Genomic DNA, 113,490 nt, shown 5'->3' with positions numbered 1-113,490 from the left:
CACGCGCGTGACCATCGCCACCAGCAGGCTGCCGAAGAAGCCGATGAACATGGCGTGCGCCGGCGCGCGCCCGAGTTCGAACACGCCCGTCGTCGCGTACAGCACGCTCTGCGCCGAATACAGGGCGAAGGTGATCGGCAGCCATGCGGTGCCGATGAACAGCACCGCCAGCAGCCCCGGCATGCGGCCGCGCGGCCACCAGCGCCACAGCGCGAAGGCGCTTGCGCCGAGCAGCGGGACGTCGGCGAGCCACAGCCACGCGTACGCGTGCGTGAGTTCCAGCACGAGGTGCGCCAGCAGCAGCGCCCACACGATCGCCAGCCACGCCATCGGGCGCCACGGCTTGTAGCCCGGCACCGCGTTGCCGGCGAAGAACGGGAACATCCGGTGCGCGACCGTCACGTACACCGGCAGCAACAGCCCGACGGTGCCGAGCTTGATGCTCGCCATCGCCCACATCGGCGAGGCGCCAAGCACGAACGCGACGAACGACAGCAGCCCGATCCAGCCCAGCAGCAGCGCGGCGAAGCACGAGCGCGCGTGCCACGTCGTGCCTTTTTCCCTCGTCAGTTGAGTACCCAGGATCACCACGCCGGCGGTCCACCCCGCCGCGGCCATCAACAGACCGACGAAGAAGCCGACTTCCCAGCCGCACGCGCCGACCAGGGTCGCCAGTTGCCCGCCCATCAACCCCGCGCCGACCGGCAGGTAATGCCACCGAGACAGGTCCGGCAGCCCCATCCAGCGCGGAAACGTGGTGAGCAGGAAGCCGAAGATGAAACTCGGCAGCACGAGGTACTGCATCACGAACGCGTGCAGCCAGCCCGCCGGCACCGGCGGCGGCGCCAGGGCGAAGGCATCGGGCCATCGCGTGGACACCAGCCACAGCGCCCACCAGAGCATCGCCAGCAGCACGTTGCCCGCGCCGATGAAGAACATCAGGCGGTGCGGCGCATGCGCGAGCCGGCGGGGAGACAGCGAGGTGTCGGCGGTTTTCTGGAGCATGGGGGGAGTGTCGGCGCGGCGATCCGCGTTCGCCTTGACGCAGATCAGGCGGATGCGTCATCGGAGGAACCGTCATCCCGGCGAAGGCCGGGATCCGGGCTGTCACGTATTTGCCATTCCAGCGGAAGCTGGAGAGCCACCTGCTCCTGGGCGCGCGAAAGGCACCAGCGCGGTTTGGCGATGCAACGGCAGGGCGGCGCTGTCCCTGCGTTGCCCCTCACCCCAACTCTCCCGCCGGGAGAGGCCCCCCCCAAAAAAAAGCCCGGCCGAACCCGGCCGGGCGAAAGCGATGAAACCCTTCCGGGGTCAGGCCCGGACCGGCTCCGCCGCGTTGGCCGCCACTCGCCGCGGCGCCACCCAGAGGCGGAAGACGAACCAGGCCAGCGCGAGGGCGCCGACGCTGAAGATCGTGTCCGCCGGAACGCGCATCCACACCAGCAGGTCGACGATCGGCTGCTGCATGAACTCCGCCGAGCGCGCGTACCAGTAACCGTGCTTGAGCGCGGCGTTGAGTTGCAGGATGCCCAGCGGAAGCAGCGTGAAGGCGGCCATGCCGCTCAGGCCGATGTTCAGTGCCCAGAAGCTGGTGCGCAGCACCTTTTCGTTCCACTCGACGTCGGGTTTCAGGCCGCGCAGGCAGAACAGCATCAGGCCGATGCCGAGCATGCCGTACACGCCGAACAGCGCGGTGTGGCCGTGCGTCGCGGTGAGGTTCAGGCCCTGCATGTAGTACAGCGACAGCGGCGGGTTGATCAGGAAGCCGAACAGGCCGGCGCCCACCAGGTTCCAGAACGCCACCGCGATGAAGAACATGATCGGCCAGCGGTAACGCTGCATCCACGGCGTCGCCTTGCCCATCTTGTAGCTGTGGTAGGCCTCGAAGCCGACGTAGGCCAGCGGCACCACTTCCAGCGCGGAGAAGCTCGCACCCAGCGCGATGACCGCCGTCGGCGTGCCGGTGAAGTACAGATGGTGCAGCGTGCCGAGCACGCCGCCGGCCATGAAGACGATGGTCGCGAACAGCACCGCGATGGTCGCCGTCTTCACCTGCAGCAGGCCCAGGCGCGTGAACAGGAAGGACATCACCGCGACCGCGAAGACCTCGAAGAAGCCTTCCACCCACAGGTGCACGACCCACCAGCGCCAGTACTCGACCATCGACAGCGAGGTGTGCTCGCCCCACATCAGGCCGGCCGCGTAGAACAGGCCGATGGCGACGGTGGACAGGAACAGCAGGACCACGATGGAACGCGACTCGCCGCCATTGCGGATCGCCGGCCACAGCGAGCGGCCCACCAGCGTCAGCCACAGCCCGAGCCCGATGAAGAGGAACCACTGCCAGAAACGGCCCAGGTCGACGTATTCCCAGCCCTGGTGGCCGAACCAGAAATTGCGTTCCAGCCCGAGCTTCTGCATCACGGCGAGCCACTGTCCGGCGAATGCGCCGACCACGATGACCAGCAGGCACACCCACAGCAGGTTGACGCCCAGGCGCTGGAATTTCGGCTCATGGCCCGAAATCGCCGGCCCGATGTACAGGCCCATGCCGAGCCACGCGGTGGCGATCCACAACACCGCCAGCTGCGTGTGCCAGGTGCGCGTCAATGCGTACGGCAGCACGTCGGCGAGCGCGAAGCCGTAGGCCTGCTGGCCTTCGACCTGGTAGTGGGCGGTGATCGCGCCCAGCAGGATCTGCGTGAGGAACAGCGCGATCACCACCCAGAAGTACTTGGCGGTGGCCTTCATCGACGGCGTGACCTTGATGGACGCCAGCGGGTCGGTCCTGGGCAGGCTCGGCGCGATCTCCTCGCCGTGGTTCACCGCGTAGTGCCAGCCCAGCAGCGCGATGCCGGCGATCAGGAACAGCACGCTGAAGACCGTCCACACGAACGCGCCGGTGGTGGGCTTGTTGCCGACCAGCTCGTCCGCCGGCCAGTTCGCCGTGTAGGTGATGTCCGAACCCGGGCGCTGCGTCACCGCCGCCCACGAGGTCCACCAGTAGAACGCGGTCAGCTTGCGGCGATGTTCGGCCTCGGGAACCGTGTCGTTGCGCATCGCATAGGCTTCGCGCAGTTCAGCGGTCGCCGGATCGTTGCCGAACAGGCTGGTGTAGTGCTGCGCGACGTTGGCGATGGCCGCGACGCGGTCGGCATCCAGGCGGATCGTGCCGCTGCCTTCCTCGTACGTATTGGGCCGCATCAACGCCTGCACGCGGGCCTGATACGACGCGCGCACGTCGGCCGGCAGCTTCTTGTAGCTGTCGACGCCCGCCTCGCGCTTCGCCCAGACGTCCATGACGGCCTCGGCTTCGCGATGCAGCCAGTCGGCGCTCCAGTCCGGTGCGACGTAGCCGCCGTGGCCCCAGATGGAGCCCAGCTGCTGGCCACCGATCGACTGCCACACCTGGCGGCCGGTTTCGATGTCGCTGCGGGTGAAGATCAGCTCGTCATGCGGCCCGACCACCCGCTCGGGCATCGGTGGCGACTGTCGGTGGATTTCGCTGCCGACCCATAGCAGGACGGCGAACGAAGCGATGAGCAGGGTCGCCAGCCCCACCCACAACTTTCGGGTCGAATTCATGTCAGCACTCCGTTGAAAACGAAGGCATGTTCGGGCCGGGGTGCCCGCGTACGACATGACACAGGTCAAGTGCAATGCGAATGTTTCGCAGTCGGCGGAAATCGGAGCGGGACGGCCGCTTTCGTAGCCCGGGTAAGGTCGGAGGCCGGACCCGGGACCACGTCGCGTCGACTGGAAACCTTGATGGGCCCCGGGTGCGCTTCGCTTACCCGGGCTACAACCGCCCTGTCAGCCGCCGCTTTTGTAGCCCGGGCAAGGCCGGAGGCCGCACCCGGGTCAGTGCCGCAGCACGGTCAGCGCGATCGCCTCAAGCCGCGCCATGTCGAGGATCTCGACGTCCCGCTGCTTGATGGACACCAGGCCGTCGCGCTCGAACCGGCGCAGCACGCGGCTCACGGTTTCCGGCGCCTGGCGCAGGTAGTTGGCGATGTCGGTGCGCGACATCGTGAGCTGGAAGCGCCTGGGCGAAAACCCGCGCTGCGCGAGGCGGCGCGAGAAACCGATCAGGAAGGCCGCCATGCGCTCGTCGGCGGAATGATCGCCGGCGAACAGCGACGCCACGCCGATGTCGCGGCTCATCAGCCGGAACAGGTGACGCTGCAGGTTCGGCAGCCGCGTGGCGAGCATCGCGATGCGCGGGAACGAGAACCGGCACAGCATCACCGTGTCGAGCGCCACCGCGTTGCACGGATAGCGGTCGTCGTGCACGGCGTTGAGCCCGATCACCTCGCCCGGCAGATGGAACCCGAGCACCTGCTCGCGTCCGTCCGAATCGAGCATGTAGGTCTTCACCGTGCCTGCGCGCACCGCGGCGATCGCGCCGAACGCGTCGCCTTCGCGGAACACGTGTTCGCCCGCGTGCAGCGGGCCGACGTGCTCGACCAGCACGTGCAGGTCCATCAGCGCGCTCTTGTCCATGCCTTCGGACAGGCACGCCTGCGAGAACGCGCAGGTGGAACAGAAGGTCAGCGAGTCGCCGTCGTCGGCGATGATCGATGAATCGGTGCGTGGAAAAACGATCCCGGAACTCATGCCCTGCCCGATCGCGACGTCACACGGTCCTGGAAAACTGCGTCACGGTTCCGTCCTGCGGAACCAGGTAACGGTCGAAGCACGCCGCCAGCACCCGCAACAGCAGGCGTCCGCGGGGCGTGGCCCGTATGGCGCGTGAAGACAGTTCCACCAGGCCGTCCCGTTCCAGCGATTCCAACTGCGGCCAAGAGTGTGCGAAATAGTCGCGGAAGTCCATCATGTGCCGACGCTCGGTCTGTGCTACGTCGATCTCGCCAAGGCACATCAACTGCTGGATCACGTCGGCCCGCACCAGGTCGTCGTCGTCCATGTTCATGCCGCGCCACACCGGCAGCCGGCCTTCGTCGATGGCGCGTTCCCAGCTCGGCAGGTCGCGCGGGTTCTGGCTGAACGTCGGGCCGATGTGGCTGATGGCGCTCACGCCCAGGCCGATCAGGTCGCTGTCGGCGCACGTGGTGTAGCCCATGAAATTGCGATGCAGGTCGCCGCGCGATTGCGCGCGCGCCAGGTCGTCCTCGGGCAGCGCGAAGTGGTCCATGCCGATGTAGACGTAGCCGGCGGCGCCCAGGCGCTCGATCGCCCGCTGCAACAGCTGCAGCTTCGCTTCCGGCGACGGCAGGTCCTCGGCGCGGATCTGCTGCTGCGGCCGGAACAGCTTGGGCAGGTGCGCGTAGGAATAGATGGCGAAGCGGTCCGGTCGCGCCTGCAGCGCGATGTCCAGCGTGCGGTCGAAACCGTCCAGCGTCTGCAGCGGCAGGCCGTAGATCAGGTCCACGTTCACCGAGCGGAAGCCGTGCGTGCGGCAGGCGTCGATGATGGCGAGCGTTTCCTCCACGCTCTGGATGCGGTTCACCGCCTTCTGCACGACGGGGTCGAAATCCTGCACGCCCAGGCTCGCGCGGTTGAAGCCCGCCTGCGCCAGCGTGCGGATGTCGTCCGGACTCACGAAGCGCGGATCCAGCTCGATCGACAGCTCGCGCGAGTTCGCATCGGCGTAGGCGAAGTGGTTGCCGATGACGTCGACGACCTCGGCGATCTGATCGGCGCCGAGGAAGTTCGGCGTGCCGCCGCCGAAGTGCAGCTGCACCACCTGGCGGTCGCGGTCGAACAGGCCGGACATCATGCCGATCTCGCGGTAGAGCCGCGTCAGGTACGCGCCGCCTCGCGCCTTGTCGCGCGTGATGATGCGGTTGCAGCCGCAGTAGAAGCACGGGCTGGTGCAGAACGGCACGTGCACGTACAGCGACAGCGGGCGCGGGATCGGGTCGCCGTTGGTGAGCGCGGCTGCCTCGCGCAACAGCGTCGGGCCGAAATCCGCGCGGAACTGCGGCGCGGTCGGGTACGAGGTGTAGCGCGGCCCCGGGCGGTCGTAGCGGGCCAGCAGCTGCGGATCGAAGAGGACGGTCGAAGTGGCCATGGACGCAGCGTATCCGCGCCGACGCACCGCGCCTTGATTTCAGTCAAGGGGAAAGCGTCGCGTTGTACCCCGCCGGCCGCCGGGCCGCAAAACAGGCCTCGCCGCGCGCGCATCTCCCGGAGTTCGCCTCCGGCTTGACCTGGATCATGTCCGGCTGAACAGGGCGAGCGGATGCTGGCGGCCATCGCGGACGCGCCCGCCGGGCGCATCGCGACCGCAACGGGGAAGCGCGATGCCGTATTACCTGATCCTGGTCGTCCACCTGCTGTGCGCCTTCGTCTTCGTCGGCACGGTGTTCTTCGAAGTGCTGGTGATGCACGCGGTGCGACGCAAGGTGCCGCCGGCCGCGATGGCCGAGGTCGAACGCGCCATCGGCCACCGCGCGCGACAGCTGATGCCGTGGGTGCTGGCGCTGCTCTATCTCGCCGGCATTGCGCTGGCCTGGCAGTACCGCGCGTTGCTCGTGCATCCGCTGCGCTCGGCATTCGGCGTCGTGCTGTGCATCAAGATCGCGCTGGCGACCAGCGTGTTCGTGCACTTCGTCTGCGCGATGCGGCTGCGGCGCCTTGGCCGACTGACCGGACGCACGTCGCGCCGGCTGCACCTGAGCGTGTTCGCGCACGTCGTCGCAATCGTCCTGCTGGCGAAGGCGCTATTCCATCTCGCCTGGTGATCCGCCCTTCCCTTTCTCCTCCACTGCGCCGGCGCGAGGTGCGCTCGTGCGCGGGAACCCGCTTTCATCCTGATGAGGCCCCGTCATGTCGCAACACGTACACCGCTTCGCTCCCGCGCCGCTCGCCTTCGCGCTGCTCGCCGCCGTCTCGGCGGCGGGCGCGGCCGAAGCCGACACCGGCGACAAGTTCATCTTCGACGCGCGCTACCGCTTCGAGCACGTCGCCCCCGACAACGCGCTGCGCAATGCGCAGGCGCAGACGCTGCGCACGCGCATCGCCTATCGCACGGCGCGCGTGGCCGGCTGGTCGGGCCTGGTCGAAGTCGACAACGTCAGCCACCTCGGCCCGGAGCGATTCAACAGCACGCGCAACGGCCAGACCGCGTACGCCGTCGTCGCCGACCCGGACGGCACCGCGTTCAACCAGGCGCTCGTCCGCTACGACCGTGAGAAGGCGGCCGTGATCCTCGGGAGGCAGCGCATCAACCTGGACAACCAGCGCTTCGTCGGCGGCGTCGGCTGGCGCCAGAACGAGCAGACGTTCGATGCCGCATCCGTGCAGCTTAAGCCGACGGAAAAAGTGACGCTCTGGTACAGCGTCGTCGACCAGGTCGAAAGCGTCTTTGGCCCGAACGACCATCGCGCCAACGCGACCAACCCGTCCGGGTACGACGGCCGCAGCCACCTGCTGAACCTGCAGGCGAAGCTGTCGCCCGCGTTGTCGCTCACCGCCTACCAGTACCGGCTCGCGCTGGACAACGTCGCCGTCACCGCCACCGCGCCGCTGGGCACGCTGTCGAGCATCACCACCGGCGTGCGCGCCAGCGGCGCCACCGACGCGTGGAGCTACGCGCTGGAGTTCGCGCGACAGACCGACGCCGCCGACAACCCGTGGGAACTCGACAGCCGCTACGCGCTGGCCGAACTGGGATACGCGATCGACAAGGTGCAGCTGCGAGCCGGGGTCGAGACACTCGGCGCAGGCAGCGCCACGGCCACCGGGAATCGCGCGTTCCAGACGCCGCTGGGAACCAGGCACGCGTTCCAGGGCTGGGCGGACCAGTTCCTCACGACGCCGGCGGACGGCCTGCGCGACCGCTACGTCGGCGCGACCGCCCCGCTGTGGGGCGGCACGTTGCAGGCGTGGTACCACGACTTCGTGGCGGACCGCGGCGATGCGGACGTCGGCCGCGAGCTCGACCTGTCGTACCAGCATCGCCTTCCGTGGTCGCCGCGACTGACCGCGCTGGCGAAGCTGGCGCGCTATCGCTCCGATGACACCACCCGCACCGTCGACACCGACAAGGCCTGGCTGCAGCTGCAGTACACGTATTGATGCCCACCGCGCATCGAATCGGCCGCGCGCTTGACCTGCGTCAGGGACGCGCGGCCGCCACGATGCGCGAATGCGCCTTCCATCCCGACACAGGACGCCTTCATGAACCTCTATCCGTTCGACGCCCGCGGCATCGGCAAGCGCTTCCGCCATGCGGCGATCTTCGGCGCGCTCGACGCCCTCACGCCGGGCGAGACGATGCGCTTCTTCAACGACCACGACCCCGTGCCGCTGCTGCGCCAGATGGAACAGCGCTATGGCGAGGCGGTGCGCGTGGACTACCTGCAGCGCGAGCACGGCGTGGTCATCATCGACTTCACCGTGGTGGCGGAGAACGACGCCGCACTGCAGGCGCGGCCGCCTGCCTCGTGCGGCCATGCGGGGCAATGAAGCGTCTGCTCGCGCCCTGAAAGTTTTTCCTGCGATCCGGCGATGCGAACCGCATCGCCGGAATTTCACGAGTATTTGCGCGATGTCGTCGTCTGATGGCCTGCATGTTCGATGGCAGGACAACAGAGGCGGTAATGCAGGATCCGGGAGAAAGTGCGAAGCGTTCGGTGCTGGTGGTCGACCCGAACCGCTTCCTCGCAAGGACGACCGCGCAGGCGCTCCAGGCACAGGGCTTTGCCGCCGAAGCGGCGATGACCGCCACCAGCGCGCTGCGCTTCATCACGGCCAAGCCGTTCGATGCGGCGATCATCGACGTGGACCTCAACGGACGCGTCAGCGGGGTCGAACTGTTGCGCGCGATGCGCGAGCTGCGTCCGGGGCTTTCGGCGGTACTCACGACCGGGGGCGACCAGGACGTCGAGATCCCGCCGAACGTCGTCGTGATGCGCAAGCCGTGCCGCATCCGCGAGCTGGTGGCCACGATCTTCCGGGAGGATGCGGCGTGAGATGCGCCGCCGCCCTGCCCTGCCTCGCCGCGCTCGCGCTGGCCGCCTGCACGCAGGACACGCAGCCCGTCGTGGCGCCGCCCGGCGAGGCCAAGCGCCCGCGGACGCAGGTGCTCGAAGCCGGCGCGGCCATGCTGCAGGACAACGGCCCGCTCGCGAAGCTCGACATCCATCTGGTCGGCTTCCATCCGATGAAGCAATCGCCCGACCACCAGATGGAAGCGCATCACTTCTGCCGACAGGTCAACGAGGACTTCGCGCAGTGCGTGCTGTTCGACGGCAGCACCGCCGAGGCCAACCTGACGGGCATCGAGTACATCGTGTCCGAGAAGCTCTTCCAGCAGCTCTCGCCGCAGGAACGCGCGTACTGGCATCCGCACAACGCCGAAATCCTGACCGGCCAGCTCGTCGCGCCGGGCATTCCCGCTGCGGCCGAACAGGCGCTGATGCGCTCGAAGATGAACAGCTACGGCAAGACCTGGCACACCTGGCACACGCGTTCGGGCGTGCAGCCGGGCAACGCGTTGCCGCTCGGCCCGGCGATGCTCGCCTGGTCGTTCAATCGCGATGGCGAAATCCGTCCGGGCCTGGTCGAATCGCGCGACCGCGAGCTGCGCATGTCGACCGACGAGGTCCGTCGCGAACGCCAGTCGCTGCTTCCGCTCGCGCATCCGCAGGAAGGCGTGGACGCGTTGAAGGCGCACTTCCCGCAATCGCGTCCGATTCCCGGCGTCGAACGCAAGCGCTGAGCACGCGCGAATCCGCGCATCGCGTGCGAATGCGACACCTGCATGACGATGCCGTTTCGGTATGACGACATGCGATTTCGTTCGCGACAAGCGGCCTCATCCCGCGCAATCGCATGGTCGAGTCCGCTTCGCGATCGCGCGTAATCGCAATCGCGTCCGCACTTCCACGCATGCAACCAATTCGATGCGTTGCGATTCACGGCTTCTTGACCGCGCGCTTTATAGCTTTCCAATCAAGCAGGCAACGCACGTCTTGGCCTGACCCACCGACTGGTCCCGAGCGGACGCGCATCCCCACAGGGTGCGCAGTCCGCTCGTGTTCCCGTCCGCGCACGTCGAACCCCACTCGATACCCCCATGGCCGCCATCGCCCTTCGCTATACAGACGCCTCCCCTGTTCGCGCCGAGGCGGCGCGTCCGCGCGGCTCCGCTCCGCGCGATGCACGCGGCCGCTTCCTTCCACGCACCGCCGGGCCGAACGACGCGCGCATCCGCCGCGTGCTGTTCGTGACCTCGGAGATGACCGACTTCGTCAAGACCGGCGGTCTCGGCGATGTCGCCGCCGCCCTGCCGCGCGCACTGCGCGACACGTGCGACGTGCGCGTGCTGATCCCCGGCTATCCGGCGGTGATGCAGCGCGTGGGCGATCTGCGCATCGTCGGCACCGTGCGCGCACGGGCCCAGCTGCCGGCGTGCACGCTCGGCCTGGCGACGCTGGACGACGGCCTCAAGGTCTACGTGCTGATGAACCCGGCGCTGTTCACGCGCGGCGGTTCGCCTTACGTCACCGACGAAGGCAACGACTGGGACGACAACGCGATCCGCTTCGCGACGCTGTCGAACGCCGCGGCGGAAATCGCCGGCGGTCGCGCCGGCCTGGACTGGCAGCCGAACCTGCTGCACCTCAACGACTGGCCGGGCGCGCTCGCCGCCGGTTACGTGCGCTGGAACGGCGACGACACGCCCGTACTGTTGACGGTGCACAACCTCGCCTACCAGGGCGTGTTCCCGCTGGCGGCCGCGCCGGCACTCGGCATTCCGAAGGACGCCGTGGCGGACCTGGAATTCCACGGCCAGCTGTCGTTCCTGCGCGGCGGCCTCGTGCATGCGGCGCACGTCAACACGGTGAGCGCGAGCTACGCGCGCCAGATCACCGCACCGGCCGATGGCTGCGGGCTCGACCCGCTGCTCGCGCAGCTCGACGCGCAGGGTCGCCTGAGCGGCATCCTCAACGGCATCGACGCCAGCTGGGATCCGCGCACCGACACGCACCTGCACGCGAACTTCGCCATCGGCGACTGGCAGGGCAAGCGCAACAACGCGCGCCAGGTGCGTCGCGAATTCGGCCTGCCGGAGGCCACCGGTCCGCTGTTCGCCGTGGTGTCGCGACTGGTGCACCAGAAGGGCGTGGACCTCATCTGCGAGGTCGCGCCGCAGATCGTCGCCGCCGGCGGCCAGCTGGTGTCGATCGGCCACGGCGAGCCGCGCTTCGAGGCGGAAATGGCCGCCCTCGCCCGCCGTTATCCCGGTCGCGTCGGCGCGTATATCGGCTTCGAGGAAGGCCTCGCGCGCCGCATGTTCGCCGGCTCGGACTTCCTGCTGATGCCGTCGCGTTTCGAACCGTGCGGGCTGAGCCAGATGTACGCGCAGTGCTTCGGCAGCCTGCCGATCGTGCACGCCACCGGCGGGCTGATCGACACCGTCGAGGACGGCGTCACCGGCTTCCAGTGCCACGAGGCCACCGCCGACGCGCTGCGTCGCGCGGTGCACCGTGCCTTCCGCGTGTACCGCCTGCCGGGCCTGCTCGATGCGATGCGTCGCGCCGCGATGCGGGCGCCGGCGCGCTGGGACGCGGCCGCGCGGCAGTACGTCGCGCAGTACGACGGCCTGCTCGCGGCGAACGCGCCCGGGACGGCGGTGGCCGCATGAGCGAACGCGGGGAATGGACGCGCATGCCCGCCACGCAAGAGCAGGTCGCGATGCACGAACGGACGCAGGAGACCACGCACGACGCCGGCCCGGATCACGCCCGCTGGCAGGCGCTCGTCGAAGGCCGGTGCGAGGCGCCCTTCGCCTGGCTCGGGCCGCACGACACCGGCGACGGGGCCGTCGTGGTGCGCGCGTTCCTGCCAACGGCGCGTGCGTTGACGCTCGTCGACGCCAATGGCGCCGACCTCGCCGCGTGCGCCCGCGTGCACGAGGGGGGCGGTTTCGAGGCGCGCCTGCCCGCGCGCAGGCTGTACCGGCTGAAGATCGAATGGCCCGGCGAGACCGAGGTCGTCGAGGACCCGTACGCGTTCGGCACGGTGCTTCCGGGCGACTGGCTGCGCGGCATCGTCGACGGCGATGGCGAAGCGCTGCGGCAGGCGCTCGGCGCGCATCGCGTCGATTTCGGCGGCGTGGCCGGCGTGCGCTTCGCAGTGTGGGCGCCGAACGCACGCAGCGTGTCGGTCGTGGGCGACTTCAACGGCTGGGACGCGCGGCGCCATCCGATGCGCCTTCGCCACGAAGCCGGCGTGTGGGAGATCTTCCTTCCGCGCATTCCCGCCGGCGCGCGCTACAAGTACGAGATCGTCGCCGCGGGCGGCACGCGCCTGCCGCAGAAGGCCGACCCGATGGCGCGCCAGACCGAGTGCCCGCCCGCGACGGCGTCGATCGTGCCTGACCACGAAACCTTCGAGTGGCGCGATGCGGAATGGATGCAGCGCCGCGCACGGCATGCGCTCGACGACGCGCCGATGAGCATCTACGAGGTCCACGCCGCCTCATGGCGGCGGCACGAGGACGGCACCCCGCTGGACTGGGACGAACTCGCCGCGCAGCTGATTCCCTACGTGCGCGACCTGGGCTTCACCCACGTCGAACTGCTGCCGATCACCGAGCACCCGTTCGGTGGATCGTGGGGCTACCAGCCGCTGAGCATGTACGCGCCGACCGCGCGGCACGGCACGCCGGAAGGCTTCGCACGCTTCGTCGATGCGTGCCATCGCGCCGGCATCGGCGTGATTCTCGACTGGGTCAGCGCGCATTTCCCCGACGACGAACACGGCCTGCGGCGCTTCGACGGCACCGCGCTGTACGAGCACCAGGACCCGCGCGAAGGCGTGCATCGCGACTGGAACACGCTGATCTACAACTACGGACGCCACGAGGTCGCGGCGTACCTGATCGGCAGCGCGCTGGAGTGGATCGACCGCTTCCACATCGATGGCCTGCGCGTGGACGCGGTGGCGTCGATGCTCTATCGCGATTACAGCCGGCCCGACGGCGAATGGATCCCCAACGCGCACGGCGGCCGCGAAAACCTGGAGGCGATCGCCTTCCTGCGCCGGCTCAACGCGGCGATCGCCGAGCGCTTCCCCGGCGTGGCGACCATCGCCGAGGAATCCACCGCGTGGCCGGGCGTCACCGCGCCCGTCGAGCACGGCGGCCTGGGGTTCACCCACAAGTGGAACATGGGCTGGATGCACGACACGCTGAGCTACCTGGGCCGCGATCCGATCCATCGCCGGCACCACCACAGCGAGATGACCTTCGGCCTGGTGTACGCGTTCTCCGAGCACTTCGTGCTGCCGCTGTCGCACGACGAGGTGGTGCACGGCAAGGGCGCGCTGCTGGCGAAGATGCCGGGCGACGAATGGCAGCATTTCGCCAACCTGCGCGCGTACTACGGTTTCATGTGGGCGCACCCCGGACGGAAGCTGCTGTTCATGGGCGGCGAGTTCGGCCAGCCGCACGAGTGGAACCACGACACCGCGCTCGACTGGGCGCTGCTGCAGCACGCGCCGCATCGCGGATTGAGGCGCCTGGTCGGCGACCTGAACCACGCGCTGCGCACGCAGCCGGCGCTGCATCGCGCCGATCGCTCGCCGCTCGGGTTCGACTGGAGCGTGGGCGACGACTTCGAAAACAGCGTGTTCGCCTTCGTGCGCTACGACGGTGGCGGCCCGCCGCTGCTGGCCGTGAGCAACTTCACGCCGGTGCCGCGTCAGGACTACCGCGTCGGCGTGCCGCGCGGCGGGCGCTGGCGCGAGATCCTCAACACCGACAGCGCGCATTACGGCGGCAGCAACGTCGGCAACGCGGGGACGGTGTTCGCCGAACCGGTGTCGCTGCACGGACACGCGCAATCGCTGCGCCTCACCCTTCCCCCGCTGGCGACCATCTGGCTGGTCGCGGAGGACGCGTGACCCGCGCGGTCGTCGCGTCCGCGCCCGCGTTCGGCGCGACGTCGCTGGGCGATGCACGCACGCGCTTCCGCCTGTGGGCGCCGGATGCGTCGTCGGTGGAGGTCGAGTTCGACGCCGACCGCCGCGAGCCGATGATGCGCGAGGCCGACGGAACGTTCCAGGCCGTCATCGACGCCGCACCGGGCGCGCGCTATCGCTACCGCATCGACGGCGACTACGCCGTGCCCGATCCTGCCTCGCGCTGGCAGCCCGATGGCGCGGACGGCGCGAGCGCGGTGTTCGATCCGGATGCGTACGCGTGGCAGCACGCGCAGTGGCGCGGCCGTCCGTGGAACGAAGCGGTGATCTACGAGCTGCACGTCGGCACCTGCGGCGGTTACGCCGGCGTGCGTGCGCAGCTTCCGCGACTGGCGGCGCTCGGCATCACCGCCATCGAGCTGATGCCGGTGGCCGAATTCGCCGGCCGGCGCAACTGGGGCTACGACGGCGTGCTGCCCTATGCGCCCGCGTCGGCGTACGGCACGCCGGACGAGCTGAAGGCGCTCATCGACGAGGCGCACGGCCTCGGCCTGATGGTGCTGCTGGACGTGGTCTACAACCATTTCGGTCCGGCGGGAAACCACCTGGGACGCTACGCGAGCACGTTCTTCCGCAAGGATCGTGCCTCCGCGTGGGGCGAATCGATCGACTTCAACCGCGAACCGGTGCGTCGCTATTTCATCGACAACGCGCTGATGTGGCTGCGCGAATATCGCTTCGACGGCCTGCGCCTGGATGCGGTGCATGCGATCGAACCGACGGAGTTCCTCGACGAACTGCGTGAGGCGATCCACGCCGCGGTGCCGGATCGCCACGTGCACCTGGTGCTGGAGAACGAACGCAACCAGGCCAGCCTGCTCGAGCGCGGCTACACGGCGCAGTGGAACGACGACTTCCACAACGCGCTGCACGTGCTGCTGACCGGCGAGGACGAGGCCTACTACGCGAATTACGCCGACCAGCCGGCCGCGCGACTGGCGCGCGTGCTTTCCGAAGGCTTCGCCTACCAGGGCGAGGAGAACGTGCACGGCGAGCCGCGTGGCGAGCCCAGCGGCCACCTGCCGCCGACGAAGTTCGTCGTGTTCGCGCAGAATCACGACCAGGTGGGCAACCGCGCCTGCGGCGAGCGCCTGTCCACGCTGGTATCGGAACGCGCACTGCGCGTCGCGATGGCGCTGACCGCGCTCACGCCGATGATTCCCCTGTTCTTCATGGGCGAGCCGTGGGGCAGTCGCACGCCGTTCCTGTTCTTCACCGATTTCGACGCGCCGCTCGACGAAGCCGTGCGCGAAGGACGGCGACGCGAGTTCGCAACGTTCTCCGCCTTCGCCGATGAAGCGCGCCGCGCGTCGATCCCGGACCCGAATGCCCCGGAGACGTTCGACGCGTCGATCGCGGACATCGCCGACGCGGAGCGCGGCGACGGCGCCGACTGGGCGGCGTGGTTCCGCGGCCTGCTCGAGGCCCGCCGGCGCCATCTGCAGGACCGCCTCGACGATGCGAAGCCGATCGGCGCACGCGTGATCGGGGCGAAGGCCGTGCAGGCCGCATGGTCCATCGGCGACCAGACGCTGCGCGTGGCGGTCAATTTCGGCGACGAGGCGGTCGCGCTCGGGCCGTGGCCCGCCGGCGAGATCGTGCATGCGGAACTCCCACACGCCGAGGCGGTGCAACTGTGCGATGCGCTGCGCGTGCTGCCGCCGTGCGGCTTCGTCGCCCACCTCGCACCGGCGAACCCGTGAGCCGCGCGGCGCTGCACGCGCTGGCCGACGCCGCCGGCCTGTGCGCGGACTGGACCGACGCCGGCGGCGAAGCGCGTCGCGTGGACGATGCCGTGCTCGCGCGCGTGCTGGCCGCGCTCGGTCATGAGGCGCGCTCCGAATCGGCCTGCCGCGAGGCGCTGCGGCGCCTTCGCGATCGCGCCGGGCATGCGCCGATGCGCGTGGTCGATGTCGGCGTTGCGTGCGATGTCGGCGCGGCGCCGGGCGCTGCGTTCGAACTTCGCGACGACGCCGGCGACGCGGTGCATGGGCGGCTGGACGCGCAGGGTCGCGTGCCCACGGTGTCGAAGCCGGGCTATTACACGCTCGCGTTTCGTGGTGAGCGTGGCGATGCACAGACCACGCTCGCCGTCTGCCCGCCGCGCTGCTTCAGCCCCGCCGACGCGTTCGGCGCTGGCGATACGACGCGTCGCTGGGGCATCGCGGCGCAGGCGTATTCGGTTCGCGGCGAGTGGGACGCAGGCATTGGCGATGCGGCCGGGATGGCCGCGTGGGTGGATCGCGTCGCGTCGTTGGGTGGCGACGCGGTCGCGTTGAGCCCGCTGCATGCGCCGCGGACGCACGGCAGATATTTCAGTCCCTACTCGCCGAGCGACCGGCGTTTCCTCGATCCGATGCATGCCGCGCCGGGGCTCGTACTCGGCGACGATGTCGCGCATGCGGCGCTCGACGACGCCGGGTTGCGCGACACCTTCCTCGCATTGCAGGCGCAGCCGCTGATCGACTGGCCGGGCGCGTCCGCCGCGAAATGGCGATGGCTGCACGCGTTGCATCGCCGCTTCGGCGATTCCGACGGCCGGCTTCACGACGACTTCGACGCGTTCGTTCAAGACGGCGGCGAACCGCTCGACGCCTTCGTCCGCTTCGCGTCGGCCGATGCTGCGCAGCTGGGCAACGACGGCATCGCGCACGATCCCGACCTGCATCGCTTCGCGCAGTGGCTTGCGGCGCGCAGCTGGTCCTCGCTGCAGGCGCGCGCGCGCGATCGCGGCATGGGCATCGGGCTGATCGCGGACCTCGCGGTCGGCTTCGATCCGCACGGCAGCGAAGCGACGGGCTGGCGCGACGCCGCGCTCGACGGGCTGACCCTTGGCGCGCCGCCGGATGCCTTCAACGCCGACGGACAAGGCTGGGGCGTCACGAGCTGGTCGCCGGATGGTCTGCGCAACACCGGCTACGCGCCGTTCCTGCAACTGCTGCGCGCGACGTTGCGCGATCGCGGCGGCGTGCGCATCGACCACATCCTCGGCCTCATGCGCCTGTGGGTCGTGTCCGACGGCGCCGCGCCGCGCGACGGCGTGTACCTGCGCTATCCACTGGACGACCTGCTGCGCCTGCTCGCGCTGGAATCGTGGCGACACCGCGCCATCGTCATCGGCGAGGACCTGGGCGTGGTGCCGGAGGGGTTCCGCGACGAACTCGCCCGGCGCGGCGTGCTCGGCATCGACGTGCTGCTGTTCACGCGCGACGAGGACGGCGCGTTCCTGCCGCCGGAACGATGGCGGCGCGACGCCATCGCGACGACGACCACGCACGATCTGCCGACGCTGTCGGGCTGGCGCGCGGCGCGCGACATCGAGTGGCGCGCGCGCATCGCGGGGGATTCATCGGGCTGCGACGCGCAGAAGCAGGAGCGCCAGTCGGACGTCGAGCGCCTTCGCGACGCGGTCGGTGCGTCGCGACCCGCGTCCGGCGATGAAACGCTCGACTGGGTGCGCTTCACCGCCAGCGCGCCCGCGCCGCTCGCGCTGCTTCCGCTGGAGGACGCGCTCGCACTCGACGAACAGCCCAACCTGCCCGGCACCGTCGGCGACCACCCGAACTGGCGACGGCGCCTGCCCGATCCGCTGCCACTCGACACGCTCACGCTGCGCCTGCAGGCCTTCGCGCAGGCCCGCGCGCCGAACGCGAACGCGAACACGAATCCCCGCACCGCATGACGCCGATCCGCGCCACCGCCCGCCTCCAGCTGCACGTGGGGTTCACCCTGCACGACGCCGCCGCGCGCGTGCCTTACTACGCCGCGCTGGGTGTCAGCCACCTGTACCTCTCGCCGATCGGCGCGGCGGTGCCGGGCTCGACGCACGGCTACGACGCCATCGACCCCACGCGTGTGAATCCGGAACTCGGCGGCGAGGAAGCGCTGGGCGCGCTGGTCGAGCGGCTCCGCACGCACGGCTTGCGCCTGGTGCTCGACATCGTGCCGAACCACGTCGCTGCGCACCCGGACAATCCGTGGTGGTGGGACGTGCTGCGCCACGGGCGCGACAGCCGCCATGCGGACTGGTTCGACATCGACTGGGACGCGCCGGGCTGCGACCGGCGCCTGTGGCTGCCGGTGCTGGAAGCGCCGCTGGCGACGATGCTGGCGCAGCGGAAGATCGAAGCGACGTCCGCCGGCGACGAGCCGCTGTTGACGGTCGGCGACCAGCGCTTTCCGTTGACGGTCGACACCTGGCCGGACACGCCGTCGGCGCGCGCGCACTGGCTGCACGCGCTCGACATGGACACGCGCGCGGGCGGCGAACGGCTGCGCCAATTGCTCGAACGCCAGCCGTATCGCCTGGCGTGGTGGCGCACCGGGAACGATCGCGTGAACTACCGCCGTTTCTTCGACATCACCTCGCTGGTCGCGCTGCGCACCGAACGCGAGGACGTGTTCGACGCCGTGCACGCGCTGCCGCTGCGGCTGATCCGCGACGGCGTCGTGGACGCGCTGCGCATCGACCACGTGGACGGGCTTGCCGATCCACGCGGGTATCTGCACCGCCTGCGCGCCGCGGTGGGTTCCGCCGCGCGCGAATGCGATGGTGCCGACTCGCCCGTCGCGATCCATGTCGAAAAGATCCTCGCGCCCGGGGAATCGCTGCCGCACGACTGGCCGTGCGATGGCACGACCGGTTACGACTTCATGGACCAGGTCGGCGGCCTGCTGCACGACGGCGACGGTGAAGCGCCGCTGCGTGCGCTCTGGAGGCAACGCAGCGGCCGCAGTGGCGACTTCGCCATCGAGGAGCACGAGGCCCGGCGGCAGATGCTGGCGGGACCGCTGCATTCGGAGTTCCTTCGCACGCTGCGCGCCCTGCAGGTCGCGGCCGACGCCGACGACGTCGCGCGCGAACTCGGCGCGTCGCTGCTCGCGCGCGGGCTTACGGCACTGCTCGCGCGCTTCCCGGTGTATCGCACTTACGCGGCGCCGGACGGATTGCACGGCGACGATGCGGCGCGTTTCGACGCCGCGGTGGACGCGGCGAAGGCCGACGCCGACACCGCCGTCGGCGAGGCGATCGATGCGATCGCCCGCCTCGTGCGCGATCGTTCCGACGCCGACGCGCTTCGCGCGTTACGCCAGCGCATCGAACACCTGACCGCGCCGCTCAACGCGAAGGCCGTCGAGGACACCGCGTTCTACCGGCACGGCGTGTTGCTGTCGCGCAACGAGGTGGGTTCGCATCCCACGCACTTCGCCACCAGCGTCGACGCCTTCCATGCAGCGTGCATCGAACGCGCGAAGCACTGGCCGCACGCGCTGCTGATCACCGCCAGCCACGACCACAAGCGTGGCGAGGACGTGCGCGCGCGGCTCGCCGTGCTGAGCGAGCGGCCGGACGGGTGGGCGTCGCGCGTCGAGGCATTCGAAGCGCTGGCCACGCCGCTGCGCGATGACGCACGGGCGCCCTCGCCCGGCGACACGCTGATGCTCTGGCAGATGCTGGTCGGCGCGTGGCCGCTGGACCTTTCGCCAGACGACGCCCAGGGCTTGGACGCCTTCGCGCGACGCATTGCGCAGTGGCAGCAGAAGGCGATGCGCGAGGCGAAGCTTGCGACCTCATGGACGCAACCCGACGGCGCGTACGAATCCGCGGCGGACGCGCTGCTGCGACGCATCCTCACCGCACACGAAGGCGCCGATCTGCGCGCCGCGCTTCACGAGGCCGCGATGGCAATCGCGCCGGCGGGCGCGGTCAACGGCCTCGCGCAGACCGTGTTGCGCCTGACCGTGCCCGGCACGCCCGATCTCTACCAGGGCACCGAAGGCTGGGACTTCTCGCTGGTCGATCCCGACAATCGCCGCCCCGTGCCGTATGCGCGCAACCAGGCATGGCTCGGCGACGACGCGCCGTGGCAGGCGCTGCTGGAACGCTGGCGCGACGGCGCGATCAAGGCGCGCACCATCGCCCGCCTGTTGCAGTTGCGTGCGTGCGAGCCGGCGCTGTTCGCGCGCGGCACGTACGAGCCCGTGCACTGCGACGACATGCCCGACGCGAAAGTCATGGCGTTCCATCGTCGCGACGGAAACACCGGGCTGTTCGTCGCCGTGCCGCGCTGCATCGCGCCGTGGCTTGACGGCACGCAGCAGCCGCTTCCGCCGCCGGAACGTTGGGGCCGCGCAACCTTCACGCTGCAACACGGGCGCTGGCGGCATGTTCTGGATGAACGCACGTTCGACCTCGCCGATGGGCGCATCGCGCTCGCCGAACTGTTCCGCCATTCCCCCGTCGCCGTATTGATCCAAACCCCATGAGCCCGCCGACACACGCACCGGAACGCGACGCCGCACGTCGCGCCCGCATCGAACGACTGGCCCGCGAAATCTGGGAATCCGAAGGACGCCCGGAAGGCCAGGCGCTGCGCCACTGGGGCATGGCCGAACGCCTGGTCGAGGCCGAAGCCGACGACACCGACGCCCCCGAATCCTCACGCAAGCAAGGCAGGCGACCGCCCGCATGACTGATCGAAACCGTATTCCCCGACGAGGCATCGCATGCCCCGCCGGCTGATCCGCGTGTCCCGCATCCGGGAAGGGCGGCCCTTCCCGCTGGGCGCCACGTTCGACGGACTGGGCGTCAACTTCGCCCTGTACTCGGCCAACGCCACGAAGGTGGAACTGTGCCTGTTCGACTCACGCGGCCGCGAGAGCGAACGCATCGTGCTGCCCGAATACACCGACGAGGTGTGGCACGGTTACCTGCCCGACGCGCGCCCCGGCCAGTTGTACGGCTATCGCGTGCACGGGCCGTACGAACCCGACGCCGGCCACCGCTTCAACCCGAACAAGCTGCTGCTGGATCCGTACGCGAAACGCATCGTCGGCCAGGTGAAATGGTCGCCCGCGCTGTTCGGCTACGTGCTGGGGCATCGCGACAAGGACCTGAGTTTCGATCGCCGCGACAGCGCGCCATCGATGCCCAAGTGCGCGGTGGTCGATCCCGCGTTCACGTGGGGCGCCGACCGCCCGCCGGAAACGCCGTGGCAGAAGACCGTCATCTACGAGGCGCACGTCCGCGGCCTCACGATGCGCCACCCCGCCGTGCCCGACGCATGGCGTGGCACGTTCGCGGGGCTGCAGGTGGACGAGGTGGTCGATCACATCATCTCGCTCGGCGTCACGGCCGTCGAACTGCTGCCGGTGCACGCCTACGTCGACGACTCGCATCTGCTCGAACGCGGCCTGCGCAATTACTGGGGCTACAACACCATCGGCTTCTTCGCCCCGCAGGCGCGCTACATGGCCAGCGACACCGTCGGCGAGTTCAAGCAGATGGTCGCGCGACTGCATCGCGCCGGGCTGGAGGTGATCCTCGACGTCGTCTACAACCACACGGCCGAAGGCAACGAATTGGGGCCGACGCTCTCGTTCCGCGGCATCGACAACCGCAGCTATTACCGGTTGTCCGAAGGCCGGCACTACATCAACGACACCGGCACCGGCAACACGCTGGACCTCACCAATCCCGGCGCGCTGCGCATGGTCAACGACTCGCTGCGCTACTGGGTCGAGGAAATGCACGTCGACGGTTTCCGCTTCGACCTGGCGACGATCCTCGGCCGCGAGCGCCATGGCTTCGATCCGCGCGGCGGGTTCCTCGACGCGTGCCGGCAGGATCCGGTGCTCAGCCGCGTGAAGCTGATCGCCGAGCCGTGGGACGTCGGGCCCGGCGGTTACCAGGTCGGCAGTTTCCCGCCGGGCTGGGCCGAATGGAACGACCGCTTCCGCGACAACGTGCGCGCGTTCTGGCGCGGCGACGAGGGACAACTCGCGGAGTTCGCCACGCGCATCACCGGGTCGGCCGACCTGTTCGACAAGGGCGGGCGGCGGCCGACGGCGTCGGTCAACTTCGTCACCGCGCACGATGGCTTCACGCTGCGCGACCTCGTGTCGTACGACGGCAAGCACAACGACAGCAACGGCGAGGAAAACCGCGACGGCACCGACCACAACCTGTCGGCCAACTACGGCGCCGAAGGCGATACGGACGACGCCGGGATCAATGCGTTGCGCGCGCGGCAGCAGCGCAATCTCCTGGCGACGCTGTTCCTGTCGCAGGGCACGCCGATGCTGCTGGCGGGCGACGAGTCCGGCCGCAGCCAGCGCGGCAACAACAACGCGTACTGCCAGGACAACGAACTGACCTGGCTGGACTGGGAGGCCGCGAACCAGGAGGAAGCGAAGTCGCTGACCGATTTCGTGCGCCGCCTCGGCGAGATCCGCGCGCGCTACCGCCTGCTGCATCACGGCCGCTTTTTCCGGGGCCAATACGACGAGGCGCTCGGCCTGAAGGATGTCACCTGGCTGCTGCCCGACGGCAGCGAGATGGCCGACGAACACTGGCACGATCCGCACGGCCGCGCGCTGATGATGCGGCTGGACGGACGTTCGCCGTCGAGCGGCCTCAACGAACCGGGCAGCGAGGTCACCCTGCTCCTGCTGGTCAACGCTGCTGCCGACACGGTGGGCTTCACGCTGCCGGAAATCACCGGCGAACACTGGCGCGTGCTCGTCGACACCAGCCAGGCGCGCGAAGGCCAGTCGATCGCGGGCGGCGAACGCTGGGACGCCGTCGATCGATCGCTCGCGCTGCTCGCGGTCGAACGCGACGCGACGGCCTGACGCCTCGCCCGCTACGTGTCCGGCTTCAACGGCTTCACGTAGCGGGCGATGTCCGGCTGGAACCCGCTGCGTTCGTACAGCCGCACCGCGCCTTCGTTCTGCGGGAAGACGCTGAGCGAGAGCCAGTCGTCGCCGCGTGCGCGCGCCCACGCCTCGGCCTGTTGCATGAGCAGCGAACCGATGCCGTGCCCGGACCACGCCGCATCGACCACGAGATCGGCGACGTGCGCGTTGCGGCGCCGCGTGTAGTAGTCCTCCAGGCAGGTCACGTGCATCAGCCCGATGACCTGCGCATCGACGACGGCGACGACGATCACCCGGTGCTCGCCGCCCTCCTCCATCGCCCGGCGCAGCGTGTCGCGATCCACGCGCCGCAACTGGTCGGCATCGCGCCACGGCGGCGGCCCGAAGGACGAGATCCGTTCGGCGAGGCGGAGCGCGGCCTCGGTGTCGCGCGGTTCCAACGGACGGAGCTGCATGTCGATACGTTCGCCATCGCGTTCGATGGCGTGCGTCTGCGGCGTCATCGCGAACACCCTGGAGATTCTGCGGCTTGAACCGTGAGCGGGAAATCCCGCTTGGCCGGTTTCCTCATGCATCCCTCGCGCGAAGAGGCGGACGTCCGGCGGATATACCACCGGCGCGGTGATCCGCCGGAGAACGCAGGCTTCGCCGCATTGGCGGCGACACGCCGATCCAAGGCAAAATTGCGTCTTTCGCCACACGTTCGGGTTGTACATGCGCATCGGGATCGACTTCGGCACCAGCTATTCGGCCGCCGGCGCCGTCGTGGACGGCGAACTCCAGCTGATCCGCTTCGGCGAGGAGCCGCAGTTCCGCACCACGGTGTTCTTCCCGCAGCGCTTGCCGGACCTGTCGGAGTTCGAACTCACCGACGCGATGCACGAGGAGATCCGCCAGCTCGTGGGCGAATTCCGCCGCGACCAGGCGCGGCAGCATGCGGAACTGCGCGCCCGTCGCGAGGAAGCCATGAAGCGTCCGGAACCGCAGCGAAGCGCCGCGCTCGGCATGATCCCCTCGCCGCGCGTGCGCTCGGACCTCGAGCTGGAACGCGACGCCCGCGCACTCGTGCGTCGGCGCTGGGCGGCCGAAGAGATGCGCAAGGCGATGCTGGAAGGCGTCGACCTGCAGCGGGCGCTGTACGGCGAGGAAGCCGTCGATGCGTTCATCGAAGGCGGCGCCGGCCAGCTGGTCGTGTCGCCCAAGTCGATGCTCGGCTACAAGCTCGAATCGCGTGCGCGCGACACGCTGCTGGGCATCGCGACGCAGCTGTTGCGCCACATCCGCCTGACCGCGAGCGCGCAGCTCGGGCACGACGTGCGCGCGGCGATCCTCGGGCGGCCGGTGCGCTTTCGCAGTTCGATGAAGGAAGCCGGCGGCGTGCAGGCGCTGGAAATCCTCACCGACGCCGCCTACGCCGCCGGGTTCGACGAAGTGGAATTCCTGGAGGAACCGGCCGCCGCCGCGTACGGTTACCACGCCCAGACGCAGCGCCCGCGTCGCACGCTGATCCTCGACATCGGCGGCGGCACCACCGACATGGCGCTGGCCGACGTCGGCGGCGATAGCGCCGCGCCGATCGTGCACGACTCCTGGGGCGAGCCCGTGGGCGGCACCGACGTGGACATCGAACTGAGCATGCGCGGGGTGATGCCGCTGTTCGGCAAGGGCGTGACGCGCACGCCGGCGCATCAGTTCTACGAAGCCTCGGCCGTGCAGGACCTGCAACGCCAGGCGCGATTCCGCGAGACCTCGTTCGAGCACGTGGATGCACCCTACGGCCAGCGGCTGGAAGCGCTGAAAAAGCGCGGCCACACCGTGCGCCTGAACCGCGCGGTGGAGCGCGCGAAGATCCGCCTGAGCGAAGCCGAACGCATGACGCTGGAGCTCGATTTCATCGAGACCGGGCTGTCGGTGCCGATCGATGCGGCGCGACTGGGCGATGCGGCGTCGCCGTTCCTCCACCAGCTGCGCACGCTGATGGAACGCGCGCGCGATGACCTCGACCAGCCGCCGGAAACCGTCTACCTCACCGGCGGCATGTCGCGCTCACCGTACGTGCCGCGGCTGGTGAAGGAACTCTTCCCCGACGCGGAACTGGTCGCGGGCAACGCGTCACTCGGCGTGGTGACGGGGCTGGCGCACGCGGCGGCGGGACGCCGGGCGCCATAGCCACGAGCGGCGCGGAACGAGGAACGCGCTTGAGGTGCGCTCCTCGCTGGCTCCCCACGCGCGGCCGCAAGCCCCGCACTCAACGCTCGTACGAACCGATATCCGTCGCCGGCCCCTTCGTGCGCGGGAAACCCGGGCCGCGCTGGTCGTACTGGCGGTTGAGCAGGTTGTTGCCGTGGTCGATCGCAGGGCTGTCGCCAAGCAGCCGGTGCGTCCGCGTCGGCCCGCCGTTGTCGGCAAGCGGCGCCACGCGCGGGTCGGTGAAGGTCAGCGTGTCCGCCGGCAGCGGCACCTGCGAATGGCCGATGAGATTGTGGCTGCCGGTGACCGTGCCGCTGGCGATGTCGTACGGAGGCACGCCCTGCAGGCGCTGGTTGCCCGCGACGATGGTGCCCTCCAGGCGGATCGAGACGGCGTGCAGCGCGCCCCGGCCGAAGTACTCGGGCGGGTAGTAATGCCACAGGTCGCCTTCGGGGTAGTTCTCGATGTTGCCCGTGATGGTGCTGTTGTAGATCGTCACCGTCCCGGCCCGGAACTCGCCCGCGCTGTAGTTGAAGGCGGCGTTGCCGGAGATCGTGCTGTCGGCCACCACGCTGTGCCCGCTGCCCATCACCAGCACGCCGCCGGCTTCGTTTTCGGTGTAGCCGCCGAGGAAATCGCGCAACACCGCGCGATTGCCCGACACCGTCGACTTGTTGAGGTTCAGCCGCTGGCACGCGATGCCGCCGCCGCGGTTGGCGGTGTTGTCGCGGATCGTCGAATAGCTGGCGTCCACCACGTTCGCCACGATGCCGCCGCCGTCGCCGGTGACCTCGTGGCCGTAGACCTCGCTGTAGTACAGCCGGGCCGTGCCGGTGGCGTAGATGCCGCCGCCGTAGCTGTAGATACCGGCCTTGTTCTCGAACACGCTGCTGAAATTGAGCGTCACGTTCGCCGCGGCGATGCCGCCACCCAGCAGCGCGACCGACGTGTACTCCGGTGAATACGCCTCGCAGCCGTGCACGCGCGAGCGCCACAGCTCGACCGTGCCGCCGAGCGAACGGATGCATCCGCCCTCGCCCTCGTCTCCGGCCGAAACCAGCGAGAGCCCGTTGCTGACCGAGAGCTTTGCGATGTAGAGCGTGCCGGCGCCGTTGTGCAGGAACACGCGCCCGGCGCGGTTGCCGTCGATGGTGAGCGAGAGGGTGCCCGGCCCGAGCAGCCGCAGATCGTCCTGCGGCACGACGATCGCGCCGTTCAGCACGATGCTGCTGCATTTGAGCGAACGCAGGTCGATGGCGTCGCCGCTCGCCGCGCTTGCCACGACCGCGCGCAGGCTGCCGGCGCCGGCGTTGTTGCAGTTGGTCACCTTGCGCGTGACCGCGTGCGCCGCGCCTTCGGGCAGGAAGGCACCGAGTGCGAACAGGCACATCGGGGCGAGCGCGAGCGTGAGGGAACGGATGCGGATCATCGGTGCACTCCTCCGTAAGTGGCATCGGCGAATCCGACACCGGAAAGCGGGCGCTCGATCGAGCGGCGAAATCCTGGCGCGGATTCAACCCGCGCGTCGCGTACGTATCCGTGAAATCGCGCGACGCTTCACGCGACGATCATGGCGCGCATGTCGCGCCCGCGTGCCGGCATGTACGCGATGCGAGTCGCTCGCGCGGCCTCCCCGCACCGGCGTCCCGCGCCACCGCCGTTCGACTTGATGAACGGGTCGGCTTGCCGGCTACGCCGTGCGCGACTGTGCCGGTCCTGTCGGCACCCGCATCCACCGCGAACCGTGCGGCGGCGCGGGCATCCAGCGCGTTGCGCGCGCGATACATTGGGCGTTCCCTACCGAGGCTCCCATGCGCCAGTTCCTTCCCGCCCTAGCCCTCCTCGCCGCTCCCGCCTTCGCCCACGACGCGCCGCCGCCGGCGGAGACGCCGTGGTTGCACGACATCGGCACCGCGCCGTCGGCCGCACGCATCGAGGCGGACGTGCGCAAGCTCGTCTCGTTCGGCACGCGCCACACGCTGTCGAGCCAGACTGATCCGAAGCGCGGCATCGGTGCCGCCACGGCCTGGATCCACGACGAGTTCGAGCGCATCTCGCGCGAATGCGGCGGCTGCCTGGAGGTGCGCTACGTCAAGGGCACGGTGCAGGGCGAGCCGCGCATCCCGGGGCCGGTCGAGGTGGTCAGCGTCATCGCGATCCAGCGCGGCACGGCCGATCCGAACCGCTACGTGATCATGAGCGGCGACATCGACTCGCGCGTGAGCGACGTGATGAACGCCACCGCTGATTCGCCGGGCGCGAACGACAATGCCTCAGGCATCGCCGGCACGCTGGAAGCCGCGCGCGTGCTGAGCCGGCAGCGCTTTCCCGGCTCGATCGTCTATGCGGCGCTGTCCGGCGAGGAACAGGGCCTGTTCGGCGGCAAGTTCCTCGCGCAGGAAGCGAAGAAGAACGGCTGGCGCATCGAGGCGGTGCTCAACAACGACATGATCGGCAACAGCGCGGGCCTGACCGGCGTGGTGGACAACACCACCGCGCGCGTGTTCGCCGAAGGCACGCGCGCCAACGAGACGGCCGAAGAAGCGCGCCAGCGTCGCTTCACCGGCGGCGAAGTCGACTCGCCCACGCGCAACCTCGCCCGCTACATCGACCGCATGGCCGACTACGTTCCCAACCTCGACGTGATGATGGTCTATCGTCTCGACCGCTTCGGGCGCGGCGGGCACCATCGCCCGTTCAACGACCTGGGCTACCCCGCCGTGCGCGTGATGGAAACCAACGAGAACTACGACCGCCAGCACCAGGACCTGCGCACGGAGAACGGGCGCGTGTACGGCGACACCATCGAAGGCGTGGATTTCGCCTACGCCGCCAAGCTCACCGCACTCAACACGGTCAGCCTCGCCGGCATGGCGTCCGCACCGCCGCCGCCGGCGAACGTGTCCATCGAGGGCGCGGTGACCGCCGACACCACGCTGAAGTGGACGCGCGCCCCGGCGAAACAGGCACCGAACCTCGCCGGCTACAAGCTCTACTGGCGCCTCACCACCGAGCCGCAGTGGACGCATAGCCGCTGGGTCGGCGACGTCACCGAATTCACGCTGAAGAACACGGTGATCGACAACTACTTCTTCGGCGTGGCCGCCGTGGCGAAGGACGGCACCGAAAGCCCAGTGGTGTTCCCGGGCGCGGCGGGGAGCTTCGGCGGGTACTAGCGCGCGGGCGGCGAAGCGCGAAGTTGCAATCCCGGCGCGGTGCTGCGACAAGGACGGACCTCCGTTCGGATTCGCCCATGTCCTACGTGCGCTGCGTTCGCGGTATCGCCTCCGGCGTCGAGTATTCCGCCGACACCCCGATGAACCTGGATCCGGTCGACGGTCGCCCGGTCGAGATGGTGCTCGACCTGGAGCGGCTGGCGCACGAAAAACCGGACGCGGCGTGGTATCGCCCGCAGCGCCGCGACCTGTGGCGTTTCGGCGCGTTGATGGCGCTGGATGCCGACGATCCGGTCGACGCCGCGCATCTGGTTCCGCTCGGCGAAGGCGCCACGCCGCTGCTCGATTACTCGACGCATCCGGTTGCGGCGACGGCGGGCCTCGCGCTCCAGCTCAAGGACGAAGGCAAGGCGCATCCCGGCTACGGCGCGAACCCGACGCAGAGTTTCAAGGATCGCGGCATGGCGATGGTCGCCGCGCAGGCGCGACGCCTGGGCCTGACCCGGCTCGCCGTGCCGACGCAGGGCAACGCGGGCGATTCGCTCGTGCGTTACGCGCTGGAAGGCGGACTGAGCGTCGTGGTCGCGATGCCCGATGACACGCCCATGCCGATCCTCGGCGGCGTCGCCGCGGCGGCCAGACGTCATCCCGAGCGGGTGACGCTCGAGCTGGTCGGCCCGACCATCCGCGAAGCCGGCGCGTTCCTCAAGGAGCGCTACATCCCCGATGGCTGGTTTTCCGTCGCGACGTTCCAGGAACCAGGCTGGCGCATCGAGGGAAAGAAGTCGCTCGCCCTGGAACTCGCCGAGCCGTTGCCCGGCGAAACCCGCTGGTCGTTGCCCGATGCGGTGATCTACCCCACCGGCGGCGGCACCGGCGTGCTCGGCATGTGGAAGGCGTGGGACGAACTCGAAGCGCTCGGCATGATCGATGCGCGACGCCCGCGCATGCTGTGCGTGCAGAGCGCACGAACCGCGCCGCTCGTGCGTGCGTTCGATGCGGGCGCGGCGGACACGACCGTCGTCGAAGCGGGCACGACCCTCGCGGTGGGTCTCAACGTGCCCGGCGGCGTCGGACATTTCCGCGTGCTGGACATCATCCGGCGGAGCGGCGGCGCGGCGGTCGCGGTCGAAGAGGCGCGGATCGAATCCGAACTCGCCGCGACGTGGCGCCGCACGCACGACTGGATCTCGCCCGAAGGCGCAGCCTGCCTCGCGGCGCTGCCGCAGTTGCTCGACCGAGGCCTCGTCCGGCGCGGCGAGCGGGTCGTCGCGGTGAACACCGGCTCCAGCGAGAAGTACTTGCCGACGCTGCGCCACCTGCTTTGACGGCGCCCAGCCTCATCCAAGGCCTCGACGCCATCTCCACGTAGCCATATGGTTTTTGAACGCCGTCGGGCCCATCGTCTCCATGTCTTGAAAATCGCCGGCGCGAACCTACTCCCATCGCCGGACGGAGTGACCGTCCCTTGCCAATTGGAGACCAGCCATGAACGAGATGGTTCGTAATCCCCAGTGGCCCGCGCAGGGATCGATGAAGGATCCGGTCAAGCAGATCTTCGACCGCCTCTTCGAGGGGAGTCTGTTCCAGAACACCACCGACGAGTCGTCGGTCGTCACCAGCCAGTGGGTACCGCGCGTGGACATCAAGGAGGAAGCCGACCGCTTCCTGCTGTACGCGGATATCCCTGGCGTCGATCCGCAGGCCATCGAGGTGCAGATGGACAAGGGGTTGCTGACGATCAAGGGCGAACGCCGCGAGGAGAAGGTGCACGAAACCGAACGGTACTCGCGCATCGAGCGCCGACACGGCGTCTTCCACCGCCGCTTCGCACTGCCCGACAGCGCCGACCCGGACGGCATCACCGCGTCCGGGCACAACGGCGTGCTGACCATCAGCATCCCCAAACGTCCCGAATCCACGCCTCGCCGCATCCAGGTCGGGTCCGTCCTCAACTCCTGAGCCCGGCTGGAGGACGCGCATGGACAGAAACACCGAAGAAGCCATGTGCAGCCTGCAGGCACTGGTCCACGTCCAGGGATTGGCACTGCGTGCGCTGGCTGCCACGCACCCGGACGCGTCCGCGCTGCTGGCCGCGTGGCGGAGCGTTCTGGCCGACGCGGAAACAGGGCCGGTATCGGTGCGCGAGCGAAACAGTGCCTACCTGGCCGAACTCTGCCGGATTCACGCGGAAGACTGGACAGCCGAGCTCGTCGACTTGGCGTTGCCCAGGCTCGACGCCGACAGGAGTGCTGTAGCCGACGATAGCGTCGTCCCGATGCGACGCCCGCAGGAATGAAAGGCTCCACCGGCCCGCGTAATCGAAGGACGTATGAGTGGCGGAGGGAGTGCAACCCCTCCGCCCCTTTTTGATCAAGTAACGCCGCCGCCGAGGCTGTTGTCGAACGACCGTTATCGGCCAGGAGCGGACGACGCGCCGCTACCGTCTCGGCGATTCGCGTGGTGTTGCTTGATGACTTTCAGGATGTAGACCGCGGCGGTATCTGCGTCCCCGACATAGGCGTTGAACATCTCGCTGAGCTCATCAAGGTACTGAGCACAATCAGGGCGGACTTGAACGAGCGCCTTGACGCGCATAAACAAATCCATGTACCCGCGTCCGATCAGATCGCCGTCGGAAAAGGCGGCCTCTGCTTCCGCGTCGGATATAGCATCACTATATTCACGGAGCACAGCGAAGGGATCGGAACTCACCATCGCTTTTCCTTAAATGCCTGCTTCGGGTCGAAAGCGGACATTAGCAGCCCCGCTGCCCGCCGTCCCGTCCGAAGGTCCGCTAACGGCCACAAGCGGACGTGGGCAAATGCAAGAGGCTGCTGCCTCGTTAGCCCATCGTTGCGAGCAACTCCTCCGCCAGCAGCCGCCATAGGTCTTGGCTAAAGCGGCGGTCGTTGCTGGATACGACGGTGATTGTGTTGCCCCTATGGATGACTCTGAAGCTTCGGAGGAAGTTCGTTGGTTCCTGACCGTCGACGGCAACGGTCACTCCGTTAATGGCAGTCCGAATCGGCTGATCCGAATGGAAGTAGATCTTCCTGGCATAGCGAGGCACGAGCGCACCGGCGACACCCCGAAGCAACTCAGTCGGGTCGTCAGAGTCCATGTCGATCGTGAGGTTGTGATCAGTCGCCTTGAAACGCATCGCTCCACCCACAGGCCGGCTTTGAATGACCGCTTTGGGTCGAAAGCGGACATTAGCATCGCCTCAGCGGACTCGTCCGGCCTCAGTGTCCGCTAACGGCCAGAAGCGGTCGTTCGTTCACGGCTGAAGGCGGCCCTGTGAGCCTTCTCCGCTTAAGGACATTGCGCGCGACTCACGGGAACTGGAAGTCCCTCGCGTAGCCGCGAAAGAGGCGCCAAGTCGGGTCGTCGTCGCGTTCCCACGCCATGCGCACGTCCGCGTGGCAAGAGGTGATGGCACGCTCGAACTCGTCAAGATCGAATGACGCGCTGACATAGAGGTAGTAGGTGCGCTTGCCGGCGAACGTTTCCACGACTGCCACTAGTCCGTGCAGTTCCTCCTCGAAGGGTTCGAGCAGCGCTGAATCCAGATCCATCAGGGAGAGGTTGTATTCCGATTCCGGCAATCCGTTGCTCTTTACCGCACCTAAGTGATGGGTGACGGTGAGAAGGACCGGAAACCGCGGGCGGAGCGATTCGAACTCGGAGACCCTGATGTCTGGCCTTCGGAAGTAGGTGGGATAGCCTTCGTACGTCGTATTGCTGAGAAGCCACGGCCTTGGAACGCCGGGAGTGAGCTCGGTGCGTGAATCCATTCGCATACCTGTCCAGGTGTCGTGATCGGCCAGCCTATAAGATCGGGGCGCTGCCGAGCGTGCCGATGTCCGCTAACGGCGAAAAGCGGACAGTCGAGATGAAACCCTGTTCACCTGTAAGTCGCCCCGGGCGCCCAGTATTCTTCCAGCGCGGTCATCGCTTCATCCCGCCACATTGATTCCGACGAGAACGCAAGCTCGTCCAGTACCGCAACTACTACTCGTTCCTGCTCTGTCGTGAGCACACCGAAACGCGGCGGATTCCGGTCTGGCGGACGTAACGACCAGAGAAACGCATTGACCAGACTGGAGCGCCCATCAACGCGGCAGGCCAGCGAGCGCTTAAGGAGGTGCGGCAAGTAGAACAGCCACGATTGCGGGTCCAGGTACGAGATGCCCGAGAAGTACGTTTCGAAATACTCAGGTGAAACGCTGTCAACGGCAGGGTCGAAGTCAGGCGGGTTCTCGTAGTCGTCCAGCGCATTACCTGCCCGCAGGGTGATGGAAGGCCGCTTCGGTACATCGCGAAACGCGTGATCGATCTGCGCGGCGCACGTCTCCATGCTTCCTCAATGAATGTCCGCTTTGGGTCGAAAGCGGACATTAGCATTGCCGGCTCGACGCCGCCGCGCCCGACCGTCCGCTATCGGCCAGGAGCGGACTTCGCGCACTCATCGCGAGAACGTCTTCCCAACGACCTTGCCCGTCTTAATATCCAACTGGCAATCGAACCCTGCGAAGTTGCCGATAACTAGCGGCGATTCACTGATCACGTTGACGTAGGCGTCAGTGGCGCCAGCGCCAACCTCCTCGGCACACCAAAGTTCTTCGCCCGTTTGTGCCGAGTAAGCGTAGAGATTCCGGGCGGGTTCGCTTTGCCGGAGGCACATATAGTCATAAATGACGATAACCACATCACCTACCTCGCGGCTCTCGAGCACTGGATGCAGCGCCTGAATCGAACCACGCGAATGAACGATCTGATGGGGTTCCATAGTCACCATGAGCAATCGAACGATTGGGCGGAGGCAAGCGATGCAAACGTCCGCTTCGGGTCGGAAGCGGACATTAGCAGCCCGGGTGCCGGCCGTCCCGGCTCAGCGTCCGCTATCGGCCAGGAGCGGACAGTCGCATCAAGGCTCTTGGGGGACGGCAATGCTCAAAAGTTGGGCGAGCTGTTGGTCTCCCGCGTCCCTGCCGAGAAAAAAGAGATCCTCGGATACTCCAGAAGGGGCGCCCAACCCGACGACGAACTCCCTGCCTGTCTGCTCAGACAGACCCTTGATGAAGTGAATGAGCCTCCGTGCAGCCGTAGGACTTAAGCTGGCTGCAGGGATATTGAGACCTATGAACCAGTCTGGAAGATCTTCACCCCTGAGATCAGGTGTGCCGTTGTCTCTGTCATTTACGACATTCGCACCAAGCGCACTCCACTCATCAGCAAGCGTGGTGAACTCCGTTAGGAGCTGCGTTTCGACAGCGTGGTTATCGGAGCCGTCAACGTAGACGTAAATGACCGCCATACAGATGTCCGCTTTGGGTCGAAAGCGGACATTAGCACTCCCCGAGCGGCCCGCCCGGCACCAATGTCCGCTATCGGTCAGAAGCGGACGTGTCCGCCGCTCTCACGCATGTCCATTGAGCACGGGGCCGTTGGACCTGATGTGCAGATAGCGGCGCCATGCCCGAATCGAGACAAGCAGCAATGCCACTGGCGCGATCACATGAAATGGATTCGCCTGCTCTGGCCCTACCAACTTTTCGACGAGCACGTACACGGAGTACATGAACAGCGAGAGCCAACCAATCGCAGTGGCCAGATGCTGGGTCAACTTCACGCGGGATCCGATATCTGACTTCACAGCCGCACCCACCTCGTACCGGGATCTAGGAATTGATGAATGACCGCTATGGGTCGAAAGCGGACATTAGCAGCCCGGCTACCGGCCGTCCCGGCCGAATGTCCGCTATCGGCCAGAAGCGGACGCTCAAGCTCGCCGGGTAGTAAGCAAGCCGACGACACATTCCCCTCTGAGTAGGGCGTATCCCCATGCGAATGGCAGTCCGTCGTGGCCGGGAGGACTCTCGAATGCGACGATGCGGTCTCCCTCTCGAAACTGCGCTCGCAGCCAGTGCCAATTCTTGTTGGCGGACGCGAATGGAACTTGGGGAGCGGCAGGATTGGATGCAGCAAGGTCGCGCCCGATCTGCTCCAGCTCCGCAGGTGAGATATCCGGGCCGATGAAGCGCATGGCCGGATCGATTCGGTCACACATCGATTCCGAGCCCAGTGCATTAGACGCGGCGACAAGTAAAGCAACTACTAGCAACGTGCGGTACATACCCCTCCCCATCTCGTAGGCAGCGCCCTCGCGACCACACAAACTCAAAGCGCATATCGTCCGCTTTGGGTCGGAAGCGGACATAGCAGCCCGGCTGCCAGCCGTCCCGGCCGAATGTCCGCTATCGGCCAGAAGCGGTCAGATCGATCGCCCTACATAACTGGAAACCAGGCGGGGCTTCCGGTCTTGGCATCAACAAGCACGATGCAGAAGTCTGGCGTAAGAACCAAGTCGTCCGGCACATCCAGATCGAAGATCATGGACCAGTACTCCTCGCCAAGCCCAAGAACATCAGTGGGGAATCCGCCACGATCCAAGCGGACGTTGTGTGGCTCGATAACCGTAGGCCATGCATCTGCGGGACGACTCGCCCGAACGAACTCCTTGGCGATCGTGATGGCTTCGTTCTCAGAAATCGCCACTTGCTCCGACTCCATAGGACTCCAATCTGTTGGCGCCACCGGGGACATGAATGTCCGCTTTGGGTCGGAAGCGGACATTAGCATTGCCTCGTCGGCCACGCCGGGTCGAGCGTCCGCTAACGGCCAAGAGCGGACATTCCAGCGGGGTCAGCCACTGGCGCGAATCGCGAGGATAAACAGCCCCAGTACAAGACCAACCGGAACGAAAACGTAGAAGACCAACTTCCAAAGGATCGACCTTCTGATTGGACGTGCCCGTTCCCGCTCCATGCGAAGGTCTGTGCGTTCGCGCCACTGACTCAGTAGCGGAGAGTGAAAAACACTGAGAACGAAGAACCACCCGGAGAGCCCGATCCAGACATTCATCGTCCTCCAGTAGCCTTCTGGATCACTTATGAGGGTGAGCCAGGCACCGGGACGACCGTAGCGCCCAGGATGATAGGTCTCACCCGAACTTAGGCAGATGCCCCACCAGGCAGCCAATGCCAAACCGGCGACAAACCAGAATCGATCGATCCGTCCACGCAATGCCACAACCTGCATCATCCCCCCAGCAATGCGCGTCCCAATTTTCGAATGTCCGCTTTGGGTCGAAAGCGGACATCAGGACCGCCCTCGCATGTTGCCCTGCCCTAACGTCCGCTTTCGGCCAGGAGGAGACATTTGGAGGAATCCTTCGCCAGTCATGCGCGGTCGCGCACCTTGCAGGTTGTCAAAGCTTCGAGTTGAAAATCCCGCTTCAGTCGGCGACATAGAAAAATCCACTCGCCGCGACGATCATCCATCCCGCTGAAAACATTGAACTCGACCGTGCCGGCGGCCACATCCGCCTCGATTGCATCGGGCGCCCCGTCCAGCGCGTGCAACTGGGTCACGGTGAACTGACGCGTCGCGTCCCGACGCAGGAGATAGATCGCGCCGTGATTCTCGCGAAGGTGACTCAATCCGGTGAAAACCAGCACGTCCGGACCATGCGGAATGATGGCGCGCACGTTGTCAGGAATCACCTCTGTGACAATTCCCTTGGCATCTCGAAATGAAAGGCTCCCGCCCCATTCCCCTTCGTCGAACCCAAGCAACGTTCCTCCGAAGGACGCGACAGAAAAAGCAGGCTTCGTTTTCGACAGGTCGAACCCTTGGGGCACCTGCGACGCGGGGCGCTGACGAAACGGCAGGAAAAGCACGGCCGCGGCAATCGCCAGGCCCCCAAGGACACCCAGCGCGCCAATCAGGATCTTCTGCATGGCACCAATGTCCGCTTTGGGTCGAAAGCGGACATTAACATCCCGCCCCGCGACAGTCTGGCGACCGGAACGGACTCCGTACGAGGACGCGACGCTTTCCAGTGCAGATGCGCCGCACGCCAGAGCCACGCCCGCCGAACCATCACCCAAGGCGGCAGGACGAACCCCGCCACCTCGCGTCGTGCATGCCGCATCAATCGCCGACGAAGCGAACCGACACGGCCACCTGGCCGTCGAGGACCATCCTCGCGGCGACCAGGATGTGCAGGCGCAGCGTCATGGGCTTGCGGAAGAACTCGCGGGCCTGGGCGTCCGTCAATCCCCAGGAAGACACCAGTTCGCGCTGGTTGAGGTAGCCGCTGATGCAGGTGCGCGTCGACGACGCACGCTGGTAACTCTGCTCGCCCGTATCGAGCGGCGCGGAAATCATGGAGCTGTTGGCGTACACCTCCATCCGGCCGTTGTATGGCAGGCCGGTGACGGGGTCGACGATGGTCGGATCGTCGAGCACTTCGTTCTCGATTGTGATCGACGGCATGGCGACCAGTTCCGCCTGTCCGTTGTCTCGACCCGAGGCGTTCTGCAGGATGCCGGACACCGATGGCGTCAGCCAATGGCACAGCAGCGAGTGCGCGCTGCGTGCGGGCAACGTGATCTGCGCGAGGTCGCGGAATTCGGCCTCACGGTATTCCTCGCCGGTACTCGATTCCATGCACAGCGACGGCGTTTCGTCCGGTCGTGGTTCGCAACTGTCGCGCACATTGATGCCAGGGGTCGACACGAACCCCATCCATCGCACGGGCCGGCCGAACGATTCGGGGTCGCCCACATCGAGTTCGCGTGCGGTCTGTGCCGCCAGCTTCGCTTCGAACCTGGCCTGCGCAGGGCCCGTAGGCCGCGAAGCATCGACCATCTCGCCGAAGCGCTCTCCGACCGATGGTCCCGGATGTCGCTGCACGCGGTTTGCCATCGCAAACGCACCACTGCCCACCACCGCGACCGCCACGGCCGCGATCCAGATCGCCTTGCGCATGTCCCCTCCGAAGTGTCCTTTCCTCACGAGCACCGGCGGTGCCGCGGGGCCATTCTTGGGCGCTTTCCGACCAGGTGTCAAAGCCACCTGTCGCCACGCCGATCGTGCCTCTGGAGAGGAGGACGATGCTTGCGACGCGGACCACTTTTTCCGCTTATCCTGCGATCGCCGGTTGATGGACGTTTGGAAACACCCTCTTCCGGACTCCGGTAACAGCAAGCACGCCGAGCGCATCGTCCGTCCAACCATCGCACCCTTCACAAGCAGGCACAGCGCGGATCGTCTCGCTACCCTCACCCGCCGGCGCCTATAACGGATGCACACAGCGGATTCCTCCCCGCAGCCCTGGGTCCTTCGTGCGGCCCGCTCGAGGACCGCCGATGGCCAGCTTTCTTCCTGCCCCGCGCACGGAGCGTGCGGATTCGTGCTCCAACGACCTGCTTGCGCGCTACGAACTGGCGCTCAGCGAATCCAGATCCTTACGCTGCGAGCTTGCAGTGCTGATCGGAACCACGCGCTCCATCGCGCGGTCGCGGCAATGCTGCGCGGACGAACTGCAGGCCGCACTCAAGCGGCTAGCGACAGTCGCGTGTCCACACGCACCAGCGCGACGCGCGAAAGTTCGCTTGCTTGTCGCGAGCTGACCGAAGCGGCGCGAAGCGTGCCGCGCGTGTCGCGGACGCGTGAGCGCGCGCGGAGCAACACGCCGACGGCTCGTGGCGACGTGTCCGCGGGCATACTCACTGCGCTTCGGAACCAGATCGCATGCAGGCAAGCACTGCCGCCTTAGTGCATCCGACCGAACCCGCCCGCAGTAAGCCAGCTGCCCAGCGCGACGAAATACTCTGCCGATTCCGGACGGAATTGCTTGCTCATCGCCGGGTCGATCTGCTGCTGCGGCGTCAACGATTCCATCATGGCGTGATCGGCGTCTTCGATCGAAACCACCTGCAGTGTCTTGCGATCGAGCGCCCTCGCCCGCTCCACCGATGTCCGGACCGGAATCCATACGTCTTTTTCGCCGAACACCAGCAGCGTGGGCACGTCGACCTTGGACAGCGCGTCGAGCGGGTCGTACGAGATCTCCTTGAGCCAGCGCGACGTCTTCGGATCGCCCAGCGCGCCGCTCATGTAGATGAGAGGAAACCACGGCTTGGAGCGGGCGAGATCGAGCTTTGCCTGCCATCGTCCCGCGCAGGTGCGCGTCGACCGCCTCGCGCGCCTGGATGGCGATCGCGATGTCGGCATCGCTGACGCCGCGGATGCGCAGGATGTTGCGCGTGGCCTCGATCATCTGCAGGTCCGGCGAGACCAGCGGCGCCGAGACCGAGACGACGAACGCGGCGTCCGGATCGCGCGAACCGGCGATCATCGCGATCCACCCGCCCTGGCTGTAACCCCAGTAGCCGACCGGCGCATCGCGCAGCCCCGGGTCGCTCGCAAGCCAACGTCGCGCGGCGATGGCGTCGTCGGCGAGTGCGGTGTAGTCAGCGTCTTTCAGATTGCCCATGGAGCGCCCGGTACCGCGTCGATCGAACACCAGCACGGCGATGCCCAGGCGCGGCAGGCTTTCGTGCAGGCGCTGGAAGATCGCCGTGGATCGCTCGCCACCGGATGCACCGTGCACCGCGATCAGGACCGAGTTGATCTTCCCGTTCGCCGGCCGATGGAGCGTTCCGGACAGGCGCACGTCACCGTTGCCGAAGGCCACCTCTTCGGCGCATGCGAGCGCATCGCATGAGCGCGGTTGCGCGGAGGCCTGCGGCAACATCGACAGCAACATCGCGAGTACGACGAAACACAACCAGCGCATGAGGCACCCCGGGTCGGTGGCGAACATGGGACGCGAGCGTACCAAGGCCGATGCGTGACGACCCAGTGCCATTCCGGGGCGCGAAGGAGCCAATGCGCGACCGGCACTTCTGGCCGCGCGCGCGAGGCGATATAAGGGCCTCGCCCGCGATGACGAGGACACGCGAATGCCCTTCCATGCCGTTTCGCGCACGACGGTGCCCCTGTGTGCATGCCTGCTCCTGTCGTGGATCGCGCCGGACTGCCGCGCCGAGGTGCTCGACGTCGCGGCGCCCGTACGCATGACGCCCGACGCGTTCTCGAGCGGCGATTACGAGTCCTCGCCGACGTTCTCGAACGACGGTCGCGAAGTGTTCTTCTTCCGCGCCGACGCGGGTTATCGGCGATACCGGCTGCTTACGTCGCGTTGCGTCGATGGACGATGGACGCCGCCGGTGGCGCCTTCCTTCGCCATGCCGGACGTGTCGGAAGCCGATCCCGCGCTGTCCACGGATGGGCGCTGGCTCTACTACGTGTCGGCGCGCGCCGATCCCGCCGGCGAGCGACTCGACATCTGGCGCGTGCAACGCGACGGCTACGGCGACGGCCGCTGGGGCGAACCCGAACGCCTGCCCGAGCCGGTCAACTCCGCGGCATCGCAACTGCTTCCGCGCCCTCAGCCCGATGGCCGCCTGCTGTTCGGTTCAAGCCGCGAAGGCGGGATGGGCCAGGGCGATATCTATCTGGCAACGCCCGGCGCAGGCGGAAAGTGGAACGTCGAGAACGTCGGCGCCCCCGTCAGCACGCCCGCCAACGAGTACGAGGCCGAGCTGTCGCGCGACGGACGCGTGCTGGTCACGGTGGCCAATCGCGGGACCACGTCGCACCTGTACGTCTACGATCGCCGCGGCACGACGTGGCGCGAACGCGGCCGCGTACCGGCGCGCACGGACGTCTTCCAGGTGGGCCCGCTGCTGTCGCCAGATGGCCGTCGCCTGCTGTTTTCGCAGGCCGACGGCGCGGAACGTTCCGGCGAATGGTTCGTCGTCGATCTGGCACCGGACGCGGACATGGCGTGGCCGCCGCGGTGCGGTTCGGGCACTAGATAGCGGCAACGGCGCCGTGTTCCGTCAGCCGTCCTTCTCCAGCTCGAACGGAATGATCTGACGCATCGGACCGACCCTGACCGGCGTTCCGGCGCGGGTGGCAGGTCGGTATTTCCAGGAACGAACGGCCGGCAGTGCGGCCTGCCCGAAGTCTGGGGACGTGGCCGATTCGAGCGTCGCGTCCGACACCGCACCGTCCTCGTCGATGTAGAACACCACGGAGGCCTGCCCGGTGCGTTCGGCCCTCAGCGCGGCCGTCGGATACGTCGGCGCAACCGCGCTCACGAGCCTGGGGGGCTGGTCGCAGTGGCCGGCACCGCAATAATAATCGGCGCCCTGCGTGGCCATTCCCTGGTTGTAGGCACGGGCGGAAACCGACGCCCCCGCGTCCGTCTCCAATGTCGCGCAAGCGGTGAGCGACAGCGCCAGAACGGCCGCCGTCGACACCCTGATGCAGTGCTTCATGCAATTCCCCATGCGCCAACGCGCTTCCCCGAAGCGCGAATTGTCACTCGAACTGGTCAGCCGCGACACGTGGCGCGGCATCGAGCATGGGCCGTCGCGTCGTGCCGATGCGTGGGCGACGCCCACCCATCAGGACGACGCTCGGTGCGGGCCACTACGCCGCCAGTTCGGCCAGCAGTTCGTCGAGTTGTTCGAACGTTTCGACCGTCGCTTCCTGCGCGCCGGTGCCGGCCGCGTCGAACGCTTCGCGGGTGGGATACACCTCGCTCATGACGAGCAACGTTTTGCCGTCGCGCTCTTCCAGCGTCACGGTGGTGACCGAGGCCGCCTCGCCACTTTCCTCGTTCGTCCAGACGATGCGCTTGCCAGGAACCACGTCGAGGTACGTGCCGAAGAACGCCATCGGGTTGGCAGGATCGTCGCCGAATTCCAGGCGGTATTTGCCGCCGGTTCGCACGTCCATCTCGCACGAGCGAAGCGTCATGCCCATCGATCGGGGCACCCACCACTTCCTGAACAATTCGGGCTCGGCCCACGCCCGGAACACGAGCCGCGCGGGCGCGTCGAACGTGCGCGTGACGATGACCTCGCGTTCGGAGGCGATCCGCACCTGCGTGCGCCGGGATTCACTTTCGCTTTTTGCGACCACGACCCTTCTCCTCTCGTTTGAGTTCATCGATGACGCCGTCCAGCGCTTCGAAGCGCGCGTCCCACACCTGGCGGTAGCGCGCGATCCACGCCATCTCCTCCTCCAGGCGGCACGGGCCGATGCGGCAGGTGCGCACGCGGCCGACCTTCTCGGTGGTCACCAGCCCCGCCAGTTCCAGCACGTCGACATGCTTCTTCATGCCCGTGAGGGTCATCTCGAACCGGTCGGCAAGCTCGGTGATGGAGGCATCGCCACGCGCGAGCCGGTCGAGCACGCCACGACGCGTGACGTCCGCGAGGGCGGCGAAGGAGGCGTTGAAGCGTGCGGCCGAATGCTGAACCATGTGGTTCAGTATGAAACGATCGGCGGCGCAAATGCAAGAGGCGCGTGCGCCCTCCTGCGCAGCCGGTTATCGGCTTGGCGCGGACGTCAGCACGTCCGGACGATCTGATTTGCCGGCTCGATCACCGGTAGGCCATCGCTACAACCACCGACCTCCGCAGTCCGCTTCGCCGCCGACTGCCCGGCGATCGCCTGAAATGAGCGTTGTCCGCGAGCACACCCGGCGCGCGGCAGAACGTTCTGGCTAACGGCCAGCAGGCACGAACTCGATGGCCTCGACACGGGGCTCTTTCACTCTGGCCGCCAATGCGATGATTTCGTCCGCTGACAGACCGGCCACCTTGTTCCTGATCGGGCCAACGCTGCCCGGATCGCTCCCGACTTCGTTCGCGCTCTTGGCCCCTTCCAGGTTGAGCATCAGCACCGCCAGCGCCAACCGCTGCTGCTGCGCCACGCTGCGCCCGACCATCATGGCCTGATACGAAGCCTCCGCTGTCTCGACGCTCGTCGCATCGATCCGCACGACCTCCGGACCCGACTTCACGCTCGCACAGCCGGCTGCCACTGCGATTGCAAGAGCAAGCAATACCCTGAGCATCACGCATCCCCTTCCTTGATGACCGCGCTGAGCATAGACCGACCTGTCAACCGGAACCAGAGTTCGACGAGGTCCGCTTTCGGGCCAGAAGCGGACATCAGTGAGGCACACCCCACGTGGCGGCGTACAGATGCCGGATCTCGATCGCAATGTGCGGCCATGCCCAAGCTTTCGCCTGATCGTCAAGGCCGAGAAGGATGTTCTCGGCGAGGGCGACATCCACGATGCGCTGGACGGCTAAGGGGCCGTCTCGGTACTGCTTCGCAAAGAACCCCGTCAGCTCCCCGACGTTCGCGCTGCGGCTCTCCCTCACTGCATCGGCGACTCGGCCCGCAAACGCTTCGATCCAGTCGTACTCGGAATGCGCGACCGATCCGCGTTCCGCGAACAGACTATCCGTCTGTGCTGCCTCATCCGGAAAGCGACCGCGAAGCCTGGCCGCTAGCTCACGCATGGCCTGTTCGTCGTCCATGTGAAGCCGTCCGATGCGCGATGTCCGCTTTGGGTCCAAAGCGGACATTAGCATCTACGCCATGTCCGCTTTCTCCGATCCACCGATCGGTATGCGGTCTACGGCCTTGGCATCGTTGCGGGGATGGGCGCTACAGGTCGACGCCAAAACCGATGCCTGCCGAGTTGTCGTCGCTGGAGAAGGCGGCGCCGATGCTCATCGAAACGTTGTCGCCAATGCGGCGTCCATAGCCGATGGAAACGGCGTTCTCGCCATCCTCCACGCCAACGCCCATCGACAACCTGCCGCGATCGGGCTTGGCATAGGCCGCATTGGCTGCCATTTGCATCATCGCTGCCGACATCGCGCCGTTACGGCTTATCCGCCGATCCTGCTCCTGGAAACGGTCGTCGATTTCCGCGCGCAGCCCGCTGAAGTCGAGCACGAGCGCGCTGACCCTGGCGTCGGTATACGCGTTGGCTGACGAAAGCGCCTGGGCGCTCTTCTGATCCGTGTAGACGTTCGCCGACCCCACTGCCGCGGTTGCAGCGTTGTCGATATGGCTTCGGGCCGACGCCAGCGTCGCCGCGTCGCCTGCGTCGGCGTAGGCGTTGGCAGTACCGGTGGCGTTGTTCACGGCCGACAGTGCCGTGTTGGCGGTGGATTGGGCCGCGTTTGCCGTGCTCAACGCGGTCGTAGCGGTGGCCTGGGCGTTGTCTGCGGTGGCCTGCGAATTACCGGCAGCCGTCAGCGCGGAATCCGCAGTGGACTGGGCATTGGTGGCGATCGTCACCGCGCCGTCCGCCGTCGCCTGCGCGTTGTTGGCTACGGACAGCGCCCCGTCCGCAGTCGCCTGGGCCGTGGTCGCCGCGGTCAGCGCGCTGTCAGCGGTAGTCTGGGCATTCGCGGCGGCATTGAGTGCGGTGTCCGCAGTCGTCTGCGCCGTCGCAGCACTGGCAGCAGCCGTATCCGCGGTGGACTGCGCGGTCGCGGCGGTGGTCAACGCCGTGTTCGCCGTGCCCTGGGCCGCCGCTGCATTCGTGATTCCCAGATCGGCCTTCGTCTCGACCGTCTGCAGTTGCTGGAGATTCACCGCGTCGGTCGCCTGCGTACCGGGGGCGAGGTTGGTGAGCTGGCGCTCGGCGCCTGCACGGCCGATGGATACGGTGTTCACTCGATCCGCGATGGAGCTCGCGCCAAGCGCGACACTGTTGATGGCCGTAGCGCTGCTGAGGCTGCCCAACGCAATCGTGTCGTCGGCAGCCGTGCTGCTCCGGAAACCCAGCGCGATGCTGTTGGTGCCCGAAGCGAGTGCCGCGCTGCCGAGCGCCGTAGTGCCGGTGGCATTGGCCGTGGTCATCTCGTTCGCATCGACCGATCCGTCCCCGTCCAGGTCCGTCCAGCCACCGATCGCCGTTGATGCGTCGCTCGCCGCCAGGCTGTTGGATCCCACCGCGAGCGAGCCCGCCCCCAGCGCGCCGGTGCTGAAGCCCAATGCAGTGGAAGCCAGCCCGCCAGCGAAGCCGGACGCGCCGATCGCAGTACTGAACGTGTCGATTGCCTGCGCCGAGTGGCCGATTGCCGTCGTATAGTCCGCGGTCGCCCCCGATGATGCGCCGAAAGCGGACGAGAACCCGCCACTGGCCAGTGAAATGCCACCGTACGCCGTGGCGGAGTCGCCGCTGGCGGTGGCGGCCTGCCCGACCGCAGTGCTGACGAATCCCGTCGCCGACGCGGTGTCGCCCACCGCGGTTGCACCCTCGCCAGCGGCGTTGGCGTTGGTACCGCATGCGATGGCACCGGTTCCGTCGGCAACGCTGCCGCCGGATGTCGTTCCACCACCGCTGGCGAGTGCGCATACCTCGCCGGCCTGCGCGGGCAATGCGGTGACGACCAACAAGATGGTCACGTAGAGGCTGATCTTGCGCTTCATCGGAGGCGACCTGGCAATTGGGCCGGCGCCACGAGGCTTTACGCATGACGCGACCCCAGGTCACGCCATTCCACCGTCCTGGCGCGCTACGTGCCGCCACGGCGACCAGCACGAAAGCCCCCCGACGATCCCTCCAAATCGGTGGCCTGTCTGTAGGCCCTTGGCCCAACGTCGCCTATTAATGTCCGCTATCGGCCAGAAGCGGACGTCAACCTAAGGCTTCCCGGAGGTTATCAGTCGAGTTCAGGCGCAGTGCTTAGAGGTCGGACAGCAACGCCAAATGCGTACGCCTCTAACGGGAAGTCGTCTCCCGAAGCGTAGAAAATCCGTCCACCTTTCGCCTTGAATCCGCCCAGTAATTCCAAGGCCAAGGCGGATGCGAGGCAAAGCGCCTGGAAAGATGAGCCCGCGTGAGCATCACGAAGCTTCGAATACAGCGGCTGAAGCACGACCGGACATGCCCACTCATACGGCCCGACTTCGTACGGCAACCCGATTCGGATCTCGATCTCGAATGGATCTTCGTCGGGTCGTTGGGCCCAAAGCTTTTCGCTGGCAACTATTGAACTCATGGCGAATCGAGGGACTGTCCGCTTTGGGTCGAAAGCGGACATTAGCAGCCCGGCTGCGGAGCCGTACCGGCCGAACGTCCGCTCTCGGCCACAAACCGACATCCCGGAGGTAAGGACTCACCACCAGAGCCAGAGTGCGAGTCCACGCTTGCGATCACCGATTGATTGATCTCCGATGCCAACCTGAGTGCCTGCTATTCCGGCCCTCAGTGGAGCAAGCCAGTTCGAGCCGAGCGCCAGCACGGCCGGTTGCGTGTCTGGAGGAAAATTCCAGGCGCCGGGATCGGATGCGAGCGAGACATACCATTTCTCCGGGGCGAGCCAAGTAGCAGCGCCGCCCCGATTGTTAGGCACCCGGAGCTGCTCGGACGTGGGCGGGGTCACCGTGATCGTACGGCCGCCGGTCCCCTCGGTCGTCAATGCGTCGAGCAACTCCAGCAGCGATCTGCAACCGGCCGCATCGACATTGAGGTTCCAACCCGGATAGTTGCGCACATTCTCGGTGTATCGCCATAGGGAAACGCGCCCCGACTGCCTCCATGTACTCACCGGCGATAGTCCCTGCAAGGTCATCAGATTGTTCCTGTGCCGATGTCGAACTTGAGCCGAAAGCAGACATTGGCAGCCCGGCTGCGGAAGCGTCCCGGCCAACGCGCCACATCTTCATCCGATCTGGCCGACGTGGTGCATCTGTCTTTCGTTCGGATCGAACCCCGGCTCCGCGCGAACCCGAACGTCAGTCCCGCGCACCCCGCCAACGACCCGTGCACAATCGCACGCATACTCCACGCACAGGAGGCGGACCACCATGCCGTTCGATCTCGCCCTTTCCTATCCGCAATGGCAGGGTTCGGGGCGGCACGCCAACCTGCCGCGCGGGGCGCAGGCTGCCGCCTCGGTGTGCGCGCGCTTCGCACCGCTCACGCGCATGGCGCCCGTCGGCGATGGCGGCGACATGGCGCATGGCGTGAACCGCTGGGACGCGATCCTCGCGCAGTTCCGCAACGCACAGCAGCTGCTGGCGAAATCCGGCGCTCGGCGCGTACTGACCGCCGGCGGCGATTGCGCCGTCGATGTCGCGGTGATCGATCACCTGCATCGCCTGCATCCGCAGTTGCGCGTGATCTGGATCGACGCGCATCTGGACGCGAACACGCCGGAGACTTCGCCCAGCGGCAACTTCCACGGCATGCCGGTGAGCGCGATCCTCGGGCGCGCGCCGGCGCCGATGCGCCCGTTGCTCGGGCGGCCGCTCGATCCGTCGCGCTTCCATTACGTCGGCATCCAGGTCGGCGACGAGGGCGACTGGCAGCTGCAGCGCGAACTCGATCTGCGAAAGCTCGAACCGCACACGCCGATCGATGGCCCGGTGCACGTCCATTTCGACCTGGACGCGCTGGACCCGCAGGAGTTTGCGTATGTCGCCTACCCGGACGGCAAGCTGCGCGTCGACGATGCGATCGCGCTGCTGCGCCGCATCGCACTCGATGCCGATGTGGTCGGCCTGACCATCACCGAATTCGCGCCGGCCGACGACGATGAAGCACGCGCGGGAGCCGAGGTGATCGACGCACTGTGCGAGGCGGCCGGCGCGCGCCGGCTGGCGTAGCCATCCCCGCACGCCTGTGGTGCACGTGGGTGGTCCGGCGACCTCAACGCTCCACGCTTCCGATATCCGGCGCGGCGCCCTTCACCCTCGGGAAGCCCGGGCCGCGCTGGTCGTACAGGCGATCGAGCAGGTTGCTGCCCTGCCCCAGCACCGGGCTGTCGGCCAGCGGCATGTGCGTGGCCGAATAGCCACCGTTGTCTGCGAGCGGCGCCAGTCGCGGATCGACCGACAGCGTATCGGCAGGCACCGGGACGAGCGGGTATTCGATCAGGTTGTTCGCGCCGGTCACCGGACCGGTGGCGGCGCTCAGGCCGTAACCCACCGGCCCGGCGACGCAGCTGTTGCGCGCGATGATGGTGCTTTCCAGGTGCAGCGCGTCGGCGCGCAATGCGCCGCGGGTTTCGCACGGCCGCAGCGGGTCCTCCCCCTCGCCGCCGTTCTGGTTGGTGACCTCCGCGTTGTAGGCGATGGTGCTGTTGTATATGTCGAGCGGGGCCCATGAATATCCCGCGCTGAAGGAATGGGCGCGGTTGTTGGAGATCGTGCTGTCGATGATGAGGTGCGTTCCCCCCGTCTCGGGGCCACCGAACCCGAAGCCGCCGCCTTGGCCGTAGAGGGTGCCCCGCCAGTCGTCGCGGGCGAAGTTGTTGGACAGCGTGGACTTGTTGATGATGAGATCCGCAGGTCGCGAGATCGCGCTGACATACAGGCCGCCTCCCGCGGTCCCGGCGTGATTGCGATAGATGCGCGAGTACGTGACGCTTGCGCCTCCTTCCGACATGATGCCGCCGCCGAGGTAGGACGTGTTCTGGTAGATCTGCGCGTGGTAGAGCGTCACATACCCCTTCGCATAGATGCCGCCGCCGGTGCCGTCCTCCAGCGCCTCGTTGTCGAACACGGCGCTCCAGGTCACGGCCACGTTGCCTTCCGCGCTGATGCCGCCACCCCAGGTGCGTGGCCCGTCGATGAAGCCAAGGGCCCGCGCACTGCACCCTCGCACCCACGCCTGGTGCACCGCGACGTTGCCTGCCGACTGGATGCACCCGCCGTACTCGGAGATCTGCCGCTCCTGGTCGGCGATGCGACGACCGTTCGCGACCGCCACGTATTCGATGCGGAACGTTCCCGTGCCGCTGTGCAGGAACACACGGTCGTTGCGGTTGCCGTCGATGGTGAGCGCATACCGCGACCGGCCGCGCACCGTCAGATCCGCCTGCGGCACGGCGATGGACCCGCTGGTGAGCACGATGGCGCTGCAGCCCAACGCGCGCAGATCGATCACATCGCCGCTCGCGGCCGCACCGACCACGGCGCGCAGGCTGCCGGCGCCTGCGTCGTTGCAGTTGGTGACGGTGCGTACCGCCGCGTGTACGGAGCCGAACGGAAGACTCGCGCCCGACAAAAGCACGAGCGCGCCGGCGAGCGACGCGATCCTGGAATGCGTGATGCGGTTCATGACGGTGCTCCATGGTGCGCACCGGCGCCCGACGCGCGGCGCGGTCGATTCGCTGTTTACGCCCGCCGCGTCCGCGCGTTGTGAAGCGTTCCACGCGTGGCCGCGCGGCATTCGCATTCAGACGCTCGCGTGATTCAGGGTTTCGCGGATTTGCGACGAACGGTGGGCGCGGACTGTCTTCGCTTCGTCGTGCACGGACGAGGCGGACTCATCGGCATCGCGCTTGGAACCCGCCCGTCAGCTCCACAGTGGAGAGAACAGGCGCCACGTCATCGCGAGCACGCACGCCCCGCCGGCAACGACGAGCCCCTTGCTCGTGCGGCTGCCGTTGGGCCACGGCGCGCCATCGGGTTCGATCTCGAAGGCGAGGACGATCAATCCCAGGCCGAGCAGGATCACCGAGAACAGGTAAAACAGCGGCGCGATGAAAAAGAAGGCGACGGCGCCGCCCATCATCCATGCGCCAATGAAGAGCGGTTCCTTCGACGACCCCATCGACCTTGATCCCTGCAGACCTTTCATCCGTGTGGACGTGCTTCGCGCGTTCGCAAAGCACGCGAGGGCGCGGTTTTGCACGCCATCTTCTCGCGCTTTTCACACCTCTGAATGCGCTTTCACGCACCATGGTACACAGTAGAAGCGAACGCGACAGTACGGCCGGAAGCCGTGACGCCGACGAGCTTGCCTGTGGGATGCACGTCGGCCTGGCGCGACTCGCCCGGACGCGTGGCGTACGCACCCACACTGGAGACGAAGGCCTATGCAGAGTCGTTCTGATACGCAGACCAGCACCGGTACGCGGATCTCGTCGGGCAACAACGGGCTCGACAACATCCTGGGCGGAGGCCTCGACGCGGATCGGATGTACCTCTACGAAGGCAAGCCGGGCACCGGCAAGACCACGCTCGCCCTGGAATTCCTGCTGGAGGGCGCGCGCCGCGGCGAGAAGGCGCTCTACATCTCGCTGTCGGAGACCGAAGCCGAACTGCAGCTGGTCGCCAGCCGCCACGGCTGGGACCTGAGCGGCGTGGAGATCTTTGAGCTCGTGCCGCCGGAAACCGCGCTGGATCCGTCGCAGGAACTCACCGTGCTGCACCCGGTGGAGGTCGAGCTGGGCGAGACGACCAAGCTCATCCTCGACCGCGTGGCCGAGCTCAATCCCAGCCGCGTGGTGATCGACAGCCTGTCGGAGCTGCGCCTGCTCGCGCAGAGTTCGCTGCGCTATCGCCGCCAGGTGCTCGCGCTGAAGCACTTCTTCGCCAGCCGTCGCTGCACCGTGGTGCTGCTGGACGACATGTCCTCCGCGCAGGACGACCTGCAGCTGCATTCGATCTCGCACGGCGTGGTGCTGCTGGAACAGCTCGCGATCGAATACGGCGCCGAACGCCGCCGCCTGCGCGTGATCAAGATGCGCGGCATGGAGTTCCGCGGCGGCTTCCACGACATGAAGATCCGCAAGGGCGGGCTGGACATCTTCCCGCGCCTGATCGCGGCCGAGCACCACAAGCCGTTCGTGGGCGAGTTCACTTCCAGTGGCAACGCCGAACTGGACAAGCTGCTCGGCGGCGGACTGGAACGCGGCACGAACGCGCTGCTGATCGGCTCGGCGGGCGTCGGCAAGTCCTCGCTCGCGCTGACCTACGCCATCGCGGCCGCCAAGCGCGGCGAACGTTCGGCGTTCTTCGCCTTCGACGAGGGCCGCGGGACGCTGGAAGCGCGCGCACGCACGCTCGGCCTGGACCTGCAGCCGGCGCTGGATTCGCGCCACATCATCTTCCAGCAGATCGATCCGGCCGAGATGTCGCCGGGCGAGTTCGCCGCCATCGTGCGCCGGCGCGTGGAAGAGGACGGCGTGCGCGTGGTGGTCATCGACAGCCTCAACGGCTACCTCAACGCAATGCCCGACGGGCGGTTCCTGATCCTGCAGATGCACGAGCTGCTGAGCTTCCTCGGCCAGCAGGGCATCCTCACGATCCTGATCCTCGCGCAGCACGGCCTCGTCGGGCCGGCCGACACGCCGCTGGACATCAGCTACCTCAGCGATGCGGTGATGATGCTGCGGTTCTTCGAACACGCCGGCACCGTGCGACGCGCGCTGTCGGTGGTGAAGAAGCGAAGCGGCCACCACGAGCACACGATCCGCGAGTTCCAGCTGAGCAGCAACGGCCTGCTGCTGGGCCAGCCGTTGCGCGATTTCCATGGTGTCTTCTCCGGCACGCCGTCCTATACCGGCGACAGCGAGCCGCTGCTGCATGGCGCCAATGGAACCGACTGAGTCCCTGCAGGAGGTCGTGCTGATCTTCGCGCCGACGGGGCGCGATGCGGCCTCCGCATCGGAACTGCTGCGTCGTGCCGGCATCGCCACGCGCATCTGCGACAGTTACGACGCGTTGCTGGCGCAGATCGAAACGGGCGCTGGCGTCGCCTTCGTCGCCGAGGAAGGTCTGTTCGGGCAGGCGCTGGAACGCCTCGCCGACCTGGTGCAGCGCCAGCCCGCATGGTCGGACCTTCCCTTTGTCATGCTCACCAGCCGGCACGAGCAACCGCGCGTGGCGGCATGGCGCAAGCAGCAGATCAAGCGATTGGGCAACGTGTCGCTGCTCGAGCGCCCGGTGCAGCCCATCACATTGGTCAGCGTCATGCAGGCGGCCTTGCGCGCGCGCAGGCGCCAGTTCGAGATACGCGCGCTGCTGCTTGCGCGCGACGCGGCCGCCGCCGGACTGGAATCGCTGGTGCAGAAGCGCACCGCGCAGCTGCAGCAGGTGAACACGCAACTGCGCGACGAGATCATCGAGCGCGCGCGCGTGGAGGAAACTCTGCGCCATGCGCAGAAGCTCGAGGCTCTCGGGCAACTCACCGGCGGCGTCGCGCACGATTTCAACAACCTGCTGATGGTGATCACCGCCGGCCTGGACATGCTCGAAATGCACGACGACCCCGTGCGCCGGGAGAAACTCGTGCGCGCGATGCAGCAGGCGGCGCAGCGCGGCGCGGGCTTGACCCGGCAACTGTTGGCGTTCTCGCGCAGTCGCGCATTGCACCCGGAAACGGTGAACCTGTCGACGCTGCTGGGCAACATGTCCGAACTGCTCGATCGCAGCCTGCGCGGCGACATCAAGGTCCACGTCGACCTCGCGCCCGACCTGTGGCCGGTGGTCGCCGATCCGGGCGAGCTGGAGCTGGTCATCCTCAACCTGGCCGTGAACGCCCGCGACGCGATGAGCGGCAGCGGCGTGATCACCATCACCGGCACGAATGCGCGGCAGACGATCGACGGCATCGAAGGCGATTTCGTCAGCCTCACCGTGCGCGACACCGGTTCGGGCATGACCGAGGAGGTGAAGGCGCGCGTGTTCGAACCGTTCTTCACCACGAAGGACGTCGGCAAGGGCTCGGGACTCGGGCTGGCGCAGGTATACGGATTCGCCAAGCAGTCCGGCGGCGCGGTGACGATCGACACGGTGGTCGGCGAAGGCACGCGGATCACCCTCGCCCTGCCCCGCTCGCACGAGATCGCCCGGCACGAGATCAGCCAGGCGCACCATCGCATCGATGCGCCGATGACGCCCGAGCGCTGCGTGCTGCTGGTGGAGGACGACGTCGAGGTGGCATCGCTGGTGGAGCAGATGCTGCGCGGCATCGGCTACGACGTGATCCACGCGACCAGCGCGACGGCGGCGCTTGGCGCGCTCGCCAACGGGCGACGCGTGGACCTGGTGTTCTCCGACATCATGATGCCGGGCGGCACCAACGGCATCGCGTTGGCGAAACAGATCCGCACGCGCCGGCCCGCGCTGCCGGTGCTGCTCACCAGCGGTTTTTCCGAGGCGATGCGCGGGGAAGCCGAGGCGCTGGGGATTTCGATCCTGCGCAAGCCGTACGGCCTGAGCGAGCTGCGCGCGGCGATCGAGCATCACGTAGCGGCGAGCACGGTTTCGTAACATCCCGCAGTCCCCATCGCCGTCCCGGGAGGCACCGATGTCCGACAAGGAACTCGCAGTCACCTCGCCGCTCGCTTCCACGTCCACCGATCTGGCTGCGCGACGAACGGGCATGGCGTTCCAGCGCACGCGCCTCGCGGCCGATCGCACGTTGATGGCGGTCATCCGCACGTCGCTGTCGCTGATCAGCTTCGGCTTCACCATCCACAAGGTGTTCGACCAGCTGAAGGAAGCCAAGATGATCGCGCACGCGGCATCGGGGCGTAACTTCGGCCTGTCGCTGGTGCTCATCGGCGCGCTGGTGCTGCTGATGGGCATCGTCTACCACGCGTGGTTCATGGTCGCGCTGCGCAGGCAGCGCGAAGCGATGCGCGCGGCGGGCACGCTGCATGCGGAAAGCCCCTTCCCGCCCTCGATGACGCTGGTGACGGCGCTGCTGCTGCTCACGCTCGGCATCGTCACGGCGGTGAGCATGATCTACCGCGTGGGGCCGTTCGCGTGACGGCAACGTTGCAACGGTGACAAGGTTGCGCGGCGCGGGCGATATGGACTCGTCCGGTGGTGGCGGGTGGCGCCTGCGCAGGCTAGAGTGACCCGACACCTCCTTGGACCTTCCGTCGCGGTGTCCATCCGCGACGACCCGACGGCGAGGTTTGCCATGAACCAACCTTTCCCGCCTGCGACGCCGCCGCGTCGCATCCTGTTGGCGACCGATCTTTCCAGCCGCGCGGATCGTGCATTCGACCGGGCGGTGCAGCTATGCAACCAGTGGGGCGCCGAACTGCACGTGCTGCACGCGGTGGAGGCGATGCGGCCTGCCATTCCGTTCGGCGTGGACGCGCACGCGTACATCCGCGGCCGCCGCGACCCGTGCGCCGATGCCGAACGCCTGCTGCGTCGCACTCTGACGCTTGAACAGGTGCGCGCCAACGTGCACGTGGAGGAAGGTTCCGCCTCGCACGCGATCCTCGCTGTCGCACAGCGCGAGGACTGCGACCTGGTGATCCTCGGCGAGAACCGCGACCGCCTCGTCGGTCCATTCGAAGGCACGCTCGACCACGTCGTGCGCGCCTCGCCCGCCTCGGTGCTCGCAGTGCGCAGCCGGCCGTACGCGCCGTATCGCAACCTGATGGTCGGCACCGATTTCACCGACGAATCGCAGCAGGCGCTGGCGACGTCCGCCTGCTGGTTCCCCGGCGCGGACATCGCGTTCGTGCATGCGTATTCGATGCCCTATTCCGGCCTGCTGCCAAGGGAAAGCCAGGAATGGGCGGACGGCCAGCTCGCCCACCTGCGCCGGCATCTGCACGAAACCGGCCTGCCCGACGGGGCGCGCGCCTCGGTGCGCCTGCTGGTCGATGCGGGCCCGCCGGCGATCGTGCTGCCGCGGCACGCGCAGGAACTGGAGGCGGACCTCACCGTCATCGGTGCGCATCCGCGCGGGATGCTCTTCGATGCGGTGGTCGGCAGTTCGCGGCTGATCATCGACGCGATCCCCGGCGACGTCCTCGTCGTGCGTGCCGTGCGGGGCGATCGCGCATGACGGCGGCTTCCGGCCACGACGGTGCGCGCCGATGACGGCGATTCCGCTCGCCCTGCTGGTCGCCCTGCCCTTCATCGGCACCGTGCTCGCCGCCGTGCTGCCCACGCGCTCGCGCACGCTGCTCGCCGCTTTCGCGGGCCTGATCGCCGCGGTCGTCGCGCTCATCCTGCTCACGGCGTTCCCGATGGTGCGCGGTGGCGGCGTCATCCGCGAGACGATCGCGTGGATGCCGTCGATCGGACTGGACCTCGCGTTCCGCATGGACGGCTTCGCGTGGATGTTCGCGGTGATGATCTCCGTCATCGGCGTGCTGGTGTGCCTCTACGCGCGCTACTACATGTCGCCGGAAGACCCCGCCGCGCGCTTCTACGCGATGCTGCTGGCCTTCATGGGCGCGATGCTCGGCGTCGTGCTGTCGGGCAACCTGCTGCAGCTGGTGGTGTTCTGGGAGCTCACCAGCCTCGCCTCGTTCCTGCTGATCGGCTACTGGTTCCACCGCACCGACGCGCAGCGCGGCGCGCGCATGGCGCTGATCGTCACCGGCGCCGGCGGGCTGTGCCTGCTCGGCGGCGTCGTGCTGCTGGCGCACATCACCGGCAGCTACCAGCTCGACGTGGTGCTCGAATCGGCGGCGACGATCAAGGCGCATCCGTGGTACCCCGCGACGCTGGTGCTCATCGCCATCGGCGCGCTCACCAAGAGCGCGCAGTTCCCGTTCCATTTCTGGCTGCCGCGCGCGATGGCCGCGCCCACGCCGGTGTCGGCGTACCTGCATTCGGCCACGATGGTGAAGGCCGGCGTGTTCGTGCTCGCGCGCTTCTGGCCGGTGCTGTCGGGCACCGACTGGTGGTTCTGGCTGATCGGCGGCGCGGGCGGCTTCACGCTGCTGCTGGGCGCGTACCTGGCGATGTTCCAGAACGACCTCAAGCGGCTGCTCGCGTATTCGACCATCAGCCACCTCGGCCTCATCACGCTGCTGCTCGGGCTCAACAGTCCGCTGGCGGCGGTGGCGGCGGTGTTCCACATCATGAACCACGCGACGTTCAAGGCCTCGCTGTTCATGGCGGCCGGCATCGTCGACCACGAAACCGGCACGCGCGACATCCGCCGCCTCAACGGCCTGATCCGCGCGATGCCGCGCACCGGCACGCTCGCGCTGGTCGCGACCGCGGCGATGGCCGGCGTGCCGCTGCTCAACGGGTTCCTGTCGAAGGAGATGTTCTTCTCCGAGACCGTCTTCCTGTCCGCATCGCCGGTCATCGAAGGCACGCTGCCGGTGCTGGCGACGGTCGCGTCGCTGTTCGCGGTCGTGTACTCGCTGCGTTTCGGTTACGACATCTTCTTCGGCCCGCCGTCCACCGACCTGCCGCGCACGCCCGAGGAGCCCCCGCGCTGGATGCGCATGCCGGTGTTCTTCCTCGTGCTGGCCTGCGTGGTCGTCGGCGTGGCGCCGACGTTCGCCATCGGCAAGGTGCTGAGCGCCGCCGCGCTGCCGGTGGTCGGCGGCGACCTGCCGGCCTACAGCCTCGCGCTGTGGCACGGCTTCAACCTGCCGCTGGTGATGAGCCTGGTCGCCATCGTCGGCGGCAGCGTCGGGTACGTGTGGCTGCGCGCGATGCAGGCGCGCGGGCGCCTGGAGCTGCCGCCGCTGATCTCGCGCTGGAACGGCCGCGAGCTGTTCGAGTCCATGCTGCTGGCCGTCACGCGCGGCGCGCGCGACGTGCTCGGCGTGGTGAGCACGCGGCGCCTGCAGCCGCAGCTGTTCATGGTGATCGCCACCGCCGTGGTGCTGGCGATGTTCGCCGCGCGCGGCTTCTCGCTGGCGTGGGGCGATCGACCGCGCGTGCCGGCGTCCAACGCGTTCGTGGTGCTGTGGATCGTCGGCATGGTTTGCGCGGTCGGCGCCGCCGCGACGGCGAAGTACCACCGCCTCGTCGCGATCACGCTGATGGGCGGCGCCGGGCTGGTGACGTGCCTGACGTTCGCGTGGTTCTCCGCGCCGGACCTGGCGCTGACGCAGATCGTGGTCGAAGTGGTCACCACGACGCTGTTCCTGCTCGGCCTGCGCTGGCTGCCGATGCGCATGCCCAAACCCGGGCAGGCCGTGCCGCTGCGCGATCGCGTGCGTCGCGCGCGCGACCTGCTGCTGGCGATCATCGTCGGCGGCGGGCTTGCCATGCTGTCGTTCGCGTTCCTCACGCGACCGGCGCCGCAGAGCATCTCGCCGTTCTTCCTCGCCAACGCGCTGCCCGGCGGCGGCGGCACCAACGTGGTGAACGTCATGCTGGTGGATTTCCGCGCCTTCGACACGCTGGGCGAGATCACCGTGCTCGGCGCCGTCGCGCTCACCGTCTATGCGTTGCTGCGACGGTTCCGGCCGCCCGCCGAAAGCATCGCGCAGCCCGACCAGCAGCGCGCCGTGCCGGAGGAAAAGGCGACCGACCTGCTCAAGCCGCGACGCGCGGACGAGTTCGCGCGCGGCTACCTGCTGGTGCCCTCGGTGATCGCGCGACTGCTGCTGCCGGTGGCGCTGGTCGTCGCGGCGCACTACTTCCTGCGTGGGCACAACGAACCCGGCGGCGGCTTCGTGGCCGGGCTCATCGTCGCCATCGCGCTGCTGATGCAGTACATCGTGTCGGGCACGCGCTGGGTCGAAACGCGCACGCATGTACGGCCGGCGCGCTGGATCGCGCTGGGCCTGCTGATCGGCGCGGTGACGGGAATGGGATCGGTGCTGCTGGGCTACCCGTTCCTGACCACGCATACCGCGCACGTCACGCTCCCGCTGCTGGGCGAAGTGCACCTGCCGACGGCGGCGTTCTTCGACCTCGCGGTGCTCGGCGTGGTGGTCGGCTCGACGCTGCTGATCCTCACCGCGCTGGCGCACCAGTCCATCCGCCAGCAGGCGCCGGCGCCGCATCCGCTGGAATCCAACCCGCTCAAGCCGGAGAAACCCTGATGGAAGTCCTGCTTGCGCTGGTGATCGGCGTGCTCGGCGGTGCCGGCGTGTGGCTGGTGCTGCGCCCGCGCACGTTCCAGGTCGTGATGGGGCTGGTGCTGCTGTCGTATGCGGTGAACCTCTTCATCTTCAGCATGGGCAGCCTGTCGATCGACCATCCGCCCATCGTGACGCCGGGCCAGCCCGCCGACCTGCACAACTACGCAGACCCGTTGCCGCAGGCGCTGGTGCTCACGGCGATCGTGATCGGCTTCGCGACAACGGCCCTGTTCCTCGTCGTCCTGCTGGCCGCGCGCGGGCTGAGCCGGACCGACCACGTCGATGGCGAACAGGACCCGCGATGAATCCATTCGCGACCCTGATCATCGTCCCCATCGTGCTGCCGCTGTTGACGGCGGCGGTGTTGCTGCTGGTACGCGATTCTCGCCGCCGGTTGACCTCGCTCATCAACATCATCGCGACCTTCGCCGGGCTGGTCGCCGCCGTCGCGATCCTCTGGCAGGTGAACCGCGCGGCCGGGCCGGACGCGATCGCCGTGCACCTCACGTCGAACTGGGCCGCGCCGTTCGGCATCGCGCTGGTGGCGGACCGCCTGTCGTCGATGCTGCTGGTGGTGGTCGGCGTGGTGAGTCTGGGCGCGGCGCTCTACGCGTCGGCCGGCTGGGGACGCGCGGGGTCGTACTTCCACCCGTTGTTCCAGATACAGCTGATGGGCATCAACGGCGCCTTCCTGACCGGCGACCTGTTCAACCTGTTCGTGTTCTTCGAGGTGATGCTCGCCGCGTCCTACGGCCTGCAGTTGCACGGCTCGGGCTGGCCGCGCGTGCGCTCGGGCATGCACTACATCGCGGTGAACCTGCTCGCCTCGTCGCTGTTCCTGATCGGGCTGGCGATCCTCTACGGCGTGATGGGCACGCTGTCGATGGCCGACGTCGCGGCGAAGGTGCCGTTCGTGCCGGTCGGCGATCGCGGCCTGCTGCATGCGGGCGCGGCGATCCTCGCCATGGCCTTCCTCATCAAGGCCGCCATCTGGCCGCTGAACTCGTGGCTGGTGCCGGCCTACACGGCGGCGAGCGCGCCGGTCGCGGCGCTGTTCGTGCTGATGACGAAAGTCGGCGTATACGCGCTGCTGCGCGTGTGGATGCTGCTGTTCCCCGCGCTCGACGGCGCCACCACGCAGTTCGGCGCGCCGCTGCTGCTCGCCGGCGGCCTCGCCACGCTCGCCTTCGGCGCGATCGGCGTGCTGGCGTCGATCCGCCTGGACCGCATCGCGGCGTTCTCGATCATCGTCACCTCGGGCACGCTGCTCGCGTCGTTCGCGACGGGTTCCGTCGCCGCCGCGGCGGCCGCGCTGTTCTACCTGATCAGCTCGACCTTCGCGGTCAGCGCGCTGTTCCTGATGGTGGAACCGGTGCAGCGCACGCGCTCCGAACGCCAGGCGCAACAGCCGCACTTCGACACGCTGCCCGACGAGGACGACAACCTCGACGACCAGCAGGTGCCGCTGGTGGGACGCGCGTTCCCGGTGTCGATGGCGACGCTGGGCCTGGCGTACATGGCGTGCTCGCTGCTGGTGGCGGGGCTGCCGCCGTTGTCCGGCTTCCTGTCGAAGGCGGCGATCCTGACCGCGATCGTCGGCGCGGATTCCGTCGCGAACCTCCCCACCTCGACATGGCTGCTGATGGCGCTGCTGCTGTGCGCCAGCCTGTTCACGACGATTTCGCTGGTGCGCGCCGGCATCCGCCATTTCTGGTCCAGCGGCGGACGCCATGCGCCGCGTCTGAAGCTGGTCGAAAGCGGCGCGGTGCTGGTTCTCATCGGCGCCTGCCTGGCGCTGACCGTGTTCGCCGAACCGGTGATGCGCTACACCAACGCCACCGCCGCGTACCTGCATGCGCCGCGTCCGTACGTGAACGCCGTGTTCGAGACCCCACCACGCGCCGGCCCGACCACGCCCGTCCATCCGCAGATCGAAACGCCATGAGCCTGCTCCGCAGAATCGCGCCCCTGCCCGGCCTGTCGCTGGCGTTGCTGGCGATCTGGTTGCTGCTCGCGCGCAGCGTGAGCGCCGGGCAGATCGCGCTCGGGCTCGTGGTCGCGCTCGGCATGCCGGTGCTGATCGCCAACCTGTGGCCTGCGACGACACGCGCGCGCCATCCGCTGACGATCCTGCGCTACACGCTGCTCGTCTCCGGCGACGTGGTGCATTCCAACCTCGTCGTGGCGTGGGGCGTCGTGCGATGGCGCTGGCACAAGCCGGCGTACCGGTTCGTCATCATCCCGCTGGACCTGCGCGATCCGGTCGGCCTGGCCGTGCTGTCGATGGTGACCACCATCGTGCCGGGCACGGTGTGGTCGGAACTGGCGGTCGATCGCAGCGCGATGCTGCTGCACGTGTGGGACGCGCCGGACGAAGCCGACTTCGTGGCCCGCTTCAAGGCGCGTTACGAGGCGCCGCTACGGGAGATCTTCGAATGAGCACGCTGCTGTTCTACGCCATCGGCTTCACGCTGGGCTGCTACGCGCTCGCGTCGCTGATGGTCCTGGTGCGCCTGCTGCGCGGCCCGCGCGCGCAGGATCGCGTGTTCGCGCTCGACCTGCTGTACATGCAGGCGATGCTGGTGGTGCTGGTGACCGGCATCTTCCACCAGAGCGATCGTTATTTCGAAGTGGCGCTGCTGATCGCGCTGTTCGGCTTCGTCAGTTCCGCCGGCATGGCGAAGTTCATCCTGCGCGGCGAGGTGATCGAATGAACGCCGTCGCGCCGTGGATCGAAGCCCTCGTCGCGATCCTGCTGGTGTGCAGCGGCGTGTTCGTGGTGATCGCCGCGACGGGCTTCCTGCGATTGCCGGGGTTCTTCCTGCGCATGCATCCGCCCGCGCTGACCTACACCATCGGCAGCTGGTGTGTCGCGCTGGCGGGCGTGCTGTATTTCTCCGCGCTCGAAGGCCGCTTGGCGCTGCATCCGCTGCTGGTGCCGGTGTTCCTGGCGATCACCGTGCCGGTCACGACCGTGCTGCTCGCGCGCGTCGCGCTGTTCCGGCGCCGCCTGGCGGGCAAGGCCGATACGCCGCCGTCGCTGGCCAGTGCCGACGCCTCCCCGCCGGAAGAAGAACGAAGCCCGCCGTAAGGGGGGCTTCGACGTTGCGCGCATAACCGCGCGATCAGGTCATTTCCGCCTCGTCCCGGCGTTTCATCGCATCGTTCGACGAAGCGTCGCGCCGCGTGCCCGCGTGCTCGCAGACCCAGTCGGCCAATCGCGTGTGGTAATCCACGCGATGCGCCAGGTTTCCCGTGCCGGCCATGCCGTGGCTTCCACGCGGATACACGACCATCCGCACCGGCGCCGTCGAGCACCGCACTAGGTTGGCGACCATCTCTTCCGACTGCCCCAGCGGACAGCGCTCGTCGTCCTGTCCCTGCAACAGCAGCACCGCCGCATCGGCACGACGGCAATATTCGACCGGCGACAGGCGGTGATACCGCTCGCGCACCTGGTCGATCTCGCCGCCCATCGCGTACGGCGTGACGTAGAAGCCGGTGTCGGACGTACCCGCGTGCGATTCGATGTTCGCCACCGGCGCGCTGACCACGGCCGCGCGGAACGCATCGCTGTGCCCCACCGCCCATGCGCTGAGGAAACCGCCATACGACTTTCCGGCGCACGCGATGCGGTCGTCGATGAGGCCGTCGGCGCGCAGCCGGTCGAGGATCGCCAAATGCTGCGGGAAGTCCAGCTCGCCCCAGCGGCCTATCAGGCGCTTGGCGAAATCGGTGCCGTAACTGCCGGAGCCCACGGCGTTCGGCGCGACGATCATCCAGCCGCGCGCCACCAGTTCGTACCAGTACACATGGCTGGGCAGGTCGATCAGCGCCGTGCTCTGCGGCCCGCCGTGCATGTCCACGAGCACGGGGAACGGGCCCTCGCCCTGCGGGCGCAGGATCCACGCATCGACCTGCTCGGTGCCGCCCTCGCCATCGGGCACGTCGAAACGGCGCACGCTCACGCGTGGCCGCTCGCGCTTGCGCGCCCAGGCGTTCAGCGCTGTATGGCGGCGTTCGTTCCCGTCGTCCCAGTCGCAGGTGAACACCTCTTCGGGGCGACGCATGGTGGCGACCGTGTAAAGCAGTCGCCCGTTGCTTTGACCGAGCTGCAATACGTGGCGAAGGCGACGCGCGAAGTGGCGCACCTCGTTGCGCTCGCAATCGATGACGGCGATTTCCTGCATGCCGCGGATGGACGCGATCGTCGCCACGCGCACGCCATCGGCATTCCAGACGAAGCGGTCGCCTTCCAGATGCAGATCGTCGCCGCCGAGTTCCTTCAACGCGCCGCTGGCGACGTCGATCAGCCACGGGCGATCGAGTGAATTGCCGGGCGTCCGGTTCGCGCCGAACACCAGTTTCGTGCCGTCCGGCGACCATCGGATGCCCGTCACGGAGGCGAGTTCGGTCGTGAGCTGCTTCGGGTCGGCGCCCTGCGCATCGGCGATCCACAGATCATGGCGGTGACGCTGCCGGCCTTCGCGCGTCCGCACGAACGCCAGGCGCTTTCCGTCGGGCGACCACTGCGCCTCCTTGACGTCGAAATCCCCGCGCGTGAGCTGTCGCGCGTCGCCGGACTGCACGTCCACGCTGAAGACATGCTTGCGCTTGCCGACGGCCGCGCCGCTGCCATCGAGCTTGTACGGCAGGTGGTTGACGACGATCGGGCGCTCGTTATCGGGCCGGGACGCGTCGTCGCGTTCGTCTTCGGCCCACGGCACCGACGCGCTCACCAACAGCCGTTTACCGTCGGCCGACCAGCCGGCGATGCTGCCCAGCGATTCCTCCATCGACGTCACGCAGCGCGCTTCGCCGCCGTGCAGCGACAGCACGTGCACCTGCGTGGTGGCGTTCTTGCGGCCGCGTGCCGACAGGAACGCAAGCGTCGATCCGTCGGGCGAAAGCACCGGCGACTGTGCCGGGAAATCGCGCGAGGTCAGCACGCGCGGCGATGCGTCGGACGCGGTGTCCAGCGTCCAAACGGTGGAAAGGTAGGTTTGCTGTTTTCGCGACGGTTGCGAGCGCAGGAATGCGGCTGTCGCGTGGGAGTCGGCGCCGTGCAGCGCCTGGATCGTGGTATGGAGATACAGATCGTCGACGCGTATCGCCTTGGTCATTTCGTTCACTTGCCCTTCCAGGGAACAGCGCCCGGGACGTCCCGGGCGCTGCGACGCTCGTCCGAGCGGTGCTCAGCGACGCTGGCCGCCGCCGCGCTCCTCTTCGCGCTGGTTGCCGCCGCGGTTTTCCTCGCGCTGGTTGTTGCCGCCTTCCTCGCGCTGGTTGCCCTGGGCTTCCTGGCGCTGGTTCTGGCCGTTCCCGCCCTGGTTCTGCTGGTTCTGCTGGTTCTGGTTCTGCTGACCCTGGTTCTGCTGACGCTCGTTGTTGTTGGCCACTGCTATCTCCAGTTGTCTACGCAGGCGGATGCCTGCACGGAGTTCATCGCAAACCCCGTGCCAGCGCGTTTTTACGAAACCTCCACGCGGCGGACTCATGCATGGCGCGCGATGGCAGTGCGCGCGTCCATGCGCGGTGAAAACTCGCGCGCCTTGCGCCGACAAAAAAATCCACGCGCATGAAAATCGTGCACCTGGCGTTTTCGTCGCCGTACATGAACGCTTTCGCGCACCATCGCCGCGACGTCCACCTCATCTCCACTGCGAGAATGCAATGGTGTGGCGCAATCCCTCACGGAGCACGAAGCCATGGCACGCGACATCCTCAAGACCCTCAAGGCTGAACACGACGAGCTGAAGCAGCTGTTCTCCGAGCTGAACGAAACGACCGACCGCGGCGTCAAGACGCGCGAGAACCTGCTGCAGAAGATCGAAGCGGCGCTGATGCCGCACGCCAAGTGGGAAGAGAAGGTGTTCTACCCGGCGTTCAAGGAACGCGCGGACCGCGACGGCCTGAAAACGCACGCCGAGGCGCTCGCCGAGCACCATGCCGTGGAGAACTCGGTGATTCCGGAAGTGCACGCCGCCGATCCGGGCACGCCGGAATTCGCCGGCCGCACGAAGGTCTTCGGCGAGTTCATCACGCACCACGCCAAGGAAGAAGAAAACACCATGTTCAAGATGGCGCGCGAGCTGTTTTCCGCCGAGGAGCGCGCGCAGCTGGACGAGGAATACGAGGAGTGGAAGCAGTCCGACGCCGCGATGGCACTGATTGCCGGCGAGAAGGCGAAGGCCGGCATGAAGGGCGCGGTCAAGTCGATGACGCAGTAACTCGCGTTTTTCCTGCTTGACGGAAACCCCTCACCGCAAGGGCGAGGGGTTTTTCATTGCGTAACGAATCAGCGCGCTTCGAACATCCGCCGCAGGTACGGGGCCGTGCGGCTCTCCTTGGCGCGGCTCACCGTTTCCGGCGCGCCCGCCGCGACGATGCGTCCGCCCTCCTCGCCCGCCCCCGGCCCCATGTCGATCACCCAATCGCTGTCGGCCACCACGCGCATCTCGTGCTCGATCACGACGACCGTGTTGCCCGCATCGACCAGCCCGTGCAACTGCGCCATCAGCTTGTCGACATCGGCCGCGTGCAGGCCGGTGGTGGGTTCGTCGAGCACGTAGAGCGTGTCGCCACGCTGGCTGCGTTGTAGTTCGGTCGCGAGCTTGATGCGCTGCGCCTCGCCGCCCGACAGCTCCGTGGCCGGCTGGCCGAGCCGCAAGTATCCCAGGCCGATGTCGTGCAGCAGCGCGAGCGGGCGCTGCACGACGGGTTCGTCGGCGAAGAACGCCATCGCTTCGTCAACCGTCATCGCCAGCACCTGCGCGATGTTGCGCCCGTTCCATTCCACTTCCAGCGTCTTCGCGTTGTAGCGGCTGCCGTGACAGGTCGGGCACGGCGCGTACACGCTGGGCATGAACAGCAGTTCGACGCTGACGAAGCCCTCGCCTTCGCAGGTTTCGCAACGGCCCTGCGCGACGTTGAAGGAGAAGCGACCCGCGCTGTAGCGGCGCGATTTGGCCATCTTCGTCGCGGCGAAAAGTTTGCGCACGTGGTCGAACAGGCCGGTGTACGTGGCGAGGTTCGATCGCGGCGTGCGGCCGATCGGTTTCTGGTCGACGTTGACCAGCCGCCGGATGGCATCGGCGCCTTCGCCGAGCTTTCCGACGGTGCGCGCGATCGGGCTGAACGACGGCGCCTCGCCCTCGCTTTCCTCGACGATGGGCTCGTGGCCGAGGTGGTCGCCAACCAGTTCGACGAGCGCCTGGCTGACCAGGCTCGATTTCCCCGAACCCGACACGCCGGTGACCGAGGTGAACGCGCCGATCGGAAAGCGCACGTCCACGCCATGCAGGTTGTTGCGGTGCACGCCGCGCAGTTCGAGCCAGCGCGTCGCCTCGCGTGGCGTGCGGCGCACGGCCCGCGCGCCGAACAGATAGCGACGCGTCATCGACGGCTCGATCTTGCGCAGTCCGTCCGGCGGCCCGCTGTAGAGCACCTGCCCGCCGTGCTGGCCCGCGCCGGGGCCGACATCGACCAGCCAGTCGGCGCGATGCATCAGGTCCAGGTCGTGCTCCACGACGAACAGCGTGTTGCCCGTGCCCTTGAGCTGGTCGAGCGCGTCGTAGAGCGCCTCGCTGTCGGCCGGATGCAGGCCCGCGGACGGCTCGTCCAGCACGTAGACCACGCCGAACAGGTTCGAACGGATCTGCGTCGCGAGCCGCAGGCGCTGCAATTCGCCCGGAGAGAGCGTCGGCGTCGGCCGATCGAGCGCGAGATAGCCCAGCCCCAGCGCCAGCAACGTGCCGATGCGTTCAACCAGGTCGTGCGCGATGCGCTGGGCGGCGATGCGTTTTTCCTCCGACAGGTCCGGCGTGCGGCGCACGTCCGAGCTGCCGGCATGTGCCGAGCCGCCCGACGCGATGCGCGTGGCGACGTCCTTGCGGCTCGCCGCGCGGCTGCGCGTGCGCGTATCGACCGGCGCGTCGAAGCGGCCTTCGGCGGCGGGCTTCAGCACCTGCGCGATGCGGTCGAGCGAGAGCTGTGAAAGCGTGCCGATGTCGAGCCCGGCGAACGTCACCGACAGCGCCTCGCGCTTGAGGCGTCGTCCGCCGCAGACGGGGCACGGCGCACCGGTCATGAACCGCGACACGCGCTTCTTCATCAGCGCGCTCTGCGTGGTGGCGAAGGTGTGCAGCACGTAGCGCCGCGCGCCGGTGAAGGTGCCCATGTACGCCGGTTCGGTCTTGCGCTTGAGCGCGCTGCGTGTTTCCGCCGGCGTGAAGCCGGGGTACACCGGCACGGTCGGGGTGTCCTCGGTGAACAGGATCCAGTCGCGGTCCTTCTTCGGCAGCTTCGACCACGGAATGTCGACGTCGTAGCCGAGCGTCACCAGGATGTCGCGCAGGTTCTGCCCGTGCCACGCCGGCGGCCACGAGGCGATGGCGCGCTCGCGGATGCTCAGCGACGGGTCGGGCACCATCGACTGCTCGGTCACCTCAAACACGCTGCCCAGGCCATGGCAGTTCGGGCACGCGCCCTGGGGCGTGTTCGGCGAGAAATCCTCGGCGAACAGCATCGGCTGCTTCGGCGGGTACGTGCCGGCGCGCGAATACAGCATGCGCACGAGGCTCGACAGCGTGGTGATGCTGCCCACGGTGGAGCGCACGTTCGGCGTGCCGCGCTGTTGCTGCAGCGCGACGGCGGGCGGAAGGCCCTCGATCGCGTCCACGTCCGGCACGCCGACCTGGTCGATCAGCCGGCGTGCGTACGGCGACAGGGATTCCAGGTAGCGCCGCTGCGCTTCGGCGTACAGCGTGCCGAAGGCGAGCGAGGATTTCCCCGACCCCGACACGCCGGAGAACACCACCAGCGCGTCGCGGGGAATGTCGACGTCGACCTCGCGCAGGTTGTGCTCGCGCGCGCCGCGAACGCGGACGAAGGGGTCGGTGCCGGGCGGATCGGAAGCGCGTCGTGCCATGGCCCCGCATTCAACACCGCCACGCGCCCACGTACGGTGACGGGCCGCTTCCCGACGCACGCTTCACGCCGCTGCCGCCAACGTGCCACGCAGGTGACCGACGAGAACCCGATGGCAAAGCTGCGCCACACCGACTGGCCGGACCGCCTCTGGATCATCCGCCACGGCCAGAGCGCCGGGAACGTGGCGCGCGATCTGGCCGAGGCGTCGGGGCTGGAGCTGATCGACATCACCACGCGCGACGCCGACACGCCGCTGTCGTCGCTCGGCCAGCAGCAGGCGCACGCGCTCGGCGCCTGGTTCGGCGCCCTGCCCGCGCCAGAGCAGCCCAACGTCGCCTTCAGCTCGCCCTTCGTGCGCTCGGCGCAGACCTGCCATGCGATCCAGCAGCACCTGGCGCAGGAGGTCGAAGTGCAGCTCGACGAGCGCCTGCGCGAGAAGGAGTTCGGCATCCTCGACCGCTACACGGTGCACGGCATCAGGACCAAGTTCCCGGAACTGGCCGCGCAACGGGCGTCGGTCGGCAAGTTCTATTTCCGCCCGCCCGGCGGCGAGAGCTGGTGCGACGTGATCCTGCGGCTGCGCAGCGTGATCGAGGTGCTGCGCCGCGACCACGTCGGCGACCGCGTGGTGATCGTCGCGCACCAGGTGATCGTGAACTGCTTCCGCTACCTGCTCGAATGCATGGACGAGGCCGAAGTGCTCGAACACGACCGCCGCGCCGACGTGCCCAACTGCTCGATCACCGAATACGCGATCGACCGGACCGACCCCGACTCGCGCTTCTGCCTGGTGCGTGCGAACTTCGTCGTGCCGACGATCGAGGACGAAGCGGCGGTGACCGTCGCGCCCGACAAGCCGGCCGGGCCGAAATGACGATGGCCGCGACCGGTTCGACCGTCACGCCGATCACGCCGCGCCTGCTGCGCGCCATGCCGTTGCCCGGATGCAGCGACGTGGAAGGCAAGGACGACCGCGGCCGCGTGCTCGTGGTCGGCGGAAGCGACGAGATCGCGGGTGCGGTCGCGCTCAGCGGCATCGCGGCGCTGCGCACCGGCGCGGGCAAGTTGCAGCTCGCGACGGCGAAATCCGCCGCGCCGGCGTTGATGGTCGCCGTGCCGGAAGCGCGCGTGTTCGGGCTCGACGCGGACGAGAGCGGCCATCTGGCCGACGTTCCGGAAAAGCTCGCCGAAGCGTCGCGCCGCACCGATGCGCTGGTGCTGGGGCCGGGCATGGAATCCTCGCCGCAGGCGACGTCGTTCGCCTCCACCCTGCTGCGCGAAAGCGACGCGCCGTGCGTGCTCGACGCGGGCGCGCTCGCCGCCTTCGAGACGCCGCGCACGGCGCCGCTGATCCTGACGCCGCACGCGGGCGAGATGGCCGAACTCACCTCGCGTCCGCGCGAAGAAATCACCGCGCACGCGGCGGGGATCGCGCGGGACTTCGCCCTTTCGACGCAGACGGTCATGGTCCTCAAGGGTCCCGCGACGCACGTGGCCGGGCGCGATGGGCGGGTGTGGCGCCATTACAGCGAGTGCCCGGGACTGGCGACGTCCGGCTCGGGCGACGTGCTCGCCGGCGTCATCGGCGCATTGCTGGCGCGCGGTTGCACGCCGGAACAGGCGGCGATCTGGGGCGTGTGGCTGCATGCGCGCGCGGGACGTCGCGTCGCCTCGAAGATCGGGCGACTGGGCTTCCTGGCGCGCGAGGTGTCGGAGGAAATACCGCGGTTGCTGATGCGGTTCGGGTGACAGCGGTCCCGCGTGCCGGGCTACAGAAGCCGCTAGGTGGATGTCTCGGCCAGCAGGCCGCGCAGGATGGGCTCCAGCTTCGCGATGCGGTACGGCTTCTGCACGATGGGATAGCCGCGGTACGCCTCCGGCACGCCCGACTGCCCGTAGCCGGTGGTGAACAGGAACGGGATACCGCGCGCCTTCAGCGCATCGGCGACGGGGAACGACGCGGTGCCGGCGAGGTTGATGTCGATCACCGCGACGTTGATCTCGTGCGCGTCCAGCGTGGCCAGCGCGTCCTCCACCGTCGCGGCGATCGGCGGCACGAGGTACCCCAGCCGGACCAGATGCGCTTCCAGCATCGAGGCGATCAGGAATTCGTCTTCGACGATCAGTACGCGCTGGTGCATGGCGTGCGTTTCATGAAATGGCGACTTCGCGGGTCTCGAACGGAATGACGATGTCGCAGCGCAGCCCGTCGGGTTCGAACGTCAGCCGCGCGTCGCCGCCGAGATCGTGCTTGAGGCCGCGCTGCAGCAGGGTCGAGCCGAAACCGCGCTGCGTCGGCGGGCTCACCGGCGGGCCGCCGGTTTCCTTCCACGTCAGCTGCACGGCCGACCGGTCCACGTCGAAACTCCAGTGGATGGCGACGCGTCCGGTCGGTGCGGACAGCGCGCCGTGCTTGATCGCGTTCGTGCACAGCTCGTGCAGCGCCATCGCCATCGCGACCGCGCGCCGCGGCTCGAGGATGACGGTCGAACCCGCGATGTCGAAGCGCTCGCCCACGTACTGCTGGCACAAACCGGCGGCGGCTTCGACGATGTCGACCATGTCGGCGCCCTGCCAGTTCTCGCGCGTGAGGATGTCGTGCGCGTCCGACAGCGCCAGCAGGCGCGATTCGATTTTCTCGCGCGCTTCGTCCACGTCGGGCGCGCCGTCCAGCGTCTGGAACACCAGCGACTGCACGATCGCCAGCGTGTTCTTCACCCGGTGGTTCAACTCGTTCACCAGCAGGCGCATGTGCTTTTCGTGTTCCTGCCGTTCGGTCACGTCGCGCGTGCTGCCGGCAATGGCCTCCACGTTCCCGTCGGGCCCGAACACCGGGGTGAAGATGTAGTCGTAGATCCGCACGCCCTTGGTCTTGTGCGGGAACGGCACGTCGCCGCGGATGGGCAGCCGCGTCGCGATGACCTGCTCGATCTCGCGGTCGTGCATTTGGGCGTGCCACGGCTCGTAGCCCAGTTCCAGGCACGTCTTGCCGATCGACTCGGACCAGCTGCGGCCCCACATCGTCAGCAGGGCGTCGTTGGCGTAGATGAAACGGTGCTGCAGATCGAACACGTACACCAGGTCGGGCGTCGCCTGCAGGACCGCTTCATAAAGCCGCAGCTTCGATGCGGCCGCTTCGGGGTCGTAGGCATGGGCGACGTCGTTCATGTAGATGAGCATGGCATGCGACGTGCGAGCCCATGTGAACGTTCCGGCCGCCGAGACGATCGCTCCGGCGTTCCCGTGGCGTCGGCAAAACCCGCCGTAGCCGACGCCCGGCGCGCCTCGTTCGAAGGTCGTATTGCGCGGCGCGTTAGCGCCTGCGCGCGGTCAGTTCGCGCGGGGTTTTGGTCGCTGCGCAAGCCAGCGATCGAGCTGGTTGGCGAAGGCCTGCCGATCGCGCGCATGGAACGCGGGCGGGCCGCCGGTCTGCACGCCGGCACCGCGCAGTTCCTCCATGAAATTGCGCATCGACAGGCGCTCGGCCATGTTCTCCGGGCTGTACCGCTCGCCGCGCGGGTTCACCGCGACGCCGCCCTTCTCGATCACCCGCGCCGCCAGCGGAATATCCTGCGTCACCACCAGGTCGCCGGCGTGCATGCGCTCGACGATTTCGCTGTCGGCCACGTCGAACCCGCCCTGCACCTGCAACGAACGGATGAAGCGCGACGGCGGGCACCGGACCCACTGGTTCGCCACCAGCGTGACCTGCACCTGGGCGCGTTCGGCCGCGCGGAACAGGATGTCCTTGATGACGACCGGGCACGCGTCGGCGTCGACCCAGATCTGCGGCTGCGTGGTGTCGGCGTCACTCATCGAGCGGGTTGTGTCTGCACATCGGGATGCATCGGGGCCTGGCGAATCCGGCAAGGCCGCCAGCTTAACGTGTCGCGGCAACCCGGCCGCATCCTGAACATTGCCGGCGGCGCATCACGAAACGAATGCACGGCGATGGCTAGGTTCACAGCCCCGACCACCAGACACACCGCACCATGAGCCTTCCCGTCCAGTCCCTGCCGCCCGGTTGGCGCATCGAAGCGCGCAGCCCGCACTCGCCCCGCTTCGAGGATTGCGCGATCCGCATCACCAGCCCCAACGGCGAAACGGTCGAATACCTGGCCCGCCCGTACCAGCTCGAATGCGAGATCACCCGGCAGCTCGAAGACGCGCTGGTCGAGCCGGAATCCGCGGTCGCGGCGTAACGCTCCTCAGCGCGGTCGCACGCGGTCGGCTTTCCCGGGCGCGTCGACGCCAACCGCAGGCTCGGCGTCAGAGCACGAACGTGTGCCGCCCGTGCGGCGGCGGCTGCAGGCCCTGGAACACGATGCTGCCCGCGGCTTCGTCCCTGGCGAAAGGCGTGTCGGCGCACGGCCCGGCCTGCGTCGCATCACGCAGTCGTTCGTCGATTGCCCTGGCGTCGCTGCCTGGATTACGGCGTATGTCCGCGGCGACCGTCGCGGCGCAGCGCACGCCTTCCAGGTCGCTCGCGCGCACCGCATACGGCATGTAGGCGTCGTAGCCGATCCGGCTGATCATCTGCCCCACCGGGTTGTAGAGGCTCGGCAGTCCGCCGTCCGGAGGGCGGGCCATCTCGCTCAACGCACGAGGCATGTCGCCTGGTTCGACGTCCAGCCCGTCGCTCAACCGCACCAGGTTGGCGGCGAGCAGGTTGATCGTCGCCTGGCGCTTGAACAACGGCGCAAGCGCCCAGCCATACACGCGGTTGCGCAGTAACGTGTCCTCGCCGTCCATCTCGAAGGACGAGTTTACCGCCGCCTTCGAAAACTGCCATTCGCCTGCGTAGGCGCGATGCATCGAACGCTCGGCGCGATCGATCGGCATGTTCCACGACGGCGGCGGCGACGCGTCCACGCCCTGTTGCGCGAGTTCGCGCAGCACGAGGTTTCCCATCGTGAAATGACGCCGGATCGCGGCGGTGGCGACCATCTTGGTGATCAGCGTGTCCGACGAGCGCAGCAGCATGCGCCAGAACACCAGGTCGCGTTGGAGCAGGTCGCGCGCGGCATCGGATTCGCCCTGCCGCGCGTGCTGCCACGCCTGTAACAGCAGCAGACGCTGTCCATCCGTCGTCGGCGACCACGGCGGAAACAGCAGGTTCATGCCGGTCGGGACCGTTTCGCGCCACTGTGCCAGACCGATGAGCCGCCCATAGCGCTCCAGCAGCCAGCGTTCCGAATCGAGCCATGCGGCGACGGCTTCGGGATCATCCTGCATGCGCGACAGGCAACCGCGATTGCCTTCCCGGCACGCGCCGATCAGCGCCTTCGTCGCTGCCGTCCTGTGCTGCGCGAAGTCGTGTTCCTCGCCGGGCAGCGCGGTACCGGCCACGGCGGGGCGTTCGGCCGACGCGTCGATGAAGGCCTTCCGCCGCATGCCCCATTCAAGCGGATCGGCCTGCGCCGGCACGCCCAGGCCCAGCACCAGCACGTAGGCATTCGCCTCGTCGGCGACGGCCGGCCGTTCGTCGACCGCGCGCTGAAGCCGCAATGCGTCGGCGGACGGCGCCTCATCGCGCCAATTGATCGCGACCACCACCAGCCACAACCCCAACACCAGCAGCGCGCCCGCGACCGCGGTCCACGCGGCGCCCTGCGCCAGACGCCTGAATTCCATGTCGGCTCCCGATTCCCCGGGCGCAGCTTATCGCAGGGATCGACCGGTCGTCGCCCCGCCCGCCCGCGCCTGTCCGACCTGCCCGCGCCTTCGCGTTGCATCCCATCAACACACACCGGGGAATCGCCGTGACCCATCGCCTGATGCTGTCAGCGCTCGTGCTTGGCCTGGGCTTTTGCGCATCGCCGCGCTGCGACGCACTCGACACCGCGCCGCGTCCGGCGTCGGACCCGGCGTGGAGCCGGTTCGACTTCCTCGATGCCAACCGCGACGGCGTACTGAGCAAGTACGAATACGACAGCGACGTCGTGTTCGAAACGGCCGACGCCAACCGCGACCAGCTGCTCTCGCCCGACGAACTGCAGGCCGCGCTCGGCCCGCAGCCGGCGGATGCGCCGACCGCGCCGGAACGCATGATCGCCGTCGATCTGGATCGCGATGGCCAGCTCGACGACGCGGAACTGCGTCGCGCACTGGAGATGCGCTTCAGCTGGCTCGATCGCAACGCCGACGGCGGCCTGGACTTCGACGAGATGAAGGCCGGCGTCGGCGCACGCGTGCGGCCCTGAGCCGCACGCCGCGGCTTACCCCAAACGGGCCGCGTCCTGGCGATACCCCATCGCCTGTTGCAACTGCTCGGTGAGTTTGCAGGCGCCCTCGTCCGGACGATGGACGAAGCGGATCTGCACGCCCTGCGGGCTGGTGATGATGAGCGTGCAGTTCGGCCAACCGCAGGCCGGGCCATGCACTTCCATGCGCCAGTCGGGAGGCAGCGTGTCGAGAGGTTGGTTCATGGTCGACTCCATCGGGTCCATTCGCTTACAACCGGCTGTTGAATGCTTCGTTCAATCGCGCATCGTCGGCGAGCTGCTCGGGACGTGCGATGCGAAGCGACGGATCGGCCTGGTCGCGAAGGTGTTGCGACGCGAAAAGATCGGCCTGCAGTTCTCGCGTGATCTCGCACGCGAACTGGAATGGTTTGTGGACGTAGGTGATTTCCTGTCCGTGCGGACTGGTCAATCGGATGCCGCATTCACGCCGGTCGCGTGAAGGCGGCAGCGCTTCGAGCCGCCAACCCGGAGGTAGGCACTGGATGGTGAGGTTCATATCGGTGTCTGCTCCCTGTGCAGTCCGCTGAGAACGTATAGAAGTGAACGCACCCGCCGCGTGAAGCCAGCCAAAATCGGTCACGCATGGGCCTGGCATCACGATGCATACACTTTTTTCCGACGGATTTCCGACGGGAATCCCGCGTAGGATCCTGCTCCGCAGGGGGCTGCGAACACCGGGAAAGACCGATGCGTTGTTCGTGCACGATGCTGTTCGTGGAAGACAACCACCTGATCGCGCAGTACGCGGTCGAGGCGTTGAACGCCGTTGGTTTGAACGTGCACCCGGCGCCCGATGCCCGATCGGCGCTCACGTTGTTCGCGCAACATCATTTCGATTGCGCGGTGATCGACATCGAACTGCCCGGCGGCATGGACGGCCTGGAACTGGCGCGCCAGCTGCGCAGCCTGCGACCGGATCTTCCGATCGTTTTCGCGACCGGCTACGACGCCACGTTGTGCGGCGCGCCGGCCGACGCGCCGGTGTTCCAGAAGCCCTACCGGTTCGAGGACATCGCCTCGGCGGTGTGCGCGGCGCCCCCGCCGCGCCGCTGACCGGGCAATGCCGGCGCCAAACGCCTAGAATGCCGGCTCCGTTTTTCGCCCAAGGCATCCGCACATGGCGCTCAAGGCGACCGTGGTCAAGGCCGAGCTGACGCTCAGCGACCTGGACCGGCACCACTACGCTACCTACCCGCTCACCCTGGCCCAGCATCCGTCGGAGACCGACCAGCGGCTGATGGTGCGGCTGGTCGCGTTCGCGCTGTTCGCGAGCGAGCGGCTGGAATTCGGCCGAGGACTGAGCAACGAGGAAGAACCCGACCTGTGGCGTCGCGACTACACCGGCGAGATCGAGCAGTGGATCGACCTCGGCCAGCCCGACGAGTCGCGCATCCGCAAGGCCTGCGGCCGCGCGCGTCAGGTCATCGTCGTGAACTACGGCGGACGCGCCGCGGACGTGTGGTGGGACAAGAATGCCGCGGCGCTGTCGCGGCTGGACAACCTCACCGTGATCGACATCGACGCACAAAGCGTCGAAGCGCTGGGCGCGGCGATCGAGCGCAGCATGCGCTTCAACGCGCTGATCCAGGACGACGAACTGCAGCTGATGGGCGAGCGCGGCACGACTGCCCTGCGTCCGCGCACGCGCATGGCGCCGGCCACGCAGGCGGCCTGATCGTGGCGGCGCGCATCGCGGCATGAGCGGGCACTTCGACGTCATCGTCGTCGGCGGCGGCGCCGCGGGCCTGATGTGCGCGCTGACCGCCGGGCAGCGCGGCAAGCGCGTGCTGGTGGTCGAACACGCCAACCGCGTCGGCAAGAAGATCCTGATGTCCGGCGGCGGCCGCTGCAATTTCACCAACACCGGCGCGACGCCCGCGCAGTACCTCTCGGCGAATCCGCACTTCTGCAAGTCGGCGCTCGCCCGCTACACGCCGTGGCACTTCATCGAGATGGTCGAGCGCCATCGCATCGCCTACCACGAAAAGGAACTCGGGCAGCTGTTCTGCGACGAGTCGTCCAAGCTCATCGTGAAGATGCTGATGGACGAATGCACCGCCGCCGGCGTGCGCGTGGAAACCAGCTGCAGCATCGAGCGCCTCAACCACGGCGACAGCGACGAGGCGCGCTTCCGCGTGCATACCACGCGCGGCAATTTTTCCGCGCCGTCACTGGTCGTTGCGAGCGGCGGGCTGTCGATCCCGAGCATGGGCGCGACCGGCTTCGGCTACGAACTCGCGCGCCGGTTCGGTCACGCCGTGCTGCCGACGCGCGCGGGCCTGGTGCCGTTGACCCTCAGCGGCAAGCACCAGGAACGTCTCGCGGATCTCTCCGGCGTCGCGCTGCCCGTCACCGCGCAATGCAACGGCGCGAGTTTCAGCAATTACCTGCTGGTGACGCATCGCGGCGTGAGCGGGCCGGCGATCCTGCAGATTTCCTCGTTCTGGCAGCCCGGCGACGACCTGCGCCTGGACCTGCTGCCCGGCCACGATGCGCTGGAAACCCTGCAGCAATGGCAGCGCGAACGCCCTGCGGCGGAGCTGAAAACCATGCTCGGCGAGGTGATGCCCAAGCGTTTCGCGCAACGCCTGTGCGAGCACTGGCTGCCCAATCGCCCGATGAAGCAGTACAACGCGCCGCAACTGCGCGAGATCGCCCAGTCGCTGCAGGACTGGGCGCTGGTCGCCAGCGGGACGGAAGGCTATCGCACGGCTGAAGTGACGCTCGGCGGCGTGGACACCGACGAAGTCTCGTCCAGCACCATGCAGTCCAAGCGCGTGCCGGGCTTGTACTTCATCGGCGAAGTGCTCGACGTCACCGGCTGGCTTGGCGGTTACAACTTCCAGTGGGCGTGGGCGTCCGGCCACGCCGCCGGCAACGCGGTTTGAGCGCCGCGGTACAGGCGCCGCGGCGCCCATACCGCGCGCGTTACGCGTTCACCACACTTCGCAGCGATCCGCCTCCGGCCGCACCATCGGCGCGTCGGCCTTGCACTGGAACGCCTCGCGGAACGCCGGCAGGTTCGACAGCGGCCCGTTCACGCGGTACTTCGCGATGGGATGCGGGTCGCCCTGCACCATCGTGCGCTGGGTTTCCATGCGGGTTTCGTCGCCGCGCCACTGGCCCCACGCGATGAAGAACTGCTGCTCCGGCGTGAAGCCGTCGATGGTCGGCTCCGGCCCCTTGCCCTCGCGCGATTTCTGGTACGCGCGGTACGCGATCTTCGCGCCGGCGAGATCGCCGATGGATTCGCCCAGCACGAGCTTGCCGTTGTGGTGCACGCCGGGCTCGATGAAATAGCCCTCGAACTGCTTCACCACGCACTGGCCCTTTGCCTGGAACTGCTTGTTGTCCGCCGGCGTCCACCAGTTCGCCAGGCGGCCCTGCGCGTCGAACTGCGCGCCCTGGTCGTCGAAGCCGTGGCTGATTTCATGGCCGATCACCACGCCGATCGCGCCGTAGTTCACCGCGTCGGTCGCGGTCACGTCGAACGCCGGCGGCTGCAGGATCCCGGCCGGGAAGACGATCTCGTTCTGCAACGGGTTGTAGTACGCGTTCGACGTCGGCGGCGTCATGCCCCAGCGGCTGCGATCGGTCGGCTTGCCGATCTGGCTGCGGTTGTCGGCGACGTTCCAGCGCGACGCGGCGACGACGTTGTCCCAAGCCGAATCGCGCGACACCACGACGCCTTCGTACTCCTTGAACTTGTCCGGGTAACCGAGTTTCGGGAAGAACGTCGCGCGCTTTTCCAGCGCCTTCTTCTTCGTCGCCGGATCCATCCAGTCCAGTTCGTTGATGGTGTCGTCCATCGCCAGCAGGATGTTCTTCACCATCTCCTGCATGCGCGCCTTCGCTTCGGGCGGGAAGTACTTCTCGACGTACTTCTGCCCGAGCGCCTCGCCGAGCTGGTTGTCGGTCGCCTCGGCGCAGCGTTTCCAGCGCGGCTTGATCTCGGTGGCGCCGGTGAGGAACTTCCCGTTGAACGCGAAGTTCTCCTCGACGAACGGCTGCGACAGCGTGTCGGCCGCGGTGTTCAGCACGTGCCACTGCAGGTAGGTCTTCCATTGCGGAAGCGGCGTGGTCGCCAGTTCCTTGTCCACCTGCTGTACGAACTTCGGCTGCGTCACGTTCAACGCGTTGCGCGGGATCTTCGCGGCATCGAAATACGCGGCCCAGTCGAAATGCGGCGCAAGCGTCGACAGCCCGGCGAACGCGGTGGCGTTGTCCTGCAGCTTCGGATCGCGCAGCTGCACGTTGTCGAGCGAGGCTTCCGCCAGGCGCTTTTCGAAGGCGAAGACGGTGTCGGCGTTCGTCTTCGCCTGCGCGGCCGGGACGCCGGCGAGTTCGAACATCTTCGCCACGTGCGTGAGGTACTTCGCGCGCGCCTCGACGAAACGCGGTTCGGGCTTGAGGTAGTAATCGCGATCGGGCATGCCCAGGCCGCCGGCGTACACGTGCGCGATGGTCTTGGACGGATCGTGCAGGTCCTCGCCCGCATAGACCTGGAACGGCACCGCGACGCCCACGTCGTGCAGCCGCCCGATCGTGCGTTGCAGGCCCGCGGTGTCGTTGATGGCCGCGATTTCCGACAGCCACGGCTGCACGGGCTTGCTGCCCAGCGCGTCCACGCGCGACTCGTCCATGCATGCGGCGTAGAAGTCGCCGGCGAGCTGTCCCGCGCTGCCCTTGGGCCAGTCGGTCTTCGCCGACAGCTCGGTCAGGATGTCGCGGACGTGTTCCTTGTTGACCTCGCCCGACTGCCAGCGGCGGCTCCAGCGGTCCATGTAGTTGGGGATCGGATTCTGCTGGCGCCACGCACCGTTGGCGTACTGGAAGAAATCCGTGCAGGCGTCGGCCTTGCGGTCGATGTCCTCGGGATGGATGCCGTGCACGGCTCCCGCCGAGGCGGTGGTGGCGGCTGCAAGCAACGCGACGAGCGGAAGGCTGGACCGGATCACGACGACGCCCCTGGGCTTGGGTGGGTGTCGCCACTATAGCCGCGGGCCCGGCGTCGACCGGTGCCGGAAGTCCTCCCTGCCGACATCCCCGTGAACGCCTTTGTAGCCCGGGTAAGCGAAGCGCACCCGGGGGGGCTGATCACATGCGAGGCGTAGCCACGGGCGCGCTTCGCTTGCCCGGGCTACAACGGCGCCGCATCCGACGCCCGCGACGAACCTCACCCCCGCCGCGCCTTCTCGATCGCTGCGATGTCGATCTTGCGCATCGTCATCATTGCGTCGAACGCGCGCTTGGCGGCGGCCGGATCGGGGTCGGTGATCGCCTCGACCAGCACGCGCGGGGTGATCTGCCACGACACGCCCCACTTGTCCTTGCACCAGCCGCACGCGCTTTCCTTGCCACCGTTGTTGACGATCGCGTTCCACAGGCGATCGGTTTCGGCCTGGTCGTCGGTCGCGACCTGGAAGGAGAACGCTTCGTCCGGCTTGAACGTGTCGCCGCCGTTGAGGCCGATGCACGGAATGCCCATCACGGTGAACTCCACCGTCAGCACGTCGCCCTGTTTGCCGTCGGGATAATCGCCCGGCGCGTGGTGCACCGCGTCGACGGAACTGTCGGGAAAGGTGTCCGCATAGAACGTCGCGGCATCGAGCGCGGTGCCGTCGTACCACAGGCACACGGAGTTCTTGGCGATCGGCTTCTTGCTGGCCATCCGGGTTCTCCTTGATCCAGGGACGTGGAACGCGGACGGTACCACTCCGGGGCGGCCGGCAGGTGTTCTAAAAGGGCATTTCGCCGCGCGAATCGGAGGACGCGGTGATCCAGAATCGTCGTCCACTCGCAAGCATCTGGTCCCACACGCCGCCCACGCATGTGCGCGAGCGATGTACGCCGGTGTAGCCCGGGTAAGCGCAGCGCACCCGGGATGTGCAACGAGCCCCCGGGTGGGCTTCGCTTACCCGGGCTACAAAAGCATCGAGGAGCCCGCGTAGTCGCACGTTCCCACCCTCACGGACCCGGATGTCCATCTGCCCGTAGCATCGCGCCAGACACATCGCATCACCCACCGACTCCACGGTCGGCGCGCGTGCGGCAGCGGCAGTTCAACGACGAAACATCACGACCGGATCACGCGTGGCTTGATATTTACGCACTCCGCAACATTGCTGAACACAACGTTCACGAATGTGAGCCTGGAGGGAACACATGGACCTCCCCCGCAAGACGCTTCTCCTGCTCGGGATCGCGATCGCGACGGGCGCATGCTCCACGTCGCCGCCTTCCTCCAGCACCTTCACGCGCAGCCAGGTCGGCACCGCACAAAGCGTCCAGTGGGGCGAGGTGCAGGGCCTTCGCGCCGTCGCGATCCAGAACGACCGACGCGGCGTCGCGACCGCCACCGGCGCGGCGCTCGGCGGCATCGGCGGCAGCACCCTCGGTAGCGGCACGCGCGCGAACACCGCCGGCGCCGTCGCGGGTGCGGTCGCGGGCGGTGCGGTCGGCAACGCGATGGCGGGCACGACGACGGCCGGCGTGGAGATCACCGTGCGCCTGGAATCGGGCCAGACGCTGGCGGTCGTGCAACCCGGCACGCCGAACGACTACCGCGTCGGCGACCGCGTGCGCGTGACCTCGGACGGAACGACCACGCGCGTCAGTCGCTGATCGGCGTTCGCCGGCCGCATCGCCAGCCGTGATGCAGGCGCGCCTTGCGGCGCGGCGCGTCTGCGCGCGCATTGCGAACGCCTTCGAGACGATCACACGGATCTCCCACCGCACGACGACGACAATGCGAGGAAGACATGGAGTCCGAAGGCGTGAGTCGCCGCGATTTCCTCAAGGGCACGGGACTGGTCACGCTGGCGGCCGTGACCTCGCAGGTTCCCGCATTCGCCAATGCCGCGCCTGCCGCGGCCGATGCGTTCGATATCGACAGCGCGTTCGCGCAGTTCATGCGCGACATCGGCGGCAGCGCGGACGACGGCGGCGGCAGCGTGACCTTCACCGGCGCCGACCCGATCCTGCGCAGCCATTTCCGCATCGGCGCGAGCATGGCGATTCCGGCGATGGCGGCGGGCGTCGGCGCGGCGGCGATTTGGAAGGAGCGCACCGGCGAAGGCCAGGACCTGAAGGTCGACCTGCGCGAATCGGTCTGGAACGTGAACCCGCTGGTCGGCATGGTGCTGCGGCAGATGCAGGCCGGCGGGCTGGTGCCGAAGAGCGATCCAATCCCGGCGAATCTTGCGTGGATGCCGACCGTCAACGGATTGATGATGCAGGCGCCGCTCGGGCTCGGCCATCCCATGTCGTTCCGTTCCTTCGCGACGAAGGACGGGCGCTTCATGAACCTCACCGGCGCGTACCCGCACCTGAGCGACCGCATCCTCAACACGCTCAAGTGCCCGCCGAACCTGGAGGCCATACAGCAGGCCGTGCGCCAGTGGAACGGCGTCGAACTGGAAACCGCGCTGGCCGACGCACGCGCCGCGGCGGCGATGCATCGCACCGCGGACGAGTGGTCGAAGCACCCCGAAGGTAGGCACCTCGCGGGCAAACCGCTGGTGGAAATCGTGAAGATCGGCGATTCCGCGCCCGTGCCGTTCACGCCGGATCCGCAGCAGCCGCTGTCCGGCATCAACGTCGTCTCGTGCACGCACGTGATCGCCGGCACGACCGCCTCGCGCACACTGGCCGAATACGGCGCCAACGTGCTGCACGTCGCGCGCGACCAGGCGTTCGAGCACGAGGCGCTGGTCATGGATGTCAACGTCGGCATGCGCTCGACCTTCGTCGACCTGCGCGATGCCGCGCAGAACCAGCGGCTTGCCGCGCTGATCCCGCAGACGGACGTGTTCGCCGAATCGTTCCGCGGCGGCGCGATGGACGGCCTCGGCTTCGGCCCGCAGGCCGTCGCGCAGAAACGGCCCGGCATCGTGTACCTGTCGGTGCGTTGCTACAGCCACGACGGGTCGTGGCGCGACCGCGCCGGTTTCGACATGGAGGGCCTGACCGTGTCCGGCTTCACCCTGGCCGAGGGCAACGGCACGCCGCGCTTCCCGCCGACGCTGGTGATGAACGACTACATCGCGGGCTATCTCGGCGCGGCGGGCGTGCTCGCGGCGTTGCGCCGGCGCGCGAAGGAAGGCGGCAGCTACCACGTGCGCGTGTCGTTGACGCGCGCGGGCATGTGGTACAAGTCGCTCGGCCAGTTCGCCGACACGAACTTCGATGCGAACGCGCCCGACCATCGCATCGGCAAACCGCGCACGATCACGCGCAAGACGCCGTACGGCGACATCGATCGCCTCGCGCCTCAGGTCGAACTCTCGCGTACGCCCGGGCGCTGGCGCGATCCGCTGGTGGCCGTGCGCGGCAGCGATCGCCCGGCGTGGCGCGCATGAAAGCGGCGCGTGCCATGCGCCACCGCAGCGCCTGCGCCGCGCTGCTGATGCTGGCCTGCGCGCCGGCCTTCGGCGAAGTGCAGCCGGCGGACGACGACGCGCCGTATCCGCCGCTGATGCAGGGCACGCTGTCGGCCGAAGGCGACCTGGAAGCGTCCGATGCGGAGGCGACGCGCAGCCCGTTCCCGCGCGACTCGGTGCTGGAACCGTGGTTCGCGTGGAAGCAGCAGTTGCAGGCGCGCACTGGCTTCTCGTTCGGCGGTTCGTACGGCGTGCTGTACCAGAACTATTCCGACAGCCTCGTCGGCCAGCACGATGCCACCGGCGCGAAGTTCACGCTCAACCTGTCCTACGACCTGTTCCGCGCCGGCACGCCGGAAGCGCTCACGTTCGCGATGGCGATCGAGGATCGCCGTCCGATCTTCGGCAGCGACCTGCCGCCGCTGTTCGCCGGTTTCGCCGCCGGTTCCATCGTGCCGACCGCGGCCACCTGGGGCGAGTTCGACCTGGGCGTGACGCAGGCGTACATCCGGCAGAACCTGTTCGGCAACAAGTTCCAGTACACCATCGGCAAGATCTTCGCGCCGAACTTCGTCAACGCGTATCCGTTCTTTGACGACAACCGGCAGTTCCTGAGCCAGCAGTTCTCCACCAGTCCCACGATCCAGTCGCCGCTGCGCGGGTTCGGCATGGTCGCCGCGTACTACCCGACCGACAGCGGCCTCTACCTGCAGGCCGGCATGTACACGGCGCGCAGCGACGATACCGGCAGCACCATTGACGATTTCTTCAACACGTCCGAGCACTTCTACCACTTCGACATCGGCTGGACGCAGCGCTCGCGCGCGGGGTTGCCGATCGAGGCGCGCGGCCCGACGGACCCGGACAACTTCCACATCACCAGCTGGTACCGCGACGCGCAGGAAGACGGCACGCCGCGTTCGTACGGCATCGCGTTCAACGCGAACTGGATGGTGGCGGCGCAGACGATGGTGTTCTTCCGCGGCGGCGTGTCGGAGGACTGGGCCGCGGAGAAGAGCCTGTCGGCCGGCGTCGGCTGGCGACCGGGCGGCTCGCCGGCGAACCTGGTCGGCATCGGCGCGGGCTGGACGGAACCGGCGGCGTCGTTCCTGCGCTCCCAGTACACCATCGAGGTGTTCTACCGCTTCCACGTCACGCGCAACTTCGCGATCACGCCGGACGTGCTGGCCATCCTCGATCCGTCCACCAACCCGAACGAGAGCGTGCTGTGGGTCGCCAGCCTGCGTGGACGCGTGACGTTCTGATTGCCCTCGGGCGGGCGCGTTGGCGTGCGCGCAGCGTGCTCGCGGCGATGGCGTTCGCGTGCTTCTGGCTCGCCGGATGCGCGACGCTGCCGCGCGATCCAGTGCCGGTGGAACTCACCGGCTCGGCGACGATCGCCGGCATGCCCGACGTGCGCGCGGCCGCCGGGCGACGCAGCGACGCGATGGAGCGCGACTTCCTGCAATCGCTGCAGGACGAATCGGCGGCGGATTTTCCCCCCGACGCGAACGGCGAGACCCGCTACCCGCAGCTGGCGTTGTCGGGCGGCGGATCGTTCGGCGCGTTCGGCGCCGGCTTCCTCGGCGGCTGGACGGCCACGGGCCGGCGTCCGGTGTTCAAGGTCGTCACCGGCGTATCGACCGGTGCGCTGATGGCGCCCTTCGCGTTCCTCGGGCCGCGTTACGACGACATCCTGCAGCGGCTCTACACCACCACCACGCGCGCCGACGTGCTCGCCGGCTTTTCCGCCGCCGGCGTCGTGTTCCGCCATGATTCGCTCGCGCGCAGCGACCCGCTGGCGTCGCTCATCGAACGCTATGTCGACGCCCCGTTGCTCGCGCAGGTCGCCGCCGCGCATCGCAGCGGTCGGCGGCTTTACATCGGCACGGCGAACCTGGACGCGCGCGAGTTCATCGTCTGGAACATGGGCCTGATCGCGACGCACGCCGACGCGCGGGCACTGGAACTGTTCCGCACGATCCTGCTGGCGTCCTCGTCGGTGCCGATCGTCTTCCCGCCGGTGCTGGTGGAGGTGGAAGCCGGCGGGAAACGCTTCGACGAAATGCACGTGGACGGGTTCATCGGCGCGAACGTGTTCGTGAACGTCGGCGTGCTCGACACGTCACACCTGTATCGCGCCGCCGGGAAGCACGCCGCGCGCGACGAGATCTTCGTGATCCACAACGGCCAGCTTGATCCGCCGGCGCGACCGGCGGAGCGCTCGTTCCGCAGCATCGCCACGCGCGTGATCGAAAGCTCGGGGCGCTCGACGATCATCGGCGACCTCTTCCGCGAATACGCCTTCGCGCAGCGCAACGGCTCGGCGTTCCATTGGGTGACGATCGAGACCGGCCAGGAGCTGGGCGATCCGCTGGCGTTCGATCCGGTCCAGATGAAGCGGCTGTTCGAACTGGGCGAACGTACGGCGAAACGTGGGCCCGTCTGGTACACGTTGCCGCCGGGGATCGGACCCGGCGTGCCGTGATGGGACATGCTCTCTTGTAGCTCTTGTAGCTCTTGTAGCCCGGGTAAGCGAAGCGCACCCGGGTTTCGTTCCTTGCGGCGGCGTTCCCCGGGGGCGCTTCGCTTCCCCGGGCTACAACGGCAACTGCGTTTCGACACGAACGAACGCGGCGAGCCCTACTTGATCCGCCGCTTCTCCAGCTTCCGCGCCAGCGTGCGCCGATGCAGGCCCAGCCGCCTCGCGGCCTCGGAGATGTTGAAATCGCTTGCGGCGAGCGCTTCGTGGATGTGCTCCCACTCCAGCGTCTTGATCGACGTCGTGCGTTCGGTGAGTTCCACTTCGGTGTCGCCCGCGGCGCGGTCGAACGCGGCTTCGATGTCATCGGTGTTGGACGGCTTGGCGAGGTAGTGCCGCGCGCCCAGCTTGATCGCCTCCACTGCCGTGGCGATGCTCGCGTAGCCGGTGAGCACGACGATGACCAGGTCCGCGTCGAAGGCGTGCAGGCGCTTCACGCTGGACAGGCCCGACGCGCCGCCGGCGAGCTTCAGGTCGACCACCGCATGCGTCGGCGCGAACTCGCCCAGCAACGCGGGCATGCCCTCCTCGCCCGTGAGGTGACGCACCTGGTAACCGCGCCGCTCGAAGGAACGCACCAGCGTCCGCGCGAACGCCTCGTCGTCCTCCACGATCAGCAGCCGGCGCTCAGTCTTCGACATCGTCATGTTCTTCCTCGATCGCGATGGCCGAAAGCGGGAGCGTCATCGTGACCACCGCGCCACCCTGCGGCCTGTTCCTCGCCCGCAGGCTCCCGCCCAGCGTACGCGCAACATTCATCGAGAGGAACAAACCGAGCCCGCCGCCCGGACGCCCCTTGCTGGTGTTGTACGGCGAGCCCAGCCGTTCGAGCACGTCGGCGGCGAAGCCCGGGCCGGCATCGCTCACGTCGATGATGAGTTCCTCGCCGTCGCAGTGGGCATCCATCGCGACCCAGCCCGGCGAGGCTTCCAGCGCGTTGTCGAGCACGTTGAAGACCATCTGCCGCAGGCCGGTGTCGGACACGATGAGCGGATCGAGGCTGCAACGGTTGGCGTAGCTGAACTGCGCGGGATTGCGCGCCTGCCGCCATTCCTCCGCGAAGCCGTCGAGCATCGCGTGCAGGCCCATTTCCACCGGCGCTTCGGCGCGCGGCCCGCCGGCGGCGAGCAGGATGTTGGTGACGATGGATTTGCAGCGCGCCACCTGCTGCTGCATTTCGATGACGTCGCGATGCAGTTCCCCTTCCGACGCGATGGTCGGCAGGTGCTGCCAGTCGCCCAGGATGACGGACAGCGTCGACAGCGGCGTGCCCAGTTCGTGCGCGGCGCCCGAGGCGAGCAGGCCCATGCGCACGATGTGTTCTTCTTCCGCGGCGCGTTGGCGAAGTTCGGCCAGGCGCGCGTCGCGTTCGCGCAGGATGCGGCCGATGCGCGTGAGGAACACCACCAGCAGGCCCGCGATCAGCAGGAAGCAGATCAGCAGGCCCTGCACGTAGTGATCGCCCAGGCCGCGCGCGGGTTCGACGGTGAGCGCGATGGGCGTGCGCACCAGCGTGAGGCCCGTCACGCAGAACGCCGCCGCGCCGGCGATGACCCAGCTCAGCGGCGAGCGCAGCACCACGGTGCTCAACACCACCTGCAGCAGGTAGAGGAACACGAACGGATTGGTGATGCCGCCGGAGAGGAACAGCTGGATCGTCAGCGACGCGACGTCCACCAGCAGCGAGACGAGCAGCGCATTGCTGGAGGCGTGTTCGCGCCGGCGCCACCACAGCTGGCTGGCAATGTTGAACAGCGTGAGCGCGGCGAGCACGATGAACATCGGCTTGAGCGGCAGCCCGATGCCCAGGCCGTAATGCACGACGAGGATCGTCGCGACCTGGCCGATCACCGCGATCCAGCGCAGCTGGATCAGCTGCTGCATGTTGCGCAGCCCGGCGCTGCCGCGCCAGCGCGTCAACGCGGGAAGCCTGCGCCCGCTGTCGGCGGCCAGTTCGTCCTGGAGGGTGCGTGAGGGCATGTTCGGGTCGATGACGACGCGGGGCGCGTTTTACCGGCGCCGATCATGGCGCAAGCGGCGCTCCGACGCGAACAGGAAACCGCCGGCCACCACTGTCAGCAATGCCATGCCGAACCACGTCAGCGCGTAGGACAGGTGCGAATCGCGGAACTTCACGATGGTCATGCCGGCGCGCGGCCACACCGGCGAAGCGGTCTCCCGGTCGGCATCGATGAAGTACGGCGCGACGCGATCGGCCGGCAGCCGGTGCGACTGCGCGATGGCGGCGACGTCGCGCGAGTACCAGCGCCCCTGCGCGGGATCGTTCTGCCGAAGGAAACCGCCGCCGGGCTCGCTGGTGCGCAGCAGTCCGTTGACGACCACCCTGCCCTGCGGCGGCGGTGTCACGGTCTTGACGGGGTCGGTATCGATCGCGGCCTTGCCGATCACCGGCACGAAACCACGGTTGATCAGCACGTAATCGCCTGCGTCGGTATGCAGCGGGACGAGCGACCAGAAGCCGGCGCCGAGTTCGGTCACCGCCTGCGTGCGCGTTTCCATGCCCGGCACGAAGCGGCCGGAGGCGCTCACGTGCCGGTAGCCGTCGGAGGCTTCGGTAACGGCGGCCCATTGCGCGCGCGCCGGTGCGGGCACCGGCGCGGCGTGTACCCGCGCATCGACGCGGGCGATCAGTTCGTGCTTCCAGCCCATGCGCTGGACCTGCCACACCCCCAGCGACACGAAGCCGACGAAGGCGACCGCCAGCAGCGTGGCGAACATCGCCAGCACCCAGGGGCGTCGCCCCTGGCGGACCGGTTGCGGATCGGCGGCGTCGTGCATGGCGTGCGGTTACGGCGCGTTCTTCAGCATCTCCTGCATCTCGTGCGCGCCGGGCATCATGTTGGTGTTGAGGTGGTGCATGACCCACAACGAACCGCTGAGCACGATCACCACCAGCACGACGGTGAAGATCAGCGCGAGCGCGTTCCAGCCGCCCTCGGACTTCGCGTTCATGTGCAGGAAGTAGACCATGTGCACCACCACCTGCACGGCCGCGAAGCCCAGCAGGATCAGCACCAGCAGCGGCGTGCTGATGGCCGAGCCGCCCATCACCAACGCGAACGGGATGGCGGTGAGGATGACCGACAGCACGAAGCCGGTCAGGTACTCCTTCTTCGAGACGTGCGGGATGCCGGTCTCGAGGAAGTCGTCGTCGTGGTCGTGGTGTGCGTGGTCACTCATCGCAGCGAGCCCATCAGGTAGACGAAGGTGAAGACGCCGATCCAGACGACGTCGAGGAAGTGCCAGAACATCGACAGGCACGCGACGCGGCGCGTGTTGGCGCGCGTCAGGCCGTGCTTGCGCACCTGCAGGCACAGCACGATCAGCCAGATCACGCCGAAGAACACGTGCAGCCCGTGCGTGCCCACCAGCGCGAAGAACGAGGACAGGAACGCGCTTCGCTGCGGACCGGCGCCGATGTGGATGAAGTGGTGGAACTCGTACAGCTCGATCGCCAGGAACGTCGCGCCGAGCAGGCCAGTCACGATGAGCCAGGCGATCACGCCGCGCTTGTTGCGCGCCTGCATCGCGATCATCGCGAAGCCGTAGGTGATCGAGGACACCAGCAGCACGGCGGTGTTCACCGCGACGAGCTTCAGGTCGAACAGGTCCGCGCCCGACGGGCCGGCCGCGAAGCTGCGGCCGAGCACGCCGAAGGTCGCGAACAGGCACCCGAAGATCATCAGGTCGCTGAGCAGATAGATCCAGAAGCCCAGCAGCGTGCCGTTCTCCGGATGGTGGCGGCCCTGCGTGTCGAGGAAGACCGGCGCGCCGTCTTCACGGGTCAATGCGATGGACTCAGCCACGGAACGTCTCCAGTTGCAGGGTGCGTGCCTGTTCGGTCGCGGCTACTTCATCGGCGGGGATGTGGTAGTCGCGGTCGTAGTTGAAGGTGTGCCAGATCGCGTAGGCCACCACGGCCACCAGCGATGCGACGGCCAGCCACCACAGGTGCCAGATCATCGCGAAGCCGCCCGCCGTGCTCAGCAGCGCCAGCACCAGGCCGGCCGGCGTGTTCCTGGGCATGTGCACCGCAAGGAAGCCGTCGCGGACGCGCGTGAACCCGCGCTGCTTCATGTCCCACCACGCGTCGGTGTCGTGCACGACCGGCGTGAAGGCGAAGTTGTACGCCGGCGGCGGCGAGGACGTGGACCACTCCAGCGTGCGGCCGTCCCACGGATCGCCGGTGACGTCGCGCAGCTGGTCGCGCTTGCGGAAGCTGACGTAGATGCAGAACAGGAACGCCGCGATGCCGACGGCGATCAGGGCGGCGCCGAAGGCCGCCGTCATGAACCAGGGCTGCAGCGAGGCGTCCTCGAAGTGGCTCACGCGGCGCGTCACGCCCATCAGGCCCAGGATGTAGATGGGCATGAAGGCGAACCAGAAGCCGAAGAACCAGAACCAGAACGACACCTTGCCCCAGAACGGATCGAGCTTGAAGCCGAAGGCCTTCGGGAACCAGTGCGTCATCGCCGCGAACAGGCCGAACACCACGCCGCCGATGATCACGTTGTGGAAGTGCGCGACCAGGAACAGGCTGTTGTGCAGCACGAAGTCCGCCGGCGGGACGGCCAGCAGCACGCCGGTCATGCCGCCGATCACGAAGGTGATCATGAAGCCGATCGTCCACAGCATCGGGACTTCGAAGCGGATGCGGCCGCGGTACATGGTGAACAGCCAGTTGAAGATCTTCGCGCCCGTCGGGATCGAGATGATCATCGTGGTGATGCCGAAGAACGAGTTGACGCTCGCGCCCGACCCCATCGTGAAGAAGTGGTGCAGCCACACCAGGTACGACAGCACCGTGATGCACACCGTCGCGTAGACCATCGACGAGTAGCCGAACAGGCGCTTGCCCGAGTAGGTGGACACGATTTCCGAGTACGCGCCGAACAGCGGCAGGATCAGGATGTAGACCTCCGGGTGGCCCCAGATCCAGATCAGGTTCACGTACATCATGGCGTTGCCGCCAAGGTCGCTGGTGAAGAAGTTCGTGCCGGCGTAACGGTCGAGCGCGAGCAGCGCCAGCACGGCGGTCAGCACCGGGAACGACACCACGATCAGCACGTTGGTGCACAGCGAGGTCCAGGTGAAGATCGGCATCTTCATCATGGTCATGCCCGGTGCGCGCATCTTGATGATGGTCACCAGCAGGTTCACGCCCGACAGCAATGTACCGACGCCTGCTATCTGCAGCGCCCATATGTAGTAATCGACACCGACACCCGGACTGAAGGCGATGCCCGACAGCGGCGGATACGCGAGCCAGCCGGTCGCGGCGAACTCGCCGAAGAACAGCGACATCATCACCAGCACCGCGCCGGAGACGGTCATCCAGAAGCTGAAGTTGTTGAGGAACGGGAACGCCACGTCGCGCGCGCCGATCTGCAGCGGCACGAGGTAGTTCATCAGCCCCGTGACCAGCGGCATGGCCACGAAGAAGATCATGATCACGCCGTGCGCGGTGAAGATCTGGTCGTAGTGCGCGGGCGGCAGGTAACCGGTGCTGTCGCCGAAGGCCATGGCCTGCTGGAGGCGCATCATCACCGCGTCGGCGAAGCCGCGCAGCAGCATCACCAGACCCAGCACGATGTACATGATGCCGATCTTCTTGTGGTCGATGCTGGTGAACCACTCGTTCCAGAGGTAGCCCCACAGCTTCTGCCTGGTGATCACGGCCAGCAGTGCGAGGCCGAGCAGCACGGTGCCGATGAAGGTGACCGCCAGGATCGGCTCATGGAACATGGGAATGGATTCCCATGTCATGCGGCCGAAGATCGGCGAGGTGGGGACGGTAGCGCTTTCGAGGGACATCGCGGAATTCCGGGGCTTTCAGGCCAAGAAACAGGTCGGCATCAGGACGGCGCTCAAGGCGCCTTCATGCCGACGATCGAGCCAGACAGGGACTGGGGCACGGCATCGTTGACGGAGCACACCTTCGCCGACACGTACGCGCCCAGGCGCGGGTCGCCGCGGCGCGGCGTGGCCAGCGGCTGCAGGCCCGCCAGGCCCAAGCCGCCGGTGGCGTCGATCGCCATCATCTGGTTCATGCACAAGCGGTCCATGTCCACGCAGCGGTTGAGCACCGCATCGAACAGGCCGTTGTCGACGCGCGCGAAGTGGCGCACAGGTTCGCGTTCGGACGGTTTTTCCAGTTCGAGGTACGCCGCGCGCGTGAGCGCGTCGCCGCCGGCGCGCACGTCGTTGAGCCAACGCGCGTAATCGGCGTCGGACATGCCATGGAACTTGAAGCGCATGTGCGAGAAGCCCGCGCCGCTGTAGTTCGCCGAGAAGCCGTCGTATACGCCCGCCTCGTTGATCACGGCGTTGAGCTCGCTCTCCATGCCGGGCATGCCGTAGATCATGCCGGCCAGCGCGGGCACGTAGAAGGTGTTCATCACCGATGACGAGGTGATGCGGAAATGCACGGGACGATCGACCGGCACGGCGATCTCGTTCACCGTCGCGATGCCCTCTTCCGGATAGACGAACAGCCACTTCCAGTCGAGCGCGACGACCTGGATTTCCAGCGGCTTCACGTCGGCCGGCACCGGACGACCGGCGGAGATGCGATCGAGCGGACGGAACGGATCCAGCAGGTGCGTGCTGATCCACGTGATCGCGCCCAGCGCGATGATGATCAGCAGCGGCACGCCCCAGATCACCAGCTCCAGCTGGGTCGAGTGATCCCAGTCCGGCTTGTACGTGGCGCTGCGGTTCGACGCGCGGTAACGCCACGCGAACAGCAGCGTGAGCGCGATCACCGGGACGATCACGATCAGCATGAGGACCGTCGAGACGATGATCAGCTGCCCTTGTCGGGCCGCGATATCGCCGGCGGGATTGAGGACCAACAGGTTGCAACCTGCCAGGGCGACGGTCGCGAAAAGCAACACGGCGGCCTGCAGGGCTCTGCGCACGATGGACATGGGTAGGTGGGGGCTTACGGTTTGAGCATGGTCAATGTATTCCCGGGCGTGTGACGGGAGAATTGGACGTTTTGTCCTATCGTCCGGACCGGTTGCCTCTGTCAGGCTATCGTCGCATCCTCTTATGTCCCATCGGCGATCCTTCCATCGGCCGGTCCATCGAGTGTCTCGCGCGATGTCCACTGTAAACCCCACTGCTTCCACCCACGATCACGGCACCAAGGCGCACACCGACGTCGCCCCGGGCGAAATCGCCGTCGGCGTCGTCATCGGGCGCGCGTCCGAGTATTTCGACTTCTTCGTCTTCGGCATCGCCTCCGCGCTGGTGTTCCCGGCGGTGTTCTTCCCGTTCCTGGACCGCCTCCAGGGTGCGCTGGCGGCCTTCGCGCTGTTCTCCTTCGCATTCATCACGCGGCCGCTGGGTACTGTCCTGTTCATGTCCATCCAGCAGCGCTGGGGACGCGGCATCAAGCTGACGCTTTCCCTGTTCATGCTGGGCAGCGCCACCGCCGGCATCGCGTTCCTGCCGGGTTACGACACCATCGGCATGGCCGCCATCGTGCTGCTTGCGCTGCTGCGCATGGTCCAGGGCATCGCGCTGGGCGGTTCGTGGGACGGCCTGCCGTCGCTGCTCGCGATGAACGCGCCGAAGGGTCGCCGCGGCTGGTACTCGATGCTGGGCCAGCTCGCCGCGCCGGTCGGTTTCATCGTCGCCGCGAGCGTCTTCGCCTTCCTGTATGCGAGCCTGAGCGAGGACGACCTGCTCTCGTGGGGCTGGCGCTATCCGTTCTTCGTCGCCTTCGCGATCAACGTCGTGGCGCTGTTCGCGCGCCTGCGCATCGTGGTGGCGGACGAATACCAGAAGAAGATGAGCGAGCTGGAACTGGAACCCACGCCGATCGGCGAGTTGTTCCGCGCGAAGGGGCGCCACGTGGTGATCGGCGCGTTCGCCGCGCTCGCCAGCTACGCGCTTTTCCACATCGTCACGATCTTCCCGCTCTCGTGGATCCTGCTGTATTCGCAGAAGTCCATCGTCACCTTCCTCATCGTGCAGATCATCGGTGCGTTCATCGCCTGCGGCGGCGTCGTCGCGTCGGGCCTGATCGCCGACAAGGTCGGCCGGGCACGCACGCTCGGCGGCCTGGCGCTGCTGATCGCCATGTTCAGCGGCTTCGCGCCGACGCTGATGGGCAGCGGCGATATCGGGCAGGCGGCGTTCGTGCTGATCGGCTTCGCCCTGCTCGGCCTCTCCTACGGCCAGGCGGCGGGCGCGGTCACGGCGAACTTCGGCCGCCGCTACCGTTACACCGGCGCGGCGCTCACGTCCGACCTCGCGTGGCTGATCGGCGCCGCGTTCGCGCCGCTCGTCGCGCTGGGCCTGTGCTCGCAGTTCGGCCTCGCATGGCTGGGCGCGTACCTGCTCTCCGGCGCCATCGGCACGCTCGCCGCGCTGGGCATCAACCGCGCGATGAACTACAAGAGCTGACGTTCGGGGCTACCGCCCCGCTCCACCGATCGGACGGAACGCCCGCGGCTGATCCCCGCGGGCGTTTTCGTTGATGCGCTCCCTGCCGCGCCTCAACGTCGCGTCAGGTCCAGATGCGTCAGGTACAAGCGCAGATCGAATTCGAGCTGGTGGTAGTCCGCTTCCATGTGCGTGCACAGCTGGTAGAAAGCCTTGTTGTGCTCGGCTTCGCGCATGTGCGCCAGCTCGTGCACGACGATCATCTTCAGGAAGTCCGCCGGCGCATCGCGGAACACGGTGGCGATGCGGATCTCGCGACTGGCCTTGAGCCGCCCGCCATGCACGCGCGAGATGGCCGTATGCGTGCCCAGCGCGTGCTTCATCACCTGCAGCTTGCTGTCGTAGACGACCTTGCCCAGCGGCACGGATTTGCGAAGGTGGCGGTCCTTCAGCGCCTGCACGTAGTCGTACAGCTGCGCGTCGTTTCGCACGGTATTGGGCTGGTCGTACCGGTTCGCGAGCATCGTGCCCAGCCGGTCCTCGTCGATCAGCTGGCGCACCCGCGCCAGCAGGTGTTCGGGGTAGCCGGAAAGGTATTTCAGCGTGTCCATCGGCGGGAAACAGGGGGCGACGGCAGTATCATGGGGCCGAATCCCCCCGCACGAAACCGCGACATGGCGAAGGCGAATCCGCTCCAGGAACAGCTGCTCAAGGCAGGCCTGGTCAAGAAATCCAAGGTGGCCGAGGTCGCGCGCGAGCAGAACAAGGCGCGGCACGCGAAGGCGCCGGCCGAACGCAACGAAATCCAGGTGGAAGCCGAACGCGCGCGCGCCGACAAGGCCGAACGCGACCGCGCGATCGAAGCCGAACGCAAGGCGCAGGCCCGCGCGGCGGAACTGCGGGCGCAGGCGCGCCAGATCATCCAGGACCGCAAGGTGCCGCGATCGGGGGAAAGCGAATACCGCTTCACCGAAGGCAACACGATCCGCACGCTGCTGATCAACGACGACCTGCGAAAGAAGCTGTCCTCCGGCGCACTGGTGATCGCGCGCATCGACGATCGCTTCGAGCTGCTCCCGCGCGCCGCGGCCGACAAGGTACGCGAACGCGACCCGGGCATGATCGTGCTCGATCATGGCCTGGAAGCCGGCGCGCAAGCCGATGCCGCGACGTCCGAGGACGACGCCTACTACGCGCAGTTCAAGGTGCCGGACGACCTGATCTGGTGATCGCCACGCGCGACGACCAGCGGTCGCGCGTTTTCACCGCTGCCTAACGATTGCAGGCGTGTATTGGCGGCTCGCCAACCGGGTTGCCGCCATGGACATCGGCCGTCGCACCAGCGTCGTCACCGCACACGCCACCCGGTTCGGTCGAACCGCGTGCGTGCTCGCCGCCTTGATGATGGCGTCATGCGCGACGACGCCTACGCCGCAGTTCGAACGCGCCGACACGCGGCATGCGGTCGAGCGCCCCGAACGCATCCTGGTCTACGACTTTGCCGGCACGCGCGGCGACCTGCCGCCGGATTCGCCCATCACCGGTTACTTCGAGCAGAACGAAGCGCCGCAGACCGGCGAGGACGTCGAACTCGGCCGCCAGCTTGGCCGCCAGGTCGCGCAGCAGGTGGTGGCGCGCCTGCGCGCGGCGGGCATCGACGCCTATCCCGTCGGCGCGGGCCCCGTGCCGAAACTCGGCGACGTGGTGCTGCGCGGCGAGTTCGTATCGATCACGCCGGGCAGCCGGACCACGCGCGTGCTGATCGGGTTCGGCGCGGGACGCGGGGAACTGAGCACGCTGGTGGAGGCGTTCCAGATCACGGCGACCGGTCCGCGTTCGCTCGCCACCGCGGAAGCGAACACGCAGGGCGGCCGCCTGCCCGGCGTGCTGCTGCCGCTGGGCCTCGCGAGCGCGGCGGGTTCGGTCGCGACCAGCGCCGCGGTGTCGGGCACGTCGAATGTGATGCAGGAACGCGGCCCGGAGTCGATACGCGCCGCGGCGCAGCGCACGGCGACGGGCATCGCCGATTCGGTGATCGCCATCTATCGCCGCAATGGGTGGCTCGCGGCGGGCGCGGGGACTGGTGTTCCCTGACCCGCGGCCCCGGGTGCGCTTCGCTTATCCGGGCTACGAATGCGCGTCCAACGGATCGCCGATGGCCTACCGGATCGTGTTCTTGTAGATCCGCCCGTCCTTCACGATCACGCGGAAGTTCTGCTGCGGACGCGTGATGATGCGGATGTCGCTCAGCGGATCGCCTTCGACCAGCAGCAGGTCGGCGAGCGCGCCCACTTCGACCACGCCCAGGCGACCGGGATACGGATTGCGCTTGCCCGACAACGCGAGCAGCTGCGCGTTGGTGCTCGTCGCCATCGTCAGCGCTTCGGCGGGCGTGTACCACTTGGTCAGGCTGGCGAGCAGTTCGCCCTGTCGGCGCGCGAGCGCGGCGGAAAACAGCACGTCGGTGCCGAAGGCGGTCTTCAGTTTGTACTGCTTCGCCAGGCGATACGCGCGGTCGGTTCCGGTGAGCACTTCACGTCCCTTCGCGTATTCCTCCGAATCTGGCGGGAACGCGCGCAGCAACTCTTCGGGCAGCGGCTGGATGCTCAGCCACACGTTGCGATTGGCCAGCAGCTGCGCGGTGGCCTCGTCCATCAGGTTGGCGTGCTCGATGCACTGCACGCCGGCTTCCACCGATTGCCGGATCGCCTCCGGCGTGTACGCATGCGCGGTGACGTAGGTGCCCCAGTTGTTCGCGCCCTGCACCGCCGCGCGCAGCTCTTCGGGCGTGAAGGTCACCACGTCCAGCGGACTGTGCGGCGAGGACACGCCGCCGCCGGCGGTGAGCTTGATCTGCGAGGCGCCGCGCATCAGCTGCTCGCGCACACGCGTGCGGACCTCGTCCGGCGTGTCGGCGATGGCGGTGTCGCCCATGGTTTCCATGCGCGAATCCGCCGACCCCAGCGTGCGGGGCAATTCCTCCGGGCTGCGGAAATCGCCATGCCCGCCGGTCACGCTGATGATCGCGCCGGAGGGATAGATGCGCGGCCCGGCCTGCCAGCCTTCGTCGATCGCGCGCTTCAATCCGAACGAGGCGCCGCCCAGGTCGCGCACCGTGGTGAAGCCACGTTGCAGGGTGTCGGAGGCTTCCGCGCCGGCCAACAGGTTGAGGTAGCCGGTGCCCGCCTGCATGGCGACGGGGATGCTCGGCCGCACCGCGAGCGTGTGCCAGTGCACGTCGATCAGCCCGGGCATCAGCGTGCGGCCGCCGCCGTCGATGATCGTCATGCCCGGCTGCGCGGCGGACACGTCGGACGGCCCGATCGACGCGATGCGATTGCCGCGCACCAGCACGTCGGTGGCCGCCTGCAACGTGGGATCCACGCCATTGAAGATGCGCACGTTGCGGAACAGCACGCTGGTCTGCGCAGGCGCCGCGGCGGCGGGTGCGTCTGCCGGCGCGACCGGCGCGGCATCGCGCGCGGTGATCTGCGGCGCCTTTTCGCTGCAAGCCGCCAGCGACAGCACGGCGGCCACGACGATCATCCTGAGCGGGGCCATGCGCGCGATCCCGGCGTGAATTGTTGGGCCTGCTGTACGCGCGATGCGGTGAACGATGCGTGACGGGATGCTTACCACGGCGTTCACGACCCCACCGCATGACGGGCGCTAGCGTGCCGCCCGATGCCGACGACGCCTGTTGCACCTTCCTCTTCGACCCACCGGCGGCGTGCGACACGATGGATCGCCGCCCTCGCCCTGCTCGCATCGCTCGGCGCGGCGGCTGCCGATGCACCGGACTGCAAGGCGCGCCTGCTCGAGTCGCTGGGTTGGCGCTTCATCGCGACCGACGCATCGCAGGTGTCCATCGAACCCGGCACGCCGTGCGACCGGGCGAACCTCGCCGAGGCACAGGCCGCGGGCGATCTCACGGTCCGCATTCCGCGTGGCCTGGATGCCGCCGCACGCGCGCGCCTGTACGACGAACTGCTCCGCCATCCCGCGACGCGATGCGCGTACGGCTACGCACTGGGCGACGCCGCGCGGCGTGCCGCCGACAAGCTCGCCGCCAATCCCGGCTACAGGTTCTCCGGGCTGCAGCTGGGCTGGATCGGCTTCGGCCCCACCGGTTCCCGGCGCGACGGCTGGGAACCGATCGCCTCCTTCGGCCGGGGCTACCAGCCGCGCGGCGCGAACTCGCGCGCGATCGACGCGTTCTACCGCGGGCACGTGCGCGCCGAATGCGGCGTCGGCCGGCAGGTCGCCCAGTACGCGACGCAGGCGGAACTCTACGGCCCGGAAGGCTTCGACGCCGAGTTCGACGCCGACGAGATCGTGATCGGCACCTTCAACCGGCTGCACGACACGCGCAGCATCCTGCTGGGCTCCTCGGCGGGCGACTTCACGCGCGACGGCCTGGCCGTCGACGCCTCGCGCGCGGGGCGGCAGGCGTTCATGGGCCTGCCCGGTTTCATCTTCCATGTCTTCGACTGGCGCAAGCTCGACGACCTGAACAACCAGGCGGAGAACTTCGTCGTCTACGACGTCGACGCGGACGCCGCCGCGGCCCTGCGCGAACACGGTGGATTCGAGCACTACAACGAACGGAACCAGGCCATCTGGACGCTGGCAAAGTCGATGCCCGTGCACCGCCCCAGGCGCTATTTCGAGCGGCTGCTGTTCGAGCGCGACGCCGCGCTCCGCGCGAGCCTGCCGCCGCAGGCGCAGGCGACGCTCGCGCAGCTGGACGCCGAACTGGCGGACCCGTTCTATCGCGGCTTCCGCGTTTACGTGCACCGCCAGGGCGTGAAGCCGGTGGGCTTCCACATCGCACGGCTGCTCGACCGCAATCCGCGCACGCCGTTCCGCATCGAACTGGCGCTGCACAACCTGCATACGACGCTGTTCGAGCGCTACGTGGCGTACCGGCTGCGCCAGTGCGCGAACGCCAGCCCGCCTTTGTAGCCGGGTAAGCGCAGCGCACCCGGGGACACCCCGGCCGCCCTCCAGCTACAAGCGGGACCGTCAGCCGCCTTGACCTCTTCCACCCCGCTCCGGCGTTATGCTCGGGGATACCCTGGGGACGAGGGGTGGCATGCATGTCGTGGGTGCAGATCGCGTGGCCGATGCTTGCCGCCGCCAGCCTGACGCTGGGGCTGATCCATGCGCTGATCTGGATACGCCAGCGGTCGGTGCCGCAGCACCTGGCGTTCGCGTGCGCGGCGGTGTCGCTCTCGATACTCGCGATCCTGGAGCTGATGGCGGTGCACGCGCGCGGCGCGCACGAGCTGGGCACGCTGATCCGCTGGATGCACGTCCCGACCACCGCACTGGTCGTCTCGCTGGTCGTCTTCACCCGGCTGTCCTTCGGAAACGCCTACCTGTCGCTGGCCGCCACCGCGATCGCGCTGCGCCTTGCGGGACTGGTGGCGAACTTCACCATGGGCGCGAACCTCAACTTCGCCGCCATCCAGGAAGTCGGGCGCGTGCGCTGGCCGGGCGACGTGTGGGTCGCCTACCCGATCGGCGCCGCCAATCCGTGGGTCGTGCTCAACCAGCTGAGCAACGTGTTGCTGGCCGTCTACATCGCGCTGTTGCTGATCTCGATGATGCGTTCCGCCGACGCCCAGCTGCGCCGCCACGCCATGATCATCTGCGGCGGCTGGCTGCTCTTCATCGGCCTGCTGATGCTGTCGTCGCTGGCGATGACGCTCAACTTCGGCAAGACGCCCTTCATCGGCACGCCGAGTTTCGTCTTCGTCATCGCGGCGATGAGCTACCAGCTCGGCTCGGACCTGCTGGAGTCCAACCGCCTGGCGGCGCGACTGCGCGAAAGCGAGGTCGCGCGCCTGCAGGGCGAACGCGACCTGCAGCACGCCGCGCAGGCCGCAGGCGTGGGGCTGTGGTCCTGGAACATCCCGGACGATCGCATCGTCGGTTCGTCCAAGGCGCAGGAATGGTTCGGCGAACACGACCACGAATGCGTGCTCGCCAGCGTGATGCGCCGCATCCACCCCAACGATCGTCCGCACCTGCGCAGCGCGATCGAGGACGCCTGGGAATCGGGCACGTTCACCACGACCTTCCGTCTGGCGCGCAACGAACCCGAACGCTGGCTCACGGTGACCGGCGAGATGGAATTCGACGCCCAGGGCCGCGCGCTGGCGATGCGCGGGGTCGCGCGCGACGACACCGACAGTCGCCTGTCCGGCGAGCGCTTCCGCGCGCTGCTCGAAGCCGCGCCCAGCGCGATCCTGCTGATCGACGAAGCCGGGCGCATCTGCCTTCTCAACGCCGAGGTCGAGCGCATGTTCGGCTACGCGCGCGAGGAACTGCTCGGGCGCGACCTGGAGCGCCTGCTGCCCGAATCCATGCGCGGCGCGCACGTGCGCCATCGCCAGATGTACAGCCTGGGGCCGACCAAGCGCGTGATGGGCAACGGCCATGAACTGCACGGCCTGCGGCAGGACGGCACGGAATTCCCCATCGAGGTGGGCCTCAATCCGATCCGCTTCGGCGACCAGACGCTGACGCTGGCCGCGGTGACCGACACGTCCGAGCGTCGCCGCAAGGACGCCGAGCTTTCGCTGCGTCGCGACGAGGTCGCGCACCTGTCGCGCGTGACGATGCTCGGCGAGCTGTCCGGTTCGCTCGCGCACGAACTCAACCAGCCGCTGGCCGCAATCCTCAGCAACGCGCAGGCCGCGCAGCGCATGCTGCTGCGCAATCCGGAGGACCTGTCGGAAATCGGCGAGATCCTGTCGGACATCGTCGACAACGACCGCCGCGCGGGCGATGTCATCCGCCGCCTGCGCACGCTGCTGCGCAAGGGTTCGCAGGACCTGACGCGCATCGACATCAACGAAACCGTGCGCGAGTGCCTGCGCCTGCTGCGTAGCGATCTACGCAATCGCGACGTGGTGGTGGTGCTGGACCTCGCGCCGGGGTTGCCGGCGATCGAGGGCGACCAGGTGCAGCTGCAGCAGGTGCTGCTGAACCTGATCTTCAACGCCTGCGACGCGATGGCCGGCGAGGACGGCCGCCACCTGACGGTGCATTCGCACAGCCGCCGCGACAGCGTGCGCCTCACCGTCGCCGACGACGGCCCGGGCATCGCGACCGGCATGCACGAGCGCATCTTCGAACCGTTCCAGACCAGCAAGCCCAACGGCCTCGGCCTGGGCCTGGCGATCTGCCGCACCATCGTCGAATCGCATCGCGGCCGTTTGTGGGCCGAAAACGGCGCGGGCGGCCGCGGCGCGCACCTGCATATCGAGCTGCCGGCGGCCCGGGTGGAGTAGCGGGTGGTGGGCGTGTTGGCGTGTTGCGCGCGCATTGAAGGCGCAGCTCTTGTAGCCCGGGTAAGCGAAGCGCACCCGGGATGTGCGACGAAGACCCCGGGTGCGCTTCGCTTACCCGGGCTACAAAAGCGCAGTGCTTGCTTTTGCGCTTGCTGTTGCTGTTGCTGTTGCTGTTGCTGTTGAACAGCCTATTCGTCGCTAGCCCCAACGGGCGCCGCACATGGATGTGCGGCGGTGAGCGCTGAGCCATGGATGGCGAATCGCGAACGCGCCCTTGCTCCGTCCGGTCGTGGGATTGATTTGTCGGGGAACTGCCCTTTCTTTTGGTTACTTTTCTTTGGGCAAGCAAAGAAAAGTGACCCGGGCGCCGCAGGCGATCGGAAGCTTGGCTTGTGATTCTTCTTCTGGAGAGCACACGGGAAAGCGTGAAACGTCCCTGGATCCCCGCCTTCGCGGGGATGACGATCAAGAGCGGGAGCGGAGCGGCGAGAGCAAGAGCAACATCAACATCAACATCAACATCAACATCAAAATAGGTTCCAGCTTTCGCTGGAATGACGGTGGGGTGTTCGCCGCAACGAGAATGACGGTGCGGTGTTTGCCGCAACGAGAATGACCGCTGGGTGCTCGCCGCCACGAGAATGCCGGCGGGGTGCTCGCCGCCACGAGAATGCCGGCGGGGTGTTCGCCGCCACGAGAGTGCCCATGCGTTGCCGGCCTGGGTCCCGGCCTTCGCCGGGATGACGATTATTCGCGAGCGTGAACGCGCACGAGCCCGCGCTACGCGTCGAGAACGCCTACGCCAGAACGGGATCGAGCGTCCGCCGAAAGGCCGACAACCAACCGCAGCGCCCCACCCTCACGCCACGTGCGCCCGCTCCGCCAGCCGCACCAGCTCCGCCACCGAGCGCACCCCCAGCTTGTGCATCACGTGCGAGCGATGCACCTTGATCGTCTTCTCCACGATGCCCAGGTCCGCCGCGATCTGCTTGTTGAGCCTTCCGGCGAGCACGTGCTTGAGCACCTCGCGCTCGCGCGGCGTCAGCACGGCGAAGCGCATCGACACGCGGCACTGCTCCTCGGCCTGTGCGCGGGCGCGCTGGTCGTGTTCCAGGCCGCGCGACACCGCTTCGATCAGCGCATCGGCCTCCACCGGTTTGGTGAGGAAGTCGATCGCGCCGTTCTTCATCGCGCATACCGAACTGTGCACGTCGCCGCAGCCGGTGAGGAAGATCACCGGGCAAGCGATGCCGCGGCTCTCCAGCAACGCCTGCGTCTGCAGGCCGTCGATCTCGGGCATCGACAGGTCCAGCACCACGCAGCCGGGGATGTCGGGATCGTAGCGTTCGAGGAATTCGCGCGTGGAGCGGCTCGCGCTCACCGCGAAGCCTTCCGTTCGAAGGATGCGTCCGAGCGCCACCAGCACGTCGGAATCGTCGTCGACCATATGCACGACTGCGGACATCGGACTACTCCTTGAAGAGCCACTCGATGCAGACGCCGGACAGCCGATTATTCGGACATTGCGGCGGCCTCGTCCAGTGCCTTGAGCGTCTTCGCGCGTCGTCGCCCCGCGCGTCGTCACGTCTCGCAAGAACCATGCCGCCGCCTGGACACGCGCGTTCTAGGGCCAAGGGCCAATTGAACGCATTTCCGACGTGTCCTCTAGTGGCCCCATGGCCGGACGCCCCCTCACCATTGCCGTCGTGGACGATGAAGAAGACGTCCGCCACGCGCTGCACCGCCTCCTGCGATCGGCGGGATTCGAGGTCCTCGTCTACGCGACGGGCTCCGAATTCCTCCGCCACGCACGCGAAAGCGCGCCGCATTGCGTCGTGCTCGACCTTCACATGGCGGGCCTGAGCGGCTTCGACGTGCAGAACCAGTTGCAGGAATGGGCGCTGCCGCTGCCGGTCGTGGTGCTCACGGGCAACGACACGGCCGAGGGACGCAGGCGCGCACTGGACAGCGGCGCGAAGGCGTTCCTCAGCAAACCGGTGGACGACGAAGCGCTGATCGGCGCCATCCTCGATGCGGTGGGACCGCGCGGGGCGGGCGCATGAGCGCGAAGGCCGAAGGCGCACGACCATGAGCCCAGCGAGCACGAACCCCCGCGATCCACGCAGCGTCCGCCGCGGACGCCGCGCCCTGCCCCGCGTGCTGCTCGCCCGCACGGTCCTCGCATCCGCGCTCCTCACGCCGTGCCTGGCGCACGCCTCGCTGCTCAGCGGCGACGCGCTGGACGCGATGGCCAACGCGGTGGCGTGGCTGGCGCTGATCGTCGTGCCGGTGGTGCTGATCGCGGTGTTCTGGATCGTCCACATCCTGCCCGAGCAGATCGCCGAGAAGCGCAAGCATCCGCAGCTCGATGCGATCAAGACGCTCTGCCTGCTCTCGCTGGTGTTCGGTGGCCTGCTCTGGCCCCTGGCGTGGCTGTGGGCCTATACGCGGCCCGTGCTGCACAAGATGGCCTACGGCACCGACACCATCGACCACCACGGCCACGGCGGCGACGCGCTCACGCCGCTGCACGATGCCGAAGTCGGACCGGCCGTCGAACCCGCCGCGGAACCCGAGCCCGTGCCGGGAACGCGCCCGCGCGCGGTCGAAACGCAGGCCGAAGTCGACGACATGCGCCGTCGGATCCGTTCGCTGGAAATGGCGCTTGCGATGGGCGAACGCCCCGGCGAGCGTTCGGCGCGCACCACGCCCGGCGGCGACGAGGAGTAAGCCATGGAAATCATCCTGCTGCTCATCTACTCGTTCTTCGTCTGGCTGATCTTCTTCAAGTTCAAATGGCTGCCGTGGAACTTCGTCAGCCAGATCATCGTGGTCTCGCTGCCGATCTTCGCGCTCACCGCGATGATCCTGATCCTCAACGTGGTGGCGCCCTCGTCCTCCGACGTGCGCGTGATCAACTACGTCGTGCAGGTCGTGCCGCGCGTGGCGGGCCGCGTGATCGAGGTGCCGGTCGAGGCGAACCGCCCCGTGAAGAAGGGCGACGTGCTGTTCCGCATCGACCCGGTGCCGTACCAGCAGGAGCTCTCGACGCTCGAAGCCAAACTGCCGGAAATGATGGCCAAGCTCGACACCGCGATGGCCTACCAGCGCGAACTCGACGAGCAGCTCAAGGCCGCGCGCTCCACGCGCGACGCGTTGTCCACGCGCCTGCAGCTCGCCGCCAGACGCGAGAAGCAGACCGCCGAACTCGCCAGCACCGGCGCGGGTTCCAAGTTCGACCAGGAACAGGCGCAGACCGAAGCGGCGAGCCTGCGCTCGGAGCTGGCGTCCACGACGGCGGCGATGGCGCAGGTGCAGCAGAAGATGTCGGCGAAGACGCGCGAAGGCCAGCTGTCGGAAGTGGCGCAGGCGCGCGCCGCCGTCGAACAGCTCAAGGCGCAGATCGTCCAGGCGCGCTGGCAGCTGGAACAGACCACCGTCTACGCGCCGGCCGACGGCAGCGTGATCAACCTGCAGCTGCGCGAGGGTTCCTACGCCGCGAACCTGCCGCTCACGCCGGTGATGAGTTTCGTCGAGAAGGAACAGTGGGTGCTGGCGATGTTCGCGCAGAACGAACTGGCCAACGTCGCCGCCGGCAACGAGGCCGAAATCGCGCTGAAAACCTACCCCAACCGCATCATCAAGTGCGCCGTGGACTCGGTGGTGTGGGCCTCGGGCACCGGGCAGATGCCGATCAGCGGCATGGTTCCTCAGAGCGGCACCAGCCCGATCCCGCTGGGCCGCATCGCCGTGCGCCTGCGCCCCACCGGACGCGACAAGGACGTGTTCATCTCCATGGGCGCGCAGGGCCAGGGCGCGATCTACACCGAACACGGCAAGCTGCTGCACATCATCCGCAAGGTGATCCTGCGCGTGGGCAGCAAGCTCGACTGGCTCGTGTTGAAGCTGCACTGAGGCCGCGATGAGCGAAGGCGCCGCGATGGGGTTCGCGAGCACGACCCGCCAGGGCAGGACGCTCGCGGCCGCCTTCCTGCTGGTGGTCGCGACCGGCTGCGCGGTGCTGCCCGAACCGACCGGCGACGAAGTGCGCGAGCAGGCGCTGGGCTATACGACCATCCCGCCGAACTGGTCCGCGCAGGCGAGCGCCGCACAGGTCGACGAAGGCTGGCTGGCGAGCTTCAACGATCCGGTGCTCACGCAGCTCGTGCACGAAGCGCTGGTGCACAACCCCGACCTGCTGATGGCCGCCGCGCGTGTCGAACAGGCCAACGCACAGGTCGATCTGGCCGAATCGAAACTCAAACCGGCGCTCGGGCTGCTCGGGCGCGCGGGCTCCAAGCCCATCGCCGATCTCGTGCCGCTGCTCAGCGGCGTGATGCTGCGGCTGAGCTGGGAGCTCGACCTGTGGGGCCGCATGCGCTATGCGCGAAACGCCGCACGCGCGGCGCGCGATGCCTCCAGCGCCGACTACCGCTTCGCGCAGCAGTCGCTGGCCGCGAGCGTCGCGCGCGCGTGGTTCGTCGCCAACGAAACGCGCCTGCAGATGGCGCTGGCGGCCGAGATGACCAACGCCGGCACGAAGCTGGTCGAGTTGTCCGACCAGCGCGTGCGCGTCGGCGCCGGCACGCAGACCGACGTCATGGTCGCGCAGGCGAACCTCGCCACCTACGCCGATGCGCAGCAGCAGATCGAACTCGCGCACCGGCAGGCGCTGCGTGCGCTGGAGCTGCTGCTCGGGCGCTATCCGGGCGCGGCGCTGGACGTCGCCGGCAACCTCACGCCCTTCCCTGCGCCGGTTCCGGCGGGCATCCCGGCCGACGTGCTCGCACGCCGGCCCGACATGATCGCCGCCGAACGCCGCGTCGCCGCCGCGTTCGACCTGGTCGGCGAAGCCAAGGCCGCGATGCTGCCCACGCTGACGTTGTCGGCCGGCTACGGACGCATCAGCAACGAAGTGGTCGAAGTGCGCGACGACCTGGAACAGACCACGTCCAGCGTCGCGGCGACGGCCGTGGTGCCGATATACACCGGCGGCGCACTCACCGGCCAGGTCGCGCTGCGCACGGCCGAGCAGAAGGAAGCCGTCGCCGACTACGCGCGCCGCGCACTCAACGCGCTGGACGAAGTCGAGGACGCGCTCACCGCCGAGCGCGTGCTCTCCGAGCGCGAACGCATCCTGCGCGAAGCCGTCCAAGCCAACCGCGACATCGTGCGCATGGAGGAATCGGCGTACCGCATCGGCCGCGCCGACCTGCGCTCGGTCAGCCAGCGCCAACTCGCGGCATGGGCCGCGGAAACCGCGCTGCTGAGCGTGCAGCGCGAACGGCTCAGCCGCCGCGTCGACCTGCACCTGGCGCTCGGCGGAAATTTCGGCACGCCGGCGGAGGTGGCGCCGGACGCCGGCGCCGCACCCGCCGCCCATTGAGGACGCAACGATGCGATGGCTGCTCCTGCTCATGCCGTTGGCGATCGCACTGGAGCACTACGCGCCACAGCGCTCGCTGCTGATCTTCCTGGTCGCCGGCATCGGCATCGTGCCGCTGGCCTCGCTGATGGCGCAGGCGACGGGCTCGCTCGCCGTGCGGCTGGGCCCCGGCATCGGCGGCCTGCTCAATGCGACGTTCGGCAACGCGGCCGAGCTGATCATCGCGCTGGCCGCGTTGCGCGAAGGCCTGCACGGCATGGTGAAGGCGTCCATCGCCGGCACCATCATCGGCAACATCCTGCTGGTGCTGGGCGTGGCGATGGTGCTGGGCGGTACGCGCCATGGCGAACAGCGCTACGACGGCCGCTCGGCGCGCACGCAGGCGACGATGCTGACGCTGGCGGTGATCGCGCTGATCATGCCCGCCGCGTATGGCGCGATCGTGCCCGACACGCAGGAACGACTGGACCCGATCAGCGCGTGGATCGCCGTCGCGCTGCTGCTGGTCTACGTGGCGAACGTCGCCTACACGCTCATCGCCAGCCGCGCGATCCGCGCGCGTGCGCCCGCCCAGAGCGATCCGGCCGCGGCCGACGTCCACGACGCGCACCACGCGCCGCAATGGAGCCCGAAGAAGGCGGTGATCGTGCTCGCCGCGGTGAGCCTGGGCATCATCTGGCTGAGCGAGATCCTGGTCGGCGCGGTGGAGCCGGCGAGCGAGGAACTGGGCCTATCGGACGCCTTCACCGGCGTGTTCGTGCTCGCGGTGATCGGCGGCGCGGCCGAACAGGCCACGGCGATAGTGGCCGCGCGCCAGAATCGCATGGACCTGGCGATGTCGATCGCGCTCGGCGCCAGCGTGCAGCTCGCGTTGCTGATCGCGCCGCTGCTGGTGCTGCTGAGCTACGTCATCGGGCCGCATCCGATGGGGCTTGTGTTCGGGCCGGGGCTGGTGATCATCATCCTGTTCTCGGTGATGATCACCGGGCAGATCACCAGCGACGGCCGCACCGACTGGCTGCGCGGCGTGCAGCTGCTCGCGGTGTACCTGATCCTCGCCGCGGTGTTCTTCTACGTGCCGGACGTGACGGGGGCGCGATGAACGCCGCGGCCGCGCCAGCGCGCTCCTTCCTCGACCGGCGCCGCTACGCGCTGCTGTTCTATTCGCTGCTGCTCACCGTGGCGATCGGGCCGCTGCTGGAGGCGATGAACTTCGGCCGCACCGCGATGGAAGCGTTCCTCGCCGTGAACCTCATCGCCGCCGTGTTCCCCATCGTGCTGAACGCCGAACGCCGCACGCTGTTCGCGCTGATCGGCCTGGCCGTGGCGCTGCGCTGGATCGCCACGCACGGGCCCAACGCACCGGCACTGGCGATCCTCGGCGCGGCGACGTGGGGCGTGATCGCGCTCATCGCCGCGTACCGCGCGGTGCGCTACTCGCTGTCGAGCGTGCGCATCGACGCCGAACGCGTGTACGCCGCGCTCAGCGCGTACCTGCTGATCGGCGTGTGCTGGGGCGTGGTGTACGCGGCGATGACGCGCGCCCTGCCCGGCTCGCTGCTCGCCGGCGGCGTGGTACCACCGGCCGGCCTGGGCATGGGCGATGCCATCTATTTCAGCTTCGTCACGCTGGCGACGCTCGGCTACGGCGACCTCACGCCGGCCACGCCCGCGATGCGCGGACTGGCCGTATTCGAAGCGGTGATCGGCCAGTTGTACCTGGCGCTGCTGGTGGCGCGCCTGGTCGGGCTGCAGACCGCGGCGCATTCCCGATGACCCCGATTTCCGCGAAGGAGCGATCCATGAACACCCGCATCGCCATGCCACTGACCGCGTCGATCGCCGCGCTGCTCGCGTTGGCGTCCATGCCGGCCCGCGCGATCGAACCGCTGGATACCTTCAGCGCACGCATCGGCGGCTACGTCACCGACTTCGATACCCAGGTGCGCGCCGACGGCGAAACCCGCACCGGCACCGAGATCGACCTGCAACGCGATTTCGGCCTGGACAAGAGCAACACGGTCGCCATCGTCGGCGTCACGTGGCGGCCGTTCGACAACCACGAATTCGGCCTGTCCTACTACCAGGACGACGCCGACGCGACGCGACGCATCAACCGCGATATCGACTTCGACGGCACCGTCTACGAAGCCGACAGCACCGTGCGCGCGGGTTTCGACCTGGACGCCTACGACCTCTATTACGTCTGGTGGGCCGCCAACAACGAGCGCTGGGCGCTCGGCCCGCGCTTCGGCCTGGTCTGGTACCGCATGCGGCTCGGGCTGGACGTCGAGATCGATTCGGCCGGCAACCGCATCGACGGGGCGATCAGCGAAACCGTGGACGCCGACCTGCCGGCGCCGAGCATCGGCGGCAGCTGGCGCTGGGCCCCGCTGGAGCAGTGGCGGTTCTCGGCCGACGTCGGCTATTTCTCGGCCGACGTGAACGACATCGATGCCGACATCACCTTCGGCCGGATCGGCGTGGAGTGGTTCCCGTGGGAACGCACCGGCATCTCGCTCGACTACACGCGACGCAGGATCACCGCCGATGCCGAGCGCTCGGACTTCATCGGCAACCTCGAGTTCATCGACAGCGGCTTGCGCCTGGGCCTGACGTACCGGTTCTGACGCCACCATGCGACCGACGCGCGCGAGCGAGGGGGCAAGGAAGCGGACGGTGCGGGCGATCGCCTCGTCGCTCGTCGCGGCCGTGCTCGCCGCGATGCTTTCGGCCGCCTTGCTGCTGCCGGCGACGTCCGTCGCGCAGACCGCGGCACCGGCGACGACGCCCACCCCTGCCGTCGGCCACGCGCCCGCCACGCTGAGGTACTTCAACCGCGACATCGTGGTCCTGCGCGTGCCGTTCTTCGGCAATTCGCCGGCGCGCCGCGCCCGCGTGGCCGAGGCGAACATCGCGCGCATCATCGACGAGCCCGGCGCGGCGAAGGTCGGCTACGAAGTCGTCCCGCAGGGCGTGGCGATCCTGATGTCGGGGCAACTGGTCACCGTGCTGGTGCCGGGCGACCGCGACACGTTGCGCGGGCAGACGCTGGACCAGCTGCGCGCGCAGACGGTGTCGCGCCTAACCGTCGCCGTGGACGCCGCCGAACAGGCACGCATGCCGCAGCGCGTGCTGGAGGGCCTGCTGTGGGTGGCGATCGGCACCGTCGTCGCGTTCGGCGCGCTGTGGCTGCTGCGCAAGCTGGTGCTGCGCGTGCGGCACCGCGTCGATGCGTGGGTCGCAAGACGGCTGTCGCAGCTGAAGAGCGAATCGGCGCGACAGATGCTCTCCGGGCTCATCGCCAGTGCGCGCGGCCTCGCACGGCTGGCGATGTGGCTGATCGTGCTGCTCACCTTCGAGGAGTGGCTGCGCTTCGCGCTGGGCCGCTTCCCGTACACGCAGCCGTGGGCGAACGCGATGACCGACTGGATCGCCGCGCGCACCGCGGGATTCGGTGCGGCGATCCTCTCCGCCCTGCCCGGCCTGTTCAGCGCGCTGCTGATCTTCCTGCTCGCGCGGCTGGTGACGCAGGCGGTGCGCATCACCTTCCACGGCGTGGAATCCGGGCGCTTCCAGCTGCTGGGCGTGGACCAGCAACTGGCCGAACCCACGCGCAAGATCGTGACCGTGCTGATCTGGCTGTTCGCGCTGGCGATGGCCTACCCGTACCTGCCCGGCGCGGAAACCGAGGCGTTCAAGGGCCTGAGCGTGTTCGTCGGCCTGATGGTGTCGCTGGGCGCGTCGAGCATCGTCGGCCAGGCCGCGGGCGGATTCACGCTGCTGTATTCGCGCACGATGACGCCCGGCGACGTGGTGCGCATCGGCGAAACCGAGGGCACGGTGCAGCAGATCGGCCTGTTCACCACGCGGCTGCGCACGCCGCTGGGCGTGGAAGTGAGTTATCCGAACAACGTCGTGCTGGGCGGGATGCTGCAGAACTTCTCGCGCCACCCCGACGGGCCCGGCATGTGGATCGAATCGAAGGTGACCATCGGCTACGACGCGCCGTGGCGACAGGTGCATCGCCTGCTGCTGGACGCCGCGCAGCGCACGCCCGGCGTGATGGCGACGCCGGCGCCGTTCGTCGCACAGGCGGCCCTGTCGGACTTCTACGTCGAATACGTGCTGCGCGCGCGCATCGCCGACGTGCAGCAGCGGCTGATCGCGCGAAGCACGCTGCACGCCAACATCCAGGACGCGTTCAACGAAGCCGGGGTGCAGATCATGTCGCCCAACTACGAGGCCGATCCGGAAGCGCCGAAGATCGTGCCGAAGGCGCAGTGGGAAGGCGGCGCCATCGCGCGCGAACCCGCCGAACGCCGCGACGCTTCAGCGTGATCCGTTCACGTTCCACGCGCGGCAAGTTCCGTGCCCGACGCGCCTGCATTCCATGCGAAGACCTTGGGCCAAGGGCCAATTTCACGCTGGACGGCATCGTCCTACGTTGAGCGTCGCCGACATGCGCCTGCCACTCGCCGCGCTCCCATCCCCCGCCCAACCTTCCGGTGCCCCATGAACCAGGACGTCCACTCCGAGCCTCAGCGCACCCTTTCCAGCGTCCTCATGGCCGCATCGCTCCGCGCCGACCAGTGGCGCCACCTGAACGCGAGCGCGCGCGCGTGGGCCGATGCCCGCCCCGACGCGGCGGCGAAGCATCGCGCGCGATGCCAGGAGCAGCTCGACGAGGTGCTGCGCATCGAGCACTGCTGGGCGTATCCGGGCGAGCGCCTGCTCGGCGCGCTGCGCGAGGCGCTCGACCAGGGCGATGCGGCATCGTTCGCGCGCTACGCGCAGAAGATTTCCGCCGCGATCCTCTCCGGCGACTACCGCCGCGACGAACAGGTCTGGAGCCTGGACGACGAACTCGATCGCACGACGCTGGACGCGCTGCCGCCGGACATCGGGGGCCTCGCCGACAAGCCCTATTTCGAAGTGCTCGTGGTGACGCCGAGCGATCCCGCGCAGTGGGCGCGTTCGAAGGACGAGATGCGCCGCATGCGCCGTCCCGAAGACCAGTTCCACTACGCCGCCGTGCACGCCGGCAGCTTCGAGGACGCCGCACTCGCGATGATGGTCAACACCGACCTGCAGGCGGTGGTGCTCATCGACGGCTTCGGCTTCGCCTCGCGCCACGACGTGCCGGACCTCAAGGCGTTCATCGCGCGCCACATCCACGTCGATCCCGATGAACTGCGCCCGGGCACGCTCGCGCTGACGCTGGCCGCGACGATCAAGGGCTACCGGCCCGAACTCGACCTGTACCTGCTGTCCGACCGCGCGCCCGAAGCGCTCGCCGGAAGCGACGAGGCCGCGCCGCTGCGCCGCGTGTTCCACCACGTCGAGGAGCCGATGGAGATCCACCTGTCGATCCTCGACGGCATCAAGGACCGCTACGAAACGCCGTACTTCGACAACCTGAAGAAGTACGCGCTGCGTCCCATCGGCACCTTCCACGCGCTGCCGATCGCCCGCGGCAAGTCGATCTTCGGATCCAACTGGATCCGCGACATGGGCCACTTCTACGGCACCAACATCCTGTTCGCCGAATCGTCCGCGACGACCGGCGGCCTGGACAGCCTGCTGGAGCCCACCGGCAACATCAAGAAGGCGCAGGAAGCCGTGGCGCGCGCGTTCGGCGCGAAGCGCGCGTACCTGGGCACCAACGGCACGTCCACCTCGAACAAGATCGTCGTGCAGGCGGTGTGCAAGCCGGGCGACATCGTCATCGTGGACCGCAACTGCCACAAGTCGCACCACTACGGTTTCGTGCTCAGCGGCGCGCAGCCGTACTACGTGGAAGCCTTCCCGCTCACGCAGTATTCGATGTACGGCGCGGTGCCGCTGCGCACGATCAAGCAGGCGCTGATCGACTGCGCCGCGGCGGGCAACCTGTCGCGCGTGAAGGTCATCGACATGACCAACTGCACCTTCGACGGGCACATGTACAACCCGCGCCGGGTGATGGAGGAATGCCTGGCGATCAAGCCCGACCTGATCTTCCTGTGGGACGAGGCGTGGTTCGGCTTCGCGCGGTTCAACCCGCTGCATCGCCGTCGCACCGCGATGGGCGCCGCCGCCGCGCTGACGCAGCGCTACCGCAGCAGGGCCTACCGCGAGGAATACGACGCGTGGAAGGCGAAGCTTGGCGACCGCGACCCGGCGGATGCCTCGCTCATCGACGAACGCGGCCTGCCCGATCCGGACAAGGTGCGCATCCGCGTCTACCAGACCAACTCGACGCACAAGTCGATGTCGGCCTTCCGCCAGGGCTCGATGATGCTGGTGTGGGACGAGGACTTCCACCAGGTCGAAGGCCCGTTCGAGGAAGCGTTCTTCGCGCACACCTCGACCTCGCCCAACCTCCAGCTCATCGCGTCGCTCGACCTCGCGCGCCGGCAGATGGAACTGGAAGGCTACGCGCTGACGTTGAAGATGACCGACCTGGCGCTGAAGATCCGCCGCGCGGTCAACACGCACCCGCTGATCTCGAAGTATTTCACGGTCGCCACGCCGGAAGACATGATCCCGGCCGAGTACCGCGAATCGGGCCTCACCGACTACGGTCCGCCGAACGCCAGCTGGGCCGAGTCGGCCGAAGCGTGGGACTTGGACGAGTTCGCACTCGATCCCACGCGCCTGACGCTGATCTGCGGCGCGGCGGGCTTCGACGGAACGCAGTTCAAGGGCCTGCTCGCCGAGCGCTTCGACATCCAGATCAACAAGACCTCGCGCAACAGCGTGCTGGTGCAGACCAACATCAACAACACGCATTCGGATGCGGCGCTGCTGATCAAGGCGCTGGCGGATCTGTCGCGCGAGATCGAATCGCGGCTGTCGCAGGAAGGCTCGATCGGCCACCAGGTGTTCGCCGACCGCGTGAAATCGCTGATGACCGACGTGCCCGACCTGCCGAACTTCAGCCGCTTCCACGATGCGTTCCGCGAGGACCCGAACAGCGCCAGCAACGAGGGCCACATGCGCCCGGCGTTCTTCATGGCCTACGACGAGGACAACTGCGAGTACGTGAAGCTCGCCAGCGACGAGGTCGACAAGCGCCTGCGCGACGGGCCGGACATGGTGTCGGCGAACTTCGTGATCCCCTACCCGCCGGGCTTCCCGATCATGGTGCCGGGCCAGGTCATCACCGCCGACACGATCGCCTTCATGCGCAAGCTCGACGTCAAGGAAATCCACGGCTACCACGCCGCGCAGGGCATCAAGCTGATCAAGCCCTCGACCCTGGGAAGCCGTCGCGCCACCTCGATGTAGCCATCCGCAGCACGGGCAGGACCCACGTCGGTAATCCACCTTCCGGAGCACGCCGTCATGCAAGGTTTCTTCCAGTTCCTTTCTGAAAACCCGTACATCCTGCTGTTCTTCACCGTGGGCATGGCGGTGCTCGTCGGCAAGTTCGCGGTCAAGGGCTATGGCCTGGGCATGGTGGCCGCCGCGGTCGTCGTGGGCGCCGCGCTCGCCACGTGGGCATCGACCTACGGCGTGAAGCTGCAGCTGGACAACTTCGCCAAGTCGCTCTTCTACTACCTGTTCATGTATGGCGTCGGCCTGCGCGTCGGGCCCGCGTTCTTCAACAGCCTGAAGAAGGACGGCATCACCTTCACCATCCTGGCGGTGATCTGCTCGTTCCTCGGCCTCGGGCTGGTGGTGCTGATGACCAAGTGGTTCGCGCTGCCGCCGGGTTCGGCGGGCGGCATCCTCGCCGGTTCGCAGACGATGTCCGCCGCGATCGGCACGGCCGAGATGGCCGTCGAACAGGGCGCGTACAAGGTGCCGGCGGGCACGACGGTCGAACAGGTGTCGGGCATGATCGCGCTGGGCTACGGCGTGACCTACATCTGGGGCACGGTCGGCATCATCCTGATCTGCAAATACCTGCCGCGCTGGTGGGGCGTGGACGCCCGCAAGGCCGCGCGCGAATACGAGCAGGCGCACGGCGTGCGCAACGTGGACGACGCGGCGCTGACCGGCTATCGCGGCGGCGGCCTGCGTGCGTACCGGGTCGAGAACGTCGAGACCGCCGGCCAGAACATCGCGCAGTTCCGTGCGAAGTTCCCGCAGTACCGCATCGTCAACGTGCGGCGCGGCGAGGATTCGCTGGGTGCATCGCCGGATCTGGTGCTGCTGCACGGCGACGTGGTCGCGCTCGGCGGCCGGCTGGAAGACCTCACCGCGAACCTCGGCCTGATCGGCGCGGAAGTCGACGACCCGCAGGCGCTGAACGTGCCGCTGGACCAGGCGGAAATCCTGGTCACGCAGAAGGACATCGTCGGCAAGCCGCTCAAGGCGCTGGCCAACGAGGGCTTCGCCGGCCAGGTGCAGGTGACGCGGCTGGAGCGTTCGGGCGAACCGATCCCGGTCGGCGCGGAAACCGAACTCAAGCGCCTCGACGTGCTGTTCGTGACGGGCCTGAAGAGCGCGGTCGACAAGGCCGCGGGAATCCTCGGCAAGGTCGCGCGGCCGAGCACGTCCACCGACCTGCTGACGCTGTCCGCCGGCATGGTGCTGGGCCTGCTGATCGGCAAGATCAACGTGCCGGTCGGCGACTTCTCCGTGGGCCTGGGCAACGCGGGCGGCCTGCTGCTGTCGGGCATCTTCATCTCGTCGATCGTCTCGCGCCTGCGCTATTTCGGCAGCACGCCGAACGCCGCGCGCAACATCCTCGAGGACCTGGGCCTGGTGACCTTCATCGCCATCGTCGGCATCAACGCCGGCGCGACGCTGCTGGAACAGCTGACCGGATCGATCGCGCTGAAGATCTTCGTCGCAGGCTTCGTCGCCAGCACGATTCCGCCGTTCATCACCTGGGCGATCGGCTACCACTTCTTCAAGATCAACCCGGCCGTGCTGATGGGCGGCGTCGCGGGATCGCGCTCGCACTCCGGCCCCGCGCGCGAGGCGGCGAAGGAGATCGGCAGCACCGTGCCGTGGGTCGGCTTCCCGGTGGGTTATGCGATCTCCGGCGTGCTCTACACCGTGTTCGGCTATTTCGCGATGGTCCTGTCGCAGTAGGGGCGAAGGAGAGCGACGTGACAACGAAGCGTGAAGCGCGTTACGCGACGGCCGCGGCCGTCGCCTGCATGGCGTGTGCGCTGGCCTCGGCCGCGCACGCGCAGACCACGACCGTGCCGCCGCAGTCCGAACCGGTGGAAGAAACCGAGGACGACGTGTACGTCGACACGCAGCCGACCTCGACCGAACAGGGCCAGACGCGCATGAACGAGGCGTTCGCGCCGCGCGATCGCGCGCAGTGGGTGCGCGACACGCGACGCAAGGCGTTTCGCGACACCAAGTGGGACCTGCAGGTGCGCTCGTTCTACCTCGACCGCGAGAAGTACGACGACACGGGCAGCGAGGCGTGGGCGCTGGGCGGATCGCTCGGTTTCAAGACGGGCTATTTCCGCGACCGGTTCGCCTTCGGCGCGACCGGCTACACCTCGCAGGAACTCTACGGCCCCGAGGACCGCGACGGCACGCTGCTGCTCGCACCGGGCCAGGAAGGCTACACGGTGCTCGGCGAGGTCTACGGCGAGTTCCTCATCAACGAGGACTCGCGCCTCACGCTGGGTCGTCGCGGCTTCGACACGCCGTACATCAACCGCAACGACGCGCGCATGACGCCCAACACCTTCCAGACGGTGCTGTTCCAGGGCCTGTACGGCGGCGACGAAGGCCGGCCGGAATGGCGCGTGGGCGGCGGTTACATCGACAAGATCAAGGAGCGCAACTCCGAGGATTTCGTGTCGATGGCGCGCGACGCCGGCGCCCCCGCCGGCACCGAGCGCGGCGTGTACGCGCTCGGCGCGAACTACAAGGCCGGCGACTTCTCCTTCGGCGCAATCAACTACTACAGCGACGACATCATCAACATCTTCTACGCCGAAGGTAAGTACGGCATCCCGCTGGCGGAGAAGACGAAGCTGAGCTTCTCGCTGCAGTATTCCGACCAGACCAGCGTGGGCGACGAACTGCTGCGCGGCACGGATTTCTCGTCCGACC

General features: G+C 67.9%; 106 protein-coding genes and 2 pseudogenes (2 of these 108 only partly in view). 60 read left to right on the top strand and 48 right to left on the bottom strand.

The window, feature by feature from the left end; all coding sequences use genetic code 11:
* From LA521A_RS08825 to hemN, 4 genes are all read right to left on the bottom strand, one after another.
* On the bottom strand, positions 1 to 1,005 hold the 5' portion of the coding sequence (locus LA521A_RS08825) for an NnrS family protein (protein ID WP_281781922.1). The gene continues 225 nt to the left of window position 1, outside the view; the window shows 1,005 of its 1,230 coding nt (coding positions 1-1,005); its start codon is at positions 1,003 to 1,005; its stop codon lies off the left edge, out of view.
* A gap of 306 nt (positions 1,006 to 1,311) precedes the next feature.
* Entirely contained in the window at positions 1,312 to 3,585 is a 2,274-nt protein-coding gene (locus LA521A_RS08820; protein ID WP_281781921.1) for a nitric-oxide reductase large subunit, read from the bottom strand.
* A gap of 276 nt (positions 3,586 to 3,861) precedes the next feature.
* On the bottom strand, positions 3,862 to 4,617 hold the full coding sequence (locus LA521A_RS08815) for a helix-turn-helix domain-containing protein (protein ID WP_115842245.1): 756 nt from the start codon (positions 4,615 to 4,617) through the stop codon (positions 3,862 to 3,864).
* Positions 4,618 to 4,636: 19 nt separating this feature from the next.
* Positions 4,637 to 6,034 (bottom strand): oxygen-independent coproporphyrinogen III oxidase, encoded by a 1,398-nt coding sequence (gene hemN, locus LA521A_RS08810; RefSeq protein WP_281781920.1) that lies wholly within the window; start codon positions 6,032 to 6,034, stop codon positions 4,637 to 4,639.
* A 232-nt stretch (positions 6,035 to 6,266) separates the two neighbouring features.
* Here hemN and LA521A_RS08805 point away from each other — a divergent pair, with 232 nt between their 5' ends.
* The 12 genes from LA521A_RS08805 (at position 6,267) to glgX (ending at position 22,590) form a co-directional block, all read left to right on the top strand.
* Positions 6,267 to 6,707: a CopD family copper resistance protein gene (locus LA521A_RS08805; protein ID WP_281781919.1), complete on the top strand. Its 441-nt coding sequence runs from the start codon at positions 6,267 to 6,269 to the stop codon at positions 6,705 to 6,707.
* An 85-nt stretch (positions 6,708 to 6,792) separates the two neighbouring features.
* Entirely contained in the window at positions 6,793 to 8,043 is a 1,251-nt protein-coding gene (locus LA521A_RS08800; protein ID WP_281781918.1) for an alginate export family protein, read from the top strand.
* 102 nt (positions 8,044 to 8,145) lie between these two features.
* Entirely contained in the window at positions 8,146 to 8,433 is a 288-nt protein-coding gene (locus tag LA521A_RS08795; RefSeq protein WP_281781917.1) for a DUF2249 domain-containing protein, read from the top strand.
* 134 nt (positions 8,434 to 8,567) lie between these two features.
* The gene (locus tag LA521A_RS08790; RefSeq protein WP_281781916.1) at positions 8,568 to 8,939 is read left to right on the top strand and encodes a response regulator; all 372 of its coding nucleotides are present in this window, start codon (positions 8,568 to 8,570) and stop codon (positions 8,937 to 8,939) included.
* Positions 8,936 to 9,688, top strand: a complete 753-nt coding sequence (locus tag LA521A_RS08785; RefSeq protein WP_425494580.1) for an OBAP family protein — start codon at positions 8,936 to 8,938, stop codon at positions 9,686 to 9,688. The genes LA521A_RS08790 and LA521A_RS08785 overlap by 4 nt, the downstream gene beginning before the upstream one ends.
* Positions 9,689 to 10,045: 357 nt before the next feature.
* Positions 10,046 to 11,617: a glycogen synthase GlgA gene (glgA, locus tag LA521A_RS08780; protein WP_343226715.1), complete on the top strand. Its 1,572-nt coding sequence runs from the start codon at positions 10,046 to 10,048 to the stop codon at positions 11,615 to 11,617.
* A gap of 50 nt (positions 11,618 to 11,667) precedes the next feature.
* Positions 11,668 to 13,878 carry a 1,4-alpha-glucan branching protein GlgB gene (gene glgB / locus LA521A_RS08775; RefSeq protein ID WP_281782057.1) on the top strand — a complete coding sequence of 737 codons (2,211 nt, stop codon included), beginning with the start codon at positions 11,668 to 11,670 and terminating at the stop codon, positions 13,876 to 13,878.
* Positions 13,875 to 15,659, top strand: coding sequence for a malto-oligosyltrehalose trehalohydrolase (gene treZ / locus LA521A_RS08770; protein WP_281781915.1), 1,785 nt, complete (start codon positions 13,875 to 13,877; stop codon positions 15,657 to 15,659). The genes glgB and treZ overlap by 4 nt, the downstream gene beginning before the upstream one ends.
* Positions 15,656 to 17,638: a 4-alpha-glucanotransferase gene (locus LA521A_RS08765; RefSeq protein WP_281781914.1), complete on the top strand. Its 1,983-nt coding sequence runs from the start codon at positions 15,656 to 15,658 to the stop codon at positions 17,636 to 17,638. Before treZ ends, LA521A_RS08765 begins: the two co-directional genes overlap by 4 nt.
* Complete coding sequence (gene treY / locus LA521A_RS08760; protein WP_281781913.1) at positions 17,635 to 20,223, top strand: malto-oligosyltrehalose synthase; 2,589 nt, start codon at positions 17,635 to 17,637, stop codon at positions 20,221 to 20,223. Before LA521A_RS08765 ends, treY begins: the two co-directional genes overlap by 4 nt.
* Positions 20,220 to 20,429, top strand: coding sequence for a DUF2934 domain-containing protein (locus LA521A_RS08755; RefSeq protein WP_281781912.1), 210 nt, complete (start codon positions 20,220 to 20,222; stop codon positions 20,427 to 20,429). The genes treY and LA521A_RS08755 overlap by 4 nt, the downstream gene beginning before the upstream one ends.
* 34 nt (positions 20,430 to 20,463) lie before the next feature.
* Positions 20,464 to 22,590, top strand: coding sequence for a glycogen debranching protein GlgX (gene glgX, locus LA521A_RS08750; RefSeq protein WP_281781911.1), 2,127 nt, complete (start codon positions 20,464 to 20,466; stop codon positions 22,588 to 22,590).
* A gap of 11 nt (positions 22,591 to 22,601) precedes the next feature.
* Here glgX and LA521A_RS08745 read toward each other — a convergent pair whose 3' ends face one another.
* Positions 22,602 to 23,117, bottom strand: coding sequence for a GNAT family N-acetyltransferase (locus LA521A_RS08745; protein WP_281781910.1), 516 nt, complete (start codon positions 23,115 to 23,117; stop codon positions 22,602 to 22,604).
* Between the two features lie 211 nt (positions 23,118 to 23,328).
* Between LA521A_RS08745 and LA521A_RS08740 the strand changes: the two genes are divergently transcribed.
* Positions 23,329 to 24,783, top strand: a complete 1,455-nt coding sequence (locus LA521A_RS08740) for an Hsp70 family protein (protein ID WP_281781909.1) — start codon at positions 23,329 to 23,331, stop codon at positions 24,781 to 24,783.
* A gap of 79 nt (positions 24,784 to 24,862) precedes the next feature.
* On the opposite strand, the gene LA521A_RS08735 is transcribed toward LA521A_RS08740, so the two are convergent.
* Positions 24,863 to 26,233: a choice-of-anchor Q domain-containing protein gene (locus LA521A_RS08735; RefSeq protein ID WP_281781908.1), complete on the bottom strand. Its 1,371-nt coding sequence runs from the start codon at positions 26,231 to 26,233 to the stop codon at positions 24,863 to 24,865.
* Between the two features lie 382 nt (positions 26,234 to 26,615).
* Here LA521A_RS08735 and LA521A_RS08730 point away from each other — a divergent pair, with 382 nt between their 5' ends.
* The 4 genes from LA521A_RS08730 (at position 26,616) to LA521A_RS08715 (ending at position 30,279) form a co-directional block, all read left to right on the top strand.
* Positions 26,616 to 27,980: a M28 family metallopeptidase gene (locus tag LA521A_RS08730; RefSeq protein WP_281781907.1), complete on the top strand. Its 1,365-nt coding sequence runs from the start codon at positions 26,616 to 26,618 to the stop codon at positions 27,978 to 27,980.
* Between the two features lie 77 nt (positions 27,981 to 28,057).
* Positions 28,058 to 29,308: a threonine synthase gene (locus LA521A_RS08725; RefSeq protein WP_281781906.1), complete on the top strand. Its 1,251-nt coding sequence runs from the start codon at positions 28,058 to 28,060 to the stop codon at positions 29,306 to 29,308.
* 169 nt (positions 29,309 to 29,477) lie between these two features.
* Positions 29,478 to 29,942 (top strand): Hsp20/alpha crystallin family protein, encoded by a 465-nt coding sequence (locus tag LA521A_RS08720; RefSeq protein ID WP_425494590.1) that lies wholly within the window; start codon positions 29,478 to 29,480, stop codon positions 29,940 to 29,942.
* A gap of 19 nt (positions 29,943 to 29,961) precedes the next feature.
* The gene (locus tag LA521A_RS08715) at positions 29,962 to 30,279 is read left to right on the top strand and encodes a hypothetical protein (protein ID WP_281781904.1); all 318 of its coding nucleotides are present in this window, start codon (positions 29,962 to 29,964) and stop codon (positions 30,277 to 30,279) included.
* Positions 30,280 to 30,392: 113 nt separating this feature from the next.
* Here the strand turns inward: LA521A_RS08715 and LA521A_RS08710 are convergent, their stop codons facing one another.
* From LA521A_RS08710 to LA521A_RS18995, 12 genes and pseudogenes are all read right to left on the bottom strand, one after another.
* Entirely contained in the window at positions 30,393 to 30,698 is a 306-nt protein-coding gene (locus tag LA521A_RS08710) for a hypothetical protein (protein ID WP_281781903.1), read from the bottom strand.
* A gap of 127 nt (positions 30,699 to 30,825) precedes the next feature.
* Complete coding sequence (locus tag LA521A_RS08705) at positions 30,826 to 31,143, bottom strand: TolB-like translocation protein (RefSeq protein WP_281781902.1); 318 nt, start codon at positions 31,141 to 31,143, stop codon at positions 30,826 to 30,828.
* A gap of 172 nt (positions 31,144 to 31,315) precedes the next feature.
* Complete coding sequence (locus LA521A_RS08700; protein WP_281781901.1) at positions 31,316 to 31,777, bottom strand: DUF695 domain-containing protein; 462 nt, start codon at positions 31,775 to 31,777, stop codon at positions 31,316 to 31,318.
* A 110-nt stretch (positions 31,778 to 31,887) separates the two neighbouring features.
* Positions 31,888 to 32,340 carry a DUF6714 family protein gene (locus LA521A_RS08695; RefSeq protein WP_281781900.1) on the bottom strand — a complete coding sequence of 151 codons (453 nt, stop codon included), beginning with the start codon at positions 32,338 to 32,340 and terminating at the stop codon, positions 31,888 to 31,890.
* 108 nt (positions 32,341 to 32,448) lie between these two features.
* Entirely contained in the window at positions 32,449 to 32,781 is a 333-nt protein-coding gene (locus LA521A_RS08690) for a DUF7957 family protein (RefSeq protein WP_281781899.1), read from the bottom strand.
* 129 nt (positions 32,782 to 32,910) lie between these two features.
* Complete coding sequence (locus LA521A_RS08685) at positions 32,911 to 33,300, bottom strand: hypothetical protein (protein WP_281781898.1); 390 nt, start codon at positions 33,298 to 33,300, stop codon at positions 32,911 to 32,913.
* A gap of 102 nt (positions 33,301 to 33,402) precedes the next feature.
* Positions 33,403 to 33,615 carry a hypothetical protein gene (locus tag LA521A_RS08680; RefSeq protein WP_281781897.1) on the bottom strand — a complete coding sequence of 71 codons (213 nt, stop codon included), beginning with the start codon at positions 33,613 to 33,615 and terminating at the stop codon, positions 33,403 to 33,405.
* A 656-nt stretch (positions 33,616 to 34,271) separates the two neighbouring features.
* Complete coding sequence (locus LA521A_RS08675; protein WP_281781896.1) at positions 34,272 to 34,619, bottom strand: hypothetical protein; 348 nt, start codon at positions 34,617 to 34,619, stop codon at positions 34,272 to 34,274.
* A 605-nt stretch (positions 34,620 to 35,224) separates the two neighbouring features.
* Positions 35,225 to 35,785, bottom strand: a complete 561-nt coding sequence (locus LA521A_RS08670; RefSeq protein WP_281781895.1) for a hypothetical protein — start codon at positions 35,783 to 35,785, stop codon at positions 35,225 to 35,227.
* A gap of 193 nt (positions 35,786 to 35,978) precedes the next feature.
* Positions 35,979 to 36,818, bottom strand: a complete 840-nt coding sequence (locus LA521A_RS08665) for a hypothetical protein (protein ID WP_281781894.1) — start codon at positions 36,816 to 36,818, stop codon at positions 35,979 to 35,981.
* A 786-nt stretch (positions 36,819 to 37,604) separates the two neighbouring features.
* Positions 37,605 to 37,949 (bottom strand): alpha/beta fold hydrolase, encoded by a 345-nt coding sequence (locus tag LA521A_RS08660; RefSeq protein WP_281781893.1) that lies wholly within the window; start codon positions 37,947 to 37,949, stop codon positions 37,605 to 37,607.
* A 190-nt stretch (positions 37,950 to 38,139) separates the two neighbouring features.
* Positions 38,140 to 38,589 (bottom strand): annotated as a pseudogene (locus LA521A_RS18995) (alpha/beta hydrolase family protein); the annotation flags it as partial.
* A gap of 208 nt (positions 38,590 to 38,797) precedes the next feature.
* Between LA521A_RS18995 and LA521A_RS08650 the strand changes: the two are divergent.
* A complete protein-coding gene (locus LA521A_RS08650; RefSeq protein WP_281781891.1) occupies positions 38,798 to 39,718 on the top strand; it encodes a TolB family protein in 921 nt (306 codons plus the stop codon).
* A 21-nt stretch (positions 39,719 to 39,739) separates the two neighbouring features.
* On the opposite strand, the gene LA521A_RS08645 is transcribed toward LA521A_RS08650, so the two are convergent.
* The 7 genes from LA521A_RS08645 to LA521A_RS08615 all read right to left on the bottom strand — a co-directional run bounded on the left by LA521A_RS08645 (position 39,740) and on the right by LA521A_RS08615 (position 45,298).
* Positions 39,740 to 40,180: an energy transducer TonB gene (locus tag LA521A_RS08645; RefSeq protein WP_281781890.1), complete on the bottom strand. Its 441-nt coding sequence runs from the start codon at positions 40,178 to 40,180 to the stop codon at positions 39,740 to 39,742.
* A gap of 154 nt (positions 40,181 to 40,334) precedes the next feature.
* Positions 40,335 to 40,856 carry an SRPBCC family protein gene (locus tag LA521A_RS08640; protein WP_281781889.1) on the bottom strand — a complete coding sequence of 174 codons (522 nt, stop codon included), beginning with the start codon at positions 40,854 to 40,856 and terminating at the stop codon, positions 40,335 to 40,337.
* A complete protein-coding gene (locus LA521A_RS08635; RefSeq protein WP_281781888.1) occupies positions 40,807 to 41,172 on the bottom strand; it encodes an ArsR/SmtB family transcription factor in 366 nt (121 codons plus the stop codon). Before LA521A_RS08635 ends, LA521A_RS08640 begins: the two co-directional genes overlap by 50 nt.
* 243 nt (positions 41,173 to 41,415) lie before the next feature.
* On the bottom strand, positions 41,416 to 41,769 hold the full coding sequence (locus LA521A_RS08630; RefSeq protein ID WP_281781887.1) for a hypothetical protein: 354 nt from the start codon (positions 41,767 to 41,769) through the stop codon (positions 41,416 to 41,418).
* A gap of 97 nt (positions 41,770 to 41,866) precedes the next feature.
* The gene (locus tag LA521A_RS08625) at positions 41,867 to 42,241 is read right to left on the bottom strand and encodes a DUF7674 family protein (RefSeq protein WP_281781886.1); all 375 of its coding nucleotides are present in this window, start codon (positions 42,239 to 42,241) and stop codon (positions 41,867 to 41,869) included.
* A gap of 130 nt (positions 42,242 to 42,371) precedes the next feature.
* Positions 42,372 to 44,153: a YadA-like family protein gene (locus LA521A_RS08620; protein ID WP_281781885.1), complete on the bottom strand. Its 1,782-nt coding sequence runs from the start codon at positions 44,151 to 44,153 to the stop codon at positions 42,372 to 42,374.
* A gap of 689 nt (positions 44,154 to 44,842) precedes the next feature.
* Entirely contained in the window at positions 44,843 to 45,298 is a 456-nt protein-coding gene (locus LA521A_RS08615; protein ID WP_281781884.1) for a hypothetical protein, read from the bottom strand.
* Between the two features lie 235 nt (positions 45,299 to 45,533).
* On the opposite strand from LA521A_RS08615, the gene LA521A_RS08610 reads away from it, so the two are divergent.
* A complete protein-coding gene (locus LA521A_RS08610; protein ID WP_281781883.1) occupies positions 45,534 to 46,334 on the top strand; it encodes an arginase family protein in 801 nt (266 codons plus the stop codon).
* A 43-nt stretch (positions 46,335 to 46,377) separates the two neighbouring features.
* On the opposite strand, the gene LA521A_RS08605 is transcribed toward LA521A_RS08610, so the two are convergent.
* Positions 46,378 to 47,790 (bottom strand): choice-of-anchor Q domain-containing protein, encoded by a 1,413-nt coding sequence (locus LA521A_RS08605; RefSeq protein WP_281781882.1) that lies wholly within the window; start codon positions 47,788 to 47,790, stop codon positions 46,378 to 46,380.
* Between LA521A_RS08605 and LA521A_RS08600 the strand changes: the two genes are divergently transcribed.
* Entirely contained in the window at positions 47,780 to 47,923 is a 144-nt protein-coding gene (locus LA521A_RS08600; protein ID WP_281781881.1) for a hypothetical protein, read from the top strand. The two genes, LA521A_RS08605 and LA521A_RS08600, sit on opposite strands and share 11 nt — an antisense overlap.
* Before the next feature lie 104 nt (positions 47,924 to 48,027).
* Here the strand turns inward: LA521A_RS08600 and LA521A_RS08595 are convergent, their stop codons facing one another.
* Positions 48,028 to 48,285 carry a hypothetical protein gene (locus LA521A_RS08595; protein ID WP_281781880.1) on the bottom strand — a complete coding sequence of 86 codons (258 nt, stop codon included), beginning with the start codon at positions 48,283 to 48,285 and terminating at the stop codon, positions 48,028 to 48,030.
* A gap of 265 nt (positions 48,286 to 48,550) precedes the next feature.
* On the opposite strand from LA521A_RS08595, the gene LA521A_RS08590 reads away from it, so the two are divergent.
* The 10 genes and pseudogenes from LA521A_RS08590 (at position 48,551) to LA521A_RS08545 (ending at position 59,363) form a co-directional block, all read left to right on the top strand.
* Positions 48,551 to 50,065, top strand: a complete 1,515-nt coding sequence (locus tag LA521A_RS08590) for an ATPase domain-containing protein (protein ID WP_281781879.1) — start codon at positions 48,551 to 48,553, stop codon at positions 50,063 to 50,065.
* Entirely contained in the window at positions 50,052 to 51,731 is a 1,680-nt protein-coding gene (locus tag LA521A_RS08585; protein WP_281781878.1) for an ATP-binding protein, read from the top strand. The genes LA521A_RS08590 and LA521A_RS08585 overlap by 14 nt, the downstream gene beginning before the upstream one ends.
* A 37-nt stretch (positions 51,732 to 51,768) precedes the next feature.
* Positions 51,769 to 52,233, top strand: a complete 465-nt coding sequence (locus LA521A_RS08580; RefSeq protein ID WP_281781877.1) for a YidH family protein — start codon at positions 51,769 to 51,771, stop codon at positions 52,231 to 52,233.
* Between the two features lie 156 nt (positions 52,234 to 52,389).
* Entirely contained in the window at positions 52,390 to 53,274 is an 885-nt protein-coding gene (locus LA521A_RS08575) for a universal stress protein (protein WP_281781876.1), read from the top strand.
* 31 nt (positions 53,275 to 53,305) lie between these two features.
* Positions 53,306 to 56,240 (top strand): annotated as a pseudogene (locus LA521A_RS08570) (monovalent cation/H+ antiporter subunit A); the annotation flags it as partial.
* Complete coding sequence (locus tag LA521A_RS08565) at positions 56,233 to 56,577, top strand: Na+/H+ antiporter subunit C (protein ID WP_281781874.1); 345 nt, start codon at positions 56,233 to 56,235, stop codon at positions 56,575 to 56,577. The pseudogene LA521A_RS08570 and the gene LA521A_RS08565, both read left to right, overlap by 8 nt.
* Entirely contained in the window at positions 56,574 to 58,217 is a 1,644-nt protein-coding gene (locus tag LA521A_RS08560; protein ID WP_281781873.1) for a monovalent cation/H+ antiporter subunit D, read from the top strand. Before LA521A_RS08565 ends, LA521A_RS08560 begins: the two co-directional genes overlap by 4 nt.
* Positions 58,214 to 58,711, top strand: coding sequence for a Na+/H+ antiporter subunit E (locus tag LA521A_RS08555; protein WP_281781872.1), 498 nt, complete (start codon positions 58,214 to 58,216; stop codon positions 58,709 to 58,711). Before LA521A_RS08560 ends, LA521A_RS08555 begins: the two co-directional genes overlap by 4 nt.
* Positions 58,708 to 58,986 (top strand): K+/H+ antiporter subunit F, encoded by a 279-nt coding sequence (locus LA521A_RS08550; protein ID WP_281781871.1) that lies wholly within the window; start codon positions 58,708 to 58,710, stop codon positions 58,984 to 58,986. The genes LA521A_RS08555 and LA521A_RS08550 overlap by 4 nt, the downstream gene beginning before the upstream one ends.
* Entirely contained in the window at positions 58,983 to 59,363 is a 381-nt protein-coding gene (locus LA521A_RS08545; RefSeq protein WP_281781870.1) for a Na+/H+ antiporter subunit G, read from the top strand. Before LA521A_RS08550 ends, LA521A_RS08545 begins: the two co-directional genes overlap by 4 nt.
* Before the next feature lie 34 nt (positions 59,364 to 59,397).
* Here the strand turns inward: LA521A_RS08545 and LA521A_RS08540 are convergent, their stop codons facing one another.
* The 3 genes from LA521A_RS08540 to LA521A_RS08530 form a co-directional block, all read right to left on the bottom strand.
* Positions 59,398 to 61,395: a S9 family peptidase gene (locus LA521A_RS08540; protein WP_281782056.1), complete on the bottom strand. Its 1,998-nt coding sequence runs from the start codon at positions 61,393 to 61,395 to the stop codon at positions 59,398 to 59,400.
* Positions 61,396 to 61,467: 72 nt separating this feature from the next.
* Positions 61,468 to 61,671, bottom strand: a complete 204-nt coding sequence (locus LA521A_RS08535; RefSeq protein ID WP_281781869.1) for a hypothetical protein — start codon at positions 61,669 to 61,671, stop codon at positions 61,468 to 61,470.
* A 95-nt stretch (positions 61,672 to 61,766) separates the two neighbouring features.
* A complete protein-coding gene (locus tag LA521A_RS08530) occupies positions 61,767 to 61,922 on the bottom strand; it encodes a hypothetical protein (protein WP_281781868.1) in 156 nt (51 codons plus the stop codon).
* A 58-nt stretch (positions 61,923 to 61,980) separates the two neighbouring features.
* On the opposite strand from LA521A_RS08530, the gene LA521A_RS08525 reads away from it, so the two are divergent.
* Positions 61,981 to 62,502 carry a hemerythrin domain-containing protein gene (locus LA521A_RS08525; RefSeq protein WP_281781867.1) on the top strand — a complete coding sequence of 174 codons (522 nt, stop codon included), beginning with the start codon at positions 61,981 to 61,983 and terminating at the stop codon, positions 62,500 to 62,502.
* Between the two features lie 68 nt (positions 62,503 to 62,570).
* Here LA521A_RS08525 and LA521A_RS08520 read toward each other — a convergent pair whose 3' ends face one another.
* Positions 62,571 to 65,201: an excinuclease ABC subunit UvrA gene (locus tag LA521A_RS08520; RefSeq protein WP_281781866.1), complete on the bottom strand. Its 2,631-nt coding sequence runs from the start codon at positions 65,199 to 65,201 to the stop codon at positions 62,571 to 62,573.
* A gap of 111 nt (positions 65,202 to 65,312) precedes the next feature.
* Here LA521A_RS08520 and LA521A_RS08515 point away from each other — a divergent pair, with 111 nt between their 5' ends.
* Positions 65,313 to 66,077: a histidine phosphatase family protein gene (locus tag LA521A_RS08515; protein ID WP_281781865.1), complete on the top strand. Its 765-nt coding sequence runs from the start codon at positions 65,313 to 65,315 to the stop codon at positions 66,075 to 66,077.
* Between the two features lie 2 nt (positions 66,078 to 66,079).
* A complete protein-coding gene (locus LA521A_RS08510) occupies positions 66,080 to 66,952 on the top strand; it encodes an NAD(P)H-hydrate dehydratase (protein WP_281781864.1) in 873 nt (290 codons plus the stop codon).
* A gap of 32 nt (positions 66,953 to 66,984) precedes the next feature.
* On the opposite strand, the gene LA521A_RS08505 is transcribed toward LA521A_RS08510, so the two are convergent.
* The 3 genes from LA521A_RS08505 to LA521A_RS08495 form a co-directional block, all read right to left on the bottom strand.
* Positions 66,985 to 67,344 (bottom strand): response regulator, encoded by a 360-nt coding sequence (locus tag LA521A_RS08505; RefSeq protein WP_281781863.1) that lies wholly within the window; start codon positions 67,342 to 67,344, stop codon positions 66,985 to 66,987.
* Between the two features lie 10 nt (positions 67,345 to 67,354).
* Complete coding sequence (locus LA521A_RS08500) at positions 67,355 to 68,383, bottom strand: sensor histidine kinase (protein WP_281781862.1); 1,029 nt, start codon at positions 68,381 to 68,383, stop codon at positions 67,355 to 67,357.
* A gap of 150 nt (positions 68,384 to 68,533) precedes the next feature.
* Complete coding sequence (locus LA521A_RS08495) at positions 68,534 to 69,019, bottom strand: YaiI/YqxD family protein (RefSeq protein WP_281781861.1); 486 nt, start codon at positions 69,017 to 69,019, stop codon at positions 68,534 to 68,536.
* Positions 69,020 to 69,195: 176 nt separating this feature from the next.
* Between LA521A_RS08495 and LA521A_RS08490 the strand changes: the two genes are divergently transcribed.
* Positions 69,196 to 69,405 (top strand): hypothetical protein, encoded by a 210-nt coding sequence (locus tag LA521A_RS08490; protein WP_281781860.1) that lies wholly within the window; start codon positions 69,196 to 69,198, stop codon positions 69,403 to 69,405.
* Positions 69,406 to 69,472: 67 nt separating this feature from the next.
* On the opposite strand, the gene LA521A_RS08485 is transcribed toward LA521A_RS08490, so the two are convergent.
* Entirely contained in the window at positions 69,473 to 70,837 is a 1,365-nt protein-coding gene (locus LA521A_RS08485; protein ID WP_281781859.1) for a hypothetical protein, read from the bottom strand.
* A gap of 128 nt (positions 70,838 to 70,965) precedes the next feature.
* On the opposite strand from LA521A_RS08485, the gene LA521A_RS08480 reads away from it, so the two are divergent.
* Positions 70,966 to 71,406 carry an EF-hand domain-containing protein gene (locus tag LA521A_RS08480; RefSeq protein ID WP_281781858.1) on the top strand — a complete coding sequence of 147 codons (441 nt, stop codon included), beginning with the start codon at positions 70,966 to 70,968 and terminating at the stop codon, positions 71,404 to 71,406.
* Positions 71,407 to 71,421: 15 nt separating this feature from the next.
* Here the strand turns inward: LA521A_RS08480 and LA521A_RS08475 are convergent, their stop codons facing one another.
* On the bottom strand, positions 71,422 to 71,631 hold the full coding sequence (locus tag LA521A_RS08475) for a hypothetical protein (RefSeq protein ID WP_281781857.1): 210 nt from the start codon (positions 71,629 to 71,631) through the stop codon (positions 71,422 to 71,424).
* Here LA521A_RS08475 and LA521A_RS08470 point away from each other — a divergent pair.
* From LA521A_RS08470 to LA521A_RS08455, 4 genes are all read left to right on the top strand, one after another.
* Complete coding sequence (locus tag LA521A_RS08470) at positions 71,630 to 71,887, top strand: hypothetical protein (RefSeq protein ID WP_281781856.1); 258 nt, start codon at positions 71,630 to 71,632, stop codon at positions 71,885 to 71,887. The genes LA521A_RS08475 and LA521A_RS08470 overlap by 2 nt on opposite strands.
* 248 nt (positions 71,888 to 72,135) lie before the next feature.
* Positions 72,136 to 72,501: a response regulator gene (locus LA521A_RS08465; protein ID WP_281781855.1), complete on the top strand. Its 366-nt coding sequence runs from the start codon at positions 72,136 to 72,138 to the stop codon at positions 72,499 to 72,501.
* Positions 72,502 to 72,565: 64 nt separating this feature from the next.
* Positions 72,566 to 73,123 carry a YaeQ family protein gene (locus LA521A_RS08460; RefSeq protein ID WP_281781854.1) on the top strand — a complete coding sequence of 186 codons (558 nt, stop codon included), beginning with the start codon at positions 72,566 to 72,568 and terminating at the stop codon, positions 73,121 to 73,123.
* A 22-nt stretch (positions 73,124 to 73,145) separates the two neighbouring features.
* Entirely contained in the window at positions 73,146 to 74,336 is a 1,191-nt protein-coding gene (locus tag LA521A_RS08455) for a BaiN/RdsA family NAD(P)/FAD-dependent oxidoreductase (protein ID WP_281781853.1), read from the top strand.
* A gap of 48 nt (positions 74,337 to 74,384) precedes the next feature.
* Here the strand turns inward: LA521A_RS08455 and LA521A_RS08450 are convergent, their stop codons facing one another.
* Both LA521A_RS08450 and LA521A_RS08445 read right to left on the bottom strand, forming a co-directional pair.
* Positions 74,385 to 76,406 (bottom strand): M13 family metallopeptidase, encoded by a 2,022-nt coding sequence (locus tag LA521A_RS08450; protein WP_281781852.1) that lies wholly within the window; start codon positions 76,404 to 76,406, stop codon positions 74,385 to 74,387.
* Between the two features lie 218 nt (positions 76,407 to 76,624).
* On the bottom strand, positions 76,625 to 77,119 hold the full coding sequence (locus LA521A_RS08445; protein ID WP_281781851.1) for a VOC family protein: 495 nt from the start codon (positions 77,117 to 77,119) through the stop codon (positions 76,625 to 76,627).
* 494 nt (positions 77,120 to 77,613) lie between these two features.
* Between LA521A_RS08445 and LA521A_RS08440 the strand changes: the two genes are divergently transcribed.
* The 4 genes from LA521A_RS08440 to LA521A_RS08425 all read left to right on the top strand — a co-directional run bounded on the left by LA521A_RS08440 (position 77,614) and on the right by LA521A_RS08425 (position 82,317).
* On the top strand, positions 77,614 to 78,072 hold the full coding sequence (locus tag LA521A_RS08440; RefSeq protein ID WP_281781850.1) for an outer membrane lipoprotein: 459 nt from the start codon (positions 77,614 to 77,616) through the stop codon (positions 78,070 to 78,072).
* Between the two features lie 152 nt (positions 78,073 to 78,224).
* Positions 78,225 to 79,808, top strand: a complete 1,584-nt coding sequence (locus tag LA521A_RS08435) for a CoA transferase (protein ID WP_281781849.1) — start codon at positions 78,225 to 78,227, stop codon at positions 79,806 to 79,808.
* Positions 79,809 to 79,822: 14 nt separating this feature from the next.
* Positions 79,823 to 81,094, top strand: a complete 1,272-nt coding sequence (locus tag LA521A_RS08430; RefSeq protein WP_281781848.1) for a carbohydrate porin — start codon at positions 79,823 to 79,825, stop codon at positions 81,092 to 81,094.
* Positions 81,058 to 82,317 (top strand): patatin-like phospholipase family protein, encoded by a 1,260-nt coding sequence (locus LA521A_RS08425; protein ID WP_281781847.1) that lies wholly within the window; start codon positions 81,058 to 81,060, stop codon positions 82,315 to 82,317. The genes LA521A_RS08430 and LA521A_RS08425 overlap by 37 nt, the downstream gene beginning before the upstream one ends.
* Before the next feature lie 155 nt (positions 82,318 to 82,472).
* Here LA521A_RS08425 and LA521A_RS08420 read toward each other — a convergent pair whose 3' ends face one another.
* The 7 genes from LA521A_RS08420 to cyoA all read right to left on the bottom strand — a co-directional run bounded on the left by LA521A_RS08420 (position 82,473) and on the right by cyoA (position 89,321).
* Entirely contained in the window at positions 82,473 to 83,012 is a 540-nt protein-coding gene (locus LA521A_RS08420) for a response regulator transcription factor (RefSeq protein ID WP_281781846.1), read from the bottom strand.
* A complete protein-coding gene (locus LA521A_RS08415; RefSeq protein WP_281781845.1) occupies positions 82,999 to 84,351 on the bottom strand; it encodes an ATP-binding protein in 1,353 nt (450 codons plus the stop codon). The genes LA521A_RS08420 and LA521A_RS08415 overlap by 14 nt, the downstream gene beginning before the upstream one ends.
* Before the next feature lie 30 nt (positions 84,352 to 84,381).
* The gene (locus tag LA521A_RS08410) at positions 84,382 to 85,170 is read right to left on the bottom strand and encodes an SURF1 family protein (protein ID WP_281781844.1); all 789 of its coding nucleotides are present in this window, start codon (positions 85,168 to 85,170) and stop codon (positions 84,382 to 84,384) included.
* A 9-nt stretch (positions 85,171 to 85,179) separates the two neighbouring features.
* Complete coding sequence (cyoD, locus tag LA521A_RS08405) at positions 85,180 to 85,572, bottom strand: cytochrome o ubiquinol oxidase subunit IV (RefSeq protein ID WP_281781843.1); 393 nt, start codon at positions 85,570 to 85,572, stop codon at positions 85,180 to 85,182.
* Positions 85,569 to 86,198 (bottom strand): cytochrome o ubiquinol oxidase subunit III, encoded by a 630-nt coding sequence (gene cyoC, locus LA521A_RS08400; protein ID WP_281781842.1) that lies wholly within the window; start codon positions 86,196 to 86,198, stop codon positions 85,569 to 85,571. The genes cyoD and cyoC overlap by 4 nt, the downstream gene beginning before the upstream one ends.
* Positions 86,191 to 88,170, bottom strand: coding sequence for a cytochrome o ubiquinol oxidase subunit I (gene cyoB / locus LA521A_RS08395; RefSeq protein ID WP_281782055.1), 1,980 nt, complete (start codon positions 88,168 to 88,170; stop codon positions 86,191 to 86,193). Before cyoB ends, cyoC begins: the two co-directional genes overlap by 8 nt.
* An 89-nt stretch (positions 88,171 to 88,259) precedes the next feature.
* Positions 88,260 to 89,321 carry a ubiquinol oxidase subunit II gene (gene cyoA, locus LA521A_RS08390; RefSeq protein ID WP_425494579.1) on the bottom strand — a complete coding sequence of 354 codons (1,062 nt, stop codon included), beginning with the start codon at positions 89,319 to 89,321 and terminating at the stop codon, positions 88,260 to 88,262.
* Positions 89,322 to 89,496: 175 nt separating this feature from the next.
* On the opposite strand from cyoA, the gene LA521A_RS08385 reads away from it, so the two are divergent.
* Positions 89,497 to 90,807: an MFS transporter gene (locus LA521A_RS08385; RefSeq protein ID WP_281781840.1), complete on the top strand. Its 1,311-nt coding sequence runs from the start codon at positions 89,497 to 89,499 to the stop codon at positions 90,805 to 90,807.
* Positions 90,808 to 90,899: 92 nt separating this feature from the next.
* Here the strand turns inward: LA521A_RS08385 and LA521A_RS08380 are convergent, their stop codons facing one another.
* On the bottom strand, positions 90,900 to 91,397 hold the full coding sequence (locus LA521A_RS08380) for a YgjP-like metallopeptidase domain-containing protein (protein ID WP_281781839.1): 498 nt from the start codon (positions 91,395 to 91,397) through the stop codon (positions 90,900 to 90,902).
* Positions 91,398 to 91,460: 63 nt separating this feature from the next.
* Here LA521A_RS08380 and LA521A_RS08375 point away from each other — a divergent pair, with 63 nt between their 5' ends.
* A complete protein-coding gene (locus LA521A_RS08375) occupies positions 91,461 to 92,015 on the top strand; it encodes a DUF2058 domain-containing protein (protein WP_281781838.1) in 555 nt (184 codons plus the stop codon).
* Between the two features lie 91 nt (positions 92,016 to 92,106).
* A complete protein-coding gene (locus LA521A_RS08370) occupies positions 92,107 to 92,880 on the top strand; it encodes a DUF4410 domain-containing protein (RefSeq protein ID WP_281781837.1) in 774 nt (257 codons plus the stop codon).
* Between the two features lie 66 nt (positions 92,881 to 92,946).
* On the opposite strand, the gene LA521A_RS08365 is transcribed toward LA521A_RS08370, so the two are convergent.
* Positions 92,947 to 94,347: a metal-dependent hydrolase family protein gene (locus LA521A_RS08365; RefSeq protein ID WP_281781836.1), complete on the bottom strand. Its 1,401-nt coding sequence runs from the start codon at positions 94,345 to 94,347 to the stop codon at positions 92,947 to 92,949.
* Between the two features lie 123 nt (positions 94,348 to 94,470).
* Here LA521A_RS08365 and LA521A_RS08360 point away from each other — a divergent pair, with 123 nt between their 5' ends.
* From LA521A_RS08360 to LA521A_RS08350, 3 genes are all read left to right on the top strand, one after another.
* Positions 94,471 to 95,751, top strand: a complete 1,281-nt coding sequence (locus LA521A_RS08360) for a hypothetical protein (protein WP_281781835.1) — start codon at positions 94,471 to 94,473, stop codon at positions 95,749 to 95,751.
* A 134-nt stretch (positions 95,752 to 95,885) separates the two neighbouring features.
* Positions 95,886 to 98,087, top strand: a complete 2,202-nt coding sequence (locus LA521A_RS08355; protein ID WP_281781834.1) for an ATP-binding protein — start codon at positions 95,886 to 95,888, stop codon at positions 98,085 to 98,087.
* Positions 98,088 to 98,361: 274 nt separating this feature from the next.
* On the top strand, positions 98,362 to 98,703 hold the full coding sequence (locus LA521A_RS08350; protein ID WP_281781833.1) for a hypothetical protein: 342 nt from the start codon (positions 98,362 to 98,364) through the stop codon (positions 98,701 to 98,703).
* 243 nt (positions 98,704 to 98,946) lie between these two features.
* Here LA521A_RS08350 and LA521A_RS08345 read toward each other — a convergent pair whose 3' ends face one another.
* The gene (locus LA521A_RS08345) at positions 98,947 to 99,552 is read right to left on the bottom strand and encodes a response regulator transcription factor (RefSeq protein WP_281781832.1); all 606 of its coding nucleotides are present in this window, start codon (positions 99,550 to 99,552) and stop codon (positions 98,947 to 98,949) included.
* A 211-nt stretch (positions 99,553 to 99,763) separates the two neighbouring features.
* Here LA521A_RS08345 and LA521A_RS08340 point away from each other — a divergent pair, with 211 nt between their 5' ends.
* From LA521A_RS08340 to LA521A_RS08290, 11 genes are all read left to right on the top strand, one after another.
* Positions 99,764 to 100,150 (top strand): response regulator transcription factor, encoded by a 387-nt coding sequence (locus tag LA521A_RS08340; RefSeq protein ID WP_281781831.1) that lies wholly within the window; start codon positions 99,764 to 99,766, stop codon positions 100,148 to 100,150.
* 25 nt (positions 100,151 to 100,175) lie between these two features.
* On the top strand, positions 100,176 to 100,817 hold the full coding sequence (locus LA521A_RS08335; protein ID WP_281781830.1) for a DUF3302 domain-containing protein: 642 nt from the start codon (positions 100,176 to 100,178) through the stop codon (positions 100,815 to 100,817).
* 3 nt (positions 100,818 to 100,820) lie between these two features.
* Positions 100,821 to 102,002, top strand: coding sequence for an HlyD family secretion protein (locus LA521A_RS08330; RefSeq protein WP_281781829.1), 1,182 nt, complete (start codon positions 100,821 to 100,823; stop codon positions 102,000 to 102,002).
* Positions 102,003 to 102,009: 7 nt separating this feature from the next.
* The gene (locus LA521A_RS08325; RefSeq protein ID WP_281781828.1) at positions 102,010 to 103,473 is read left to right on the top strand and encodes an efflux transporter outer membrane subunit; all 1,464 of its coding nucleotides are present in this window, start codon (positions 102,010 to 102,012) and stop codon (positions 103,471 to 103,473) included.
* A 10-nt stretch (positions 103,474 to 103,483) separates the two neighbouring features.
* Positions 103,484 to 104,575, top strand: a complete 1,092-nt coding sequence (cax, locus tag LA521A_RS08320; RefSeq protein WP_281781827.1) for a calcium/proton exchanger — start codon at positions 103,484 to 103,486, stop codon at positions 104,573 to 104,575.
* Positions 104,572 to 105,249, top strand: coding sequence for a potassium channel family protein (locus LA521A_RS08315; RefSeq protein ID WP_281781826.1), 678 nt, complete (start codon positions 104,572 to 104,574; stop codon positions 105,247 to 105,249). The genes cax and LA521A_RS08315 overlap by 4 nt, the downstream gene beginning before the upstream one ends.
* A 26-nt stretch (positions 105,250 to 105,275) precedes the next feature.
* Positions 105,276 to 106,103, top strand: coding sequence for a hypothetical protein (locus LA521A_RS08310; RefSeq protein WP_281781825.1), 828 nt, complete (start codon positions 105,276 to 105,278; stop codon positions 106,101 to 106,103).
* A gap of 49 nt (positions 106,104 to 106,152) precedes the next feature.
* Positions 106,153 to 107,814, top strand: a complete 1,662-nt coding sequence (locus LA521A_RS08305; RefSeq protein WP_281781824.1) for a mechanosensitive ion channel family protein — start codon at positions 106,153 to 106,155, stop codon at positions 107,812 to 107,814.
* A 225-nt stretch (positions 107,815 to 108,039) separates the two neighbouring features.
* Entirely contained in the window at positions 108,040 to 110,745 is a 2,706-nt protein-coding gene (locus LA521A_RS08300) for an aminotransferase class I/II-fold pyridoxal phosphate-dependent enzyme (protein ID WP_281781823.1), read from the top strand.
* A gap of 57 nt (positions 110,746 to 110,802) precedes the next feature.
* Positions 110,803 to 112,503: an aspartate:alanine exchanger family transporter gene (locus LA521A_RS08295; RefSeq protein ID WP_281781822.1), complete on the top strand. Its 1,701-nt coding sequence runs from the start codon at positions 110,803 to 110,805 to the stop codon at positions 112,501 to 112,503.
* A 17-nt stretch (positions 112,504 to 112,520) separates the two neighbouring features.
* Positions 112,521 to 113,490, top strand: partial view of an OprD family outer membrane porin gene (locus LA521A_RS08290; RefSeq protein ID WP_281781821.1) — the 5' portion only. The gene runs 422 nt beyond the window's last position; only the first 970 of its 1,392 coding nucleotides appear in the window; it begins with the start codon at positions 112,521 to 112,523; the stop codon falls past the right edge of the window.

The sequence above is a fragment of the Lysobacter auxotrophicus genome (genome assembly GCF_027924565.1).
Classification (GTDB): domain Bacteria; phylum Pseudomonadota; class Gammaproteobacteria; order Xanthomonadales; family Xanthomonadaceae; genus Lysobacter_J; species Lysobacter_J auxotrophicus.
Note: the sequence above shows the minus strand (reverse complement) of the source record. Positions and strands in the feature narration are given on the sequence as shown.

Bases quoted from the DNA above. Each gene is read 5' to 3' on its own strand.
- LA521A_RS08820 (WP_281781921.1), bottom strand. From the start codon at position 3,585: ATGAATTCGACCCGAAAGTTGTGGGTGGGGCTGGCGACCCTGCTCATC.
- LA521A_RS08815 (WP_115842245.1), bottom strand. From the start codon at position 4,617: ATGAGTTCCGGGATCGTTTTTCCACGCACCGATTCATCGATCATCGCC.
- hemN (WP_281781920.1), bottom strand. From the start codon at position 6,034: ATGGCCACTTCGACCGTCCTCTTCGATCCGCAGCTGCTGGCCCGCTAC.
- LA521A_RS08805 (WP_281781919.1), top strand. From the start codon at position 6,267: ATGCCGTATTACCTGATCCTGGTCGTCCACCTGCTGTGCGCCTTCGTC.
- LA521A_RS08800 (WP_281781918.1), top strand. From the start codon at position 6,793: ATGTCGCAACACGTACACCGCTTCGCTCCCGCGCCGCTCGCCTTCGCG.
- LA521A_RS08795 (WP_281781917.1), top strand. From the start codon at position 8,146: ATGAACCTCTATCCGTTCGACGCCCGCGGCATCGGCAAGCGCTTCCGC.
- LA521A_RS08790 (WP_281781916.1), top strand. From the start codon at position 8,568: ATGCAGGATCCGGGAGAAAGTGCGAAGCGTTCGGTGCTGGTGGTCGAC.
- glgA (WP_343226715.1), top strand. From the start codon at position 10,046: ATGGCCGCCATCGCCCTTCGCTATACAGACGCCTCCCCTGTTCGCGCC.
- glgB (WP_281782057.1), top strand. From the start codon at position 11,668: ATGCACGAACGGACGCAGGAGACCACGCACGACGCCGGCCCGGATCAC.
- treY (WP_281781913.1), top strand. From the start codon at position 17,635: ATGACGCCGATCCGCGCCACCGCCCGCCTCCAGCTGCACGTGGGGTTC.
- LA521A_RS08755 (WP_281781912.1), top strand. From the start codon at position 20,220: ATGAGCCCGCCGACACACGCACCGGAACGCGACGCCGCACGTCGCGCC.
- glgX (WP_281781911.1), top strand. From the start codon at position 20,464: ATGCCCCGCCGGCTGATCCGCGTGTCCCGCATCCGGGAAGGGCGGCCC.
- LA521A_RS08745 (WP_281781910.1), bottom strand. From the start codon at position 23,117: ATGACGCCGCAGACGCACGCCATCGAACGCGATGGCGAACGTATCGAC.
- LA521A_RS08740 (WP_281781909.1), top strand. From the start codon at position 23,329: ATGCGCATCGGGATCGACTTCGGCACCAGCTATTCGGCCGCCGGCGCC.
- LA521A_RS08735 (WP_281781908.1), bottom strand. From the start codon at position 26,233: ATGATCCGCATCCGTTCCCTCACGCTCGCGCTCGCCCCGATGTGCCTG.
- LA521A_RS08730 (WP_281781907.1), top strand. From the start codon at position 26,616: ATGCGCCAGTTCCTTCCCGCCCTAGCCCTCCTCGCCGCTCCCGCCTTC.
- LA521A_RS08725 (WP_281781906.1), top strand. From the start codon at position 28,058: ATGTCCTACGTGCGCTGCGTTCGCGGTATCGCCTCCGGCGTCGAGTAT.
- LA521A_RS08720 (WP_425494590.1), top strand. From the start codon at position 29,478: ATGGTTCGTAATCCCCAGTGGCCCGCGCAGGGATCGATGAAGGATCCG.
- LA521A_RS08715 (WP_281781904.1), top strand. From the start codon at position 29,962: ATGGACAGAAACACCGAAGAAGCCATGTGCAGCCTGCAGGCACTGGTC.
- LA521A_RS08710 (WP_281781903.1), bottom strand. From the start codon at position 30,698: ATGGTGAGTTCCGATCCCTTCGCTGTGCTCCGTGAATATAGTGATGCT.
- LA521A_RS08705 (WP_281781902.1), bottom strand. From the start codon at position 31,143: ATGCGTTTCAAGGCGACTGATCACAACCTCACGATCGACATGGACTCT.
- LA521A_RS08700 (WP_281781901.1), bottom strand. From the start codon at position 31,777: ATGGATTCACGCACCGAGCTCACTCCCGGCGTTCCAAGGCCGTGGCTT.
- LA521A_RS08695 (WP_281781900.1), bottom strand. From the start codon at position 32,340: ATGGAGACGTGCGCCGCGCAGATCGATCACGCGTTTCGCGATGTACCG.
- LA521A_RS08690 (WP_281781899.1), bottom strand. From the start codon at position 32,781: ATGGTGACTATGGAACCCCATCAGATCGTTCATTCGCGTGGTTCGATT.
- LA521A_RS08685 (WP_281781898.1), bottom strand. From the start codon at position 33,300: ATGGCGGTCATTTACGTCTACGTTGACGGCTCCGATAACCACGCTGTC.
- LA521A_RS08675 (WP_281781896.1), bottom strand. From the start codon at position 34,619: ATGTCCGCTTCCGACCCAAAGCGGACATTCATGTCCCCGGTGGCGCCA.
- LA521A_RS08670 (WP_281781895.1), bottom strand. From the start codon at position 35,785: ATGCAGAAGATCCTGATTGGCGCGCTGGGTGTCCTTGGGGGCCTGGCG.
- LA521A_RS08665 (WP_281781894.1), bottom strand. From the start codon at position 36,818: ATGCGCAAGGCGATCTGGATCGCGGCCGTGGCGGTCGCGGTGGTGGGC.
- LA521A_RS08660 (WP_281781893.1), bottom strand. From the start codon at position 37,949: ATGAGCGGCGCGCTGGGCGATCCGAAGACGTCGCGCTGGCTCAAGGAG.
- LA521A_RS08650 (WP_281781891.1), top strand. From the start codon at position 38,798: ATGCCCTTCCATGCCGTTTCGCGCACGACGGTGCCCCTGTGTGCATGC.
- LA521A_RS08645 (WP_281781890.1), bottom strand. From the start codon at position 40,180: ATGAAGCACTGCATCAGGGTGTCGACGGCGGCCGTTCTGGCGCTGTCG.
- LA521A_RS08640 (WP_281781889.1), bottom strand. From the start codon at position 40,856: ATGAACTCAAACGAGAGGAGAAGGGTCGTGGTCGCAAAAAGCGAAAGT.
- LA521A_RS08635 (WP_281781888.1), bottom strand. From the start codon at position 41,172: ATGGTTCAGCATTCGGCCGCACGCTTCAACGCCTCCTTCGCCGCCCTC.
- LA521A_RS08630 (WP_281781887.1), bottom strand. From the start codon at position 41,769: ATGCTCAGGGTATTGCTTGCTCTTGCAATCGCAGTGGCAGCCGGCTGT.
- LA521A_RS08625 (WP_281781886.1), bottom strand. From the start codon at position 42,241: ATGGACGACGAACAGGCCATGCGTGAGCTAGCGGCCAGGCTTCGCGGT.
- LA521A_RS08620 (WP_281781885.1), bottom strand. From the start codon at position 44,153: ATGAAGCGCAAGATCAGCCTCTACGTGACCATCTTGTTGGTCGTCACC.
- LA521A_RS08615 (WP_281781884.1), bottom strand. From the start codon at position 45,298: ATGACCTTGCAGGGACTATCGCCGGTGAGTACATGGAGGCAGTCGGGG.
- LA521A_RS08610 (WP_281781883.1), top strand. From the start codon at position 45,534: ATGCCGTTCGATCTCGCCCTTTCCTATCCGCAATGGCAGGGTTCGGGG.
- LA521A_RS08600 (WP_281781881.1), top strand. From the start codon at position 47,780: ATGCGGTTCATGACGGTGCTCCATGGTGCGCACCGGCGCCCGACGCGC.
- LA521A_RS08605 (WP_281781882.1), bottom strand. From the start codon at position 47,790: ATGAACCGCATCACGCATTCCAGGATCGCGTCGCTCGCCGGCGCGCTC.
- LA521A_RS08595 (WP_281781880.1), bottom strand. From the start codon at position 48,285: ATGGGGTCGTCGAAGGAACCGCTCTTCATTGGCGCATGGATGATGGGC.
- LA521A_RS08590 (WP_281781879.1), top strand. From the start codon at position 48,551: ATGCAGAGTCGTTCTGATACGCAGACCAGCACCGGTACGCGGATCTCG.
- LA521A_RS08585 (WP_281781878.1), top strand. From the start codon at position 50,052: ATGGAACCGACTGAGTCCCTGCAGGAGGTCGTGCTGATCTTCGCGCCG.
- LA521A_RS08580 (WP_281781877.1), top strand. From the start codon at position 51,769: ATGTCCGACAAGGAACTCGCAGTCACCTCGCCGCTCGCTTCCACGTCC.
- LA521A_RS08575 (WP_281781876.1), top strand. From the start codon at position 52,390: ATGAACCAACCTTTCCCGCCTGCGACGCCGCCGCGTCGCATCCTGTTG.
- LA521A_RS08565 (WP_281781874.1), top strand. From the start codon at position 56,233: ATGGAAGTCCTGCTTGCGCTGGTGATCGGCGTGCTCGGCGGTGCCGGC.
- LA521A_RS08560 (WP_281781873.1), top strand. From the start codon at position 56,574: ATGAATCCATTCGCGACCCTGATCATCGTCCCCATCGTGCTGCCGCTG.
- LA521A_RS08555 (WP_281781872.1), top strand. From the start codon at position 58,214: ATGAGCCTGCTCCGCAGAATCGCGCCCCTGCCCGGCCTGTCGCTGGCG.
- LA521A_RS08550 (WP_281781871.1), top strand. From the start codon at position 58,708: ATGAGCACGCTGCTGTTCTACGCCATCGGCTTCACGCTGGGCTGCTAC.
- LA521A_RS08545 (WP_281781870.1), top strand. From the start codon at position 58,983: ATGAACGCCGTCGCGCCGTGGATCGAAGCCCTCGTCGCGATCCTGCTG.
- LA521A_RS08540 (WP_281782056.1), bottom strand. From the start codon at position 61,395: ATGACCAAGGCGATACGCGTCGACGATCTGTATCTCCATACCACGATC.
- LA521A_RS08525 (WP_281781867.1), top strand. From the start codon at position 61,981: ATGGCACGCGACATCCTCAAGACCCTCAAGGCTGAACACGACGAGCTG.
- LA521A_RS08520 (WP_281781866.1), bottom strand. From the start codon at position 65,201: ATGGCACGACGCGCTTCCGATCCGCCCGGCACCGACCCCTTCGTCCGC.
- LA521A_RS08515 (WP_281781865.1), top strand. From the start codon at position 65,313: ATGGCAAAGCTGCGCCACACCGACTGGCCGGACCGCCTCTGGATCATC.
- LA521A_RS08510 (WP_281781864.1), top strand. From the start codon at position 66,080: ATGGCCGCGACCGGTTCGACCGTCACGCCGATCACGCCGCGCCTGCTG.
- LA521A_RS08505 (WP_281781863.1), bottom strand. From the start codon at position 67,344: ATGCACCAGCGCGTACTGATCGTCGAAGACGAATTCCTGATCGCCTCG.
- LA521A_RS08500 (WP_281781862.1), bottom strand. From the start codon at position 68,383: ATGCTCATCTACATGAACGACGTCGCCCATGCCTACGACCCCGAAGCG.
- LA521A_RS08495 (WP_281781861.1), bottom strand. From the start codon at position 69,019: ATGAGTGACGCCGACACCACGCAGCCGCAGATCTGGGTCGACGCCGAC.
- LA521A_RS08490 (WP_281781860.1), top strand. From the start codon at position 69,196: ATGAGCCTTCCCGTCCAGTCCCTGCCGCCCGGTTGGCGCATCGAAGCG.
- LA521A_RS08485 (WP_281781859.1), bottom strand. From the start codon at position 70,837: ATGGAATTCAGGCGTCTGGCGCAGGGCGCCGCGTGGACCGCGGTCGCG.
- LA521A_RS08470 (WP_281781856.1), top strand. From the start codon at position 71,630: ATGGTCGACTCCATCGGGTCCATTCGCTTACAACCGGCTGTTGAATGC.
- LA521A_RS08475 (WP_281781857.1), bottom strand. From the start codon at position 71,631: ATGAACCAACCTCTCGACACGCTGCCTCCCGACTGGCGCATGGAAGTG.
- LA521A_RS08465 (WP_281781855.1), top strand. From the start codon at position 72,136: ATGCGTTGTTCGTGCACGATGCTGTTCGTGGAAGACAACCACCTGATC.
- LA521A_RS08460 (WP_281781854.1), top strand. From the start codon at position 72,566: ATGGCGCTCAAGGCGACCGTGGTCAAGGCCGAGCTGACGCTCAGCGAC.
- LA521A_RS08455 (WP_281781853.1), top strand. From the start codon at position 73,146: ATGAGCGGGCACTTCGACGTCATCGTCGTCGGCGGCGGCGCCGCGGGC.
- LA521A_RS08445 (WP_281781851.1), bottom strand. From the start codon at position 77,119: ATGGCCAGCAAGAAGCCGATCGCCAAGAACTCCGTGTGCCTGTGGTAC.
- LA521A_RS08440 (WP_281781850.1), top strand. From the start codon at position 77,614: ATGGACCTCCCCCGCAAGACGCTTCTCCTGCTCGGGATCGCGATCGCG.
- LA521A_RS08430 (WP_281781848.1), top strand. From the start codon at position 79,823: ATGCGCCACCGCAGCGCCTGCGCCGCGCTGCTGATGCTGGCCTGCGCG.
- LA521A_RS08420 (WP_281781846.1), bottom strand. From the start codon at position 83,012: ATGTCGAAGACTGAGCGCCGGCTGCTGATCGTGGAGGACGACGAGGCG.
- LA521A_RS08415 (WP_281781845.1), bottom strand. From the start codon at position 84,351: ATGCCCTCACGCACCCTCCAGGACGAACTGGCCGCCGACAGCGGGCGC.
- LA521A_RS08410 (WP_281781844.1), bottom strand. From the start codon at position 85,170: ATGCACGACGCCGCCGATCCGCAACCGGTCCGCCAGGGGCGACGCCCC.
- cyoD (WP_281781843.1), bottom strand. From the start codon at position 85,572: ATGAGTGACCACGCACACCACGACCACGACGACGACTTCCTCGAGACC.
- cyoA (WP_425494579.1), bottom strand. From the start codon at position 89,321: ATGTCCATCGTGCGCAGAGCCCTGCAGGCCGCCGTGTTGCTTTTCGCG.
- LA521A_RS08385 (WP_281781840.1), top strand. From the start codon at position 89,497: ATGTCCACTGTAAACCCCACTGCTTCCACCCACGATCACGGCACCAAG.
- LA521A_RS08380 (WP_281781839.1), bottom strand. From the start codon at position 91,397: ATGGACACGCTGAAATACCTTTCCGGCTACCCCGAACACCTGCTGGCG.
- LA521A_RS08375 (WP_281781838.1), top strand. From the start codon at position 91,461: ATGGCGAAGGCGAATCCGCTCCAGGAACAGCTGCTCAAGGCAGGCCTG.
- LA521A_RS08370 (WP_281781837.1), top strand. From the start codon at position 92,107: ATGGACATCGGCCGTCGCACCAGCGTCGTCACCGCACACGCCACCCGG.
- LA521A_RS08365 (WP_281781836.1), bottom strand. From the start codon at position 94,347: ATGGCCCCGCTCAGGATGATCGTCGTGGCCGCCGTGCTGTCGCTGGCG.
- LA521A_RS08360 (WP_281781835.1), top strand. From the start codon at position 94,471: ATGCCGACGACGCCTGTTGCACCTTCCTCTTCGACCCACCGGCGGCGT.
- LA521A_RS08355 (WP_281781834.1), top strand. From the start codon at position 95,886: ATGTCGTGGGTGCAGATCGCGTGGCCGATGCTTGCCGCCGCCAGCCTG.
- LA521A_RS08345 (WP_281781832.1), bottom strand. From the start codon at position 99,552: ATGTCCGCAGTCGTGCATATGGTCGACGACGATTCCGACGTGCTGGTG.
- LA521A_RS08340 (WP_281781831.1), top strand. From the start codon at position 99,764: ATGGCCGGACGCCCCCTCACCATTGCCGTCGTGGACGATGAAGAAGAC.
- LA521A_RS08335 (WP_281781830.1), top strand. From the start codon at position 100,176: ATGAGCCCAGCGAGCACGAACCCCCGCGATCCACGCAGCGTCCGCCGC.
- LA521A_RS08330 (WP_281781829.1), top strand. From the start codon at position 100,821: ATGGAAATCATCCTGCTGCTCATCTACTCGTTCTTCGTCTGGCTGATC.
- LA521A_RS08325 (WP_281781828.1), top strand. From the start codon at position 102,010: ATGAGCGAAGGCGCCGCGATGGGGTTCGCGAGCACGACCCGCCAGGGC.
- cax (WP_281781827.1), top strand. From the start codon at position 103,484: ATGCGATGGCTGCTCCTGCTCATGCCGTTGGCGATCGCACTGGAGCAC.
- LA521A_RS08315 (WP_281781826.1), top strand. From the start codon at position 104,572: ATGAACGCCGCGGCCGCGCCAGCGCGCTCCTTCCTCGACCGGCGCCGC.
- LA521A_RS08310 (WP_281781825.1), top strand. From the start codon at position 105,276: ATGAACACCCGCATCGCCATGCCACTGACCGCGTCGATCGCCGCGCTG.
- LA521A_RS08300 (WP_281781823.1), top strand. From the start codon at position 108,040: ATGGCCGCATCGCTCCGCGCCGACCAGTGGCGCCACCTGAACGCGAGC.
- LA521A_RS08295 (WP_281781822.1), top strand. From the start codon at position 110,803: ATGCAAGGTTTCTTCCAGTTCCTTTCTGAAAACCCGTACATCCTGCTG.